We start from the raw sequence: 112,079 nt of genomic DNA, 5'->3' as shown, positions 1-112,079 counted from the left end.
TACAGCGCTGCCGAACTCAAGCAGCGCCTGGGCGACAACGGCCTGGTGCAGGCGCTGTTCAATGCGCCACCGGGCGACTGGAGCAAGAACGAGCGCGGCATCGCTTCACTGCCAGGGCGCCAAGCCGAGTTCCGCGCAGGTGTGGAGCGCGCCCTGGAGTACGCCGCAGTATTGGGCAACGACCGCATCCACGTGATGGCCGGGCTATTGCCCAGCGAAGCCGACCGCCCACGCCACCACGCGGCGTACCTGGAAAACCTCGCTGTCGCGGCCAGCCTCGCAGCCAAGGCCGGCATCACCGTGCTGATCGAACCGATCAACACGCGGGATATCCCGGGTTTTTTTCTAAACCGCCAAGACCAGGGCCAGGCCATCTGCAAGGAAGTCGGCGCGCCAAACCTGAAAGTGCAATTTGACTGCTACCACTGCCAGATCGTCGAAGGCGACGTGGCGGTCAAGCTGCGCCGGGACTTCGCCGGTATCGGCCACATCCAGATCGCCGGCGTGCCGGACCGACACGAACCGAGCCTGGGCGAGGTGAACTACCCCTACCTGTTCGAGGTAATCGACGCGCTGGGGTATGAGGGTTGGATTGGCTGCGAATACCGGCCCAAGGGCGATACGTCCGAAGGGTTGCAGTGGCTGAGGGATTGGCGCGCACGGGGTTAAATAGCGTCGTGCTTTTCGCGGATGCTCCTACAGAGAAACGGTCTGTAGGAGCATCCGCGAAAGCATCACTCCCCTGTTTCGAACTGATCCTTGATGTAGCGGATTTCGCTACGCCCGTGCGGCGCTGGCAAGCCGTCTTCGCCCAAGTTCACGAACACCAGCTTGTCGACCGTGAGGATGCTCTTGCGGGTGATCTTGTTGCGCACTTCACAGCTCAGGGTGATGGAGGTTCGGCCGAACTCGGTGGCGGTAATGCCCAGTTCGATGATGTCGCCCTGGCGCGAGGCGCTGACGAAATTGATCTCGGAGATGTACTTGGTGACCACGCGTTGGTTGCCCAGCTGGACGATGGCGTAGATCGCCGCTTCTTCGTCGATCCAACGCAGCAGGCTGCCACCGAACAGCGTGCCATTGGGGTTCAGGTCTTCGGGTTTGACCCACTTGCGGGTGTGGAAATTCATGCTCGCTCCTGATCGTTTTGCCCTGGATGCCCGCCATCATGGCAGACCTGCCGTGTACTCTCCATTTGCCTGCGACTATCGTCGCGATTAAAACCTTCGGGCGGTTATCGCTAGAAACCCTTGGGAAGCGTCGCACACCTCTATATAATCGTGCGGCTTCAATCAAACGGCCATCTACTTTTCCCGGCCGTTCCCGCCACCTGTCCGAGGGGCGCTGCAGCAGGTTCAACCTGTCAGGCTCGGATGGGGCGTTGTCCGCAGGGCGTTTGCCTTGCGAATATTAAACGCACAACGGCGCCCATTCGCACATTACGAATGGAGGCTCTCAATGAGCGCTGTCAACACGCCTGCAGGTTTTACCGATTACAAAGTCGCCGACATCACCCTGGCCGCCTGGGGCCGTCGCGAAACCATCATCGCCGAATCGGAAATGCCTGCCCTGATGGGCCTGCGCCGCAAATATGCCGGCGAGCAGCCTCTCAAAGGCGCCAAGATCCTTGGCTGCATCCACATGACCATCCAGACCGCCGTGCTGATCGAAACCCTGGTTGCCCTGGGTGCCGAAGTGCGTTGGTCGTCCTGCAACATTTTCTCCACCCAAGACCAGGCCGCCGCCGCCATCGCTGCTGCCGGTATCCCGGTGTTCGCCTGGAAAGGCGAGACTGAAGAAGAATACGAGTGGTGCCTGGAGCAAACCATCCTGAAGGATGGCGCGCCTTGGGACGTCAACATGATCCTCGACGACGGCGGCGACCTGACCGAGCTGCTGCACAAGAAATACCCGGCCCTGCTGGACCGCGTACACGGCGTGACCGAAGAAACAACCACTGGCGTGCATCGCCTGCTGGACATGCTGGCCAAGGGCGAGCTGAAAATCCCGGCCATCAACGTCAATGACTCGGTGACCAAAAGCAAGAACGACAACAAGTACGGCTGCCGTCATAGCCTCAACGATGCCATCAAGCGTGGTACCGACCACCTGCTGTCCGGCAAGCAAGCGCTGGTCGTCGGCTACGGTGACGTGGGCAAGGGCTCGGCCCAGTCCCTGCGTCAAGAAGGCATGATCGTCAAAGTGACCGAAGTCGACCCGATCTGCGCCATGCAAGCTTGCATGGACGGTTTCGAACTGGTTTCGCCGTTCATCGACGGTATCAACACCGGTACCGCCGAGAGCATCGACACCGCGCTGCTGGGCAAGATCGACCTGATCGTGACCACCACCGGCAACGTCAATGTTTGCGACTCGAACATGCTCAAAGCGCTGAAGAAGCGCGCCGTTGTCTGCAACATCGGCCACTTCGACAACGAAATCGACACCGCTTTCATGCGTAAGAACTGGGCATGGGAAGAAGTGAAGCCACAGGTCCACAAGATCCACCGCACCGGCCCTGGCACCTTCGACGCGCAGAACGACGACTACCTGATCCTGCTGGCCGAAGGCCGCCTGGTGAACTTGGGTAACGCCACCGGCCACCCAAGCCGCATCATGGACGGTTCGTTCGCCAACCAGGTGCTGGCGCAGATCTTCCTGTTCGACCAGAAGTACGCCGACCTGTCGCCAGCCCAGAAAGCCGAGCGTCTGACCGTTGAAGTACTGCCCAAGAAGCTCGACGAAGAGGTGGCCCTGGAAATGGTCCGCGGTTTCGGCGGCGTCGTGACCCAACTGACCAAGCAGCAGGCCGACTACATCGGCGTGACCGTCGAAGGTCCGTTCAAGCCGCACGCCTACCGCTACTGATACCTGCCCACAGGCTGCAGGAGCGGATTTATCCGCGAAAAAAGACGCCACGGTGTATCAGTTACACCGAGGCGCACGCTTCGCGGATGAACCCGCTCCTACCTGCAAGGTGGGAATGTGGTTTGGTTTTCGAGTTTAAAGGGTAAGACCATGTCCCAAGAACGCCGCTTCAGCTTCGAGTTCTTCCCGACCAAGACCGACGCTGGGCATGAAAAACTGCTGAACGTGGCCCGCCAACTGGCTGGCTACAAGCCCGATTTCTTCTCCTGCACCTATGGTGCCGGTGGCTCTACCCGCGACCGCACGCTCAATACCGTGCTGCAGCTGGAACACGAAGTCAAAGTACCCGCCGCTCCGCACCTGTCGTGCGTGGGTGACAGCAAGGACGACCTGCGCGGCCTGCTGGCGCAATACAAGGATGCCGGCATCAAGCGCATCGTTGCCCTGCGTGGCGACCTGCCGTCCGGCATGGGCATGGCCAGTGGCGAACTGCGCCACGCCAACGACCTGGTCGAGTTCATTCGTCAGGAAAGCGGCAGCCACTTCCACATTGAAGTTGCCGCTTACCCGGAAATGCACCCACAAGCGCATAATTTCGAAGACGATCTGAAGAATTTCGTGCGCAAGGCCAAGGCCGGTGCCGACAGCGCGATCACCCAATACTTCTTCAACGCCGACAGCTACTTCTACTTCGTCGAGCGTGTGCAGGCCATGGGCGTGAACATCCCGATCGTGCCGGGCATCATGCCCATCACCAACTACAGCAAGCTGGCACGCTTTTCCGACGCCTGCGGTGCGGAAATCCCGCGCTGGGTCCGCAAGCAACTGGAAGCCTACGGCGATGACGTCGCCAGCATCCAGAAGTTTGGCGAAGAAGTAATCAGCACCATGTGCGAACAACTGCTGCAAGGCGGCGCACCTGGCTTGCACTTCTACACCCTGAACCAGGCCGAACCCAGCCTGGCGATCTGGAACAACCTGAAACTGCCACGCTGATTCGGTCGTTACAGTTGCACTGCAAAAGGCCCCTCGGGGCCTTTTTGCGTAAAGGCCTTTTCAAGGCTCTAGCCATTGGCGACCACTCGTCGTACTCTCAGGCCTATGCCTGCTATAGCCCCGTTCTTGACAGCCTTGCTCCTGACTTGCCTGAGCCTGACCGCTTACGGCGAGAAGCTTCGTATCGTCACCGAACCCTGGGCACCCTACGTGTACTTGGAAAACGGCAAGGCCAAGGGTATCGACTACGAGATCACTGCCCTGGTGTTCCAGCGCCTAGGTATCGATGTGCAGTGGGAATTCCTGCCGTGGAAGCGTTGCCTGGCGATGCTCGACAAGGGCGAGGCCGATGGCGTGCTGGATATTTTCCTGACCAGCGAACGCGATGCCCAACTGCTATACCCAAATGAGCCACTGTCGGATGTGGAGTTCGTGCTGTTCACCGCCAATGCGCGGCCGCACCGCTTCACCACCCTGGATGACCTCAAAGGCCTGACCGTGGGCATCTCGCCGGGTTATTTCTATGGCCGCGACTTCATGGACGCCACCACCTTCAAACGCGAAGGCGCACCCACCCACGAGGCGAATTTCGGCAAGCTGATCCGTGGCCGCGTGGACCTGGTTATCACTGATCGCCGCGTGGGCGAACGAGCCATCCAGACCTTGGGCCTGCAAGGCCAGGTCAGCGCCTTGCCCGCAGTCATCAGCCGCGAAAAACAGTACCTGGCCGTGCGCCGGGGTGCCGGCATGGACTTGCTGATCCAGCGATTTGCCGCTGAATTGCGCCGTTTCAAGCGCGAGCCGGCCTACACTGAACTGTTGGCACGCTACGCCAGCGACAGCGAAACGCTAAAAAAGCCGGAAAATACCCCTAAAGCGGCCCGTTCCGAAACCGTTGAGCAGCATGAAAGCAGCGCATTGTGATTGCTCTGTTATACTCGGTCGTTCCCGCCAGGCTTACGCCCGGACGCTCGACCTTGCAAAAGGCCTCCCCCCTGCTTGACGCGCGGCTAGATAGCCAGCTCTGCAGGTCCCGGGAAGTGCATTGAAGGATCCAGCAGGACCGGACGCGAGAGTGCCATATGAACCCATTTAACATATGACACCTATCGCGCCAGGCAAGATTCCCATTGGGCCAAGCCCTCACTAGAACAGGATTACTCATGTCCTTTGCTTCCCTCGGTCTCTCCGAGGCTTTAGTCCGTGCCATCGAGGCGGCGGGCTATACCCAGCCTACTCCGGTGCAACAGCGGGCCATTCCCGCCGTGTTGCAAGGTCGCGACCTGATGGTTGCGGCACAGACAGGTACTGGTAAAACCGGCGGTTTCGCCCTTCCAATCCTGGAACGGCTGTTTCCCAACGGTCACCCGGACAAGTCCCAGCGTCACGGCCCGCGCCAACCGCGCGTGCTGGTGCTGACCCCGACGCGCGAACTGGCCGCCCAAGTGCATGACAGCTTCAAGGTCTATGCCCGCGACCTGAAATTCGTCAGCGCCTGCATCTTCGGTGGCGTCGGCATGAACCCTCAGGTTCAGGCCATGTCCCGTGGCGTGGACGTGCTGGTAGCCTGCCCAGGCCGCCTGCTCGACCTGTGCGGCCAAGGCAGTGTCGACCTGTCCCACGTTGAAATCCTGGTACTGGATGAAGCCGACCGCATGCTCGACATGGGCTTTGTCCATGACGTGAAAAAGGTATTGGCCCGCTTGCCTGCCAAGCGTCAGAACCTTTTGTTCTCGGCGACGTTCTCCAAAGACATCACCGACCTTGCCGGCAAGCTGCTGCACAACCCAGAGCGCATCGAAGTCACCCCGCCGAACACCACGGTGGAGCGTATCGAGCAACGGGTCTATCGCCTGGCTGCCAGCCACAAGCGTTCGCTGCTGTCGCACCTGATTACCCAGGGCGCGTGGGAGCAAGTGCTGGTGTTCACCCGCACCAAGCACGGCGCCAACCGCCTGGCCGAGTACCTGGAAAAGCACGGCCTGAGCGCTGTCGCCATCCACGGTAACAAGAGCCAGAACGCCCGCACCAAAGCCTTGGCCGACTTCAAGGCTGGCTCCGTGCGCATTCTGGTTGCCACCGATATCGCCGCCCGCGGCCTGGATATCGACCAACTGCCCCACGTGGTCAACTTCGAGCTGCCCAACGTCGATGAAGACTACGTGCACCGTATCGGCCGTACTGGCCGTGCCGGGCGCAGCGGCGAGGCGATCTCGCTGGTGGCTCCAGACGAAGAGAAGCTGCTCAAGAGCATTGAGCGCATGACCAAGCAGAAGATCCCGGACGGCGATCTGATGGGCTTCGACATCACGGCTGTCGAGGCCGAGAAACCCGAAGTTCGCGAGCGCCCTCAAGCGAACAACCCACGCAATTCGCGCGGTGGTTCGCGTGCCGAAGGTTCGAACGCCGGCGGTGCCGGTCGCAAGGACAAAGGCAAGGATAAAGGCAAGGAAAAGCCCGCCGGGGCGCGTTCTGAACGCCAACCCCGTGACCAGAAGCCACGTCAGGCCCAGCCTGCTCAGCCACAGGCGCAGGCACAGGTGTCTTCGGCCAACCGTGCGCCGGATGAGTTCCTGGACGACGAAGTCGATAACTTTGGCAACCGCGCTGACTACGTGAGCCCTTACCAGGGCAAGGGCCAGCAAGGCCGCAACCGTCGCCCGGGCGCACCGGCCGCAGCTGCGCCTGGCGCAGCTGCACCAGCTTCGGCCCCGCGCCAAGGTCGCCCAGCGGGCGGCGCCCGTACTGGCGGTGGTGCACGCACCCCGGCAGCCGGTGGCGAAGGTGCCAAGCGCAACAACCCGCGCAATGGCAGCAACAGCGCAGGTGGCAGCCGTGACGGCCAGGCGCGCCGTGACAGCGCACCTCGCAACCGCCGCCCGGCGCGTGACGATCAGCCACGCTCGGAACCTGCGGTGAAAAACCCGCGGGAAAGCCAGAGCCAGCCGAAAATCATAACCAAGGAATCGAAGATCGATCGTTTCCCGACTGCCGAGCAGCTGGAACAGCTGGAATCGCTGCCAAGCCGTCGCAATGGTGAGAAGCCTGCGCTGCTGACCCGCAACCGCGAGGCGTAAACCACCCGGCTATCTGTAGGCGCATGGCTTGCCAGCTTGACGCGCGTAAAGGCGCAAATCGCGAGCAAGCTCTGCTCCCACAAGAGCAGCAGCCGGCGCCCCATCAATAAAAACGCCGCTACCCGTGAGGGCAGCGGCGTTTTTTTGTGCCGAAGAAATTACTTCTTCTGCACGCCCTCGAAGGTGATGTCCAGGGTCATGGTGTCGGACTGCGGGCCCAGGTCCATCATCTTGCCGAAATCAGAACGCTTGATGGTGGTGGTGCCTTCAAAGCCCGCACGGTAGCCGCCCCACGGATCCTTGCCTTCGCCCAGGAACACGGTTTTGACCACGACTGGCTTGGTCACGCCATGCAGGGTCAGGTCGCCGGTCACGTCGGCAGTCAGCTTGCCATCAGCATTCTTGCCGGTGGTCTTGACGCTGGTGGACACGAACGTAGCGGTTGGGTACTTGTCGGTTTCCAGGAAGTCCTTGCTCTGGATGTGCTTGTCACGTTCAGCGTGGTTGGTGTCAACGCTCTTGGTGTTCAAGGTGATATTGATCTTGCTGTCTTCAGGCTTGGCAGCGTCAAAGCTGAAGGTGCCGGCCCAGTCCTTGAAGGTACCGTAGATGAAGCTGTAGCCCAGGTGGCTGATCTTGAAGTTGATGAAGGCATGGTTGCCTTCCTTGTCGATGGTGTAGTCGGCAGCCATGGCTTGGCCTGCAGTCAGCAGCGCGGTGCCCAAGGCCAGTGCAGCAAAAGTCTTTTTCAACATGCTTGTATTCCTTTGAGTAGTTTGAGCATCAGGCCTTGCGGCCGAACATACGAACAAGGGTGGCATCACGGTCAATGAAGTGATGTTTGAGCGCCGCCAAGCCATGGAGTACTGCAAAGATCACCAGGGTCCAGGCGAGATACAGGTGCACCGTGCCGGCGGTTTCTGCCTGGTCGGGCAGCCCGCTGATCAGCGCCGGCACTTCGAACAGGCCAAATACTGGGATGCCCACGCCATCGGCGGTGGAAATCAGGTAACCGGCGAACATGACCAGGAACAGGTCCAGATACAGGAACGCATGGCCCAGCTTGGCCGCCATCCGCACGAAGCGGCTGTGGTTGGCCGGGGCCGGTGGCGGTGCACTGACAAAACGCCACACCACCCGCAACAGCATGACGAAGAACAAGGTCAGGCCGATGCTCTTGTGCAGGTCAGGGCCGGCCTTGCGCCACGGGTCGTAGTAGCCGAGGTCGACCATCCACAGGCCCAGCGCAAACAAACCGAACACCGCCAGGGCAACACCCCAGTGCAGCACGATGCTGACCCAGCCATAACGAGAAGTGGAGTTACGTAACTGCATCGCGGTCATCCTGTAAGAGCTGATACAAAGACTAACTTTTTACCTATCGAATTAAAGCGGAAAATTTCGCTTTGAAATATCGAGAAATACGATCGTTAGTGTGTAACACAGCCGTTAAGGAAAAGTTAAGCAATCGCGAAGGTATAGACGAAAACCGTAGGAGGGGATTTATCCGCGAACAGGACGAGGCGGTGGATCAGGGAAACCGAGTGCGATCTTCGCGGATAAATCCGCTCCTACAGATTGTAGGAGCGGATAGGAGCGTTTTACTCAGTGGCTGGCGCTGGCTTCTTGGCCGGTACGACTTTCTTGGCCACCGGCTTTTTGGCCGGGGCTTTGGTGGCCGCCTTCTTGACCGGCGCCTTCTTGGCAGGTGCGGCTTTGGCAGGTGCTGGCGCAGCTACAGGCGCAGGCGCAACAGGTGCAGGAGCGGGAGCTGGAGTTGGCGCAGGAACCGGTGCGGGAGCCGGGGCTGGGGCTGGAGCCGGAGCCGGCTCTTCCTTGCCACCGAACAGGCGGGTAAAGAAATTGCCTTTGGACGCAGCGGCAGCACCCGCAGCACCCACGGCGGCCACGGCAGCTACAGGCGCGACCTTGACCGGTTCGAACGACTTGCCGGCGGCCATGTCGACCACTTGGCTGGCAGCCCGCTGGCCGGAGCGCAGCGCGCCTTCCAGGGTGCCGGAGAACAGCGCATCGGTATGTTCGCCCGCAAAGGCTACACGCTGCACCGGGCGCTCCCACAAGCGCCAGTACTTGCTCAACTGGCCAGGGCCAAAGGCCAGGTACGAACCGCCCGTGCCGGGGTCGGTGCTGAAGCGACGGATCTCGTAGCCGGTAAAGGCACCGCGGGCTTGCGGGTAGAAGGTGTGCAGGCGGATCAGCACCTGATCGGCCATCTGCTTGTCGCCGAAGGCTTGCAGCACGCGAGCGTTGTCACCGGAAATATTGATCACCACGTTGGCACCGCCCTTCAGGGCCGGCTCGATCCACAACATGCCAAGGCCGGCGTTGCTGAAGATCTCACCCGACATGCGCGCCTTGCTCTCCCACACCGGGGTCTTGAACTTGAGCAACAACTGATCGTGCCAACCGTAGTTGGTGCCCTTGATGGCCGCCATGTGCTGAGCGTCCAGCGACGGCGTCATCTGGATATTGCCCAGGGCACGCAACGGGACTGCCAGCACCACGTAATCGGCCTGGTAACCCACCGCACCGACGCGCACGGTGACACCCTCCTTGTCCTGGGTGATGGCCGATACCGGCGAGCTGGTCTTGATGGTCTTCAGTTGCTTGACCAGTGCCTGGGCCAACACCACGCTGCCACCAGGCAGGCGGGCGGCACGCAGGTCGCGGTCGCTGATGTCACGGTAGACGCGGGCCTGCTGGGCCAGGAACAGCAGCGACAGGCGCGACGGCTCGTCGTAGCGGGTACGAATACGCTGGTTGACCAACTGGCGAGCCGTAGGTGGCAGGTTAAGCTTATCCAGCCAGGCCGACGCGCTCATTTGGTCCAGGGCGAACAAGGCGCTGTTGGCGGCCGGGTTCAGCGGGTCGCTGATCGAGCGCGCCAATTCATCCAGCGCTTTTTCGTAACGTTGCACGCCTTCGGCGGTGGCCGGCTGCTTGGTCGCAAGGTCGGCGGCGCTGAAATAGTCGCCATCGATCAGGTAGCCCGGGGTACGCACGTATTCCGGCGCAGGAATGGTGGTGAGCTTGAAGGTATCCAGGTACTGGTTGAGCTCCGGCTGCGCCTTGGCGTTGCCAATCCATTCGCTGGTGGCAAGGCCCGAACGACCGCCCATGGTCGGTTTGGCTTCAAGCAGGGTCACCTGCCAGCCTTTGTTCTGCAGCTCATAGGCCGCGGTCAGGCCGGCCAGCCCGCCGCCCACCACGATTGCAGTCTTGGGTTTGTCCTGCCCCAGCGCCGAAACGCTGAACAGCCCTATTATCACCAGCGCACAGGCGCGCAGCCAACCAGCAGACATTCAGCGAACTCCGGATCGAAAATGAGCCGGGAGACCCCCGGCGGGGCAAATAACAGCAAAGGATACGCCAGCCACATAATGGCTGCCAGCAGAGTCCGTCGGGCATTGATTCGGGCTCTCGGGTTGTCCTTCGGCCGAGCATTGCATAGGCTTGCCCGATTGTTTGCCGAGCGCGTCGAAACCGCTCCTGCCAGGAGAGACTGAATGGGCCTCAACAACCAGTGGATGCAGCGCGACCTCGCCGTCGTCTGGCACCCCTGCACCCAGATGAAAGACCACGAGCAACTGCCGCTGATCCCGATCAAGCGCGGCGAAGGCGTGTGGCTGGAAGACTTCGAAGGCAAGCGTTACCTCGACGCCGTCAGCTCTTGGTGGGTGAACGTGTTCGGCCACGCCAACCCGCGCATCAACCAGCGTATCAAGGACCAGGTCGATCAACTGGAACATGTGATCCTGGCGGGGTTCAGCCACCAGCCGGTGATCGAGCTATCGGAGCGCTTGGTGAAGATCACGCCCGAAGGCCTGACCCGGTGCTTCTACGCCGATAATGGCTCGTCCTGCATCGAAGTGGCGCTGAAAATGAGCTTCCACTACTGGGTCAACCGCGGCCAGCCGAACAAGAAGCGCTTCGTCACCCTGACCAACAGCTACCACGGCGAAACCATTGCCGCGATGTCCGTGGGTGACGTGCCATTGTTCACCGAAACCTACAAGCCGCTGCTGCTCGACACCCTCAAGGTGCCAAGCCCTGACTGCTACCTGCGCCCCGAAGGCATGAGCTGGGAAGAACACTCGCGCACTATGTTCATGGCCATGGAGCAGACCCTGGCCGAGCACCATCAAAGCGTCGCGGCCGTGATCATCGAGCCGCTGATCCAAGGCGCTGGCGGCATGCGCATGTACCACCCGGTGTACCTCAAGCTGCTGCGCGAGGCGTGCGACCGCTACGGCGTGCACCTGATCCACGACGAAATCGCCGTGGGTTTCGGCCGCACCGGCACTATGTTCGCCTGCGAGCAGGCCGACATGCGCCCCGATTTCCTGCTGCTGTCCAAGGCCCTGACCGGCGGCTACCTGCCGCTGGCCGCGTGCATCACCACTGACGATGTGTACAGCGCGTTCTACGACGACTACTCGACCCTGCGCGCCTTCCTCCACTCGCACAGTTACACCGGCAACCCGCTGGCTTGCGCGGCCGCACTGGCGACCCTGGACATCTTCGAACAGGACAACGTGGTCGAGAACAACAAGGCCCTGGCCGCGCGCATGGCCAGCGCCACCGCGCACCTGGCTGACCACGCCCACGTATCCGAAGTGCGCCAGACCGGCATGGTGCTGGCCATCGAGATGGTCCAGGACAAAGCCAGCAAGACCGCCTACCCGTGGCAGGAGCGCCGTGGCCTGAAGGTGTTCAACCATGCCTTGGAACGCGGCGCCCTCCTGCGCCCGCTGGGCAGCGTGGTGTACTTTTTGCCACCCTACGTGATCACGCCAGAGCAGATCGACTTCTTGGCCGAAGTGGCCAGCGAAGGCATCGACATCGCCACGCGTGACAGCGTGAGCGTGGCCGTGCCAGGCAACTTCCACCCTGATTTCCGCGACCCGGGCTAGGACCGCGTTGACCGCTGTTCGCGGATAAACCCGCGCCTACCAGGGCGGGCTTATCCGCCCGTAGGCGCGGATTAATCCGCGAAAAGGCCACCCCCTCATTTCCCGAGACACCCCATGAGACTCTCCCGCTTCTACATCGACACGCCCCTGAGCCTGGGCGAACACGAACTACCTGAAGCCCAGGCCCACTACATCGGTCGCGTGCTGCGCATGGCCGAAGGCGACGCCGTGCAACTGTTCGACGGCAGCGGCCAGGAATTTCTCGCCACGCTGCTGGAAGTCGGCAAGAAACGCGTGCGCGTAGGCATCAACGAAAGCTTTGCCGGCCAACCGGAATCATCGCTCAAGGTGCACCTGGGCCAGGGCTTGTCCCGTGGCGAGCGCATGGATTGGGCCATTCAGAAAGCCACCGAGCTTGGCGTTAATGAAATCACCCCGATCATCAGCGAACGTTGCGAAGTGCGGCTCAAGGATGAGCGCGCGGAAAAACGCCAACTGCACTGGCAACAGATCGCCGTCAGCGCCTGCGAGCAGTGCGGCCGCTCTACCGTGCCGGTGATCCACGCGCCGCAACTGCTGGCCGATTGGCTGAAAGCCAACGACGCCGAACTCAAGCTGGTGCTGCACCCGGTGGCCGAGCCGCTGGTCAGCCACGCCAGGCCGGCCAGCCTGGCCTTCCTGATCGGCCCGGAAGGCGGCCTGAACGACGCCGAGGTCAGCCAGGCCCAGAGCGCCGGGTTCCACGCGGCGCGCCTGGGCCCGCGGGTGCTGCGCACTGAAACCGCCCCCGTGGTGGCCCTGGCGGTGGCCCAGCAGCTGTGGGGCGATTTCTAAAGCACGTAGAACATGATCGCCACGAAGTGCAGCAGGCTGCCGGCGATCACGAACAGGTGCCAGATGCCATGCCAGTGGCGGAAGCGGCTGTCGAAGGCAAAGAAGATGATGCCCACGGTGTAGAAAATCCCGCCCGCCGCCAGCCAGTTGAAGCCTGCCTGGCCAAGGGCGGCGATCAGCGGCTTGACCGCCACCAGCACGATCCAACCCATCACCGCGTAGATCACGATGGACAGCACTCGCGCCTCCGAGCGCGGCTTGATCTCTTGCAGGATGCCGATCAACGCCAGCCCCCACACCACCCCGAACAACGTCCAGCCCCAAGGCCCACGCAGGGTCACCAGGCAAAACGGCGTGTAACTGCCAGCGATCAGCAAGTAGATCGAAAAATGATCGACCTTCTGCATGATCACTTTCGCCCGCCCGCGTACGCTGTGGTACACCGTAGACATGCTGTACAGCAGCAACAGCGTCACGCCATAGATGGCCACGCTGACAATCTTCCATACATCGCCCTGCAAGCTGGCCACTACCAGCAGCCAAGTTGCCCCAATGAAGGCCAGCACCGCACCGACCAGGTGTGTCCAGGCGTTGAATCGTTCGCCGTGATACATGCAGTCGTTTCTCCTTGGTCCCGATTGGATCGCTTACTCTACACGTGCACAATCAACTAGACCCTATCAGAGCCCGTGCGATGTTGATCGACGAAGAGTTGACCTTAAAGAAGCTGGAAATATTCCTGGCCTTCATGCGCACCGGCAACCTGGCCCGCGCCGCCGCCGAACTCTCGACCAGCACGGTCAGCGTGCACCGGGCGATCCACTCATTGGAAAGCGCCCTGCGCTGCCCGCTGTTCAAGCACGAGGGCCGCACACTCACGCCGCTGGAAAGCGCCTATGTGCTGGAAGAGCGCGCGCAAAAGCTGGTGCAGGACGTGGTCGGCACCGTGCAGGCCACCCGCGAGGCCGCCGGTTTCTCCGCCGAGCGCTTTCGCTTGGGTTCGCTGTACTCGCTGACGGTAAAAACGGTGCCGCAGCTGATCATGGGCCTGAAACTGCGGCGCAGCGAGCTGAACATCGACCTGATCCTGGGCTCCAACATCGACCTGCTGTACAAGCTCAAGAACATGGAGACCGACGCGATATTGGTGTCGCTGGACGACAACATCAACGACCCGGACTGCGCGCACATACCGCTGTTTTCCGATGACATCTTCCTGGCAACGCCCATCGACTCACCCTTTGCCCAGCACGCGGAAGTGGACCTGGCCGACCTCAAGGAAATGACCTTCATTACCCTGACCCAGGGGTTTGCCACCCACCAGGACGGTGTCCGGACATTCCAGCAGGCGGGGTTCGAGCCGAAGGTGGCGATGCAGGTGAACGACATCTTCACCCTGCTGAGCATGGTCAGTTCCGGGGTGGGTTACGCGCTGCTGCCAGGGCGGATCGCGGCGGTGTACGAGAACCACGTCAAGCTGGTGCCGCTGCAGGCGCGCTATCGCTTGCAGCAGCACATTGGCGTGGTGTTCATGAAGGCCAAGGAGCGCGACCCGAACCTGCTGGCGCTGTTGGCTGAATGCCGGATGTATGCGCACCGGCTGGCTTGAATCGCGGCGAGCTTTTCGCGGATAAATCCGCTCCTGCAGACGGTCGCAACCCCCTGTAGCAGCGGATTGATCCGCAAAGGGGCCGTCAAGCCCCCATGATGCCCCGCACAATGAAATACAACACCGAAGGCCCCAGCAAACAACCCAACCCGGTGTGGAACGTCGCAGTCAGGGCGCCATACGGCACCAATCGGCGATCCGTCGCTGCCAACCCTGCGGTCACGCCACTCACGGTGCCAGCCAGGCCACCGAACACCATCGCCGAACGCGGGTTATCCAGGCCCATCCAGCGCGCCGCCATGGGCGTGCACACCATCACCAAAATCGCCTTGATCAGCCCGGTGGCGATCGACAGCGCGATCACCGCCGAACTCGCGCCAATGGCAGCCCCCGTCACTGGGCCAACGATATAGGTCACCGCGCCTGCGCCAATGGTGGTCATGCTCACCGCATCGCGGTAGCCAAAGGCCCAGGCCACCGATGCGCCAAAAATGAACGGCAACACCGTGCCCAGCAGCAACGCCACGGCACCGATAAGGCCGGCTTTGCGCGCCTCGGTGGCCTGTACTTCGAAGGCCGTGGCGACAATGGCGAAGTCGCGCAACATGGCCCCGCCCATCAGGCCGATGCCAGAGAACAGCGAGAGGTCGGCCAGGCCTTTCTGGCCTCCTGTCATGGTGCCGCCGACCCAGGCCAGCACCAGGCCAATCACGATGGCAAAGGCCGAACCGTGGATACGCCCGTAGGTCAGGCGCTTGGACAGTACCATCGAAACCCACATGATCACGCCCACCACGGCGAACGCGGTGACCAGGCTGTTGGCTTCCAGATCGTGCTTGATGAAGGCCCACATATCAGTGCCCTCCCACTGGCGCGACCTGCGCCTTGAGCGGGTCGGGCTCGGCCGGTAGCGGCTCGCCCTTGTTGGTACGGCTGATCAGGGCAATGGTCGACCCGCAGATCAGCACCGAACCGATCGCCGCCAATACGGCCACCGGGCCACCGTGCAAGGCAGTCACCACGTTCTGCTGCGCCGCCATGGCCACCACCACCGGGATGTACATGGCGCCCCAGAAGCCCACGCCCATTTCGCAGTCCTTGCTCAGGCCGCCGCGCTTATGCATCGCCAAGCGTGCGCAAATCAGCAGGATCATCGCAATGCCCACCCCGCCGACATTGGAGTTCACCCCCAACAGGGCGCCGAGCAGATCGCCGACGATCACCCCCGCCAACGTGCAGATAGCCAATAGAGCCACACCGTAAATAATCATTGTTGTTGTCCTCGGTTCGCTTAGTCGAAGTTGTTGTTTTTGTGCTTCGAAACCCTACGGCGGCTTTAGCTGATGCGGCGCCCCTCCTCGCGCAGCAGCGCGCTCAGCGTGTCGAGCCGGGCGCCCTGGAAGGCGACGCTGCCCGCGTGGAAAACCTTGCGCCCCAGGCCCGTGAGCACGGCACCTGGTGGCATCTCGATCTGTAGGCGCACACCCCGTTCGAAGGCGCTGTCGACCAGGGCGCGCCAGTCGACGACGCGGCACATGTTGAACGCCAGGTCGTCGCGCAGCTTGTCTGGCGTCAGCACCGGCCGCGCCGTGGTACTGCTCAGGTAACGGATGCGCGGGGTATTGAGTTCGACGCTGGCAAACGCCTCGGCCAATTGCCCCGCAGGCTCAGCCAGCAACGGGCAATGGGAGGGCACGCTGATTGCCAGCCGCTTGGCCACCCCCCCTCGTGCCTTCGCCAGTGCCGCCACCTGCTGCATGGCGGCATGGCTGCCGGCAATCACCAGTTGGTTGTCGGCATTGATGTTGGCCAGGTACACCGGCCCCGGCACTTGCGCAAGCAAGCGTTCGACGCAGGTCAAGTCCAGGCCGACGATCGCAGTCATGCCATGGCCCTGTGGATAAGCGGCCTGCATCAGTTCACCGCGCAGGGCCACCAGGCGCAGCGCATCGGCAAAATCCAAGGCGCCTGCCACCACTGCCGCCGGGTAGGCGCCGATGGACAGCCCGGCGACGTAGTCAGGCCAGGCCGATTGATCAAGCAACAGCCGAGCACCGGCAACCCCGGCAATCAGCAAACACAGTTGCACCGCTCGGGTGCTGGCCAATGCCGGCTCGGTGTCGAGTTGCAAGATGTCTTCGCCCAGTGCGTCGCCCGCCTGCGCCAGGCATTCGCGAACCAAGGCATGCTCGGGCAGTGCATGCAGCATGCCCACCTGTTGCGCACCTTGGCCGGGGAACACCAGCAGGCTGCTCATGCTGCCAGCTCCTGTGGATTCCAGGGGTCGCGGACAAGCACGGCGGCGCTGGACGACTTGAGCAACACCTTGCCCGCAGCCCCCGCCCATTCACGCAAGGCCACTGCGCCGCAGGGCGTTTGCAGTTGCAGGTCGACCTGGCACTCAGCCTGATCAATCAGGCCAAGCAACTGCCGCGCGGCATACTTATCCAACGCCACGGGCGCCCGCACGATCAGGTCCAGGTCGCTGCCGGCATGCAAGGCCGCCACGCCACTGGCCAGCTCGAAACCGGCGCTGCCGCTCACGCCCCAGGTCAATCCGCTAGCGTTTAACATTGGCCGTAATTGGCGTAATGCTCTGATTGCCGGCCAGTCGTGGACGCTGTCCCTTTCGATCAATGACTCCGGTGAAACCCGCCGCGTCACCGCCGCCAAGGGCATCTGCGCGGCGTAGCGCTGTTCGCGCCCTACCCCGCGTATCCCGATAGCGACCAGGCCGTCTGCCAGTTGCGCCCGCCGCACCACCACTGGTTGACCATGCAGCATGGCCTGGGCTGCCCAGTCCGGGGCGTCGGCCGGCAAATGCTCGGCGCGACAGCCCCACAGCAGGTCGTGGGGTAGCGGGTTCACTGCCATTGCTCGCGCAGCAACTGGCGAACACGGGCTGAGGCTTCACGGTTTTGCGCGCCCAGCCGGCTGGACAGGTCCCGACTGCTTACTGCGATATCGTCCAGCGCCTGCAACAGGCAATCCTCGACCACGCCCAGATCATCGGCGGTTGGCTGCTCAATGGCGGTCACCTGCAGGGTTTTCCACAGCAGGCCCAAACTGGCATAGCTGTCGATGTCATAGGCCATCGGCGGCACGCTGGCTGCCAAGGCTTCCAATGCTTCGACACTACGCAGTGTCACCCGCGCCGCCGAGGCTTTGCCCATGGCGTGCACTTGCACACCCGGGTCGCGCAGGGCAATCAAGCGATTGGCCTGGTAACCGTGGGCCAGGAAGGCCCCGGACATCGCCTTGCCCACCAACAGGGCTACCACCGGGTGCCCGGCCAGGCGAGCGCGGGCGTAGCTGTCGGCAGCCCCGGCCAGCGCCTGGTGAATGCCCAGCGCTTCTTCACGGCGCCCATAAGCCTGGCTGGGCACATCGACCACGGCGATCAGCGGGCGCTTCACGGCCTTGCCCTGATCCTGTTCGATGGCGTCGTCCACAGCCTTTGCCAAGCCCCAACCTTCGAGCAAGCCGACCTCGCCACCACGGGCACGGACAAACGGGTTGGCCGGGTCGGCGACCACGGCGATAAAGCGCGCGGCATGTACGCCCAGCGGCGCGTCGGCGACCTTTACCGAAGCGGGCAAACCCGCGACTTCGACGGCGCCATGGGTCAGTGCCTGAAACCAGTGCAGGCCGCGTTGGGAATGCTCAGTCATTGCGAAGCTCCTCGATACAGCTCGCGCACGGTCGGCGCATCGATCTGGGGCTGGGCGTCCAGCTGCGCCAGACGTTCCAGATAAAAGGCCTGGCGCCGGCTACGCGGCTGCTCGGGCAAGCCCTGTTGCAACCAGTCGACAACCTGCTGGCGGATGGCAGCCACATCGTCTGCCACATAACCGTCGACCAGCCCGCTGGCATAACGCTGTTCGCCTCCGGTCAGGCTCCAGATGAACGGACGATCACGCGAGTCGTATTCCTCCAGCCCCGCTTCCTGCTCGATCACTTGCGGGCCATTGAGGCCCAGGCGCGCCTCGCGGGTGACCAGCAGATGGCTGCACAACCCGGCGGCGATCGACATGCCGCCAAAGCAACCGACGCTGCCCGCCACCACGCCGATCACCGGCTGGTACTGACGCAAGTCGACGATACCGGCATGGATGTCGGCAATGGCCGCCAAGCCCAGGTTGGCTTCCTGCAAGCGCACACCACCGGTCTCCAGCAACAGCACTGCCGCCGTGGGGGTACCGTTGCGGTTGTCTTCGGCAGCCAGTTCCAGGGCACCGGCGATTTTCGCCCCGCCCACTTCGCCCAGGCTGCCGCCCTGGAAAGCGCCTTCGATAGCAGCCAGCACTACCGGCTTGCCATCGATGGTGCCCTTGGCGATCACCACACCATCATCGGCTTGCGGCACCACGCCTTGAAGCGGCAGCCAGGGCGACATGACGCGTTCGAAGGGGTCGATCAACTCGCGAAAGGTGCCGGTGTCGAGCAAGGCGCGGGCACGCTGGCGGGCGCCCAGCTCGATGAAGCTGTGTTGCTGCAACAGCTGCGTGGCATCAGTCATGGCCCAACTCCTCGAAACCTTGTTCCAGGCGCAGGCGCACCACGCCTGGGGTCGCGCCGAAATCGTGAATGTCGATCTTCATGGCCGAATGCGGCTGGCCCTCGAACATGCGCTTGAACAGTTGCTCCCAGCGCGGCGCGCTGCCGTTGACCGAGGTCACCACCTGAATCGTCAGGCTACCGGCGGCATTGGGTTCCACTAGTACTTCCAGGTCGCCAGAGCCCACGCAGCCCACCAGCGCCCGCCCGCGCGCCGGTTGCCCGGCAGGGAATTCAAAGGTTAAGGTTTCCATCAGCCGAGGCTCCTTGGAGTGTCGCCCTGTTCCAGGCGATCAATTAACAGGCAGGCGGCCAGCAGGTCTGCCGCGCCACCGGGCGAGGCGTTCAGGGCCAGCAGTTGTTGATCCAGTTCGTGCAGGCGCCGACGGCCCGCCAGGCTGGCACTGCCGCCCGCCGCCAGCACCGCGTCGGCGCCCCGGCGCATGGCTTCCAGGCCCGCAGGCCCGGCACGGTAGAGCACGCAGGTATCGACCAAGGTCGACATGATCGCCAGCAAGGCATCGAGCCGGGCGTTCTGCTCCCCGGCACCGGCCTTGCGGCTGGCGCGCAGTTGCGGCAAGCCTTTGTTCATCACTGCGGGGAAGCCCAACTGAGCTTCTTCCCGGGCGCCCCGGGCGCCGTAACGCTGGGCCACTTCGACACCGTGGCTGCGCGTGTGCGTGGCGAAGCAGTCGGGCAATGCGGCTAACCGGGCGGCACGCCGGGTCACGCTTTCAGCGGCCAGGTCATCGGGGTCCAGCGCAGCGGCAGCCACCAACAGGCCCAAGGCCCAGATCGCCCCGCGATGGGTGTTGACCCCGGCCGTGGTGCGCAGCATGTCGGCCTCGCCATCGCGGCCATGCTGGCCGAGGGCTTCGCGCAGCGGCAGGTCGATCACGCCCCGGCCATGGGCCGATTCGGCCATCGCCCGGAACGCGGGCCACAACGACAAGGCCGAGGCATGCATCAGGCCCAGGTGCAGGTCACTATGGGCACCACTGCCGCGGCGGTCCACCAAGGCTGGCTTGGGCGACAGGTCGGCTTCGTCGATCAGCGCATCCACCGCCATGTCCGCCAGCCGATCGGCCAGCCCCAGGGGCACCAGGTGTAAGTTGAATGCGTGCATTACCAACTCCTGAACTTGGCCGGCGGGTTGTAGAGGCCACCGGACCACTGCACCAGGTCGGCGATGCTCTTGGCCGCCAGCCACTCGCGGCTGGCATCGGTGCGGCGGATGCCGAGATCTTCAGGCAGCGCAATCAAGCCTTCGCGGCGCATGCGCTCGGTGTCTTTGGGGTTGTGCCGCAGGCCGATGGCGGTGACCCCGGCCACGGCGGCGATCATGGCCTGGCGCTCTTCAAGCGAACGCGCCTTGTACAGGTAGGCGATGCCTTCTTCCGTCAGCAGGTGCGTCACGTCGTCGCCGTAGATCATGATCGGCGCCAAAGGCATGCCAGTCTTTTTCGCCACTTCCACGGCGTCCAGGGTTTCGACGAAGGTCGGCTTGCCGCCCTCCTGGAACGTTTCCACCATCTGCACAACCAATTTTTGCCCACGCTCCAGCAAGGTGGCGGTCTCATCGCCCGTGCCTTGGCGCATGTCCAACCAGGCCGGGGTACTGTGACGCCGCCCGCGTGGGTCGTGGCCCATGTTCGGCGCACCGCCAAAACCGGCCAGGCGGCCACGGGTCACGGTGCTGGAGTGGCCGTCGCCATCCACTTGCAGGGTGGCGCCGATAAACAGGTCTACCGCGTATTGCCCTGCCAGTTGGCAGAACATCCGGTTGGAACGCATGGAGCCATCGCGGCCGGTGAAGAACACGTCGGGCCGCGCGGCGATGTAATTCTCCATGCCCAATTCGGTGCCGAAGCAGTGCACGCTTTGCACCCAGCCGCTTTCGATGGCCGGGATCAGCGTGGGGTGCGGGTTGAGGGTCCAGTTGCGGCAGATCTTGCCCTTCAGGCCCAGGGACTCACCATAGGTGGGCAGGATCAGTTCGATGGCCGCCGTGTTGAAGCCGATGCCATGGTTCAGCGACTGCACGTTATGTTTTTCGTAAATGCCGCGGATCGCCATCATCGCCATCAGCACGTGCACCGGCTTGATATGGCGCGGGTCGCGGGTAAACAGCGGCTCGATGTAGAACGGCCGATCGGCCACCACCACGAAATCAACCCAGGACGCCGGGATATCCACACGGGGCAACTCGCTGACATCGTCGACCAATTGGTTGACCTGCACGATCACAATGCCGTCGCTGAATGCCGCCGGTTCGATCAGCGCCGGGGTGTCCTCGGTGCTGGCGCCGGTATAGATGTTGCCCTCGCGGTCGGCCATGAACCCGGCCGAGAGCACCACGTTGGGGATCAGGTCGACCACCAGCCGTGAATACAATTCGATATAGGTGTGGATGGCGCCGATTTCCAGCAGGCCGTCCTCCAGCAACTGGCTGATGCGCAGGCTTTGGGTACCGGCAAAGGAGAAGTCGAGCTTGCGGGCGATGCCCTTTTCAAACAGGTCCAGATGCTCCGGGCGGCCCACGCTGGGCATGATCATGTGCAGGTCGTGCAGCTTGCCGGGGTCAACCTGGGCCAGCGAGCGCGACAGAAAATCCGCCTGCTTCTGGTTGTTGCCCTCCAGTACCACACGGTCGCCGGGCATCAACAGGGCTTCAAGCGCCGCCACGATATGCTCGCTGGGCAACACCGCCCCATCGGCCAACGCCCGCACCTGCTCGATCCGCCGCTGCTTTTCGCTGCGCCGCCGTGACCAGTGCGGGTCGAGGTTTGTTGTCGTTGTCATGCTGACTCCACAGATTCGCTGTCGTGGAGTGACCTTAGGAGGGTTGCGGTGGGGGATCAATCAAGGTGGGAGGGGGAATGTTACTGTTAGAGTAATGATTGGCCTATAGATCTGCGAAAAGAACGCCGCAGGCTAACTGACACCTGCCATCACCAACCGCTCCAACCCCACAAGATCCGGCACCTTGACCACCTGCTCGCCCACCTGCACCGCCGCGCGCTCAAGCGGCGCCAGCGGTACGTCCACGTAGCTCAACTGGGTATCGAGCTTGCACGAGCGCGGCACGCCCTGGATCAGCAGGGCGATGTAGCGCAACGGGCTGTCGCCCAGGGCATTGAGCACCACGATGCGGGCGCGCTCACCGACCACCGCCGGGGCGCCGCAGGCGGCTTCGAAGTTGATCAGCGGCAGTTGCTGGTTGCGCCAGGCGATCTGGCCGAGGTTCCAGGCAGGGGCATCCGGGGCCGGTTGGCCGAACTGGTAGCCGATCAGTTCGGCGACGGCGACGTTGGGCAACAGCAGGCAGCGGTCGGACAGTGGCAGCAGCAAGCCGGTCAGGCTGGTGCGCCGGCCGATGGCATGGTCAAGCATGGCTGCGGCTCCATTGCGCGATGCTCTCCAGCAGCACCGATTCCTGGAACGGTTTGCCCAGGTAGTCGTTGACACCGATGGCCATGGCGCGCTCGCGGTGTTTCTGGCCGGTACGGGAGGTGATCATGATGATCGGCAAGTCCTTTAGGCGTTCGTGCTGGCGGATTTCGGTGGCCACTTCAAAGCCGTCCATGCGCGGCATTTCGATGTCCAGCAACAGCACGTCCGGGGTGTGTTCCTGCAGCAGGCTCATGGCGTCGACTCCATCCTTGGCGGTCAGCACGTGCATACCGTGGCGCTCAAGCAGGCGGCTGGTGACCTTGCGCACCGTGACCGAGTCGTCCACTACCATCACCAGTAACGGCCGCGCCTGCTCGATTTCCTGCGGCGCCGGCATGACCCGGCTCGGCAAGCTCGGCAGTTGCCGCGCATGGCTGGCGCGCACTTGGGCCAGCAGGTCGAGGATCAGCACCACCCGGCCATCGCCCAGAATGGTCGCGCCCGACAGCCCTTGAACCCCAGCAAACTGGGGCCCCAGGCTCTTGACCACGATCTCGCGCGAGCCGGTCAGCGCGTCTACCTGCACCGCCACCTGGTGATCGTGGGCGCGCACCAGCAGCAACGGCAGCGGCAGGTTCTGCGCCGACATTTTGGGCCGGCCGTTGCTATGCAACAGGTCGCCCAGGTAGCGCAGTTCATAGTGCTGGCCATCGTAGTGGTAACGCGGCGGGTCGAGTTGATAATAGTCTTCCAGCTCAGCCGGCAGTACCCGCACGATGCCTTCAATGGTGTTGATTGGCAGCGCGTACTGCTCCTCGCCGCATTGCACCATCAGCGCACGGTTGACCGATACGCTGAACGGCAGGCGGATGCGAAACCGCGCACCCTGCCCTGGCCGCGAGTCGATGGTCATCGAGCCGCCCAGTTGCTTGACCTCTTCGTGCACCACGTCCATCCCCAGGCCGCGCCCGGAAATTTGCGTGACCTTGGCGGCCGTGGAAAACCCCGGCTGCAAAATGAACTGCATCACGTCGTGGTCGCTGATGTCACTGGCGGGGTCCAGCAGGCCGCGCTTGATGGCCTTTTTACGCACCGCTTCCAGCGGCACGCCGGCGCCGTCGTCGCTCATTTCGATGACGATGTCGCCGCCTTCATGGGACAGGCTCAAGGCAATATGGCCGTGCTCCGACTTACCCGCCGCCACGCGCATTTCGGCCGGTTCCAGGCCGTGGTCGATAGCGTTGCGCAACATGTGTTCCAGCGGTGCGAGCATGCGCTCCAGCACGCTGCGGTCGATTTCGCCTTCGGCATGGCTGACGTCGAACTCGACCTGTTTGTCCAGCTCGGTGGCCACCTGCCGCACCAGCCGTTGCAGGCGTGGCAACATGCGCTCGAAGGGCACCATGCGCGTGCGCATCAGGCCTTCCTGCAGGTCGGTGTTCACCCGTGCCTGCTGCATCAGCAGGGTCTGCGCCTCGTGGTTGCGCGCGCTCAGGGTTTCCTGCAGGTCGAGCAGGTCGGAGGCCGATTCGAACAGCGCACGGGAAAGCTGCTGCAACTGCGAATGGCGGTCCATTTCCAGCGGGTCGAAATCTTCATAGCCCAGGCGCTCAGTGTCGGCGTGTTGACGGCTGAGGATGCGCCCCTGGGTTTCAGTGTCCAGGCGGCGCAACTGGTCACGCATGCGCTCGATGGTGGTTTCCATTTCGGTGAGCGCGGTTTGCGCGTCGTTGACCTGCTGCTCGATGCGCCCGCGGAAGATCGAGGTTTCGCCGGCCAGGTTGCCGAGGTCCTCCAACAGGTCGGCAGCCACCTTGACCATGTCCCCGGGCAGGCGCTCTTGAACCTGCGCCGCAGGCTCCGGCGCCGGCCGTTCCAACGGTGCCTCGGCCTGGGCCTCGACCACCGGGCTGACAAAGCTGCGGATGATATCGATCAGGGCGTTGTCCGGCTTCACCGGTTGCTGCAGGCGCACCGCATCGAGCATGTGCGCGAGGCGGTCGTGACCGTTCTGCAACAGGCTGAACAATTGCGGCCCGGGCTTGATCAAGCCCGCCGAGAGGCTTTCGTACAGAAACTCCATATCGTGGGCCAGGTCGCCGATGGGCGCGACCTCAACCATGCGCGCACCGCCCTTGAGGGTGTGCAGGTCACGCAGCAGGTTTTCGATTTCCAGGGTGTTGCGTGGCTCGGCCTGCCAGCGCAACAGCGCGGCGCCGGAGCTTTCGACGATGTCCTGGCCTTCTTCAAGGAAGATCTGCAACAGCTCGCTGTCGCCCTCTTCGCTGGCCGCAGGCTTGGTGTCTTCGGGCAGCACCAGCGTGCTATCGGTGACCACCCCGTGACGATATTGGCGCAGCGTCTCGATCAGCTCGGCGGCCGGCACCAGCGGCTGGCGTTGTTGCAACTGCGTGAGCATTTTCGCCAAGCGCTGATGGCTGTCGCGCAACACCTGGGCCAGGGCGGGGCCGTAGTTGCAGCGGCGGTCCTGCAGGCATTGGTAGAGCTGCTCCAACTCGTGCCCAAGATCGGCCACCTCGATGATCTCGGCCATCCGTGCGCCGCCTTTGAGGGTGTGCAGGTCGCGCTTGAGCGATGACAGCGGCGCGCTGTTCTCAGGCTCGGTGAGCCAACGCCGCATTGCCTGGTCGGCGCTGTCGAGAATGTCCACGGCCTCTTCGAGGAAGATATCGACAATCTCGTTGTCCAGTGCAGGCGCAGCTTCATCGGCTTGCAGGCGTTGGGTCGCGTCGGCCAGGTCGGTGACGCTCAAGGCCTGGTTGCCCTGGGTCTTGATCAGGCCCATTGCGCCAGGGTCCAGGCCCTCGTCCAGCAATGCTCGCAAGGCCAGCAAACGCTCGGGCCGAGGCTCTACCGCTTGGCCGGCCGCCACCTGATCAAGCATGTCGATCAAGCCCTCGTGGGCCAACGCGGCCTCATCGAAAAAGCGCTCGCTGACCGCCAGGCTGCTTTCTTCTACCGCACCATACAAGTCGAGCAAGGCTTCGCACAGGTCGTCTACCGGCATCAGGTCGGCCAGATGCGCGCCTTCGCCCAGGGTGGTCAGTTCGTCGAGCAAGGCGCCCAGCTCATAACGCTCGCCAGGGTGCTCGCGCCAGCGTTTGAGCAAAGATTCGGCGTCCAGCAGGATGTCCATGCCTTGGGCCAGGAAATTGCTGATCAACTGCGGGTCGCGCTTGAGCCGAGGGCTGGCGTCGCCCGCTTCGAGGTATTCGGCCAGGCGCAGCGACACGCGCTCGCGGGTTTCGGCGATCAGTTGGCTGGCCCCCGGGATAGGCTGCAGCGGCGCGTGGCTCAGTTGGCCGATGCCGCTACGCAACAGGCGCACGCCGTGTTCCAGCAGTTGCAGCTCTTCGAGTTCCAGGGGCAACTGGTGGCCGCGCAGTTCACGGGCCAGGTAATCCATGGCGGCGGCAACCTCTGCCATCGACAGGATCCCGGCCATGTAGGCGCTGCCCTTGAGGGTGTGCAGGGCACGCTGGACTTCATCGCTGATCAACACCGGTTCGGTGGGGTCGGCCTCACCCAGGAAGCGGTCCAGGCTGCGCAAGTGCCCTTGGGCCTCGTTGCGGAAGATCTCCAGCAATTGCGGGTCCAGCGCATCCGCCGCCGTGGGCAACAGCAGGATCTCGCCTTTGGCCAGCGCATGGGCGCGGGCAGCCAGCAAGTCGACCTCCGCGCACTGCGCCTGGCGCTGCGCGGCAAATTCATCGACCAGCCTGGGCAGCACGGCCAACACCTCATCGAGCAATTGCAGCACGTCGTCCGTGGCGGCGATGCTGTGCTCCAACACCCGGTTCAGCAGGTTTTCGGCCGCCCACGCCAGCTCGCCCAAGACCAGCGCGCGCACCATCCGCCCACTGCCCTTGAGCGTGTGGAACGCCCGGCGCAACTCGATCAGCGCCGGCTCATCGAGGGTGTTGGCCGCCCAGCGCGGTAGGAACTCGCGAAGCACTTGCAGCACTTCCTCGGCTTCTTCCAAGAAGACTTCGCGCAGTTCGTCATCCACCGGCACCTCGTCGGCGGGCGGGGGCAGCAGGCTCTGCGGGGTAAAGCGCGCTGGCGGGTTGAGACTGGAAACCGGATTGGCCAGCACATCGGCCAGCGACTGCAGCACCTGGGGGCTGCCCAGTGCCTGCAGGTCGCCCATCACCAGCGTTTCGGCGGGGCTGAGCACTTCTTCCAGCAGTGGCGCATGCGGCGCCGCCGGTTGATAGCCCAGCGCCGCGAGGTTCTCCTGCGCCAGGTCCAGCACCCCTTCGCCCGGGGCCTGGGGATCCTGGCCAAGGCGTTCCAGGTAATAATCGATGGCGCTCAGGGCGTCGGCCAGGTGTTCAAGTTCGGCCCAGCCGGGCTGTTGGTTGACGCCAATCAGGTGCGCCTCGATGTAGCCGTTGCACAGTTGCAACAAGCTGGCGGCCCGGTTCAGCGGGATCATCGCCAGGGCGCCGCGCACCTGGGTCAACAACTCGGGCACCGGTTGCAGCACGCTGCGGTCCCAATGGGCGTCGATGTAATCACTGATCAGGTCACGGGCCTGCTGTAGGCAAACGCGCGACTCGCGCACCACGATCTGGTGAATCTGAGTCAAATCGGTGGTGGGCAGGCGGCTGTCCTCGCGAGTGGCCTGCTCAACCTGGCCGATCATCCCGGCCAGGGTCGCCTCGACGTACAGCAGCGCCCCGGCCACGTCCATCAAGGTGGCATCGTTGGGCTCGCGCGCGCCCTGGGTCAGCCCCTGGATCACCACCAACTGGCCAACGATGACCTTACGCGGCTGGCCGAAACCCAGCACGGCCAAGGTGTCGGCGATTTGCCGCAGGGGCGGTAGCAGGCTGGCCAGCTCGCTGGTGTGCTCACGGTCGCTGCGCACAAAATGATCAAGGCGCTCCTTGACCCGTACCAGCTCTTCACGCAACGCGGTGACCACCGAGCGCATGGCATTGCGATCGGGGCCTGCCAGGCGCGCGCGCTCTTCATCGAGCAAGGCACTGTCTGGCAACGCTTCGTCCAGATCGTAGCGGTCCTTGAGGTGTTTCATGCGGGCAGAAGTCCCATGTGACTTGGCGACGTAGAACAACAGGCTTTTGAGCAGCTCCGGCGGCGCAGGCTGATTGACGGCGACGATGCCTTGGTCGAGCAGGCGCTTGAGCTCGCGGTCCGAGTCTTTGAGCAAGCTGCGCAAGGCCGGGCTGTTACTGATGAAGCCATGGATCATGCCCTCCACCAGCGCCGAGTCGATTTCCCACAGCGGGCTCAACGGCGCGTCGGCGCACAACTCTTCCAGGCGCCTGAACACGCTGCCCAACTGCGCCAGGTTGGCTGCCAGCTCCTGCTCGCGCAACAAGCCCAGCAACGAGCTGTGCAAGCTATGGTGCAGAGCACGCAAGGTGTCGGGCAGCTCGGCGATGTCCAGCTGCGCCAGTTGGTTAACGTCCAGCGCTTGCGGGGTCAGCAGCGGCGGGCTGAACAGGCTGGTTTCGGCCAGCAGGCTCTGCCCACGGGCACTGCGCAGGTCGTTGATCAACGGCAATACCACCAGCGGCAGGTCGCGCCGCGCCAAGTGCACGCGTTCCAGGTATACCGGCAATTGGGCGAAGGCCAGCACCAACCACTTCACTGCCTCCGCTTGCTGGTTGGCCTTGCCGCGGGCCAATGCCAGTGCCAGTTGTTCCATTTCTTCGGCCAGCAATGCCGCGCCATAGAACTCGATCATCTGCAGGCTGCCGTGCACCTGGTGCAGGCACGCCAGGCACTGCACCATGGCGGTTTCGCCACCTGGGTCGGCGACAAAGGCATCCAGCGCCGCGCGCGCCTGCTTGAGTGACTCGCCTATTTCACCCTTGACCCAGGCTAAGGCGACGTAATCGTGCCGGTCGGTCATCGCGTCAACCCGCCTGGGGTGGCGCAGGCAAGGTAAAGCCCGACACCGAGCGGCGCATTTCGCTGGCCTGTTGCGCCAGGTTGCCGATGCTTTCGGCAGTGGCCATGGAGCCCGAGGAGGTTTGCTCGGTGATCTGCTGGATCACCGACATGGTGTGGGAAATCTGCCCGGCCGAGCTGGTTTGCTGTTGCGCGGCGTTGGAGATGGTCTGGATCAGCGCGGCCAGGTTCTCCGACACCCCTTCGATCTCTTCCAGTGCGACCCCGGCGTCATGGGCCAGGCGTGCACCGCGTACCACTTCAAAGGTGGTCTGTTCCATAGAGATGACCGCCTCGTTGGTATCGTTCTGGATCGCCCGCACCAGCATTTCGATCTGCCGAGTGGCCGAGGACGAACGTTCCGCCAGGCGCTGCACTTCGTCGGCCACCACGGCAAAGCCGCGGCCCGCCTCGCCAGCCAGCGAGGCCTGGATGGCCGCGTTCAGGGCCAGAATATTGGTTTGGTCGGCAATGTCGTCGATCAGGCTGATGATATCGCCAATCTCTTGGGAAGACTCGCCCAGCCGCTTGATCCGCTTGGAGGTGTCCTGGATTTGCTCGCGGATGTTATCCATGCCGCGAATGGTGTTGTGCACCACCTCGTTACCTTTATTGGCAATGGTCACCGAGCGCTCGGCCACTTTCGCCGACTCCCAGGCATTGGTCGACACCTGGTCGATGGACTGCGCCATGTCGCTGATGGCCATGGACGCCTCCTTGATCTGCTGGGCCTGCAGCTCCGATGCGCGGGCCAGTTGCTTGGCCGTGGCCTGGGTTTCCTGCACCGCCGAGTTCACTTCCTCGGCAGTCAGGTTGATGGTGGCCACCAGGTCGCGCAATTGGTCGATGGAGTAATTGATCGAATCGGCGATGGTGCCGGTGAAGTCTTCGGTCACCGAGGCGGTGACCGTCAGGTCGCCGTCGGCCAGATCCTCGATTTCATCCAGCAGGCGCATGATCGCCGCCTGGTTGCGCTCATTCTTCAGCGCCGTCTCGCGTAGTTGGCGGTTGGTTTCACGCACCATCACCAGGGCGATCAGGATGATCGAGGCCAAGGCCAGCAAGCCCAGGACATAACCACCGATGGTGTCCAGCGAGCGGCCACCGGCCAAGTGTTCAAAGCCACTGGCCAGGTGCGAGGCTTCGTCGAGCAAGGTTTGCGAGAGGTTGAAGATGTTGCCCGCCGACTCGCGCACATGGAACAGCTCGGGCGAGGTTTCGAGGATCTCGTCCACGGAGCCGGAGACGAACTCGAACAGTTCGGCGATTTCCTTGAGGCGCGCCTGGGCGTCCTGGTCTTGCACCTGGGTGATCTGGATTTTCGGGTTGCCCACCAGCATGCCGTTTAGCACCTGCCCGAACAGATTGGCGTCACGGCCGAAAGCCTCGGCCGCCTGGGCCGCCGACTCATCGCCGGAAAGCACGGTATTGACCGAACCCAAGATACGCTCGGCCAACAGCGACTGGCGCTGCGCAACCACCACTTGGCTGGCTGGCGCGCCACGCTGCAACAGTATCTCGACGACCTTCTCGTACTCGACCTGCAATTGCGGCACGGTTTCGGCCAGGGTGGCCGCCACCTGATGCAGGGACAACACGGTCTGTTCACTGGCCAGGATGGCGTCGGTGTTCTTGCGCAGGTTTTCCCAATCGCCCTGCACCAAGCGCATTTCCTGGTGCACGGCAGCAGGCGCAGGCGGCAAACCGGTGCTCGCGTCGCCAGACTTGAGGTAGCCCCAGCGGCGGTCGAAATCATTGCGTGCATCGGCCAGCAGCTTGAACGCCTCGGGCTTGCCGGCAGCCGCCTCGGTGGCGTTCTTGGCGATGCGCTGCGACAGCACGCGCAACTCGCCAGCGTGGCCGATGTACTGCTTGTCGTAGTTGGATTGAGTGTTCAGGTAGGCGAAGTTGGCGAACAACAACATGATCAGCACGATCAGGGCGACGAATAGCCCCGCGATCTGCGCGCTGCTGCGAGAGCCTTGAATGGACTTTACGATCACCGCGTTTGTCATTGTCAGGCCCCCGCCTGTACCGCTACTGCTGCGCCGGTTGCAGACAATTGCCGTTGCAAGCGTGCTGCCGGAAAAAAACGTGGCCTACAGCGCCACATTGATAAACCCCGGTGCCTGCACCAAGGCCAATGGACTGAACACGCGCCAATCCTGTTCGCGATGAAAATGCCCCTGGATATACGGCGCCGTGCCTTCTTGCAAGTAGGCCGGCGGCGACAGGTCGAGGCTGTGCAGCGCAAAGTGCTGCAAACCGAGCACTTCATCCACCAGCAGGCCGACGAACAGGTCGCCATGGTCGACCACCAGCACCCGGCGCTGCTTGCGCAGCGAGCTGGGTTCCTGGCCAAACAACCCGCACAGGTCCATCACCGGCAACAGCCGCCCACGCAGGTTGGCCACGCCCAGCACCCACGCCTTGACGCCCGGCATGCGGGTCAGGTGCGGCTCGTGCAATACCTCGGCCACTTCGCCCATGGGCGCTACGTACCATTGGCCGGCCAGGCCAAAGCCGATGCCGCTCCAGGTTTGCAGCCGGGCTTCCTGGGACGGCAGTTCATTGGCCAGCTGCCGGCAGCGCTGGTCGATGTCCAGCAGCATCTCGAAGGCGGTGAATGCCTGGCCCATGATCGCCGTGCTCAGCCGGCCAGCACGGCGTTCAGGGTCTTGATCAGGGTTTCTTCGTCCACAGGCTTGGTCAGATAGTCCTTGGCGCCTTGACGCGTACCCCAAACCTTGTCGGTTTCCTGATCCTTGGTGGTGATGATGATCACCTTGATATGGTTGGTGTCAGGGTCCTTGTTCAACTGGCGCGTGGCCTGGAAGCCGTTGAGGCCAGGCATTACGATATCCATCAGCACCGCGTCGGGCTTTTCCTGGCGGGCCAGGGCCACGCCGTCGGCGCCGTTTTCGGCCTTGAGCACCTCGTGACCGTGCTTTTCGAGCATCCCGGTCAGTTTGTACATTTCGGTCGGCGAGTCGTCGACGATCAGAATTCGGGCCATGCTGTTCCCCACAAAATAAAGACGCCAGGCGTCAGGGTGCTATTTGTTCCACCGCTGCGAAGCCAGGCACGTAGGCCTTGATCGCATTGAGCAGCTCTTCCTTGCTGAAAGGCTTGGTCAAAAACTGATCAGAGCCGACGATACGCCCCTTGGCCTTGTCGAACAGGCCGTCCTTGGACGACAGCATAATCACCGGCGTGGCCTTGAAAGCTTGGTTGTTCTTGATCAACGCGCAGGTCTGATAGCCATCCAGGCGCGGCATCATGATGTCGACGAAGATGATACGCGGATGGTTGTCGACGATCTTGGCCAGTGCATCGAAACCGTCGATCGCGGTGATGACTTCGCAGCCGACGTTCTCCAGCAGCATCTGCGCGGTACGGCGAATCGTCTTGGAGTCGTCGATGACCATGACTTTAAGGGCGGCGGGACGCTGTTCCATGGGGGCTCGTCGGCGGTGGCTGGCTGGGCGCAATATCACGATACAAAGCGCTATCCGACCTTTTTAGCACACTCGCGAGGTGCATTCCATAAAGCCCGCCGCCGAGCGGTTTCCCTTGACCGAAAGCCTGCGCAGCGCCACCCTGACGCCACTTTTAATGCGCCATTCAGGCATTTGCCGACGAGAGGATTTACCCATGAGCGTTCGCCTCGGAATTGTCATGGACCCTATTGCGAGCATCTCCTATAAAAAGGACAGCTCGCTGGCCATGTTGCTGGCTGCCCAGGAGCGCGGCTGGACCCTGTTCCACATGGAAATTCAGGACCTGTACCAGGGTGAGGGCCAGGCCCGCGCGCGCATGCGCCCACTGAAGGTGTTCGCCAACCCGGAGAAATGGTTCGAGTTCGAGTCCGAATTCGACGCCCCGCTGGCCGACCTGGACGTGATCCTGATGCGCAAGGATCCGCCGTTCGACATGGAATTCGTGTACTCGACCTACCTGCTCGAACAGGCCGAACGCGACGGCGTGCTGGTGGTCAACCGCCCGCAAAGCCTGCGCGACTGCAACGAAAAACTGTTTGCCACGCTGTTCCCGCAGTGCACGCCGCCGACCGTGGTCAGCCGCCGCGCCGATATCCTGCGTGAATTTGCCGCCAAGCACGGCGATGTCATCCTCAAGCCGCTGGACGGCATGGGCGGTGCGTCGATCTTCCGTCACCGCCCGGGCGACCCCAACCTGTCGGTGATCCTGGAAACCCTGACCGCCCACGGCACCCAGCAGATCATGGGCCAGGCCTACCTGCCGGCCATCAAGGACGGTGACAAGCGCATCCTGATGATCGACGGCGAACCGGTGCCTTACTGCCTGGCGCGTATTCCGGCAGCCGGTGAGACCCGCGGCAACCTGGCCGCAGGCGGCACCGGTGAAGCCCGCCCGCTGACTGAAAAGGACCGCTGGATCGCCGAACAGGTGGGCCCAACCCTGCGCGAGAAGGGCCTGCTGTTCGTCGGCCTCGACGTGATCGGTGAAAGCCTCACTGAAATCAACGTGACCAGCCCCACCTGCATCCGTGAAATCGACAATGCCTTCGGCACCCGGATCGGCGTGCAACTGATGGATGCCATTGATCGCAAGCTCAAGGCACGCTGAGTAACAAGCGAGGGAAAACCTGCGCAGTGGGTTATGATGCACGCCCTTTTTTAGTTGTTGGGCGTGTGCTGCCGGTTTTCCCCCGTGCCGCATGGCTGCTGGATATAAAATGACTGCCCCTGCCGACCTCCCCGCAGAGTTTTCCCTCTCCCGCGTTCGCCCCGCCGACCGCCTGGGGTTTACCCTGTTCGTGGCTGCCTTGCTGCACCTGGCGCTGCTGATCGGCGTGGGCTTCAGCACGCACAAGCCCGAGGAAATCCGCCGCACCCTGGAAATCACCCTGTCGACCTTCAAAAGCGACACGGCGCCTAAGCAGGCCGATTACCTGGCCCAAGACAACCAATTGGGCAGCGGCACCCTGGACAAGAAGGCCGTGCCCAAAACCACTGAAGTGGCGCCCTTCCAGGACAACAAGATCAACAAGGTCACCCCGCCGCCTGCGGTAAAACCCCAGGTGCAGCCCGAGCCGGTGCCGGTCAAGAAAGCCGTGGCCACCACCGCGCCCAAGGCACAGAAAACCGAGGCGCGCCGTGAACCGGTCAAGCAACAGGACAAGCCCAAGACCGCCACGCCGGATTTCGACAGCTCGCAGTTGTCCAGCGAGATCTCAAGCCTGGAAGCCGAGCTTGCCAAAGAACAGCAGCTGTATGCCAAGCGCCCGCGTATCCATCGCCTGAGCGCGGCCTCGACCATGCGCGACAAGGGCGCCTGGTACAAGGACGACTGGCGCAAGAAAGTCGAGCGCATCGGCAACCTCAATTACCCCGAAGAGGCCCGCAGCCAACAGATACACGGCAGCCTGCGCCTGATGGTGTCGATCAACAGCGATGGTTCGTTGTATGAGGTGCTGGTATTGCAGTCCTCCGGGCAACCGGTACTGGACCAGGCCGCCCAGCGCATCGTCCGCCTGGCAGCGCCGTTCGCCCCCTTTACCGGGGACCTTTCCGACGTCGACCGCCTGGAAATCATTCGTACCTGGCGCTTCGACAAGGGTGATCGTCTTTCCAGTAATTGAAGCGCTACAAAACAGGCGCATCGTTAACTTGTCAGGCCCTCGACTCGACGCCACACTAGTACTTATGAAGAACGTCAGCCCGAGCTACCTCAAGCATCAATTCCTGATCGCCATGCCGCACATGGCGGACCCGAACTTTGCCCAGACCTTGACCTACATCGTCGAGCATACGGCCAATGGTGCCATGGGCCTGGTGGTCAACCGGCCGCAGGACCTGACCCTGGCCGACATCCTCGAACAGTTGCGCCCCGACATCGAGCCACCGGCCAGTTGCCAGGGCGTGCCGATCTACGGGGGTGGCCCGGTGCAAACCGACCGCGGCTTCGTGCTGCATCCCAGTGGCCCGACGTTCCAGGCCACGGTCGACTTGGGCGGCATCTCGCTGTCCACCTCCCAGGACGTGCTGTTTGCCATCGCCGACGGCGTAGGCCCCAAACAGAACCTGATCACCCTCGGCTATGCAGGGTGGGAAGCCGGCCAACTGGAAGCGGAGCTGGCCGACAACGCCTGGCTGACCTGCCCATTCGATGCCGATATCCTGTTTGCCATGGGCAGCGAGCAACGCTTGAGCGCTGCGGCGGCACGCCTGGGGATCAACCTCAGCCTGCTGACCAGCCAGGCAGGGCACGCCTGATGGCCGCGATTCGGTTACTGCTGGGTTTCGACTACGGCACCAAACAGATCGGCGTGGCCGTTGGCCAGGTAATCACCGGTCAGGCCCGCGAGCTGTGCACCCTGAAGGCGCAGAACGGCGTGCCGGACTGGAACCAGGTCGAGGCCCTGATCAAGGAGTGGAAGCCCGATGCCATCGTCGTTGGCCTGCCCCTGAATATGGACGGCACCCCCAGCGAGATGTGCGAGCGCGCGGAGAAATTCGCCCGGCGCATCAACGGCCGCTTCAACCTGCCGGTACACACCCACGACGAACGCCTGACCACCTTCGAAGCCAAAGGCCAGCGCATGGCCCGTGGCGGCCAGAAGGGCAGCTACCGCGACAATCCCGTGGACGCGATCGCCGCAGCGCTGCTGCTGCAAAGCTGGCTGGAAGAAAACGCCGGGCAGTTCGATTCCTGATACCCGTATCAAGCCCCGGCGCAATTCGCCGGCGGCCCTCAAAGGAGCAAGCATGAGCCTTCCAAACCCCGCCGACCTGATCCGGCAGATGGCCGTCGATCTCAAGGCGCACCTGGCCCGGCGCGCAATCACCGAACCGCGTTACATCGGCATTCGCACCGGTGGCGTATGGGTCGCTCAGGCGCTGCTGGAGGCACTGGGCAGCGACGCCCCGCTGGGCACACTGGACGTGTCGTTCTACCGTGACGACTTCAGCCAGAACGGCCTGCACCCGCAAGTGCGCCCCTCGGAGCTGCCATTCGAAATCGAAGGCCAGCACCTGGTGCTGATCGATGACGTACTGATGAGCGGCCGCACCATTCGCGCTGCCCTCAACGAGCTGTTCGATTACGGCCGCCCTGCCAGCGTGACCCTGGTCAACCTGCTGGACCTGGACGCCGGCGAATTGCCGATCCGGCCGAACGTGGTCGGTGCCACCCTGTCACTGGCAGCCCATGAACGGGTAAAATTGACCGGCCCCACGCCGCTCGCTCTCGAGCGCCAGGATCTGCCCTCCGCTTCCGCCCTTTAAGAGTCCCCCGCGATGACGCCAATCGACGCCAAGCGCCCGCTGCAGCTCAATGACCAGGGCCAGCTGCGCCACTTTCTCTCGCTCGACGGTTTGCCCCGCGAGCTGCTCACCGAAATCCTCGACACCGCCGATTCGTTTCTGGAAGTCGGTGCCCGGGCGGTGAAAAAAGTCCCGTTGCTGCGCGGCAAGACCGTGTGCAACGTGTTCTTCGAAAACTCCACGCGCACCCGCACCACCTTCGAACTGGCCGCCCAACGGCTGTCGGCAGACGTGATCACCTTGAACGTGTCGACCTCCTCGACCAGCAAGGGCGAAACCCTGTTCGACACCCTGCGCAACCTGGAAGCCATGGCCGCCGACATGTTCGTGGTGCGCCACGGCGACTCGGGGGCTGCCCACTTCATCGCCGAGCACGTTTGCCCACAAGTGGCGATCATCAATGGTGGCGACGGGCGCCATGCGCACCCCACCCAAGGCATGCTCGACATGCTGACCATCCGCCGGCACAAGGGCGGCTTCGAGAACCTTTCGGTGGCGATCGTCGGCGATATCCTGCATTCACGGGTGGCTCGCTCGAACATGATCGCGCTCAAGGCTCTGGGTTGCCCGGACATCCGCGTGATCGGCCCGAAAACCTTGCTGCCAGTCGGCATCGAGCAGTACGGCGTGAAGGTCTACACCGACCTGGCCCAAGGCCTGAAAGACGTCGACGTGGTGATCATGCTGCGCCTGCAGCGTGAGCGCATGGCCGGTGGCCTGCTGCCCAGCGAAGGCGAGTTCTACCGCCTGTTCGGCCTGACCACCGCGCGCCTTGCCGGGGCCAAGCCGGATGCCATCGTCATGCACCCAGGCCCTATCAACCGTGGCGTGGAAATCGAGTCGGCGGTGGCCGACGGTCCCCATTCGGTCATTCTCAACCAGGTCACCTACGGTATCGCCGTGCGTATGGCGGTGCTGTCCATGGCCATGAGCGGGCAGAACGCCCAACGTCAATTCGAGCAGGAGAACGCCCAGTGAGCCTAAGTATCCTAGGCGCCCGCGTGATCGACCCGGCCAGCGGCCTGGACGCCATTGGCGACCTGCACATCAGCGAAGGCAAGATCATCGCCATCGGCGCTGCGCCAACCGGCTTCAACGCCACCCAGACCGTGCAAGCCGACGGCCTGGTCGCAGCTCCCGGCCTGGTCGACCTTAGCGTGGCCCTGCGCGAGCCGGGCTACAGCCGCAAGGGCACCATCGCCAGCGAAACCCGTGCCGCCGCCGCCGGTGGCGTTACCAGCCTGTGCTGCCCACCGCAAACCAAGCCGATCCTCGACACTTCGGCCGTGGCCGAACTGATCCTGGACCGCGCCCGTGAAGCCGGGCACAGCAAGGTCTACCCGATCGGTGCCCTGAGCAAGGGCCTGGAAGGCGAGCAACTGGCTGAATTGGTGGCGCTGCGCGACGCCGGCTGCATTGCCTTTGGCAACGGCCTGAAGAGCTTCCCGAACAACCGCACCCTGTGCCGTGCGCTGGAATATGCCGCCACGTTCGACCTGACGGTGATCTTCCACTCCCAGGACCGTGACCTGGCCCTGGGCGGCCTGGCCCACGAAGGCCCGACCGCCAGCTTCCTCGGCCTGCCGGGCATTCCGGAAACCGCTGAAACCGTGGCGCTGGCCCGTGACCTGCTGCTGGTGGAACAAAGCGGCGTGCGTGCGCACTTCAGCCAACTGACCAGCGCCCGCGGCGTCAAACTAATCGCCGAAGCCCAGGCCCGCGGCCTGCCGGTCACGGCCGACGTGGCCCTGTACCAGTTGATCCTGACCGACGAGGCGCTGATCGACTTCTCCAGCCTTTACCACGTGCAACCGCCGCTACGCACCCGCGCCGACCGCGACGCGCTGCGTGAAGCGGTGAAGTCGGGTGTGGTGCAAGCCATCTCCAGCCATCACCAGCCCCACGAGCGCGACGCCAAGTTGGCGCCGTTTGGCGCGACGGAGCCTGGCATCAGCAGCGTCGAGCTATTGCTGCCATTGGCGATGACCTTGGTGGAGGACGGCCTGCTGGACCTGCCAACCTTGCTGGCACGCCTGAGCACCGGCCCTGCGGCAGCCTTGCGCTTGCCCGCCGGGGCATTAAAAGTAGGCGCTGCGGCAGACGTGGTGCTGTTTGACCCAAGCGTGTCCACAGTGGCTGGCGAGCATTGGCTGTCCAAGGGCGAGAACTGCCCGTTCCTTGGGCATGTATTGCCAGGGGTGGTGCGGTATACCTTGGTGGATGGGCATATCAGCTACAGCAACGCTTAAATAGCAGCGCAGCCTTCGCGCCTACAGGTATCGCATGCCCGTAGGCGCGGCTTCAACCGCGAGCAGCCGACGCAATTTGCCTGACACACCGCGGTGACCTTTTCGCGGATCAATCCGCTCCTACAGGATGGGCGAGGCTCCACCCAATGCTTCAGCGCCGCATCGAGTTTTTCAACGAGATCTGGTCATTTATCGTCCAGAAGTCATATAACACCCCGATAAAGCACAGCCCCCCCGTTAACAAATAAATGATCCCGCTGATCCATTTACCCTGGTACATGCGGTGCACCCCGAATACCCCGAGGAAGGTCAACAGCACCCAAGCCACGTTGTAGTCCGTGGGCCCGGCGTGAAAACGCATGTCTGCCTCGCGGTCCATGGCCGGAATCAGGAACAGGTCGATCAGCCAGCCGATGCCCAACAGGCCAAAGGTGAAAAACCAGATCGTGCCCGTGACCGGCTTGCCGTAATAGAAACGGTGCGCACCGGTAAAACCGAAAATCCACAACAAATACCCCAGCACCTTGCTATGGGTATCCTGGAAATTGGCGTCTTGCTGATAACTGTTCATTGACGTTGTCTCGCCCTCTCATAGATAAATTTTCTAAGCATAAATGTGACTTTCATGTGTCGTCCCGACGTATGGTCGTAGCACCTCTGCTCCCGGCAAACCCTTATGGCGTCTGACTTTTACGACGAAAGGCGGCAAATTTCAGGGAACTTGATCAATTTTCGCTCACCTTCGTGACGACCAACGGGACGAATTTTGATCAAAAAGCTGTTATAAAGTTGCGCGCTTACCCACAAGAGCCTTGCCTAATGCGACCATTTTTCAAGACATGGCTGACCATTTGCCTTTTATTGCCACTGGCCGCCCACGCCACCAATCGTGAGCAAAGACTTCCCGCTGGCTTCACCGGCCACACAGCAAAAACCGGTGAAACCGAGCACGCAACGCCAGTCGTCACTAGTCAAAAACACAGTCACCTAAGCACCCGCGTAGCCTCGAACAAACACTCCACCCGTGGCCACAAAGAAGTCCTGACCACCGCCACCGTCGCGCAGATGTCGGCCAAACAGAGCAGTGATGTGCTCAGCCGTGCCGTCAACGTGCTCGGTACCCCTTATCGTTGGGGCGGCAGCAGCCCAAGTAAAGGCTTTGACTGCAGCGGTTTGGTGAAATATGCGTTCAGCGACGTAAAAGCCGCCGACCTGCCGCGTACTTCCAACGCCATGGCCGCTGGCCACGGCCAGAAGGTCGAGCAGAAAGACCTGAAGCCGGGCGACCTGCTGTTCTTCAACATCAAGAGCCGCCGCGTCAACCACGTGGCCATTTACCTGGGCAACGATCGCTTCATCCACGCACCGCGTCGGGGCAAGTCGGTCACCATCGACACCCTGAACAAACCGTACTGGCAGAGCCACTACGTGGTCGCCAAGCGGGTCCTTCCAAAGGACCAGACCCTGCGCCTCAGCCAACGCTGATCAGCGCGAAGGTGGCGCCGGGTCCTCCGGCGTCATGTTCAGCTCCTCGCCCTGCACCGCCCCCTTGCCCAGCTTGATCATCAACCGCAAGTCATTTGCCGAATCGGCATAGGACAAGGCGTCTTCATAGCTTATGGCTTGCTCCTGATACAACTCATACAACGCCTGGTCCAGGGTACGCATGCCCTGCCCGCTGGAGCGCTTCATCACCGGCTTTACCCCGGGGATCTGGCCCTTGCGGATAATGTCGGCCACCAGCGGGGTATTGATCAGCACTTCCACCACCGCACGCCGGCCGCTGCCATCACTGGTGGGAATCAACTGCTGGGCGACGATGGCACGCAGGTTCAGCGACAGTTCCATCCACACCTGCGGGTGGCGGTCCACCGGGAAGAAATGGATCACCCGCTCCAATGCCTGGTCGGCGTTGGAGGCGTGCAAGGTGGCCAGGCACAGGTGGCCAGTCTCGGCGAAGGTCAGCGCCTGGCCCATGGTCTCGCGGCTGCGCACCTCGCCGATCATGATCACATCCGGTGCCTGGCGCAGGGTGTTGCGTAACGCCACCTCGAAACTCTCGGTGTCGATGCCCACCTCGCGCTGGGTGACGATGCAGCCCTGATGCTCGTGAAGGTACTCGATGGGGTCTTCGATGGTGATGATGTGCCCGGTGCTGTTCTTGCTGCGGTAATCGATCATCGCCGCCAGCGACGAGGACTTGCCAGTGCCCGTGGCCCCCACGAACAGCACCAGCCCGCGCTTGATCATCGCCAGGGCCTTGAGCCCCTCGGGCAATTTAAGCTCTTCAAAGCTGGGGATATGGCTCTCGATGCGTCGTAGCACCATGGCCGGCTGGTTGCGCTGGTAGAACGCGCTGACCCGAAACCGGCCGATGTCACGGGCATGGATGGCGAAGTTGCTCTCGTGCTGCTGGGCGAACTCCAGCCGCTGCACCTCGGTCATCAGGCCCAACACCGCATCGCGGGCCTGTTCGGCACTGAGCGACTGCTTGGTCACCGGCAGGATCTTGCCATGCACTTTGAGCGAGGGCGGCAGACCTGGGGTGATAAACAGGTCGGAGCCGCCTTTGTCGACCATCAGACGTAGCAGTTTGTGAAACTCCATGGGCACCTACACATCTGCGCTGATACGTTTGCTTCAGCGTAGATGCCCACGCGGGGTTGCGTCAGAAGTTGTCGGGCGTCTTGGCCTTTTCGCGAGCCGCGTCACGGCCGATCACGCCCTTGTTCACCAAGTCCTTGAGGCACATGTCCAGGGTCTGCATGCCCAATGCACCGCCGGTCTGGATGGCCGAATACATCTGCGCCACCTTGTCTTCGCGGATCAGGTTACGGATGGCCGGGGTGCCGATCATGATTTCGTGGGCCGCCACGCGGCCACCACCAATTTTTTTCATCAGGGTTTGCGAGATCACGGCATGCAGCGACTCGGAAAGCATCGAGCGGACCATGGACTTCTCTTCGGCGGGGAACACGTCCACCACCCGGTCGATGGTCTTGGCGGCCGACGTGGTGTGCAGCGTGCCAAATACCAAGTGGCCGGTTTCGGCGGCGGTGAGCGCCAGGCGGATGGTTTCCAGGTCGCGCATCTCGCCCACCAGGATGATGTCCGGGTCTTCACGCAAGGCCGAGCGCAGCGCCTCGGAAAAACCCAGGGTGTCGCGATGCACCTCGCGCTGGTTGACCAGGCACTTTTTGGACTCGTGCACGAACTCGATCGGGTCTTCGATGGTGAGGATGTGATGGTGTTTGTTGTTGTTCAGGTAATCGATCATCGCCGCCAGGGTGGTCGACTTGCCGGAGCCGGTGGGGCCGGTGACCAGCACCAGGCCGCGAGGCACGTCGGTAATCTTGCGAAACACTTCTCCCATCCCCAAGTCTTCCATGGTCAGCACCTTGGAGGGGATGGTACGGAATACTGCACCAGCGCCACGGTTCTGGTTGAACGCGTTGACCCGAAACCGCGCGACACCCGGCACTTCGAAGGAGAAGTCGGTTTCCAGGAACTCCTCGAAATCCTTGCGCTGCTTGTCGTTCATGATGTCGTAGATCAGCTCGTGGACCTGTTTGTGGTCCAGTGGCGGCAGGTTGATCCGCCGCACATCGCCGTCCACCCGAATCATCGGCGGCAGGCCGGCCGACAGGTGCAAGTCCGAAGCCCCCTGCTTCGCACTGAAAGCCAACAGCTCGGTAATGTCCATGAGACTCCCCAAATACAGACAAGCAGGTAGAATGCCGCAGACCCAAGACCCGCTGGCGCAAATTAATGTCCACGATAGCAGACAACGTTTTCCGGGTAAGCGCCCGAATTCACGATGCAGCCCAGGCCGCGCAGCGTGATGCCGCCTCGATCGGCCTGCTGGCCGTGAGCAAGACCAAGCCCGCCGAGGCCGTGCGCGAGGCCCATGCCGCCGGCATTCGTGAGTTTGGCGAGAATTACCTGCAAGAAGCCCTGGAAAAACAGGCGCAATTGCAGGACTTGCCCTTGAGTTGGCATTTCATCGGCCCCATTCAATCGAACAAGACTCGCGCCATCGCCGAGAACTTCGATTGGGTGCATTCGGTGGACCGTCTTAAAATTGCACAACGCCTGTCCGAGCAACGCCCGGCCAACCTGGCGCCGCTGAACATCTGCATTCAAGTCAATGTCAGCGGCGAAGCCAGCAAGTCCGGCTGCACGCCCGCCGACCTGCCGGCCCTGGCCCAAGCCATTGCCGCCCTGCCCCACCTGAAGCTGCGTGGCTTGATGGCCATACCCGAACCGACCGAGGACCGCGCGGCACAAGACGCGGCCTTTGCTAGCGTAAAAACCTTGCAAGACAGCCTGAACCTGCCGCTGGACACGCTTTCCATGGGCATGAGCCACGACCTGGAGTCTGCCATTGCCCAAGGCGCGACCTGGGTGCGGATCGGCACCGCGCTGTTCGGTGCCCGCGACTACGGCCAAGCCTGATTATCACTTTTCAAAAGGACCCGTCATGAGCAACACGCGTATTGCCTTTATCGGCGCAGGAAACATGGCCGCCAGCCTGATCGGCGGCTTGCGTGCACAAGGCCTGGCCGCCAGCCAGCTGTGCGCCAGTGACCCAGGTGCCGAGCAGCGCGCCAAGGTGGCTGCCGAGCACGGCATCGAACTGTTTGCCGACAACGCCGACGCCGTGGCCGGTGCCGACGTGGTGGTGCTGGCCGTCAAGCCACAGGCCATGAAAGCCGTGTGCGAAGCCCTGCGCCCGCACTTGAAGGCCGAGCAACTGGTGGTGTCCATCGCCGCCGGCATCACTTGCGCCAGCATGAACACCTGGCTGGGCCCGCTGCCGATCGTGCGTTGCATGCCCAACACCCCGGCACTGCTGCGCCAAGGCGTCAGTGGCCTGTACGCCACCGCGCAGGTGTCTGCTGAACAACGCCAACAGGCCGAACAACTGCTATCGGCCGTGGGCATCGTGGCCTGGCTTGAGCAAGAGCAGCAACTGGACGCCGTCACTGCGGTCTCCGGCAGCGGCCCGGCGTACTTCTTCCTGCTGATCGAAGCCATGACCGCTGCCGGCGAAAAACTCGGCCTGCCGCGTGAAACCGCCGCCAAACTGACCCTGCAAACCGCCTTGGGCGCAGCGCACATGGCCGTCTCCAGTGACGTCGATGCGGCCGAACTGCGCCGCCGCGTCACCTCGCCGGCCGGGACCACGGAAGCTGCGATCAAGTCGTTCCAGGCCAACGGTTTCGAAGCCCTGGTGGAAAAAGCGCTGGGCGCCGCAGCACATCGCTCGGCCGAAATGGCCGAACAACTGGGCAAATAAGGAGCTCTGCATGAATGCACTTTCTGGCGCCACGGTATTCGTGGTGCAAACCCTGGTCAGCTTCTACCTTGCCATCATGCTGCTGCGCTTCGTGCTGCAACTGGTCAAGGCCAACTTTTACAACCCGCTCAGCCAATTCGCGGTGCGCGCCACCCAGCCACTGCTCAAGCCGGTCCGCCGGATCATTCCCAGCATCGCCGGCCTGGACACCTCCTCGCTACTGCTGGCCATCGTCATCCAGGCGCTGCTGATGGCGTTCGTGCTGATGATGACCTACGGCACCATCGGCGACCTGCCGCACCTGATGATTTGGGCAATCATCGGCGTAACGTCACTGTTCCTGAAAATCTTCTGGCTGGCGATGATCGTGATGGTGATCGTGTCCTGGGTTGCCCCGGGCAGCCACAACCCAGCGGCCGAACTGGCCTACCAGATCAGCGAGCCGGTGCTGGCGCCGTTCCGCAAGATCGTGCCTAACCTTGGCGGCATGGACATCTCGCCGATCTTTGCCTTCCTGGCCATCCAGGTGATCCAGTCCTATGTAATGCCACCGCTGGCCGCCTATGCCGGCATGCCTCAGGAACTGTGGCGCCTGATCTGATCTTTCTCGCATAAACCCCGGCGCAAGCGGAGTCGCTTGCCGCTGGGGGCAGCGGTCTTTAGACTTACGCCTCATTTATGCGAGAGCAGGGTCGATGCCCACTGTCTTCCCAAACGATTCCGTTGGTTTAGTCACACCGCAAACCGCCCACTTCAACGAACCCCTGGCCTTGGCCTGCGGGCGTTCGCTGGGTGCCTACGACCTGATCTACGAAACCTATGGCACGCTGAACGCCAGCGCGAGCAATGCCGTGCTGATCTGTCACGCGCTGTCGGGGCACCATCATGCGGCGGGCTACCACAGCGCTGATGATCGCAAGCCCGGCTGGTGGGACAGTTGCATCGGCCCGGGCAAACCGATCGACACCGATCGTTTCTTCGTGGTCAGCCTGAACAACCTGGGTGGCTGCAACGGCTCCACCGGCCCCAGCAGCATCAACCCCGACACCGGCAAACCGTTTGGCGCCGAATTCCCGGTACTCACCGTGGAAGACTGGGTGCACAGCCAGGCGCGCCTGGCCGACCTGCTGGGCATCAGCCAATGGGCCGCTGTCGTCGGCGGCAGCCTGGGCGGCATGCAGGCCTTGCAGTGGACCATCACCTACCCCGAGCGCGTGCGGCATTGCCTGGCCATCGCCTCGGCGCCCAAGCTGTCGGCGCAAAACATCGCCTTCAACGAAGTGGCACGCCAGGCCATCCTGACCGACCCCGAGTTCCACGGCGGCTCGTTCCAGGAGGCCGGGGTAATCCCCAAGCGCGGGCTGATGCTCGCGCGCATGGTGGGGCACATTACCTACCTGTCCGATGACTCCATGGGCGAGAAATTCGGCCGGGGCCTCAAAAGTGAAAAACTGAACTACGACTTCCACAGCGTCGAGTTCCAGGTCGAAAGCTACCTGCGTTACCAGGGCGAAGAGTTTTCCGGGCGTTTCGACGCCAATACCTACCTGTTGATGACCAAAGCCTTGGATTACTTCGACCCGGCCGGCGCTCACAACGACGACTTGGCGCTGACCCTGTCCAGCGCCAAGGCCGATTTCTGCGTGATGTCCTTCACCACCGACTGGCGCTTCTCGCCCGCCCGCTCCCGCGAGCTGGTGGATGCGTTGATGGCTGCCAAGAAGAACGTCTGCTACCTGGAGATCGATGCTCCGCAAGGCCACGACGCCTTCTTGATCCCGATCCCGCGCTACTTGCAGGCCTTCAGCAGCTACATGAACCGAATTTCGACCTGAGGACGCCATGAGAGCCGATCTTGAAATCATCCAGGACTGGATTCCCGCCGGCAGCCGCGTGCTCGACCTCGGCTGCGGCGATGGCGAACTGTTGGCTTGGCTGCGCGACAACAAGCAAGTCAGCGGCTATGGCCTGGAGATCGACGCCGACAACATCACCGAGTGCGTGCGCAAGGGCGTCAACGTCATCGAACAGGACCTGGACAAAGGCCTGGGCAACTTTGCCAGCAACAGTTTCGACATCGTGGTGATGACGCAGGCCCTGCAGGCCGTGGAATACCCGGACCGCATCCTCGACGAAATGCTGCGGGTGGGCCGCCAGTGCATCATCACCTTCCCCAATTTCGGCCACTGGCGTTGCCGCTGGTACCTGGCCACCAAGGGCCGCATGCCGGTGTCGGACTTTTTGCCGTACACCTGGTACAACACGCCGAATATCCACTTCTGCACTTTCGAAGACTTCGAGGCCTTGTGCCGCGAGCGCCGCGCCCAGGTGCTGAACCGCCTGGCGGTGGACCACCAGCACCGGCACGGGCTGGCCAGCAAGCTATGGCCTAACCTGTTGGGTGAGATCGGCATCTACCGCGTCAGCAGCCCAGGCTTGCAGGAGCACAGGATCGCCGTTTAATCCCTGCCAAGGAGAACGAACATGCGCCGCCTGACTGCCCTTGTGTGTGCCCTGCTGTTGGCCGTGCCGGCCCTGGCTGCGGAGGCTGCCAAGCCCGAACGCCAGGAAACCTTCAGCGATGGCGTGACCGTGTACTACAACGCGATCACCTCAAGCTTCCTGAGCCCGGAAATGACCACGGCGGCAGGGCTGACCCGCAGCAAGAACCTGGGTGTGCTGAACATCGCCGTGTTCAAGGATGGCAAGCTGGCCATGGCCAACGTCAGCGGCACGGTCACCAACGAGGACGGGCGCAAGGACAACCTGACGATCCAGCAGAAGACCGAGCAGGGGGCCGTTACTTACCTGGCCCAGTTCACCATTGATCGGCCAGGCACCTACACCTTCGACGTGAACGTCGCGATAGGCGATAAAATCAACACGCTCAACTTCAACCAAGCACTTTTCCCGGGCGAATAATGAATTTCAAGCAACTCGTGCTGGCCAGCCACAACGCCGGCAAACTCAAGGAACTGCAGGCCATGCTTGGCGGTTCGGTACAACTGCGCTCGGTGGGTGAGTTCAGCACCGTGGAGCCGGAAGAAACCGGCCTTTCGTTCGTCGAGAACGCCATCCTCAAGGCCCGTAACGCCGCGCGCCTATCCGGCCTGCCAGCGTTGGCCGACGACTCGGGCCTGGCGGTGGATTACCTGGGCGGCGCGCCGGGCATCTATTCGGCGCGCTATGCCGATGGCCAGGGCGACGCGGCGAACAACGCCAAGCTGCTCGACGCGCTCAAAGACGTGCCCGCCGAAGAACGCGGTGCCCAGTTCGTTTGCGTGCTGGCCTTGGTGCGCCACGCCGACGACCCGTTGCCGATCCTTTGCGAAGGTTTGTGGCACGGGCGCATTCTCACTGCCGCCAGCGGCGAGCACGGCTTCGGCTACGACCCGCTGTTCTGGGTGCCCGAGCGCGACTGCTCCAGCGCCGAGCTGAGCCCGCTGGAAAAGAACCAACTGAGCCACCGCGCCCGCGCCATGGTGTTGCTGCGTCAACGCCTGGGCCTGGCATGACCGCTACCCGCCTGTTTGTAGGCGAGGCCGGGCTGTCGACGGTCGAACCCCGCGCACCGCTGCCCGAGCTGCCGCCGTTGTCGCTGTACATTCACATTCCCTGGTGCGTGCGCAAATGCCCGTACTGCGACTTCAACTCCCATGAGGCAACGCCCACGCTCCCGGAAGAGGAGTACGTCGACGCGCTGCTAGAGGATCTGGACAACGACCTGCCAGCGGCCCACGGGCGCCCGCTGAGCTCGATTTTCTTCGGTGGGGGCACGCCCAGCCTGTTCAGCGCCAAAGCCTTGGGGCGGCTGCTGGAAGGCGTTGAGCAACGCATCCCGTTTGCCGCCGACATCGAAATCACCCTGGAAGCCAACCCCGGGACATTCGAGCAGGAAAAGTTCGTCGCCTACCGCAAGCTGGGCATCAATCGCCTGTCGATCGGCATCCAGAGTTTCCAGCAGGCCAAGCTCCAGGCCCTGGGCCGCATCCATAACGGTGACGAAGCGATCCGCGCCGCCGACATGGCGCGCCAGGCCGGCTTCGACAACTTCAACATGGACCTGATGCACGGCCTGCCAGACCAGTCGCTGGACGATGCCCTGGGCGACCTGCGCCAGGCCATCGCGCTCAAGCCCACGCACCTGTCCTGGTACCAACTGACCCTGGAGCCGAACACGGTGTTCTGGAACCAGCCGCCCGCGCTGCCGGAAGACGACACCCTGTGGGATATCCAGGAAGCCGGCCAGGCGCTGCTCGCCGAGCACGGCTACGCGCAATACGAAGTGTCGGCCTACGCCCAACCGGGGCGCGCGGCGCGGCACAACCTGAACTACTGGAGCTTTGGCGACTTCATCGGCATCGGCGCCGGCGCGCACGGCAAGCTCAGCCACCCGGACGGGCGCATCGTGCGCACGTGGAAGACGCGCCTGCCCAAGGATTACCTGAACCCGGCAAAAGCCTACCAGGCCGGCGAGAAACTCTTGCCGCTGGACGAGCTACCCTTCGAGTTCCTGATGAACGCCCTGCGCCTGACCGACGGTGTGGATGCCGCGCTGTACAACCAGCGCACCGGCCTGCCTCTGGAAAGCCTGGCGCAGGCGCGCCGGCAAGCCGAACAAAAAGGCCTTTTGCAGGTCGAACCGACACGCCTGGTGGCCACGCCCCAGGGCCAGCTGTTTCTCAATGACCTGCTGCAGTATTTTCTGATCTAAGGATTGTGAATGGACGTGGTACTTAATTTTCTGGCGGAGATCTCGCGCTGGAGCCGCAGCAACCTCTCGGAAATCGCCCTGGCCCTGATCGGCTGCCTGCTGGTGTTGTTTGGTGCCGACCTCAAGGGCGCCATCGAATCGCGCATGGGTAGCCTGAGCGGTGCCTTGCGCATTCCGGTGCTGGCCTTGTTGTGCACCATCGGCAGCGGCGCCGCCTTGATCTACGCGACACCTTGGGTGGTGCGCGGCTTGAGCCAGTTCAACAACTACAGCCTGGCGCCGGTGTTGTTGGTAGTGCTGGTGCTGATCGGCGTGGTCGCCGATCGCAAGTAAACATACCTCCTGTAGGAGCGGATTTATCCGCGAAAAGCACGCTGCGGTGTATCAGGTATTTCGCGATGCACTTTTCGCGGATAAATCCGCTCCTACAGCGTAGGGGCTCAGATTTTTTCGAACTTCAAGTCCCACACACCATGGCCCAGGCGCTCGCCACGGCGCTCGAACTTGGTGATCGGCCGCTCGGCCGGGCGTGGCACGCAACGGCCGTCTTCAGCTTGGTTGCGGTAGCCTGGGGCCACGTTCATCACTTCCAGCATGTACTCGGCGTAAGGTTCCCAATCGGTCGCCATGTGCAACACGCCGCCCACCTTCAACTTGCTCAGCACCAGTGCCGCGAATTCCGGCTGCACGATACGGCGCTTGTGGTGCCGGCTCTTGTGCCATGGGTCGGGGAAAAACAGCATCAAGCGGTCCAGGCTGTTGTCAGCCACGCAGCGCTTTAGCACTTCGATGGCGTCGCAGTCGTACACGCGCAGGTTTTTCAGGCCCTGGGTCAACACGCCATTGAGCAGCGCGCCGACGCCTGGCCGGTGCACTTCAACGCCGATGAAGTCCTGCTCGGGTGCCGCAGCGGCCATTTCCAGCAGCGAATGGCCCATGCCAAAGCCGATTTCCAGGGTGCGCGGCGCCGAGCGGCCGAACACCTGGTCGAAATCGACTGGGCTGTCGGCCAGCGGCAGCACGAACAACGGCTTGCCCTGGTCCAGGCCACGTTGCTGGCCTTCGGTCATCCGCCCAGCGCGCATCACGAAGCTCTTGATGGCGCGGTGCTGGCGCTCGTCGGCCTGTTCGGTGGGTTCAGGCATCGGCGTATCTTGCGGTTCAGTCATGGTGGCTCTTACTTGATCAGACCATCCAGCGGCGAGGATGCGCTGGCATAGAGTTTTTTCGGCATGCGGCCGGCGAGGTAAGCCAGGCGACCGGCAACGATGGCGTGCTTCATGGCTTCGGCCATCATCACCGGGTGCTGTGCATGGGCAATGGCCGAGTTCATCAACACCGCTTCACAACCCAGCTCCATCGCGATGGTCGCGTCGGATGCCGTACCTACGCCGGCATCCACCAGGACAGGCACCTTGGCCTCTTCCAGGATGATTTGCAGATTGTACGGGTTGCAAATGCCCAGGCCCGTGCCGATCAGGCCAGCCAGCGGCATGACCGCAATGCAGCCGATTTCGGCCAACTGGCGGGCAATGATCGGGTCATCGCTGGTGTACACCATCACGTCGAAACCGTCCTTGACCAGTACTTCGGCGGCCTTGATGGTTTCGATCACGTTGGGGAACAGGGTTTTCTGGTCGGCCAGCACTTCCAGCTTCACCAGGTTATGACCGTCCAGCAGTTCACGGGCCAGGCGACAGGTACGCACGGCTTCGACCGCGTCGTAGCAGCCCGCGGTGTTCGGCAAGATGGTGTAGCGGTCAGGCGGCAGCACGTCCAGCAGGTTCGGCTCACCCGGGTTCTGGCCGATGTTGGTGCGGCGCACCGCCACGGTGACGATCTCGGCGCCCGAGGCTTCGATGGCCAGGCGGGTCTCTTCCAGGTCACGGTACTTGCCGGTGCCGACCAGCAGGCGCGACTGGAAAGTACGACCGGCCAGCGTGAAGGGCTTGTCGCTACGAACATTGCTCATCGTCATTCCTCTCGAAGTTGAGGGTGTGGCAGGTTGATTATGCAGGGCCTGGCAGCGGCTGACTAACCGCCGCCGATGGCCTGCACCACCTCGACCTGGTCGCCTTCGCGCAGTGCGGTGTCGGCGTGCTGGCTGCGCGGCACGATATCCAGGTTGAGCTCGACCGCCACTCGACGCCCGGTCAGGTCCATGCGGGCCAACAAGGCCGCGACGGTTTCGCCGTCGGGCAATTCAAAGGGTTCACCGTTCAACTGAATGTGCATGCGGGCAGCAGCCATCATTTTTAAAGGGGCCCGCATTCTAGCCCGATCAGATGCGATGACCAAAGCCATTCGTCTCAACCTGGACCCATGGGTCAGGTCAAACGCCACGCCGCCAGGCCCAGGCACACCCAACCGGCCAGGAACGCCAGGCCGCCGAACGGCGTGACGATGCCCAGCTTGCTTACGCCAGTCAGGGTCAGCAGGTACAGGCTGCCAGAAAACAGCAGGATACCCACGCAAAACAGGATGCCCGCCCAGGTAATCAATCGGCCGGGGATCTGCGTCGCCAGAATCGCAACCGCCAGCAGCGCCAGGGTATGGATCAACTGGTAATTCACCCCGGTATGGAACACCGCCAGATAGTCCGCGCTGAGGCGATCCTTCAACCCATGGGCGGCAAAGGCACCCAAGCCGACGCCGGTGAAACCGAAAAAGGCCGCCAGCAGCAGAAAACTTCGCAGCATCCAGATACTCCCATCTAAGGCCTGCACAATCACAGGGTCTGTATAATGGCCCGCTCAAACGGTTCGGCCAAGCCATCTATGCTGCATTATCTGTTTCGACGCTTCTGCACGTTCCTGCTCTGGTTCGCCATTGGCAGCGCCTTGTTGGTGCTAGTTTTTCGCTGGGTACCGCCGCCCGGCACCATGTTGATGGTCGAGCGCAAGATCGAATCCTGGGCCGACGGCCAGCCGATCGACCTGCAGCGCAGCTGGCGCCCATGGGACCAAATCTCCGACGACCTCAAGGTGGCCGTGATCGCCGGCGAAGACCAGAAATTCTCGCAACACTGGGGCTTTGACTTCAGCGCCATGCAGGCTGCCTTTGCCCACAACGAGCGCGGCGGTTCTATCCGTGGTGCCAGCACCCTTACCCAGCAAGTGGCCAAGAACCTGTTCCTGTGGTCGGGCCGCAGCTACTTCCGCAAGGCCCTGGAGGCCTGGTTCACCGCACTGATCGAAGTGATGTGGCCCAAGCAACGGATCCTCGAGGTGTACGTGAACAGCGTGGAATGGGACGACGGCGTGTTCGGCGCCGAAGCAGCGGCCCGCCATCACTTCGGCGTGAGTGCCAGCGCACTTTCACGCCAGCAGGCCAGCCTGTTGGCTGCCGTATTGCCTAACCCGCGGGAATGGAGCGCCAGCCACCCAAGCACCTACGTGGCACGCCGTGCGGGGTGGATTCGCCAGCAGATGAGCCAGCTGGGTGGGGATGATTACCTGGTGGGGCTAAATCATTCGCGCAGTAGTGCGCCGTGGACGCAATGATCATTTGCCCTGTAGGAGCGGATTTATCCGCGAAGCAAGCGCCTTGCGCGCTACCTGATGTACCGCGGCAGTCTTTTCGCGGATAAATCCGCTTCTACGGGCAATAAAAAAAGCCCTGGTCACTGACCAGGGCTTTTTTGTTCAAGCGGCGATGGAAGTCTTGAGCTTGTTCATCGCGCTCTTCTCGAGCTGGCGGATGCGTTCCGCCGACACGTTGTACTTCTGCGCCAGGTCATGCAGCGTGGCTTTTTCCTCGGCCAACCAGCGCTGGTAAAGGATGTCACGGCTGCGTGGGTCCAGCACTTCCAGGGCTTCGTGCAGGTTGCTGTTGGAGTTATCACTCCAGTCGGCATCCTCCAGCTGACGCGCCGGGTCGTAGCGGTGGTCTTCCAGGTAGTTGGCCGGCGACTGGAACGCGCTATCGTCGTCGGCTTCTGCTGCCGGGTCGAACGCCATGTCGTGACCGGTCAGGCGGCTTTCCATCTCGCGCACTTCACGAGGCTCAACGCCCAGGCTTTCGGCCACGCGATGAACTTCTTCGTTGTTCAGCCACGCCAAGCGCTTCTTCTGGCTGCGCAGGTTGAAGAACAACTTGCGCTGGGCCTTGGTGGTCGCGACCTTCACGATGCGCCAGTTGCGCAGGATGAACTCGTGAATTTCGGCCTTGATCCAGTGAACGGCGAACGATACCAGGCGCACGCCCATTTCTGGGTTGAAGCGCTTCACGGCCTTCATCAGGCCGACGTTACCTTCCTGGATCAGGTCAGCCTGAGCCAGGCCATAGCCGGAATAGCTGCGTGCGATATGCACGACAAAACGCAGGTGGGCGAGCACCATCTGCCGAGCCGCCCCCAAATCCTGCTCATAGTAGAGACTCTCGGCCAGTTCACGCTCCTGCTCCGGCGTCAGCAAAGGGATGCTGTTGACGGTGTGCACGTAGGCTTCCAGGTTCGCACCCGGGACCAACGCGTAAGCAGGTTGCAAAGAAGTGGTCATACGAAAAAACCTCCGACTCACATAACTCGTGCAGTTCAGCACTGCGAAATTGACCGGAAACCGAGCAAAAAGTTCCCTAAAAAGCTGAAAAGGTCAATACAAGCAAAAAGACACTATCGCGGCGCGAGCTCTCGCAAGTGGCGAGCCACCGCAATCCAAGCACCGATATACCCTAACAATACCGCTCCTAGCAAGAGCGACAGACCATCGGCGGCAGGTACGCCGGCCAGGGCAAAGTCACTGCCGTAAAGACCAGACAGCCCGACAACCGCGTCGTTCAGCCAATTCAGGCCGAAAGCGAGGATACCCCATGAAAAAATACCCGCGCCTACGCCATAAAGCGCGCCCATGTAAAGAAACGGCCTACGAACATAGGCGTCGGTACCACCCACCAGTTTAATGACCTCGATTTCCGTCCGACGGTTCTCGATGTGCAGACGAATGGTATTACCAATCACCAGCAACAGGGCCGATACCAACAATACGGTCAGGCCAAAGACAAAGCGGTCGCCCAGCTTGAGGATGGCCGCCAGGCGCTCGACCCACACCAGGTCCAGTTGCGCCTGTTGCACCTTGGGCAACTCGGACAGGCGCTGGCGCAGGGCTTCCAAGGTCGGTTTGTCGACTTCCTGCGGGGTCACCACGACAACGCCCGGCAAGGGGTTGTCGGGCAACTCCTTGAGCGCCTCGCCCAGCCCCGACTGTTGCTGGAACTCCTTGAGCGCTTGGTCACGGCTGACGAATTCTGCGTCGGCAACACCCGGCAACCCTTTGATCTGGGTCACCAGCGCTTCACCGTCACGGCCGCCTGCGTCCATTTCCAGGTACAGCGATATCTGTGCCGCGCGCTGCCAGGAACCGCCCAGGCGCTCGACGTTCTTGAGCAACAACGACAAGCCCATGGGCAGGCTCAGGGCAACGGCCATTACCAGGCAGGTGAAAAAGCTGCCGATAGGCTGCTTGCCCAACCGGCGCAAGCTGTCGACCATGCTCGCCCGATGGCTTTCCAGCCAGGCGCGGAACAAGGTGGCGAAGTCGGGACCGTCATCGTCGTCGTGTTTTTTCTTCTTCGGCGGCGGCTCGGCGGCTTTCGGCGCCACCCGATCGGTTACTTTTGGGCTGCGTGTGGCACTCATTCGCCTGCCTCCCCGTCACCGATCAACCGGCCGCGCTGCAAGGTCAGCATGCGATGGCGCATACGCGCGATCAAAGCAAGGTCGTGGCTGGCGATCAGCACGCTGGTGCCCAGGCGGTTGATGTCTTCGAATACACCCATGATTTCTGCTGCCAGCCTTGGGTCGAGGTTACCGGTCGGTTCATCCGCCAGCAGCAAGGCCGGGCGGTGAACGATAGCGCGGGCGATGCCAACGCGCTGCTGCTGCCCGGTGGAGAGGTCGCCCGGGTAAAGTTCGGACTTGTCCGACAACGCCACGCGCTCCAGTGCCGAGTCCACCCGCTTGGCGATTTCGGGCTTGGACAGGCCGAGGATCTGCAATGGCAAGGCGACATTGTTGAACACCGTGCGATCAAACAGCAATTGGTGGTTCTGGAACACCACGCCGATCTGGCGGCGCAGAAAGGGGATCTGCGCGTTACTGATCTGGCCCAGGTCCTGCCCGGCCAGCAACAATTTGCCAGTGGTTGGCCGCTCCATCGCCAGTAGCAGGCGCAGCAAAGTACTTTTGCCGGCACCGGAGTGGCCGGTCACGAACAGGAATTCGCCTCGACGTACTCGAAAGCTCAGTTCATGCAGGCCGACGTGACCGTTCGGATAGCGCTTACCGACCTGTTCGAAACGAATCATGTACGCTCCCGCTCGGCAAACAATGCCTGGACAAAGGGTTCGGCTTCAAAGGTACGCAAGTCATCGATGCCCTCGCCCACCCCGATGTAGCGGATCGGCAGGCCAAACTGCTTGGCCAGGGCGAAGATCACCCCACCCTTGGCGGTGCCGTCGAGCTTGGTCAGTGCCAGGCCGGTCAGATTGACCGTGGCGTTGAACTGCTTGGCCTGGTTGATGGCGTTCTGCCCGGTGCCGGCGTCGAGCACCAGCAGCACTTCGTGCGGCGCGTCGGCGTCGAGCTTGCCGATCACCCGGCGCACTTTCTTCAGCTCTTCCATCAAATTGTCTTTGGTGTGCAGGCGACCGGCGGTATCGGCGATCAAGACGTCGATGCCACGGGCCTTGGCGGCTTGCACGGCGTCAAAGATCACCGAGGCCGAATCGGCACCGGTGTGCTGGGCGATCACCGGGATGTTGTTGCGTTCGCCCCACACCTGCAACTGCTCCACCGCCGCGGCGCGGAAGGTGTCACCGGCGGCCAGCATCACGCGCTTGCCGTCCAGCTGCAACTTCTTGGCCAGCTTGCCGATGGTGGTGGTCTTGCCGGCGCCATTGACGCCCACCACCAGGATCACGAATGGTTTGTTCTGCGAGTTGATCTTAAGCGGCTGCTCGACCGGGCGCAGCATGTCCGCCAGCTCGTTTTGCAGCGACTTGTAAAGGGCATCGGCATCGGCCAACTGCTTGCGCGCGACCTTCTGCGTCAGGCTCTGGACGATCACCGACGTGGCCTCTACGCCGACGTCCGCGGTCAGCAAGCGGGTTTCGATTTCTTCGAGCAGGTCATCGTCGATGATCTTCTTGCCCAGGAACAGGCTGGCCATGCCTTCGCCCAGGCTGGCGCTGGTCTTGGCCAGGCCCTGCTTGAGCCGGGCGAAGAAACCGGCCTTGGTTTCCTCGCTGCGCGCCACAGCGACCTGGGGCTCGGGCTCGGCGACGGGGGCGGCAGGTACGACGGGCACAACCGGTGCCGCCGGGGCAATGACCACCGGCGCGACAGCGACTGGCTCTGGCTCTGGTTCTGGTTCTGGTTCTGGTTCTGGTTCTGGTTCTGGCTCTGGCTCTGGCTCTGGCGCCAGAATCACCGGTTCCGGCTCAGGCACCACCACCGGCACGATCTCGGCGACAGTGGCAGGCTCAGGCTCCAGCGGCGCGGGGATCGGCGGCGGCGTTTGCGGCTCGCTTTCCAGCACCAGGGCCACCGGTTCTTCCGGCACCGGGCAAAACCAGGCCCACAGGCGCTTCGGGCACCGGTACCTGCGCCACGGGCTCGGCGGTCAACACCGGCTCCGGTGCTACCTCCACGGCCAGTTCAGGCGCAACGGGCGCAGGGCTTTGCGGCTGTTCGGGGGTGGTTTCCTGCGGCTTCTTGCGCAGCCATCCGAACAGGCCTTTCTTTTCGCCAGCCGCAGCTGGGGTCTTTTTGTCGTCGTTGGAACCAAACATGGAAGACGGCTATCTCAAGGTAGCGACGGGCCAGTGCAGCGCGTCGGAAAATTCTAATAACGCAGAACAGACTATTTTTTCCCCGGCTCGTTCATGCGCAACATTTTGTTGAGAGACTTCAGGTCTTCTCTTCAACCAGGCATGGTCGCCAGGTAACCGGATCAGTATCCTAGCACCTCCTCGCCCGCCTACGCTAAGACCAAGCGGGCAGTCCTACAGGTTTAAAAACGAATGAATGCTCTAGCCCGCCGCGCCGCTGGCCTGCTGATCAGCACTGTTTGCCTGCCATTTGCCGCCCTGGCGGCCGATCCGCAGCCCACGCACGAGTTCACCCTGGACAACGGCCTGAAGGTCGTGGTGCGTGAAGATCACCGCGCTCCCGTGGTGGTTTCGCAAATCTGGTACAAGGTCGGCTCCAGCTACGAAACACCCGGCCAGACTGGCCTGTCCCATGCCTTGGAACACATGATGTTCAAAGGCAGCGAAAAGTTGGGCCCCGGTGAAGCCTCCCGCGTGCTGCGCGACCTGGGCGCCGAAGAAAACGCCTTCACCAGCGACGACTACACCGCCTTCTATCAAGTGCTAGCCGCTGACCGCCTGCCCGTCGCCATGGAACTGGAAGCCGACCGCATGGCCACCCTGCGCTTGCCGGCCGATGAGTTCAGCCGCGAGATCGAGGTAATCAAGGAAGAGCGGCGCATGCGCACCGACGACAAGCCAGGTGCCAAGGCTTTCGAGATGTTCAAGGCCATGGCCTACCCGGCCAGCGGCTACCACACGCCGACCATCGGCTGGATGGCGGACCTGGACCGCATGAAGATCGAGGAGCTGCGCGCCTGGTACCAGGCCTGGTACGTACCCAACAACGCCACGCTGGTGGTGGTGGGCGACGTCACCGTCGACCAGGTCAAAGGCCTGGCCGAACGCTTCTTCGGCCCTATCGCCAAGCGCGCCACGCCCCCCAGCAAGCTGCCCTTGGAGCTGGCCGAGCCGGGTGAGCGCCTGACCACTCTGCACGTGAAAACCCAACTGCCAAGCGTGATGTACGGCTTCAACGTACCGGGCCTGGCTACCGCCAAGAACCCCCGCGACGCCCAAGCCCTGCGCCTGATCTCGGCCCTGCTCGACGGCGGCTACAGCGCGCGCATGTCTACCCAGCTGGAACGTGGCGAAGAACTGGTCACCGGCGCCTCGGCCAGCTACAACCCGTTTGCCCGCGGGGACAGCCTGTTCCTGCTGTCGGCCACGCCCAACACCCAGAAGAAAAAGACCCTGGCGGACGTGGAGAAAGGCTTCTGGCGCTTGCTCGACCAGCTCAAGACCACCCCGCCGTCCAACGAAGAGCTGGAGCGCGTGCGGGCACAGGTGATCGCCGGCCTGGTGTTCGAGCGCGACTCGATCAGCAGCCAGGCCACCACCATTGGCCAACTGGAAACCGTGGGCCTGTCGTGGAAGCTGATGGACACCGAGCTGGATGACATCAAGAGCGTCACGCCCCAGGACATCCAGAATGCCGCGCGCACTTATTTCACCCGGTCACGCCTGAGCGTTGCCCATGTACTGCCAGAGGAATCGGCTCATGACTGAGCGAAACACACCCCGCCACGCCCTACTGGGCCTGGCGCTGCTGGCGGTCATGGTAGCCGGCCCGGCCCGAGCCGATGACGCCGCGCCCCAGCACCTGGACAACCTGCAAACCCTGAAAGAGCTGGACGGCAAGGCCCCCAGCCACCGCGACCTGAACATCCAGACCTGGAAAACCAGCCAGGGCGCCAATGTGATGTTTGTCGAGGCTCACGAGTTGCCGATGTTCGACATGCGCCTGACCTTCGCCGCCGGCAGCAGCCAGGACGACAAGGTGCCGGGCGTGGCCGTGCTGACCAACGCCATGCTCAATGAAGGCGTGGCCGGCAAGAACGTCGAGGCCATCGCCAAGGGCTTCGAAGGCCTGGGTGCAGACTTTGGCAACGGCGCCTACCGTGACATGGCCGTGGCCTCGCTGCGCAGCCTGAGCGCCACCGACAAACGCGAGCCGGCACTCAAGCTGTTCGCCGAGGTAGTCGGCAAACCCACCTTCCCGGCCGATTCACTGGCGCGCATCAAAAACCAGATCATGGCTGGCTTCGAATACCAGAAGCAGAACCCGGGCAAGCTGGCCGGGCTTGAGCTGTTCGATCGCCTGTACGGAACCCACCCGTACGCACACCCCAGCGAAGGTACCGCCAAGACCGTGCCCGGCATCACCGTCGCGCAGATGCGCGCGTTCCACAACCGCGCCTACGCTGCTGGCAATACCGTCATCGCCCTGGTCGGCGACCTGAGCCGAGCCGACGCGGAAAAAATCGCTGAACACGTGTCGGCGGCGCTGCCCAAGGGCCCGACCCTGGCCAAGATCAGCCAGCCGGCCGAGCCCAAACCAGGCCTGACCCACATCGAGTTCCCGTCCAAGCAGACCACCATGCTGCTCGCCGAATTGGGCATCGACCGCACCGACCCGGACTACGCCGCCCTGTCGCTGGGCAACCAGATCCTCGGCGGTGGCACCTTCGGTACCCGCCTGATGAGCGAAGTGCGTGAAAAACGCGGCCTGACCTACGGCATCTACTCGGGTTTCACCCCGATGCAAGCCAAAGGCCCGTTCATGATCAGCCTGCAAACCCGCGCGGAGTTGAGCGAGGGCACCCTCAAGCTGGTCCAGGACATCCTGCGTGACTACCTGAAAACCGGGCCCACCCAAGAGGAGCTGGACAACGCCAAGCGCGAGCTGGCCGGCAGCTTCCCGCTGTCCACGGCCAGCAATTCGAGCATCGTCGGCCAACTGGGCGCCATTGGCTTCTATAATTTGCCATTGAGCTTCCTGGAAGACTTCATGCAGCAATCCCAGGCGCTGACCGTCGAGCAAGTCAAGGAGGCCATGAACCGCCACCTCAATGCCGACAAGCTGGTCATCGTCACCGCAGGGCCGACGGTCGACCAGAAACCGCTGCCACCCCCATCTGACAAACCCCAGGACCAACCCCTGGGTGTTCCGGAGCACTAATGGCCAGCCCCTCTGCAAAACCTGTCAAAGCCCATAACGGTCAGGGCCAACTGCGCATCATTGGCGGCGAATGGCGCAGCCGCAAGCTGAGCTTTCCCGACGGCCCGGGCCTACGCCCGACCCCGGACCGGGTGCGTGAAACGTTGTTCAACTGGCTCAGCCCCTACGTCGCCGGCGCCAAGGTGCTGGACCCGTTCGCCGGTAGCGGCGCGCTGTACCTTGAGGCGCTTTCGCGTGGCGCCAGCCTGGGCCTGGCGCTGGACAGCAACGGCCAGGCCATCGCCAGCCTGCGGCACAACCTGGATCTGCTCAAGTGCTCTGTGGGGCAACTGATGCAGACCGATGCCCTACGTTACCTGGAAACCCAGACGCCCACGGCCTTTGACCTGGTATTCCTCGACCCGCCGTTCCACCAGAACTTGTTGCCGGCCGCCTGCGCCCTGCTTGAAGCCAAGCAATGGCTGGCCGAACGCGCCTGGATCTACACCGAGAGCGAAACCCCGCCCTCGGCGCTAGAGCTGCCCGCCACCTGGCGCCTGCACCGCGAAAAAAAGGCCGGCCAGGTGTACTACGCGCTGTGGCAGCGCAGCTAACCCCCCGTGCTGGGCGTTAATATTTACCGCCTATAAATATGTACCGCACCGTCATCGAGCCACAGATCCAAAGTGTCCTTGCGAACCCCACTCACAAGGACACTCGATATGCACATCACACCCGCTTTCAAAAACATCCTTGACGTAGATACAGCGAATCGTCACCTGGACCTTCAGCGCTGGAAAACAGCTGAGGGCACCCGCGTGCTGTTCGCCGAAACCCACGATGAACCCTTGGTTACCATCAGGCTGGACTTTGCTGCAGGCAGTTGCCGCGATGGTGAACACCCAGGGCTGTCAAAACTTACAAATAGCATGCTCGACGAGGGCATAAGCGAGATGAACGCCGAGCAACTGGCCAGCGCTTTCAAGGAACTGAACGCTGAGTACAGGAGCAACAACACTGCGGACCTGTCGTGTATTGGCCTGCAATTTTCAAGTGCCCCCCTACAGCGCGACGCCGCAGTATCGCTGCTCGCTCAGGTGGTCGGGCGCCCAAGCCTGCGAGCAGACAGCTTCAACAAGATGCAGACGGCAGTGGTGGGCCTTTGGCAAAAAGAGGAAAGCCTGCCAGGCACGCGGTTCCATGCGCTCCAAACGAAACATATCTACAACGGCCATCCTTATTTCAATATCCCTGGCGGTAGCTCCACCGAGGTGGCAGCACGCACGCTCGAACAGGTTCGAACCGCTCATCATGAGAACTTCGGGGCTAGCAACCTCACCGTTACCCTGGTGGGCGACCTGAGCCGGGATGATGCCCAAGCCATGATCAATACGATCATTGCGCAGCTTCCCGCCAGCCCCAAGCTAGCGGCCCTGCCCGCTCCAGTATGGCCCGGGCCTGATGCACAACATTACGAAGAGCCAACAGTGGGCATGACTGGGATGATTACATTTCCCTCCGTCAATCGCGCCCACCCTGACCATGTGGCGCTGACCGTTGCGAATCACATTTTCGGCAACAGTGGGGACAAGAACTCCCGCCTCATGCGTGAAGTGCACATCAAACGCAACCTGTACAAGCGCCCTTCAAGCACACTGCACCAGCTCGGCACTGTAGGAGAATGGTCGATCAACTGGCGTACTCGCGAGCAATATAGAGAAGCCAGCCGCCAGTTGCTTACCCGCATGCTTGAGGATTTTTTACGTGATGGGCCAACCGCCGAGGAACTGGCGCAAGCATGTAGCGCCTTGCTGGGTAGTTACCCACTGCACACCGTTTCCCATTGGCATATCAACACCTTGCTCCAACCCATCGCCATTCACGACCTGCCATTGGACACCCCTGAGCGGTTTGCCCGCGAACTAATGGCATTAACGCCACACGACATCGTGGCGGCAATGAATCGCCACTACGTCATGGACCAACTGCTGTACACAAGTATGGGCCCAACCGTTGACCAGCAACCGTTGCCGCCTTTAGCTCACGAGTAAAAAAATCGATACAGCTGGTGGGCATGGATCTACACCAAAAGCGAAACCCCGCCCTCCAGCCTCGAGTTGCCGGCCACTTGGCGCCTGCATCGCGAGAAAAAAGCCGGCCAAGTGCATTACGCCTTATGGCAACGCGGCTAATTAACTACCGCACCGCCAACACGCGATAAGCCGACAGTGTCCTTGTGAACCTCACTCACAAAGGACATTTTTTATGCGCCATACCTTTGCACTCGACAATGGCCTGAGCGTCATCGTCAAGGAAGACCACCGCGCCCCCGTGGTCAGTACCCAGTTGTGGTACCACGTGGGCGCCAGCTACGAGTACCCGGGCCAGTCCGGGCTATCCCATGCCCTGGAGCACTTGTTGTTTTCCGGCAGCAGCAAACTGCCAGAGGGCCAATACTCACGACTACTGCAACGCATGGGCGCGAGCGCAAACGCCTTTACCAGCGAAGACGCCACGGTCTTCCATCAGTTGCTGCCCGCAGCCAGGCTGGAGCCGGTGCTGGAAATAGCCAGCGATACGATGCACACCGCCACGCTGGCAGCGCAGGTGTTCACCCGGGAAATCGAAGTCGTCAAGGCCGAACGCAGCCTTCTCGTTGATCACATGCCTGCCGCACGGTTGCATGAGGCGGTGACGGCGCAAGGCTTTGCCCACAGCAGCTATCGCACCCCCACCATCGGTACGGCCGTTGACCTGGCCAGCATGACCGTCACGGACCTGCAGCACTGGTACCGCAACTGGTATGCCCCCAACAACGCCACCCTGGTGGTGTGCGGCGATGTTCAGGCAAGCGCCGTGAAAATTCTGGTCGAACGGCATTTTGGCACCTTGGCCCGCAGCCAACTGCCGGTCAGGAAACGTCCGCAAGAGCCCGACGGTTTCGGCCAGCGCAGCCTCACGCTGAAACTGCCGCAAGCCAGCCCTACTTTGTCGCTGGCCTTCAACGTCCCGAGCCACGGCACCTCGACCGAGGTGCGCAGCCTCAACGCTCTGCGCCTGACCCGCTTCCTGCTGGCCGAGGGTATCGGTTCAAGGCTTTTCAGCCGGCTGCTGCGAGGCAAGGAAGTCATCACCAGCGCCAGTGCCGATTACACGGCCTATGCCCGCGGCGATCAGCTGTTTCGCATCACCGTGCATCCCAGCGACGACATTTCGGCCACCGAAAGCGCCTTGTGGGGTGAACTGGAGGCCCTCAAGGCCGACCCACCCAGCGAACAGGAGCTTGCGAGGGCGCAGACCAAACTGACCGCCACACAGGTCTACGCCAGCGACAATCTTGAATACCAAAGCGCGCAACTGGGTCAACTGGCTGCGTGCGGTCTGCCGCTGTCGTTGCTCGACAGCCAGCAAAACGACCTCGCCCAGGTTCGCCCCGCAGACATTCAAGCAGTAGCGCAGCGCTTTTTCGTGCGTGAGCGCCTGACAACCGGATACCTGACACCCAAGGAGAACAGCCATGAATAACCTGCACTCACTCACCTCGCTGGTAGATTTTCACGGCACCACTGCCGCGCACCGGGTCATGGACATCCAGCGTTGGGAGGCCCGGGGTGCGCGAGTACTGTTCGTGCAAACCCACGAAATCCCGATGTTTGAAATCAAGCTGGATTTCGTCGCCGGCAGCAGCCGCGACGGCACTACGCCGGGGCTGGCGCTGCTCACCAACGGCATGCTCAACGAGGGCATTGCCGGCGTCGATGCCGAGCAGTTGGCCACTGCCTTCGAAGATCAGGGGGCGGAGTATACCAATAGCGTCAGCCGCGACTTTTCCACCGTTGGCCTGCGCAGCCTCAGTGCGCCGGCCAAGCGAGACGCTGCCGTCGCCCTGCTGGCACAGGTGGTCGGCAACCCGACGCTACCCGCGAGCGCCCTGGAGCAGATCCGTGGCCAGGCACTGAACCTGGTAAAAAGCCAACAGCGATCAGCCGCCAAACGTCTGTCCGATGCCCTGATGCGCAAGCTCTACCAGCGCCACCCCTACGAACACTCACGCACTGGCACCGAGGCCGGCCTTGCGGTCGTTACCCTGGAACAGATACGTGAGTTTCATCAGCGCAGCTATGGTGCAGCCAACCTGACCATCAGCCTGGTGGGCGACCTGAGTCGCAGCGAGGCCGAGGCCATGATCGCAGACCTGGTTGCGCAACTACCCGATAGCCCTGCACTGACGCCCCTGCCCGCAGTTGCCTGGCCGGGCGCCGAAGTCATCCACCTCGACGCGCCCGGTGCCGACGTATCGGTGATCCTGACCTTGCCCGCCATCTCACGCGCCGACCCGGACCATGTGGCCCTGACCGTGGCCAATATGATCTTTGGCGATCCAAACGGCTTGGAGGCGCGCTTGATGCAGGAGCTGCGAGTCAAACGCGGCCTGACCTATGGCGCCTATTCACGCTTGACCCAACTATTGGCCAGTGGCCACTGGACCCTGAGTTGGAATACCCGGGCCCAGTACAACGACGCAACCCAAGACCTGGTGGAAAACATGCTTCGGGATTTTCTGCGCGACGGCCCAACCACCGAAGAACTCGAACAGGTGCGCGCCGGCCTGTTGGGCCGTTACCCCCTGCAAACTGCCAGTAACCAGCAGATCATGGAGCAACTGCAAATCATCGGCAGCCACGACTTGCCCCTCGACACTGCGCAGCAGTTTGTCGTCGAGTTGCTGGCCCTGACCCCGCAAAGCATCCGCGCCGCACTGCAACGCCACTTCGATGCCGATCAACTGCTGTACTTCAGCATCGGGCCCGACGCCCCCCAGCAGCCATTGCCGGAGCTGGCGGACCGATAAAAAGCTCGACACGGCGCGCTGGCGTTGTGGCACCGTAGGCAGGCAAACACTTTGGAAGCTTTATCCGTGACGACGCTCTACGGCCAAACCGACGCCAGTCTCGCATTTCGCCCAGCCCTTGGCCTGGGCAACGCCCACCTGCAAACCCTATGGGGGCCGTTGTGGCGTAAAACCGTGCATCTGGACAGGCAACGCGAACGGCTGTGGCTGGCCGATGGTGACTTTCTCGACCTGGACTGGCATGGCCCGCGTGACGCCGAGCGCCCGTTGGTGGCGGTGCTGCATGGCCTCACCGGCTCGTCCAACTCACCCTATATCGCCGGCCTGCAACAGGCCCTCGCCGTGCGGGGCTGGGCCAGCGTCGCGGTGAATTGGCGGGGTTGCTCGGGCGAGCCTAACCTGTTGGCGCGCAGTTACCATTCCGGCGCCAGCGAAGACCTGGCCGAAGTGATCGCCCATTTGCGAGCATCACGGCCAATGGCGCCACTGTTCGCGGTGGGTTATTCGCTGGGCGGCAATATCCTGCTCAAGCACTTGGGCGAGAGCGGCACCGGTAGCCAATTGCAAGGCGCGGTGGCGGTATCGGTGCCATTCCGCCTGGACCAGTGTGCCGACCGCATCGGCCAAGGGTTCTCGAAGGTTTACCAGGCCCACTTCATGCGTCAGATGCTGGTGTACGTGAAAGACAAGCAGCAGCGTTTCCGGCATGAGGGCCACGCTGCCGGCCTGGCTACGCTCGACCGGCTTGGCCCTTTGGAGAACATGCGCACCTTTTGGGATTTCGACGGCCGCGTCACCGCGCCATTGAACGGTTTCCTCGATGCGCACGACTACTATCGACGCTCGTCGAGCCGCTATTACCTGGGCGACAACCGCACGCCAACGCTGATCATCCAGGCCGCCGACGACCCTTTCGTGTTCGCCCACAGTTTGCCGGCCGCCAACGAGCTGTCGGCCAGCACGACGTTCGAGCTGCACGGCAAGGGTGGCCACGTCGGCTTCGTCGACGGCTCGCTGAGCCGCCCCGGCTATTACCTGGAGCGGCGCATCCCGGCCTGGCTGATGGCTCAGTCGCCGGTGGCGACCGGGTGATGGGCGTCAGTCACCCATTCACTCCAGGAGCCTGCGTACAACGGTGCCAATGGGTAGCCGGCCAGGCACAGGGCGAACAGGTTGTGACACGCCGTCACCCCTGAACCGCAATAGGCGACCAGTTTTTCTAGCGGGCGGCTGCCCAATTTCTCGGCAAAACGCTGCTGCAGTTTATCGGCCGGCAGAAAACGCCCGTCCGCGCCAAGGTTCTCGGTAAAGGTCGCGCACTGCGCGCCTGGGATATGCCCGGCCACCGGGTCCAAGGGCTCCACATCACCGCGAAAACGCGGCAGGGCGCGGGCATCGAGCAAGGTCAGGTCCGGTTGGCCCAGGCGGCCTTGCAAGTCGTGAGCGGTCACCACCATGCTGGAGTCCGGTTTGCCGGTGAAGTGCCCGAGGGCAGTGGGCGGAGCATCCAGGCTCAGTGGCAGGCCCGCGGCATGCCACGCCTTGAGGCCGCCATCGAGCAGGTAGACGCCATCGCGCTTGCCCAGCCAGGCCAGCAACCACCAGGCCCGTGCGGCAAAGGCACCCGGGGCATCGTCATACAGCACGATCTCGCTGTCGTTGTTAATGCCCCAGGCCTGCAATCGCTCAATCAGATGCCCCGGTTGCGGCAGCGGGTGGCGCCCCGTCACGCCCTTGACGATCTTGCCGCTCAGGTCGCGCTCAAGGTCGGCAAAACGCGCGCCGGCAATGTGCCCTTCGGCATAGCTGCGCTGGCCATAATCGTGGTCTTCCAGGGCGAAACGACAATCCAGTATCACCAGCTCCGGTTGCTTCTCGATGCGAGCAGCCAGTTGCTGGGGGCTAATCAGTTGCGCAATGGGCATGGCAGCCTCCCTAGGTCATGTTTACTGTTCGAGTGCCTGTAGCAATGGCACGCTGAATTCTTCGCAAAGCGCGTCGACGGCGGCGCGGGCCTGGTCTGTAACGAACCCCAGCTCCAGTACCAATACCTGATAGACACCACGCTTGAAGGCTTCTTCACTCAGATGCGCGGAATTTTCCCGGGTGGTGCACAAAAAACGCACCCAGGACGTCAGGATGATCCAGGCGTTGAGCGTCAGGGCTTCGAGCTGCTGCGGGTTCATCCGCAGAATACCGGCGTCGATGAAGCCACGGTAAATCAACTGCCCCTGCACCAGGCAACGCTGGGAAAAGCGCCGGTAGCGCTCGGCAAGTTCCTTGTCGCTGTCCAGCAGATGCTCCAGGTCGCGGTGCAGGAAACGGTAATTCCACATCGCCGCCAGCAAAGCCTTCAGGTAGAAGCGCTTGTCTTCCACGGTCGCCAGGCGGCCTTGGGGCGCTCGCAGGAAACTGTCCACCAACGCCTCGTACTCGGTAAAGAGCACGGCGATGATTTCCTGCTTGTTGGCGAAGTGGTAATAGAGGTTGCCTGGGGAGATTTCCAGGTGGGCGGCGATGTGGTTGGTGCTGACACTGCGTTCGCCTTGCTGGTTGAACAGTTCCAGGCTGGTGAAGACGATGCGCTCTCGGGTTTTTATGCGCGGTGCCATGTCCGGTTCCAAAGCATTGGCTTTAATGAATAACTGCATCTTACGGTTAATTGGCCGGGCGATGAATCTATCGGCACGACTAATTCCTCTTACCTTTGCGCACAATTAGAGTATAAGCTCTATAAAAACAACAATCGCGCCGCTGGGAGCTGTTCATGTCTGCCGAAGCCGCCTATCTGTCACACACCGCTGAGCACAGCGTAGCCCTTGAAACGTTGTTCAACGCCCAGCGCCAGGCTTTTACCGCCAACCCCATGCCCCCGGCCGCACAACGCCGGCAATGGCTGAAAAGCCTGCGCGACCTGCTGCTCAGCGAGCAACAGGCGCTGATCAAGGCGGTGTGCCAAGACTTTGGCCAGCGCAGCGCTGACGAAACCCTGGTGGCAGAACTGCTGCCCAGCGTACAAGGCATCCATTACGCCAGCCGGCACCTCAAGGGTTGGATGAAAGCCTCGCGGCGCAAGGTGGGCTTGGCGTTCCAGCCGGCATCGGCCAAGGTGGTCTACCAACCGCTGGGCGTGGTCGGGGTGATTGTGCCGTGGAACTACCCGCTGTTCCTTGCCATAGGGCCATTGGTGGGGGCCCTGTCGGCGGGCAATAGGGTGATGCTGAAACTCAGCGAATCCACCCCGGCCACCGGCCAATTGCTCAAGCAATTGCTGGCCAAGGTGTTTCCCGAAGACCTGGTGGGCGTGGTATTGGGCGAGGCCGACACCGGTATCGCTTTCTCGCGTCTACCGTTCGACCACTTGCTGTTCACCGGTGCCACCAGCATTGGCAGCCAGGTCATGCGCGCCGCGGCCGAACACCTGACGCCGGTCACCCTGGAACTGGGCGGCAAATCGCCCGCCATCATCAGCGCCGACGTCCCCCTCAAGCACGCGGCCGAACGCATCGCCTTCGGCAAATGCCTGAATGCCGGGCAAACCTGCGTGGCGCCGGACTATGTGCTGGTGCCCCACGACCGGCTGGATGATTTCGTGGCCGCCTATCAACAGGCGGTGCGGGGCTTCTATCCGACGGTTTTGAACAACCCGGACTACACCTGGATCATCAACGACCGACAACTGGCGCGGCTCAAGCGCTACCTGGACGACGCCACGGCCAAGGGCGCGCGAACAGTCGACGTCTATCCCCCGCAGCAAAGCCAGGGTCGCTGCCTGGCGCCGCAATTGCTGCTCGACGTGTCCGATGACATGACCGTGATGGAAGACGAAATCTTCGGCCCGCTGCTGCCTGTCGTGCCCTACGGTACGCTCGATGAGGCCTTTGCCTACGTCAACCAGCGCCCGCGGCCCCTGGCGCTTTACTACTTCGGCTACGACAAGGCCGAACAGCAGCGCGTGCTGGAGCACACCCACTCGGGCGGTGCCTGCATCAACGACACCCTGCTGCACGTGGCCCAGGACGATATGCCGTTTGGTGGCGTGGGCCCCTCCGGCATGGGCCATTACCACGGCCACGAGGGTTTTCTGACCTTCAGCAAGGCCAAGGGCGTGCTGACCAAGCAACGCTTCAACGCCGCGCGGTTGATCTACCCACCCTATGGCACGGCCTTGCAGAAATGGGTGCATCGCCTATTCATTCGCTGAGGGCCCGACCATGACCGCACGTTTTGCTCTAAATCGCCGCGAGGTGTTGAAAGTGGGCCTGTGCGCGGGCGCATTCCTGGCCACCGCTGGCGTCGGTGCCAGCCTAAGCGGTTGCTCCAGTAGTGCCCCGGCCGATGGCTTCAAGGCCCTGCGGGCAAGCGACCTGCCCTTTTTACAGGCACTGGTTCCGGTGATGCTGGCGCCTGCCGGCAACGCCCAGGCCGTCCAAGCGACCTTGGCCAGCCTGGACGACGCACTCAATCACCTGTCTGCGCAAATGCTCAAGCTGACCCGGCAACTCTTCGATGTACTGGCGATGCCCGTGACGCGCGGCCCACTGACCGGGGTCTGGGGCCACTGGGAAAACGCCAGCAGTGAACAGATCACGCAATTCTTGCAGCGTTGGCAGAATAGCTCGCTGAGCCTACTGCGCATGGGCCACAGCTCATTGCTGCAAATGGTGATGATGGCCTGGTATGGCCGCGCCGAATCCTGGGCCCAGTGCGGCTACCCCGGGCCGCCGAAGGTTTGACCGCCCCTGTTTTACCAAAACAATAAGAGCGCCCCTATGCCCGTACCTGATGTGTTCCGCGAAGGCCAAGCCCGCGGCTGGAAAACCCATGATGGTTCCACCCTGGACCAGGACCTGACCCTGGAAGCCGACATCGTGATCGTCGGCACCGGCGCTGGCGGCGGTACCAGCGCAGAGATCCTCAGCGCTGCCGGCTATAAGGTATTGCTGGTGGAAGAAGGTCCGCTCAAGACCAGCAGCGACTTTCGCATGCTGGAGCCCGAAGCCTATGCCAGCCTCTATCAGGAAGGGATCGGCCGCCAGAGCAAGGACGGCGCCATCACTATCCTGCAGGGCCGCGCAGTGGGCGGCACCACGCTGGTCAACTGGACTTCAAGTTTCCGCACCCCGCCACAGACGCTCGAACACTGGGCCCGGGAGCATGCGGTCAGCGGTCACAGCGTCGAAGAGATGGCGCCCTGGTTCGAGAAAATGGAGCAACGCCTGGGCGTGGCACCCTGGATCATGCCCCCCAATGCCAACAACGATGTTATCCGCAAGGGCTGCGAAGCCTTGGGCTACAGCTGGAAAGTCATCCCACGCAACGTGCGCGGCTGCTGGAACCTGGGCTACTGCGGCCTGGGCTGCCCCACCAATGCCAAGCAGTCGATGCTGGTGACGACCCTTCCCGCCACCCTGGACAAAGGTGGCGAACTGCTTTACCTGACCCGCGCCGAACGCCTATTGATCGACGGCGACAAGGTCACCGGCCTGCAGTGCAGTGCCATGGATGCACGATGCGTGGCGCCTACCGGGCGCACCGTCACCATCAAGGCGCGGCATTACCTGCTGGCCGGTGGCGGGATCAACACACCCGCGCTGTTATTGCGTTCCAAGGCACCCGACCCCCATGAGCGAGTGGGTAAACGCACCTTCCTGCACCTGGTCAATTTCTCCGCAGGGCAGTTTGCCGAGGTGATCAACCCATTTTACGGTGCACCGCAGTCGATTTATTCCGATCACTTCCAGTGGTTGGACGGCACCACCGGGCACATGTCCTACAAACTTGAAGTGCCACCGCTGCAACCGGCCCTTGCCTCCACCCTGCTCGGTGGCTTTGGCCCGCAGAGCGCCCTGCGCATGGAGCAATTGCCCCATACCCACGCCATGCTGGCGTTGCTGCGCGACGGCTTCCACCCCGAAAGCATTGGCGGCACAGTGGAACTAAGGGGTGACGGTTCACCCGTGCTGGATTACCAGGTTTCACCCTATGCCTGGGACGGCGTGCGCAGGGCCTTTCATACCATGGCCGAAATCCAGTTCGCCGCCGGTGCCCGCGCAGTGATGCCCTTGCATGCCGACGCCGGCTTCGCCAGCAATCTTGCGCAAGCACGCAGCATGATCGACGGCCTGAGCCTTGAGCTGTACCGCACCCGCCTGGGCAGCGCCCACGTGATGGGCGGTTGCGCCATGGGCGAAGACCCGCGCCGGGCGGTCACCGACAGCCTGGGCCGGCACCACCAGTTGCAGAACCTGTCGATCCATGACGGCTCGCTGTTCCCCACCAGCATTGGCGCCAATCCGCAGCTGTCGGTGTATGGCCTGAGTGCGCAGTTGGCGACTCTGTTGGCGCAGCGGTTGGGCGCTTAGCCGTCTACCCTCAAATGATGGGGAAATATTCACCCCCCTCATGCCAGCGTATTTTTAACCTGCGTCAGCCCGTCGCACCCCCGTATACCGGGGCTTTGCGGCAAAAAAACGCTAGCAGTCACCGCCAGGCACCGAATACCGCGACTTGGCCGACCGGGAATGCTGCGATACCATCCCAATCCCCAACGGACTCCCGCCAGGACGACGCGATGAACCGAGTGTTGTACCCAGGTACCTTCGACCCTATTACCAAGGGCCATGGCGATCTGGTCGAACGCGCCTCGCGCCTGTTTGACCACGTGATCATTGCCGTGGCTGCCAGCCCCAAGAAAAACCCGCTGTTCCCCATGGAACAACGGGTCGAACTGGCGCGCGAAGTGACCAAGCACCTGCCCAACGTCGAGGTGGTCGGCTTCTCTACCCTGCTGGCGCATTTTGCCAAGGAACAGAATGCCAACGTGTTCTTGCGCGGGCTGCGCGCCGTCTCCGACTTCGAATACGAGTTCCAACTGGCCAACATGAACCGCCAACTGGCACCCGACGTGGAAAGCCTGTTCCTCACGCCGTCGGAGCGTTACTCGTTCATTTCCTCGACTTTGGTCCGGGAAATCGCGGCTTTGGGGGGCGACATCACCAAGTTCGTCCACCCCGCCGTGGCCGAGGCCTTGACCCTGCGCTTCAAGAAGTAACGGGTACCGGCTGGAAGCGCCCGCGTGCACTGCGGGCGCTTATGCGGCACAATTGCACGCATTAGTTATGATTTGCCCGGGCCGCTGGCCCCGGCCGGAGTCCCCATGTCCCTGATCATCACCGACGATTGCATCAACTGCGACGTCTGCGAACCCGAGTGCCCGAACGCCGCTATCTCCCAGGGCGAAGAGATCTACGTGATCGACCCTAACCTGTGCACCCAGTGCGTCGGCCACTATGACGAACCCCAGTGCCAGCAAGTGTGTCCGGTCGACTGCATTCCGCTGGACGAAGCCCATCCGGAAACCGAAGAACAGTTGATGGCCAAATACCGGATCATCACCGGCAAGGCCTGAGGTTCAACCAGGCTCACGGAGGGGCGCGCACCATGGCAAATCACTCGAAACTGCTGGTGGGCGCCCTGCTCTGCCTGTTTGCAGGCGTCTCACACGCCCAGGCACCGGGCGAGGCAGCCATCGCCAGCCCACACCCGCAGGCGACCGCCGCCGGTCGGGAAATCCTGCAGCAAGGCGGTAACGCGTTTGACGCTGCCATCGCAGTCAGCGCCGCCCTGGCGGTTGTCGAGCCCTACGGTTCGGGTTTGGGCGGCGGCGGCTTCTATCTGCTTCGCCAGGCAGGGGAACCGGTGCGTTATCAGTTTCTCGACGCCCGTGAACGTGCCCCCCAAAAAGCGCGCGCCGACCTGTACCTGAAGGACGGCAAGCTCCAGCCGGGCCTGTCGATCAATGGCCCGCTGGCCGCTGCCATTCCCGGTGTGCCCGCCGCCCTGGTCGAATTGGCCGAGCACTACGGCAAGCTCCCGCTGAAGAACTCCCTGGCACCGGCGATTCGCCTGGCCAACCAGGGGTTCGCCGTGGACCGCGTCTATCGCGAACGCGCCATCGCCCGCCTGGCAGCCTTGCGCGACGACCCGGAAAGCGCCCGGCTGTTTCTGCATGATGGCGAAGTACCGGCCGAAGGCGCCGTGCTGCGCCAGCCGGAACTGGCGGCCACCCTTACCCAACTGGGCAACCAGGGCCGCGCCGGGTTTTATACCGGCCCGGTGGCCAAGGCGCTGGTCAAGGGCGTCCAGGCAGCCGGCGGGATCTGGAGTTTGCAAGACCTGGCCGATTACAAGGTTGCCACCCGCGCGCCCCTGCGGTTTGCCCTGGTCAACCAACGCGAACTGATCAGCGCGCCGCCGCCCTCTGCCGGCGGCGTGGCCCTGGCCCAAAGCCTGGGGATGCTCCAGCAACTGCCCTGGCGTGAGGCCGACCCGGTGCAGCGCGTTCACTATGTGATCGAATCACTGCGGCGCGCCTACCGCGATCGTGGCCTGCTGGGCGACCCGGACTACGTGAGCAACCCGGTGGCCCAACTGCTGGCCCCCGACTACCTGAAAAGCCTGGTGACCAGCTTCGACCCGCGCCAGGCGACGCCAAGCGCCGGCCTACCGCCAGCGCCGCCGTGGCGCGAAGGCAACCACACCACTCACTTTGCCATCCTTGACGAGCAGGGCAACGCGGTAGCCGCGACCTTGTCGGTCAACCTGCCGTTCGGATCAGCCTTCAGCGCCCCCGGCACCGGCGTGGTACTGAACAACGAAATGGACGACTTCGCCGCCGATCCCAACGGCAGCAACAGCTACGGCTTGGCCGCCAGCCCCGCCAACGCCGTGGCGGGCGGCAAACGCCCGCTGTCGAGCATGAGCCCCAGCTTCATCGAAAGCCCCACCCAGTTTGCCGCCTTTGGTACCCCCGGCGGCAGCCGTATCCCCAGCATGGTATTGCTGTCGATGCTCCAATACCTGGATGGCAAACCGGTCAGCACCTGGCCCGCAGTACCGCGCTACCACCACCAGTACCTGCCGGATGTCGTGGAGTACGAACCCGGCGCCTTTACCCAGAAACAGATCGACGACCTGCGCCTGCGCGGCTACCCGCTGAAACAGACCAGCCGCCCGTATGGGAATCAGCAGGTACTGTTCTGGCACAAGGACACGGCGAAAGTGGAAGCGGCGAGCGACCCCCGGGGGTTGGGGGTTTCTGAGGTGTTCAGGACGGCACAGTAATCACTCGCGCTTGTTATACCCATCACCCGTACACCCCAGACAGCGAACGAACGCCGATTTGCCCGGGTCAACCACCAGTGCCTTGCCCGCCGCGCCAATGCCGCCGCCAGCCGCCGAGAAAGGCAGCGTAACCACGAACACCACCGCGCCGATGGCCGTTGCGGCGATCAACAGGGGGCGGGCAACCAGCAGGTCGCCGATCATCGCGAAAGCAGGCGGCGACTGGATATCGTAGGTCGGGTCGCCGCTGGAGTTGCTGGTGGTCGCCTGCGCCGCTGCCGGCAGGGCCTGCAGGCCAAGGCTCAGGGTGACGAGGATCGACAGAATGCGAAAACAGTTCATGGCACAGTCCCTTTAGCAGAACGCTTGCGTTATCCCATCACTATAACAGCGTGCCGGGGGTTGTCAGCGCGGCACATGTTACTTCTGGCATCGCGGGCAATACACGCTGGCGCGCTGGTCCAGGCGTACTTCGCGCAAGGTGCTGCCACACAGCTTGCACAGCTCGCCGCCACGCCCGTACACGAACAACTCCTGCTGAAAATAGCCAGGCTGGCCATCGCCACCAATGAAGTCGCGCAGGGTGGTGCCGCCACGCTCGATCGCATAGGTGAGGATGCGTTTGATCTCCACCGCCAGCTTCAGGTAGCGCGCCCGGGAAATACCCCCGGCCTCGCGGCGTGGGTCGATGCCGGCAGCGAACAGCGCTTCGGTCGCATAGATGTTGCCCACGCCCACCACCACGGCGTTATCCATGATGAACGGCTTGACCGCCATGCTGCGCCCACGCGACAACTGAAACAGACGCTCGCCATCAAACAGCTCGGTCAACGGTTCCGGCCCCAGGCGGATCAACAGTTCGTGGTTGAGCGGGTCCAGGCTCCACAGCATCGCGCCAAAGCGCCGGGGGTCGGTGTAGCGCAGGGCCAGGCCGGATTCTAGCTCGATATCCACGTGCTCATGCTTGAGCGCGGGCATGCCCACCTCGACCAGGCGCAAATTGCCCGACATGCCCAAGTGGCTGATCAACGTGCCCACCTCGGCATTGATCAGCAGATACTTGGCCCGTCGCTCCACGCCCACGATCCGCTGGCCGGACAGGCGCACGTCCAGGTCTTCCGGGATCGGCCAGCGCAATCGCCGGTCGCGCACGATCACCCGGCTGACGCGCTGGCCCTCCAGGTGAGGGGCAATACCGCGACGCGTGGTTTCGACTTCTGGCAACTCAGGCATGGACGACTCTGATCAGGGAAACGACTGGCTTAGTGTGCGCGCAATTCACGAATGGACTCTTTCAAGTTCTCGAAATCGTAGTCCGACAGCCCCACGTAATCGAGCACCAGGTGGCTGATGCTGTTCCACTCGTGGTCTTCGGCCTGGTTGCCCAGCACTCGGTAAGACGAGCAAATATGTTCGGCCATCTTGAGGATTGCCAGCAGGTTCTTCAACTGCGCGTTTCGCGTGGAATCATCGCTGAAGATCGCCAGGGCATTGTGGTGGTTGGCAATGGCATTGCTCAAGTGCTCCGGCAGGCGCCAGGACTTGGCGGTGTAATACCCCACCACCGCGTGGTTGGTGTTGAACGCACGATTTTCGGTGTCGACCACGCGTCGGTCGGGCCCGGCATTGGCATAGGCCTCCTCCAGTACCGACATGTAGTTGGGGAACCGCTTGAGCATCAGCGGTATCCCACAATCGTGGAACAGGCCCAGGGCATAGGCCTCGTCCACCGCCTGGGAGCCGATGCGCTTGGCCAGGGTCAGGCAGGTCATCGCCACGTCCTGGGCGGTGTCCCAGAAACGGTTGAGGGTAACGATGGTTTCATCGCTCATCTCACCCTTGATCGACTGCGCATTGATCAGGTTGATGATCGAACGGCTGCCCAGCAGATTGACCGCGCGCTGGATCGAGGCAATCTTGTTGGTCAGCCCGTAATACGGCGAATTGACAATTTTGAGCAACGCGCCCGACAAGCCGGGGTCTTGCGCTATCAGCCGGGCGATCGCACCCAGGTCCGGGTCGGGCATGTACTGCTCCATCTGCAAATCCACCATGATTTGCGGTTGAGGCGGTACGCTGATGCCTTGCAGGGCCTGCTGGATCTGTTCTTCTGAAAGCTCTTGGGACATTCGTGCACACTCTGGGATCAGGCGGCGATTTTAACCCTTCGGACAGCAATTCTCACAACTGCCGGGGAATGATCTCACATGAAATTCTGTAACATCTTCTTTGTAAGAGCGGATTTATCCGTGAAAAGATCCCCGCCCATCGTCCCCCGCTTACTCAGCAAACCAGCGAGCGCACGGTTCGCGCTATAATCTCGCTCTTTTTTCCGGAGCGACTTCATGTCACTGCCCAGCCTTCGCCTCAAAGCCAATGCCGACCGCCGCTTGCGCGCCGGTCACCTGTGGGTCTACAGCAACGAGATCGACGTAGCCGCCACGCCTCTGCATGGTTTCAAGGCCGGCGACCAGGCCGTGCTTGAAGCCGCCGGTGGCAAGCCGCTGGGCATCGTCGCCATGAGCCCCAACAACCTGATCTGCGCCCGCCTGCTGTCGCGCGACGTTAAGGTGCCGCTGGACAAGTCCCTGCTGGTGCACCGCATCAACGTGGCGCTGTCCCTGCGCGAGCGCCTGTTCGACAAGCCGTACTACCGCTTGGTATTTGGCGATTCGGACCTGTTGCCAGGCCTGGTGGTCGACCGTTTCGGCGACATCCTTGTCGTGCAACTGGCCTCGGCCACCATGGAACAGCACAAGGAAGACGTGATGGCGGCCTTGATCCAGGTGATCAAGCCCAGCGGCATCCTGTTCAAGAACGACTCGGCGGCCCGTGATGCCGAAGGCCTGGAGCGCTACGTCGAAACCGCTTTCGGCCTGGTACCGGAGTGGGTGGCGCTGGAAGAGAACGGTGTGAAATTCGAAGCGCCGGTCATGGAAGGCCAGAAAACCGGCTGGTTCTACGACCACCGCATGAACCGCGCGCGCCTGGCCCCGTACGTCAAGGGCAAACGCGTACTCGACCTGTTCAGCTACATCGGCGGCTGGGGCGTGCAGGCCGGTGCCTTCGGCGCCAGCGAAGTATTCTGCGTCGACGCCTCAAGCTTTGCCCTGGACGGTGTCGAACGCAACGCCGCGCTGAACGGTTTTGCCGAGAAAGTCACCTGCATCGAAGGCGACGTGTTCGAAGCCCTGAAAGAGCTGAAAGCCAGCGAAGAGCGCTTCGACGTGATCGTCGCCGACCCGCCCGCCTTCATCAAGCGCAAGAAAGACCTGAAAAACGGCGAAGGCGCCTACCGCCGCCTGAACGAACAGGCCATGCGCCTGCTCAGCAAAGACGGCATTCTGGTCAGCGCCTCGTGCTCCATGCACCTGCCCGAAGACGACCTGCAAAACATCCTGCTCACCAGCGCCCGCCACCTGGACCGCAACATCCAACTGCTGGAACGCGGCGGCCAAGGCCCGGACCACCCGGTGCACCCAGCCATCGTCGAAACGCGTTACATCAAGAGCATTACTTGCCGGTTGTTGCCTAACAGCTAAGGCGCTAAAAGCCCGCACCCAGCCTGGGGTGCGGGTGTTTCGGAGATGTCTGACACATGCGCCAGACGTGCCCGAATATCCCCCACCACTCTCGCCGCCTATAATTACTGCTGATCCATTCAAGCAGGAAGCATCATGGCAAATCTCACCCTTGAGCTCAGCGACGACATCGATAACTGCCTATCGCAAATCGCTATTCGCAACAGCATCACCAAAGCAGAGGCAATAAAACGCGCGTTTGCTCTGCTCGCGATAGCCGATAACCAAAAACAAAGGGCCGGCTGTTCATTAGGGATCATCAGGGAGCGAGACGATCATACCCTCGAGATCATTGGGCGGGTGACAGGCCTTTGAACTCCCCCATACCCAACTCTGATATAAATCTTTCCAATTTTTTTGAAAACGGTAGCGCGGTTAATTTAAAAGAGAACGATCGGTTGAGGTTTGCTAGACAAATTCTCGTTTCTCTCTTTCTACTGTGCGCGGGAATTTTCACCGCCTATGGCCTAAACCCGGAAAGCAAAGGAGCAAATGTTCGAGTTGCTAAAAATAGGTGCGTTGCCACTTATCACCCTCGTCATTTCATTTTATTTTCCTAAAAATACCTAATACCGTTATTCAGCACCGCCCCTCAGACGCCAGCCCCATTTCCCACACCATGGTGTTTGTGATTGGCGGGGTGGCCAGCGCGGCCGTCAGCTTAAATCAGTGGCCCGCTGGCGGTGGCTGGGTCCATATTCAACCAGTTGAGCAAGAACGGCAGACTCAGGCCGATCAGTTGCCGATTCGCCGCATATCACCCCCCGAAAAGGCTCGCCCTCATCGCTGAGCTCTCTACGTGCAAATAAATTCGCCCTCTGACTGATATAAAATCTCTTAGGTGCCAGCAACCTCATGATGAAAGCGCTCTAAAACGGGCCCCCTCATGAGGGTAAAACTTCCTACAAAATTTTGGGAATTTTCGGCACTCCGCAGGGATTGACCTCTGTTCCTACAAGCGTAATCTGCACATGCCGACATAATTCGGCACTCAAAAAAACAAAAAAGATAAACCTATGAAAAACATCAGTCTTGAATCAAAAAAAATCGCCAACCTTCACTGCTTGGCTAAAACCAAGTAACTCAAGATAAATAGGTGAGCGGGGAGTGCCGGCTACCCGCTCTCCTCATACCAGAAAAGGTATGAGTATGATTTTCAATACCAAAGTTTTTTTCATCGCAAGACCACCATCACTTATAGTCTGGAATTGTGAAACCCATCAGCAATTCGAGTTATCCATAGCTTACCAGCATCGGCTAAGCGAGTTGATCTCCACGCCTGAGTCTTTCGATCAAACATGTTCAATCGATAAAGACTTCCTAGATGCTGGAGTTATTAAATACCCCAACGACTCCGAGATAGAATGGGGCTGGGATCGTTTATCGGAGATTTTTCATAGCGGAACTAAATGCATTCCCTTGGAGAGCCAACCCAACGACCTAGCCGACTCGACAAAGCAGTACTCAGCTCACTGCAAAGAAACCCTATCAAAACCGCCCCCTATTGAATCATTCAAAAAATCCTCCAGCAACCACATTACTTTACCTCCACCAAATCGCGCTATTTCAGCAGGCTTGGTTCACGTTCTCAAAACGCGTAAAACATGCAGAAACTATGATAGCTCACCTGTTCATGCAATGTTCCAAGATCACCTTGAAGATGAAGCAAAGCATGCACTATTTTTTGCTGACTTATTTAAGACGATTTGGCATCAAAGCACGCCTCAGCAGAAACATTTTTTTGCCAAAATATTGCCATCAATTTTGAAAATATTTTCTTCCGGCGATTCATACTGGCTTATCAAAGCATTAATCGAAGCAGGAATATCGCTTGACGCTGCAGAGACAATAAATGACCTACTAAACAATGAAACATCAACCAATAAGAGGGTGTCATCCGGGGCATCAATGACATTTTCCGTATTAAGGAAAGTAAATTTTTTCTCCGAACCTACTTACGCCAGTCTTTTTTTACAGGCGGGCCTTCCGTATGAATAAAGTGGAGCCGCACACTCACGCTCACAAAAACAAATCGATACTAGCTTTACTCATCGGCATGGTCCTACTAGGCGTCTTTCCTTTAGATGTCATCCTCCCCTCCTTCCCTGCCCTCTCAGCTCACTTCGACACACCCTCAGCCGACATCGCCCTGTCGATCAGCATCTTCGCCATCGGGGTCGCCATTTCGCAGTTCTTCTTGGGCCCTCTGTCAGATCGATTGGGGCGTAAACGGCTGCTTATCCTAGGCCTGGCCCTTTCGATCCTCGGTGCCATCGGCTGCGCCAACGCCAGTAGTTTCTCGGCATTCATTATTTTCCGCGCCCTCCAAGCCATAGGCTGTGGCTGTTTCGTACTGCTGAATGCCTTGGTGCAGGATATTTTCACGAGCCATGAGCGCGACCGCGTCAGGATATTAATGACCAGTGCCAGCGGTTTTTTCATTTCAACCTCACCGCTGGCCGGGGCGTTGTTGCAGGCCACCCTGGGTTGGACCGCCAGTTTTTATCTGTTTGCACTGCTTGCCGGTGCAATATTGGTGCAGTCAGCAACGACGCTCCCTGGCGACAAACACCACACAGTAAGCCGCACAGGCATGTTCAAGGCTTATGGGGCCATTGTGTTAAGCAGCCCATTTATGGGCTTTTCACTGATCGCTGCTATCGCTTTTACCTGTCACTTTTCTTTTATCGCGCTTTCGCCGATCATTTTTCTCGATTACTTCCAGCTCTCGCAACTCGAGTTTGGCCTGGCGCTATTGAGCTACGGCGCGGCCTACGTGCTAGGCGGGGTGATTGCCAATCGGCTGCAGAAAACCACCCTGCCTCAGCAACAGTTGACGATCGGATTGGTACTGATTGGCAGCGCAGGCTTGGCGCTATTGATCTTGGACGTGCTGACAGAGCGAGGTGTGGCGACCGTCTTACTGCCCATGATGATCTGCACCGCCGGCACCACCATTGCGCGCCCGGTGGCAACGTCCCGGGCGATGGAGCTGTTTCCCGACTGCGCGGGGACTGCGGCCTCCATGTCCAACACCATGGTGTTTGTGATTGGCGGGGTGGCCAGCGCGGCCGTCAGCTTTGTTGTCGCAAGCTTCGAAACCGCACTGGGTACCGGATTCATCACGTTGAGCCTCGTTGGCCTCCTAGTGCTGCAGCGGCTTTACCGCCCTGTAGGTGTGGCTTTATCCGCGAACCAGCAACCACCGCATTAAAGCCCCAACACCACCGAAGCAATCCCGAAATACACCAACACCCCCGCCGCATCGGCGATCGAGGTAATCAGCGGCCCGCTGGCCGTTGCCGGGTCCATGTTCAGGCGGTTGAGCAGAAACGGCAGGCTCATGCCGATCAGGCTCCCCACCAGCACGATCACCAGCATGCTACTGGCCACCACCAGCGACACATCCCAGCCGCCGCGCATCGCGCCCAGCAGTGCAACGGCCACGGCCATGGTTGCGCCCAGCGCCAGGGCCACCGAGCATTCGCGCCAGAGCAGGCGCAGCCAGTCGCGCATCACCACCTCGCCGGTCGCCAGGGCTCGGACCATCAAGGTTGCCGACTGCGCCCCGGCGTTGCCGCCGCTGTCCACCAGCAGGGGCAGGAAAAACACCAGGACAATGTTGGCGGCGATCACGTCTTCAAACGCCGCGATACCGGCACCGGAAAACAGGTTGCCGAACACCAGCAACACCAGCCAGAGCACGCGCTTGCGGTACAGCAGGCCCACCGTGGCGGTGCTTAGGTTGCCCAGGTGCTTGCCGATCAAGGCACCTTTGTGGAAGTCCTCGGTGGCCTCCTCGACCACCACGTCCATGGCGTCGTCGCACGTCACGATACCCACCAGGGCCCCGTGCTCATTAATGATAGGCAGGGCCAACAGGTCGTGTTGGCTGATCAGCCGGGCGACCTCTTCCTGGGGGGTGTCGACCCGTGCGCTGATCACCGGTTTGATCATCAAGTGCGACACCAGCACGGTGGGCGTCGCCAGGGTCAATTCGCGCAGCGACAACGTGCCCAGCAGGTGCCGGCGCTCATCAAGCACGTAGGTCTGATAAATGGTCTCGGCGTCCGCCGCTTCCCGGCGCAAGGCGTCGATGGCCTGCGTGGCGGTCATGCCCGCCTCCACCGTGGAATATTCGCTGCTCATGACCGCGCCGGCACTGCCCTGTGGATAACTATTCAGGGTGCGCAGGTCTTCGCGTTGCAGGTGGGCGAGGTAACGGGCGTTTTCGGTGGTTGCGTCTACGAAGTCTAAAGTGTTCATTTACGTGCTCCAGACACCGGCGCAGGTGGCCTGGAGCGATCGGACCCTGCCGATATCAGCTCACAGGCAAACCCACCGCCGATGCGGTCGATGCCAGATTGTCTGTTCGTGTCGAACTGAAACTGGGGAGGTCCATTTAGGGAGGTATCTCGTCATACCGCACATGCGGCGCAGGGATAATAACCATGAAAGTGGCCGCGCATAGCCGCTTAAGAAGCCTGAAAAGAAAATTCAGAAAGGTCCTACAGAAACGCCTTCAGTCTCCCCTGATCGGTCACAGCGTTCCTTCCTGGCGCCAGCGGTGTAGAATCGGCCTATTCATCGCCAATCATCCCCCGGCGGGTTTATGAGCTCAGGTCGAGCGCGCGGCGATCCCGTGGCGTCACCGACCTCATCCGTGCATTCGGCCACCTGCCGAGCGCACCAAGGACACGAGAAGCTCACTCCCACTTTGTTACCTGATTAGCCGCCCGGAGTGCTCCATGCCTGATTACCGTTCGAAAACGTCCACCCATGGCCGCAACATGGCCGGCGCACGTGCCCTGTGGCGCGCCACGGGGATGAAAGATGCCGACTTCAAAAAGCCGATCATCGCCATTGCCAACTCGTTCACCCAGTTCGTACCGGGCCACGTGCACCTTAAAGACCTGGGGCAACTGGTCGCCCGCGAGATCGAACGCGCCGGTGGCGTGGCTAAAGAGTTCAACACCATTGCCGTCGACGACGGCATCGCCATGGGCCACGACGGCATGCTGTACTCGCTGCCGAGCCGCGAGATCATCGCCGACTCCGTGGAGTACATGGTCAACGCCCACTGCGCCGACGCCATCGTGTGCATTTCCAACTGCGACAAGATCACCCCCGGCATGCTGATGGCCGCCTTGCGCCTGAACATCCCGGTGATCTTCGTGTCCGGCGGCCCGATGGAAGCCGGCAAGACCAAACTGGCCAGCCACGGCCTGGACCTGGTCGACGCCATGGTGATCGCCGCCGATTCCAGCGCTTCTGACGAGAAAGTCGCTGAATACGAGCGCAGCGCCTGCCCAACGTGCGGTTCATGCTCGGGCATGTTCACCGCCAACTCCATGAACTGCCTGGTAGAAGCCCTGGGCCTGGCATTGCCGGGCAACGGTTCCACCCTGGCTACCCACAGCGACCGCGAACAGCTGTTCCTGCAGGCCGGCCGTACCATCGTCGACCTGTGCCAGCGCTACTACGGCGACAACGACGACTCCGTGCTGCCGCGTAACATCGCCAACTTCAAGGCGTTCGAGAACGCCATGACCCTGGACATCGCCATGGGCGGGTCCACCAACACCATCCTGCACTTGCTGGCCGCCGCCCAGGAGGCCGAGATCGATTTCGACCTGCGCGACATCGACCGCCTGTCCCGTCACGTGCCGCAACTGTGCAAGGTTGCGCCGAATATCCAGAAGTACCACATGGAAGACGTGCACCGCGCCGGCGGCATCTTCAGCATCCTCGGCTCCCTGGCCCGTGGCGGCTTGTTGCACACAGAGCTGCCTACCGTGCACAGCAAAAGCATGGCCGAAGGCATCGCCAAGTGGGACATCACCCAGACCGACGACGAAGCGGTGCACCACTTCTTCAAGGCCGGCCCCGCAGGCATCCCGACGCAAACCGCTTTCAGCCAGTCGACGCGCTGGGAAACACTGGACGATGACCGTGAAAACGGCTGCATCCGCAGTGTCGAACACGCTTACTCGCAAGAAGGCGGCCTGGCCGTGCTGTACGGCAACATCGCCCTGGACGGCTGCGTGGTGAAAACCGCCGGCGTCGACGAATCGATCCATGTGTTCGAAGGCAACGCCAAAATCTTCGAAAGCCAGGACAGCGCGGTACGCGGCATCCTCGCCGACGAAGTGAAGGCCGGCGACATCGTGATCATCCGCTACGAAGGCCCGAAAGGCGGCCCGGGCATGCAAGAGATGCTCTACCCCACCTCGTACCTGAAGTCCAAGGGCCTGGGCAAGGCCTGCGCCCTGCTCACCGACGGTCGTTTCTCGGGCGGCACCTCGGGCCTGTCCATCGGCCACGCTTCGCCGGAAGCTGCCGCAGGCGGCGCGATCGGCCTGGTGCAAGATGGCGACAAAGTGCTGATCGACATTCCGAACCGTTCGATCAACCTGTTGGTCAGCGACGAAGAACTGGCGGCACGTCGCGCCGAGCAAGACAAGAAAGGCTGGAAGCCAGTTGAAGTGCGGCCACGTAAGGTGACCACCGCCCTGAAGGCCTATGCCCTGCTGGCCACCAGTGCCGACAAGGGTGCAGTGCGTAACAAGGCGATGCTGGACGGGATCTGATCCCAGCGCCTGTTTCGCGGATAGATTCGCTCCTGTAGCGGATTTATCCGCGAAACGATCGCCGCAGTGGTTCAGGCAAGAACGCGCCGCCTGCTTCGCGGATGAATCCGCTCCTACCGGTCATGTTATTGCCGGTTATTGAATCTCTTCAGGCTTCACAATCACCCAGTTCTTGTCCGCCGTCACCGGCAACCCTTCCTTGGCCTGCGCCTCGGCATTGTTCTTGATCATGCCGTTCAACTGATCCATGTACTTGGCCTTGCGGTTCACCCACAAGTGCACGCCGCCCTTGGCCACGTCAACGCTGTGGAACAGCATGTAGCCGTCGCTGCTAGGCGTATCGCCACCGACGATCACCGGTTTTTTCCACTGGTCGATATAGGTCAGGATCGCCGCCTGCTTGCCTGCCATCCAGGTGGCCGGGGTCCACAGGTAGGGCGTCAGTTCCATCCCCAAGTTGGCTTTCTCGTCGTACTTGCCTTCGGCAATCTGCTTGCGCGCGGTGGTCAGTGCACCGGTCTTGGGGTCTTTGAGCAGCGTGGTCACGCCAATCACATTCTGTGGTTTTACGTTGTAGCCATACTTGGGATCGGCCGCGACCATGCGCACCAGCTCTTCCGATGCGGCGGTCATCACGTAGACCTCGATGCCGTTTTCCATCAGCTTGTTAAATAATTCGGCTTGGCCGGTAAAGACTTTCGGCGGTTCGACGTTGATGGTTTTCACCACGTCGCCTTCGTAATAAGTACTCGGCACCGGCTTGCCGGAAGCCATCAACTCATCCACGTAGCCCTTGAGCTGCTTGAGGGTGAAGCCGGAAAACACCTGGGCTACCCAGGGGTAGCAGACCATGTCGTCGATTTCGCACAGCCGATAGTAGTAGCTGAACAGGCTTTCTTTATGGTCGGCGGTGTCTTTGAAAGGGATCAACTTGAGCGATGGATCAAGCTTTTCACGGGTCAGCACGCCCTTGTTTTCCAAAAAGGGCAGCAGCGACTCTTCCAGGTCATAGCGGTAACTGGTGTTGTCCATGTCGAATACCGCGAAATTGCCCTTGTTGGCATTGGCGGCGATCATGGCGTCCAGTTGTTTGGCGGCATCGGCAGGCCAGTGCTTGAGCTCGGTGGCGAACACGGGGCTGGCGAGCGCAACGGCCAAGGCGGCGGCAATCAGTTTCGGCGCGAACTTCATCGGCATTACTCCTAGAATGGTGCCGTGAAACTAGCAAACCCTTGTGACAACTCCCGCCTGAGCACGACCGGCCACGTTCAGAAAACGCCACCTGCATTTCCAGAAACGTCAGCGGCTTATTCCAGAAACGACCTATTTCATTCCATCTCGTTCTAATCTCCAATGAATTCAGGGTGTTAGGATTGACGGTTAGCCAGCGCCCACAGAGGTGCCACGCATTCGAATTGTCCTGGAGCTTCAATGAATCTGCCCTTGTTCCTCAACTTGCTGGTGTTCGCGGCGTTGCTGCTGGCCCTGGCGCAAACCCGTCGCAGCGCCTGGAGCCTGGCGAAGAAGGTGTTGCTCGGCCTGGTGCTGGGCGTGCTCTTCGGCGCTGGCCTGCATACCGTCTACGGTGACGGCAGCCCGGTACTGAAATCGACCATCGGTTGGCTCGACCTGGTTGGCAACGGTTACGTGCAGTTGTTGCAGATGATCGTGATGCCGCTGATCTTTGCCTCGATCCTCAGCGCCGTGGCGCGGCTGCACAACGCCTCGTCCCTGGGCAAGATCAGCTTCCTGACCATCGGCACGCTGTTGTTCACTACTATGATCGCCGCCTTGATCGGCATCGGCCTGACCAACCTGTTCGGCCTGACTGCCGAAGGCCTGGTGGCCGGTACCCAGGAACTGGCGCGCATGCAAACCATCCAGAGTGATTACGCCGGCAAGGTGGCGGAGCTGAATATCCCGCAATTGCTGCTGTCATTCATCCCGCAGAACCCGGTGGGTGACCTGGCGCGGGCCAAGCCCACGTCGATCATCAGCGTGGTGATTTTCGCCGCGTTCCTGGGCGTGGCGGCGTTGCAGTTGCTCAAGGATGATGTTGAAAAAGGTCAAAAAGTGATCAACGCCATCGACACTCTGCAAGCCTGGGTGATGCGCCTGGTACGCCTGGTGATGAAGCTCACGCCCTACGGTGTGCTGGCGTTGATGACCAAGGTAGTGGCCGGCTCCAACCTGGCGGACATCATCAAGTTGGGCAGCTTCGTGGTGGTGAGCTACCTCGGCCTGGCGCTGATGTTTGCCGTGCACGGCCTGCTGCTGGCCCTGGCCGGGGTGCATCCGCTGCGCTACCTGCGCAAGGTCTGGCCGGTGCTGACTTTCGCCTTTACCAGCCGTTCCAGCGCCGCCGCGATCCCACTGAGCATCGAGGCACAAACGCGCCGCCTGGGTATCCCGCAGTCCATCGCCAGCTTTGCCGCCTCGTTTGGCGCCACCATCGGCCAGAACGGCTGCGCCGGCTTATACCCGGCCATGCTGGCGGTGATGGTTGCGCCCACCGTGGGCATCAACCCGCTGGACCCGCTGTGGATCGCCACCCTTGTAGCCATCGTTACCCTGAGTTCGGCTGGCGTGGCCGGTGTCGGCGGCGGCGCAACGTTTGCCGCGCTGATCGTGCTGCCCGCCATGGGCTTGCCGGTGTCGTTGGTGGCGCTGCTGATTTCCGTCGAGCCATTGATCGACATGGGGCGCACGGCGCTGAACGTGAGCGGTTCGATGACGGCGGGCACCATCACCAGCCAGATCATGGGGCAAACCGATCAGGCGCTGCTCAAGGCCGATGAGCATGCGGAGCTTGCACAGGCTTGATACGGCGGCGCGCTTTTCGCGGATGAATTCGCTCATACAGAGCGGATTCATCGGCGAAGCTTCAAGCCCGCTCCCACACCTCGAAGTTGTACGCCGGCGCGCCATCTACCGCCGGGTTCTCGGTGTTCGAAACCAGCGCCCATTGGGCCTCGTCGAACGCCGGAAACCACGCATCCCCCGCTGGGCTCAGAGCCACGCGGGTCAGGTATAGCCGATCGGCCTGCGCCAAGCCCAATTCGTAAAGCTGCGCGCCGCCAATCAGCATCAACTCATCCACGCCTTGCTCCTGAGCCCAGGCGTCTGCACGCTCGACTGCGGCCTCCAGCGACGGATACACCTCGGCACCTTCCAACTGCAGGCTGGCCTGGCGGCTGACCACGATATTCAAGCGGCCCGGCAAAGGCCGGCCCAGCGAATCCCAGGTCTTGCGGCCCATGATGATCGGCTTGCCGAGCGTGGTGGCCTTGAAGTATTTGAAATCCCCCGGCAAGTGCCAGGGCATGCTGTTGTCGACGCCGATCACACGGTTTTCACCAAGGGCTGCGATCAGGCTGAGGGGGCGTGTTTTTTTCATGGGCCGAAGAATACCAGAGGGTGCCGACGCGAAACTATTTTGTATCCGCGCATGAGGTAAATCCGTTGGCGCCCGTGTAGTTATGGAATGCGATTCATTCGCACCCAATAACGACACGGAAATCCAGCATGACACGAGTGCCCCGTTCCCCCGTTCCACGCCTGGCATTGAGCGCAATCGCCGCAATGCTGCTGACGCCGGCCTGGGCCGACACGGGCACCATCAACCTGGAGGCCACCAGCGTTCAGGCCGCCCTGCCAGTGACCGAGGACGGCTACCAACCCCCCGAAGTCGCCACCACCCTGAAGGGCGCCGCGCCGCTGTCAGAACAGCCGCAATCGGTCAGCGTGGTCAGCCAGCAGGTGATCAAGGACTACGCGGTTACCTCGCTGGACGACGCCATGAAGTTCGTCAGCGGCGTGACCCAAGGCAACACCCTGGGCGGCACCGAAGACGGTTTCGTTAAGCGCGGTTTCGGCGCCAACAGCGACGGCTCGATTTTGCGCGACGGCGTGCGCAGCAGCCAGGGCCTGAATTTCGACGCAACCACCGACAGCGTCGAAGTGCTCAAGGGCTCGGCCTCGTTGCTGTATGGCATTCTCAACCCTGGCGGGGTGATCAACGTGATCAGCAAAAAGCCCCAGTACCAGTGGCAGCGCGAGATCAGCCTGCGCAGCAGCAGCTTTGGCGGCGGCGCCGGCACGGTGGACATCACCGGCCCACTGGGCGACACCGGCTTTGCGTTCCGCCTGATTGCCGAGCGCCAACACGAGGATTACTGGCGCAACTTTGGCGTGGACTCCCACACCCTGGTTGCCCCGTCGCTGACGTGGACAGGCGACCGGGCCAAGGTCACCGCCAGCTACGAAGAGCTCAAGTACGACATCCCCTACGACCGCGGCACAGCATTCATCAATGGCAAAGCGGTGGACATCCCCTACAACCGGCGCCTGGACGACTATGCCAACCACGCCTGGGGCAAAACCAAAACCCTGAACCTGAGCGGTGAATACCAGGTCGACGACACCTGGACTTCGCGCCTGACCTACGCCTGGAACCAGCGCAAATACGACAGCAACGAAGTCCGCGCCACGGCCATCAATACCACCACCGGCGCCGTGACCCGCCGTGCCGATGCCAACCGCGGCTTCAATAACCAGACCGACTACGCCGCCTGGGACTGGATCGGCAGCCCGCAATGGCTGGGCCTGCAACATGACGTGCTGGTCGGCACCGACTGGGAGCGTAACCGTACCTACAAGGCTTATTCCTACCGGGGCAAGACCACGTCCACCTTCAACATGTACAGCCCGGTGTACGGCACCGAACCGGTCCTCAGCGCCAGCACCTACAGCGACAGCCTGAGCAACCTGGCCACCGAGATCGAAAACAACTCGCTGTACTTCAAGGACAGCATCCACCTGACCGATCGCTGGATCGCCGTGGTGGGCGCGCGCTGGCAGCATTACCAGCAAACCAACTCCAACGGATACGTCACGCCAACGACCACGCTGGACACCTCCGACAACAAGTTTTTGCCGCAGCTGGGGCTGGTCTACAAGCTGACCGAGGATGTGTCGCTGTATGGTAACTACAGCCGCTCCTTCACGCCGTCCGACAGCGTCGATGACGAGGGCAATGTCGCCTCGCCAGAGCTGGGCCGCAGCTATGAAGTGGGCAGCAAATGGGCCATCAGCCCGCGCCTGGTGGCGACCCTGGCGCTGTACCAGATCGACGAGCAGGACATGTCGATCTTCATCAACGGCGTCACCCGGCCGATTCCCAAGGCCCGCTCGCGCGGCATAGAGTTGGAACTCAATGGCGAAATCGCGCCGACCTGGGACATCACCGCCAACCTGAGCTATGACAAGACCGAAATCACCGAAGACAACATCAACCCCGCCAACGTCGGCAACCAACTAGTGAACGCCCCCAAGAACATGGCCGGCCTCTACCTGAGCCACACTCTGCAACTGCAACCGCTGCCGGGGGAGTTTCGCGTCGGCGGCGGCGCCCGCTACGTCAGCGAGCGTGCCGGAGACCCGGAAAACAGCTTCTACATGCCGGCCTACACCGTGGCCGACAGTTTTATCGCCTGGGACAACAAGCTGTTCGGCAACCACACCCAGCTCAAGCTCAACGTGAAGAACCTGTTCAACCGCGAGTATTACAGCTCAAGTGCCGGCAACCTGCGGGTCATCGTCGGCGAGCCACGCAGCACCAGCCTGGAAGCGACGGTCGACTTTTAACCGCGCACGCCCCCGAGAGTCTTTGCAAGGGTTATCCTTGGCACAGACTTGTTGACTGGATTGCCGAGTGCCACTGACCACCCTGGATAGACTCTGGCTTACCGAAGCCATCCGCCTGCGCGAAGAGCAGGCCGGCCCCCTGGAAGACCAGGAAGCCAACCGCAACGCTCGCACCAGCTCTGGCGAGCTGACCCTGCGCATCGAGAACCGTGCGCTGTGGCTGGCCGAGCGCGATGGCCTGGTCACCGCCCTCAAGCACTGGAAGCAGGGTGCGAAGCTGGCACTGCTGGTGCTGGCGGTCGTGGTCATTGCCAGCGGCTGTGGCCTGGCGTTCGCCGCGTTGGGCAACGGCCTGTTGCCGGTAAATGTGTTCTGGGCCTTGGGCAGCCTGCTGGGGCTGAACCTGCTTATGTTGCTGGGCTGGTTGAGCGGCCTGCTGTTTGCCGGCGAGCACAGCGCCAGCCTCGGCCGTTTATGGTTTTGGCTGAGCGAGAAACTGGCGCGCGATGCCAAGGCCAGTCACCTTGGCCCGGCGCTGGTGTTGCTGCTGCAACGCCAGCGGCTGAACCGCTGGGCCTTGGGCATGCTGGTCAACGGCCTGTGGCTGTTGGCGCTGACCAGTGCGTTGGTGTTGATGCTGTTGCTGTTGGCCACACGGCGTTATGGGTTTGTGTGGGAAACCACCATCCTCAGCGCCGACACCTTTGTCGCGCTGACCCAGGCACTGGGCACCCTGCCCCACGCGCTGGGCTTCACGGTGCCGGACGAAACCATGATCCGCGCCAGTGGCGATGCTGCCTTGGCCTTGGACAGCGCCCGGCAGGCCTGGGCCGGCTGGCTGGTAGGCGTGTTGCTGGTGTTTGGCATCGTGCCGCGGCTGCTGTTGGCCGGGCTGTGCCTGTGGCGCTGGCAACGGGGCAAAGCGAAGTTGGCCCTGGACCTCAAGCTGCCAGGCTATAGCCAATTGCGCGAACGGCTGATGCCCAGCAGCGAACGCCTGGGGATCAGCGACGCCGCGCCCGAGCAGCTTCATCACATCGATCCACCCAGCGCCATCAACGGCAGCGAAGGGGCCCTGCTGGTCGGCATCGAACTGGACAGCCAACGCACCTGGCCACCCTCCCTGCCAGCCACGGTGAAAGACGCTGGCATCCTCGACAGCCGCGAGTCCCGCCAGCGCCTGCTCGACCAGCTAACCCGCTACCCGCCCGCGCGCCTGGCCATCGCCTGCGACCCGCGGCGCTCGCCCGACCGTGGCAGCCTGGCGTTGATCGCCGAGTTGGCCCGCTGCGCCAACGCCACCCGCGTCTGGCTGCTGCCCGCGCCGCCCGGCCAAACCCTGGACGCAGACCGCTTGAGCGACTGGCACGGCGCCCTGGCCGACCTGCAGTTACTGCACAGCGACCACCCACCGCTCAATTGGCTGGAGACCGGTGATGAGTAAACCGCTGAAGCTCGCCGTGGTCGGCCACACCAACGTCGGCAAAACCTCGCTGTTACGCACCCTCACCCGCGATGTCGGCTTTGGCGAAGTGTCCCACCGCCCCAGCACCACCCGCCACGTGGAAGGCGCGCGGCTGTCAGTGGACGGCCAACCGCTGCTAGAGCTCTATGACACTCCGGGCCTAGAAGACGCCATCGCCCTGCTCGACTTTCTGGAGCGCCTGGATCGCCCGGGCGAACGCCTCGACGGCCCGGCCCGTACCGAACGCTTTCTGCAAGGCAGCGAAGCGCGCCAGCGTTTCGAACAAGAAGCCAAGGTGCTGCGCCAACTGCTGGCCTGCGATGCCGGGTTGTATGTGATCGACGCCCGCGAGCCGGTATTGGCCAAGTACCGCGACGAACTGGAGGTTTTGGCCGGGTGTGGCAAGCCGCTGTTGCCGGTGCTCAACTTCGTCAGCAGCGCCGAGCACCGTGAAGGCGAATGGCGCGAGGCCCTGGCGCGGCTGGGCTTGCACGCGCTGGTGCGCTTTGACAGCGTGGCCCCGCCAGAAGACGGCGAACGGCGCCTGTACGAAAGCCTGGCGCTGCTGCTGGAGCATTCGCGTGACGCCTTGCAGCGGCTGATCGATGACCAACAGCAGCAACGCATTGCCCGCGAACACAGCGCGGTGCGCCTGATCGCCGAGCTGTTGATCGACTGCGCAGCCTGCCGGCGCAGTGTGCCCAGTGCACCCGCGGCGGTGGAAAAAGCCATTGGCGAGTTGCGCGAAAGCATTCGCCAGCGCGAGCAGCGCTGTGTCGAGGCGCTGCTGCGGCTCTACGCTTTTCGCGTGCAGGACGCCGCCGCCAGTGACCTGCCTTTGCTGGACGGGCGCTGGGGCGACGACCTGTTCAACCCCGAAACCCTCAAGCAGTTAGGCGTTCGCGTGGGCAGTGGTATCGCCGCCGGGGCGGCGGCGGGCGCGGGCGTGGACCTGCTGGTGGGCGGCCTGACCCTGGGCTTGGCCGCATTGGCCGGCGCCATCGCCGGCGGCGCCCTGCAAACCGCACGCGGTTACGGCGGGCGGCTGTTGGGCAAGCTCAAGGGCCAGCGCGAACTGACCGTGGACGACAACGTGTTGCGCCTGCTGGCCCTGCGTCAGCGCCAATTGCTGCAAGCGCTGAACAGCCGGGGCCATGCCGCCATGGGCCGCATAGAGGTAGCGCCCCCTCAAGACAAAACCTGGCGCGAAGGCAAGCTGCCCGAGGCCCTCGGCAAGGCCAGGGCACATCCGCAGTGGTCATCGCTAAACCCGGGCGCCCGCTTGAGCCAGGCCGAGCGCCAGGAGCAGATCGACCTACTCAGCAGCCAGCTCTAGCAAGCGCGCGGCCTTGTTACGCAACAGCGCGAGGTCGATGACCGGCACTTGCTCGCGCTTGGCCGCCTCATCCCATTGGCGCAGACGCAGGCTGATGGCGCATAGCGGGTCGTGTTCGAACTGATGCGCTTGCTCCAGGGTCATCACGCCGCCCTGATATTCCAGGGTGCGCCGGCTGGCCTCGCTCAGCCGCTGGTAGTAGCAAGGCCGCTTCAAAGTCAGGTAGCGCTTGGCTTGCACGTGATACTCCACCAAGCGCACCAGGCGTTCGCTGAAGCCTGCGCGGCGCAGGTAATCGGCGCCGATGCGCTCGTGGCTGACCGCGCCATAACCGCCCATGTCGCCCTGCGCACCGCCGCACAGATGCCCGATGTCGTGGAAGAATGCCGCCAGCACCACTTCATCGTCGCAGCCCTCGGCCATGGCCAGCTCAGCCGCCTGGGACATGTGCTCCAACTGCGAGACGGGTTCGCCGATGTAATCATCGCTACCGTGTAGCTGATACAAGCCGAAAACTTCATCGAGAACCTGATCGACTTCTTTCATACCCCCTCCCCCAACAGCTTGGCCACATTGCGCTCGGCCAGGGCCGGCCCCACGCTCATGCCAACGCCAGTGTGCATCAACGCCGAGCTTAGCCCCGGCGCAATGCGCAGCAATGAAAATGGCTGGGCACCCCGCGCCCCATAAACACCCTGCCAGCGCTCCAGTACCTTGAGTTTGCCACCGAGCGTGTCTTCGGCCAACTCGATCATCCAGTCATCGACTTGCTCGGCATTGAACGGTGAGGCGTCTCGCCCATAGTCATGGGAGTCACCGATGATCAGTTCGCCGTAAGGCGTGGGGCTGATCAGCAAGTGAATACCCTGTTGCTGCAAGTGCGGGCTGTGGGTTTCGATATGCGCCGCCAGCGCTGCGGTTTCCGGCAAGCCGGCGAAGGCACCGTAGTGCACGCAACTGAGGCCCGTGAGGATCGCCTGCTGCAAGTCCAGATCGAACTCAGGGCGCGCGCGCAGCATTTGCAGGCGGCACACCTGCGGGTTCAGCGCAGCGAAGGGTTCGGCCAGCAGCGTCTGGTAGTCATGCCCGCTGCACACCACGATGTGCTCGGCCGTGAACGTACCGGCGGTGCTGTGCAGGCGACCGGGCTCCACGTCGCGCACCAGGGTGCTGAAATGAAACTCAACGCCCATTTCACGACTCAGGAATTGGACCAATGCCGGCAACGCCTCGCGGGAATACACCTGCTGATCATCATGGCCTAGCAAAGCCGCCCGATGATGACTGAAGCGGCCCCCGTACAAGTCGTTCAAGGCCGCGCCGCGCAGAAGTTCGACGTTGTAGCCCTGCTCTAAAGCCCGCCCTTGGCAAAACGCCTGTAATAGCTGCTCTTCCAGTTCATCACGGGCGAACAATAGCGAGCCATTGCGCTTGAGCGAGAACCCCGCCTGCTGTGCCCAATGGCCCCAGATCGCCCGGCTGGCCTTGGCCAGCTCGAGCATTTCACCGGGCGGTTGCCCGGTGACCAAGGCCTGGCCGAAATTGCGCACCGAAGCGCCCAGCGGTGTTGCGGTACGCTCGAATACCCGCACCTTGAGCCCTCGCCGGGCAGCGGCGAAGGCGTGGGAAAGGCCGAGGATACCGGCACCGACGATTAGCATTTGGGTCATGACTGGGCTCCTTACTTCTGCGCGACCTTTTCCGACTTGCCGTCATACCGCTTGCGCCACTCGGTGAGGATGCTGTCGCGGTTTTTCGAGGCCCAGGCGAAGTCGTTCTTGATCAACCGCTGCTCGTAATCCGCCGGCAATTCGGTCTGCGGCTTGGCAATGCCCGGCTGGGCAAGCACGGCGAAGTTTTCCTTGTACAGGTTCATTGCCTCGGGGCTGGCGGAGAAGTCCGCGAGTTTTTTCGCCGCTTCTTCATGGGGGGTGCCCTTGATCACCGCGGTGGCTTCGATCTCCCAGCCCAGGCCTTCCTTGGGCAGGATGATGTCCAGCGGTGCGCCCTGGCGCTTGAGCTGCACGGCCGGGTACTCGAAGGAAATACCGATCGGGAACTCCCCGGAGGCTGCCAGTTTGCAAGGCTTGGAGCCGGAGTGAACATACTGGCCGATGTTCTGGTGCAGGCCGTCCATGTAGGCCCAGCCCTGCTTCTCGCCGTAGGTCTGCAGCCAAGCACTCACGTCCAGGAAGCCGGTGCCCGATGAGGCCGGGTTAGGCATCACGATCTTGCCCTTATATTCAGGCTTGGTCAGGTCCTGCCAGCTCACTGGTTTGCTCAGGCCCTGCTTCTCGGCTTCCACGGTGTTGAAGCAAATGGTCGCGGCCCACACGTCCATGCCCACCCACATCGGCGGGTTGGCTGGGTCGCGATAATGTTCGCCGATCTTCGCCAGGTCTTTCGGCGCGTAGGCGGCCAACATACCCTGCTGGTCGAGGATCGCCAGGCTGGAAGCCGCCAGGCCCCATACGGCGTCAGCCTGCGGGCGGTCTTTCTCGGCCAGCAGCTTGGCGGTGACGATACCGGTGGAGTCACGCACCCACTTGATCTCGATGTCGGGGTTGGCCTTTTCGAATGCGTCCTTGTAGACCGTCAATTGCTCGGGTTCCAGGGCGGTGTAGACGGTCAACTGGGTACTGGCGGCGTTGGCCTGCACACTGAAGGCGGCGATGACAGCAGCGGCAAGAGCGAGGGGCTTGAGCATGATGCGGTTCCTGGGTCAGTGAGTGGTGGTGGCTTGGCGCCAGGCTTGGGAACGGCGCAACAAACCGCGCGATGCCCAGGCCAGCAATAGGGATACGGCTGCAGAGGTCAGCAAGATCAGGGTCGACATGGCGGCGGCGCCGCCGACGTTGCCGGCGTCGTCCATGTTCAACACGGCGACGGCGGCCAGGAGGGTGTCGGGGCTGTAGAGGAAGATGGCCGCCGACACCGTGGTCATCGCCGACACAAACAGGTAGCGGATGATGTCCAGCAGCGCCGGCAGGCAGATCGGCACGGTGACCCGCAGGTAATGCCGGTAAAGCGGCGCCTTGAGCGACAACGCAGCGGCTTCGAACTCGCTGTCCAGTTGGCGCAGCGCAGTGGTCGCGGTCATTTGCGCGGTGGTCAGGTAATGCGCAATGGTGCACACCACCAGCAAAGTCATGGTGCCGTAGAACACATGCAGCGGGTTGCCGCCCAAGTTGAAGAAAAACACGTAACCCAAGCCCAATACCAAGCCCGGCACCGCCATCGGCACGAAGCTGAGCATGCGCAACACAAGATTCAGCGAGCGCATGCCGGCAGTCTTCTCCATCAAGTAGGCACCGGTGAAGATCACCACGCTGCCGATCAGCGCCGTGCCCACTGCCAGGCGGATACTGTTGCCGTAGGCCAGCCAGCCGCCCCCGGCCGTGGTGTTGAACTGGTAGTGCACCAGTGACAGCGACAGGTTATACGGCCAGAATTTGACCAGCGATGAGTACACCGCCATGCCCACCACCAGCAGCAACACCGCGCACACCAGCAACACCAATGCCAGGTAGCAACGGTCGCGCAACCTTGAGGGCTGCGGGCGGAACACTTGGGCGCGGCCACTCATGGCGTCGCCATGGCGACGGCGCAGCCAGGCGTCCACGGCGAAGCTGAACAGCGCCGGCACCAGCAGCACCATGCCAATCAGCGCACCGCGACCGAACTGTTGCTGGCCAACCACGGCCTTGTAGGCTTCCAGGGCCAGCACTTGATAGTCGCCCCCCACCACCACGGGCACGCCAAAGTCGGTGATGGTCAGGGTGAACACCAGGCAGAACGCGGCGAACACCGCCTGCCGGGTCGCCGGCCAAGTGATGCTGCGGTAGGCGCGCCACGGCGAGGCGCCCATGCTGGAGGCGGCATCGAACAGCCGCGCATCCGCTAGCGACAAGGCCGACAGCAGAATCATCAGTGCGTGGGGGAAGGTATAAATGGCCTCGCCCAGGACAATGCCCCAGAAGCCGTAGATGTTTTCCGCCACTAGCCCGCGCAGCAGGCCCTGGTTGCCGAACAGATAGACCAGGGCAATACCCGGCAGCATCGACGGTGCCAACAGCGGCAGCAACGAAATACCGCGCCAGATCGGCTTGGCCGGGATCAGCGTGCGTTGCAGCGCGTAAGCGAACAGGTAGGCGACAGGCACGACGATGGCCGCGACACTGGCCGATACCTTCAGGCTGTTGCTCAACAGCCAATGGAAATTCTCGCTGGCCACCAGGTCCCGTGCGGCCGCCAGGCCACCGCCATCCTGCGGGCTGAAGCCGCGCCAGAAGATCGCCAACAGCGGCAACAATACCGCCAACGTCAGCAGCGCCAGCAACAACAGTTTGCCGCCCACCACAAACAACCGGTCGGCCAATGGCGCCGATGCGCTTGGGGCGCTGGCCTTGTGCGCCAGCGGCATGCTGATTTGCGCGCCCATCTCAGGCAAACACCTGAAGGCTGCTGGGCGGCAGTGCCACCCAGATATCCGGGCTGCCCAGGCGCGGCATCGATTCAGGCGCCACTTCGGCGGTCAGGGCATGCCCCGGCAACTGGTTGAATTCGAAACTCATGCGGCAACGGTTGCCCAAAAAGGTGATCTCGCGCACCCGCGCCGGGAACAAATTCTCTTCGTGCACCGGTGGGTTGACGCTGATCGCCTCGGGCCGGCAGAACAAGCGCCCGCTGCTGGCCGTGTGCGCATCCGGGGCCAGGCGCATGCTCATCTCGCCCACTTTGGCGTGGCTGGCGCTGCTGCGCTGGAACGGCAGCCAGTTGCCCTGGCCGACAAACTCGGCGACGAACGGCGTGGCCGGCCGATCATAGATTTCCTGGGCAGTGGCGTACTGTTCCACCTGGCCGTTGTTCATCACCGCGATGCGGTCGGCCATCAACATGGCCTCATCCTGGTTGTGGGTGACCATCAAGGTGGTAATGCCCAACTGGCGCTGCAACTGGCGCAGCTCGGCGCACAGGTGCTCGCGTACCCGGGCATCCAGGGCCGACATCGGCTCATCCAGCAGCAACAGCGAAGGTGCCGGGGCCAAGGCGCGGGCCAACGCCACGCGCTGCTGCTGGCCGCCGGACAGCTGGCCAGGGAATTTTTTCTCGCTGCCCAACAGCCCCACCAGTTCCAGCATGTCGCCGACGCGGCGGCGCGCCTCCTCACGGCTGCTGTTGGTCAGCCCGTAGGCGATGTTGGCTTCGACGCTGAGGTTGGGAAACAGCGCGTAGGACTGGAACAGAATGCCGTAGTCCCGTGCCTGGGGTGGCAGCTGCGAGATATCCCGGCTGCCGATGAACAGCTCGCCGCGGTCTTGGCGCTCCAGGCCGGCGATGCAGCGCAGCAAGGTGGTCTTGCCGCAACCCGACGGGCCCAGCAGGCACACCAACTCGCCGGCAGCGACGTCCAACGACACCTCGTTGAGTGCAGTGAAAGCACCAAAGCGCTTATGGATGCCGCGCACGGTCATGCGTGCGCCAGGGGTAGCTGAAGTGTTCATGGGCGGACCTCATCAAGCAGATGAGAGCCATGCTAGGGACGCAATGCGAAGGGGATGTGGCAACGAGGCAAAAGCGGGTGATAGTGGTATAGGCAGATTTTTGTGTGGCCTTTGGCCCTCACCCCAGCCCTGTCCCACGGGGAGAGGGCTGGGGTGAGGGGAGCACCTCCTGCGCCAACCCCAAAAACGCCGCCGGCAGCCGCGCCTGACGCCGCTCTTTCAGGCAATACAGATACTCATGCATCTGCGGCGCGCCCTCCACCGTCAGCACGCGCAACTCGGGGTTATGCGGCACTTCATGGCGGGCGATGATGCTCACGCCGATATTGCGCAGCACCCCTTCGCGAATCGACTCACGGCTGCCGATCTCCAACAGCGAGCCGAGCTTGACGCCCTCTTGCCCAAGCCACTCCTCGGTGAGGCTGCGGGTGCTGGAGCCCTGTTCGCGCACCAGCAGGCATTGCCCGGCCAGCGCGCCCAGGTGCACGTGGCTGTGCACGGCCAAGGGATGGGTACGGTGCACCGCCAGCACCAGCGGGTCGGTGCCCAGTATGCGGCGGATCAGGCGGTTGTCTTCCAGCAACTGCGAGGAGGCGGCGATGTCGACGCGATAATCCTCGAGCATTTCCAGTACCTGCTGGGAGTTGCCGATTTCCATCGACACCTCCACCTGCGGCAGGCGCTCGCGAAAGATCTTCACCAGGTCAAGGATGTAGTACGGCGCCGTGGCCGCGATGCGCAAGGCGCCCTGTACCTGCCCGCAGTTACGTAAGAAGAACTCGATGTCGGCTTCCTGCTGCAGCAAAGCCTTGACCATTGGCAGCAACCGCACGCCGTCATCACTCAAGGTCAACCGCCGGCCGCCGCGGTAGAACAGCTCCACCGCGTACTGGCTTTCCAGCTGGCGTACCTGTGTGGTCACCGTGGGCTGGCTGAGCCCGAGCTTTTTCGCCGCCAGGGTGATGCTGCCCAGGCGGGCAACCATGTAGAAGGCTTTCAACTCGGCGCTCAGCATCACATCCTCTATTTTCTCAGTAGGCGCAACCCGTTGAAGACTACCAACAGGCTGACGCCCATGTCCGCGAATACCGCCATCCACATGGTTGCCATGCCGGCGAAGGTAATGGCCAGGAACACCGCCTTGATCGCCAGTGCCAACACGATGTTCTGGGTCAGGATGGCCCGGGTCTGGCGCGAAAGCCTGACGAACGCCGGGATTTTGCGCAAGTCATCATCCATCAATGCCACGTCCGCGGTCTCGATGGCGGTGTCGGTACCGGCAGCGGCCATGGCAAAGCCCAGCTCGGCGCGGGCCAGTGCCGGGGCGTCGTTAATGCCATCACCCACCATGCCCACCCGGTGGCCTTGAGCGTAGAGGCTTTCGATGGCGCTAAGCTTGTCTTCCGGCAACAGGTTGCCTTCGGCGCGATCGATGCCCACCTGGGCGGCGATGGCCTGGGCGGTGTGGGGGTTGTCGCCGGTCAACATCAGGGTCTTGATACCCAGCGCGTGAAGTTGCTCGATGGCCTGCTGGCTGGTTTCCTTCACGGTATCGGCCACGGCAAACAGGGCCAGCGGTCCGGATTTGTCGAGCAGCAGAACCACGGTCTTGCCCTGGCGCTCCAGCACATCAAGCTGCGCTTCCAATTCCGGCGAGCACAGGCCCAGCTCTTCCACCAGGCGATGGTTGCCCAAGTGGTACAGCTCACCGTCCACTTCGCCGCGCACGCCGCGGCCTGGCAGGGCCGCAAACTCACCGACCTCCAGGCGCGCTTCGGTCTGCAGCGCAATTGCCAACGAAACCGGGTGATCGGAGCGGCCGCCCAGGCTGCCAGCGATGATCGGGCCCTTCTCGGCGAACAGTGGGTCCAGCGCGACGAAATCGGTCTGCACCGGCTTGCCGTGGGTGATGGTGCCCGTTTTGTCCAAGGCCAGCACATCAAGCTTGTAGCCGTTCTCCAGGAACACCCCGCCCTTGACCAGGATGCCCTTGCGCGCCGCGGCAGCCAGGCCGCTGACGATGGTCACCGGCGTGGAGATCACCAGCGCGCAGGGGCACGCGACCACCAGCAGTACCAGGGCGCGGTAGATCCAGTCGAACCACAAGCCGCCAGCCACCAGCGGTGGAATGATGGCCACGGCCAAGGCGAATGCAAAGACGGCGGGGGTGTAGATGCGCGAGAAGTTATCCACAAAGCGCTGGGTCGGCGCACGAGCGCCTTGGGCCTGTTCCACGGCGTGGATAATGCGCGCCAGGGTCGATTGGTTGGCGGCGGCCGTCACCTTGAACTCCAGGGCACCTGCCTGGTTAAGCGTGCCGGCGAACACCTTGTCGCCCACGCCCTTCTCCACCGGCAGGCTTTCACCGGTGATCGAGGCCTGGTCGACGCTGCTCTGGCCACTCACCACTTCACCGTCCAGGGCAATCCGCTCGCCAGGCTTGACCCGTACGACCATCCCCACTTCAACCGCTTTGGCTTCAGTGTCCTGCCAACGGCCATCGGCCTGGCGCACGGTGGCCATGTCCGGGGTCAATTGCATCAGGCCACCAATGGCGTTGCGCGCGCGGCTCAAAGACTTGGCTTCAATCAATTCCGCAATGGTAAACAGGAACATCACCATGGCCGCTTCCGGCCACTGGCCGATCAGCACCGCACCGGTCACGGCGATGCTCATCAGCGCATTGATGTTCAGGTTGCGGTTTTTCAGGGCGATCCAGCCCTTTTTGTAGGTACCCAGGCCGCCACTGAAGATCGCGACCAAGGCCACCACCGCCACTACCCAGGTCGGCGCTGCGCCGGTGAAATGGATCACCTCGGCTGCAAGTGCCGCAACACCAGACAACGCCAGCGGCCACCAGGGCTTGTTCGGCGCTGGCAGCGTTTGGGCAGGCCCGGTGCCGTCGACAATGGGTTCGGCAGTCATGCCCAAGGAGGCGATTGCCTCGGTAATCGGCTCGGTACCGGGCAAGGCATGGCGCACTTCGAGCACCCGGTTGATCAGGTTGAACTCCAACTGCTGCACACCCGCAAGCTTGGCCAACTTGTTTTGGATCAGTGTCTGTTCGGTGGGGCAGTCCATCTGCTCGATACGAAAGCGGCTGACCTGGGCGTCGGCACTGGGCTTGTCGGTCAGTTGGATCAGCGTCGCAGCAGCCGTCGAACAGCAGCTGTCGGCGTGCTCATGATGAGCATGCTCTTTGTGGTCATGCCCGGCATGATCATGATGGTCATGGTCGTGCTTGTGACTGGAAGTGGGGTGGCTCATTGGTCAGATCCCTGAAGGTGCCTGTTGCCAAGTGAACACCCTGTAGCCACTATAGGGTCAAGCCCCTTCAGCGAGCACGTCACCATGAAAATCGGAGAACTGGCCAAAGCCACCGACTGCCAGGTCGAGACCATTCGCTACTACGAGAAAGAAAACCTGCTGCCGTCACCCGCCCGCAGCGATGGCAACTATCGCCTGTATACCCAGGCCCACGTGGAGCGGCTGACCTTCATCCGCAACTGCCGCACCCTGGACATGACCCTGGAAGAAATCCGCAGCCTGCTCAACCTGCGCGACAGCCCGCAAGATCAATGTGAAAGCGTGAACACGCTGATCGATGAGCACATTCACCACGTGAAGGCGCGGATCGACGGGCTGATCGCCCTGCAAACCCAACTGCTGGAGTTACGCCAGCGCTGCAGCTCGGTGAGCGTCAACGATCAGTGCGGGATATTGCAGCGATTGGAAGTGAATGGGGCGGTAACAGCACCAGAAACGGAGCATTCGCATGTAGGGCGCAGCCACGGCCACTGACATTGCGCGCGGCGGTGTGCCTGAGTGGTGCGGCGCCCTTTTCGCGGATCAATCCGCTCCTACAGATTGCACTGCCCCTAGGAGCGGATGCATCCGCGAAAAGCACAGCACATTTCATCCAGGTTCAGACTGCAGCACGATCTCTACCCGACGGTTGCGCGCACGCCCGTCCGGGCTGCCGTTGTCTGCCAGCGGTCGCGTATCGCCGTAGCCAATGGCTTGCAATCGCTCCCCCTGCACGCCGTTATTCTGCAGATAACGCACCACGTTCGCCGCCCTGGCGCTGGACAACTCCCAGTTCGACGGGTACCGCAGGCTGTGCATCTGCTCGGAATCGGTGTGCCCTTCCACCAGCACCTGATGATCGTTGCGCCCCAGTACCGCCACCAACTGCTGCAATGCAGCCACGCCTTCAGGGCTGAGATCGCTTTGCGCGGAGCCAAACAAAAACTCACTGCTCAAGCGAAAGCTCAGGGCGCCGCGGTTATTGACCACCTCGATGTCCTTGCCCAACGCGTCCAGCCCCATGCCCTTGAGCAGCTCTGCAGTGGTCGGCGGTGCCGGCTCGACCGGCGCTGCGGGCGGCACGGCCACGGGCGGGGGCGGCAAGGGCCGGCCCAGCAGCGCTAGCCCATGGGGCAACATACCCTGCACCAGGAACGGCATGGGGATCGCCGCCGAGGGTTTGGCCGCCTGCAGCTTGCCAGTCATGGCGAGCATGGCCATGGTGACCACCAGCAGCAGGGTCATCATGTCCAGGTAAGTCATCATCCAGCTGTCATCGTCCGGCGCCTCCCCCGGCATGCCGGATAGACGGTTCATGCCCCTTCACCCACGCGCGGATCGGCGCGCCGCCACTCGCGAATCTCATCGTGATAGTGGGCCACGAATGAATTCAAGGTCTCGCGAATCAGCCCAGGGCTGCGCTTGTTGGACATCATCGAGACCCCCTGCAGCACCATGTTCATCAGCATCACTCGCTGCTCGGTGCGCCGCTCCAACTTTACCGCCACCGGTTTGAGCACCAGATTGGCAAGTAGCACGCCATACAGGGTGGTCATCAGCCCAACCGACATCTGCCGGCCGATAGTCCCCATGTCGCCATCGCCCAAAACCAGCATCAGGTTCACCAGGCCAACCAGCGTGCCGAGCATGCCGAACGCCGGCGCATAGCTGGCCATCACCCGGAACATCTGCGCCTCGGCGCGCTCCTTGGCCCGCATGCGTTGGATGCGCCATTGCAACACTTCGAGGATTTCGCCCTCTGGGGTCTTGTCGATCACCAGTTGCACGCCGGTGCGCAAAAACGGGTTCTTGACCTTGTCCAGCGCCTGCTCCACCGCCCGCAAGTCCTCGTCCAGCCACAGGCGGGCCATGGCAACCAGTTCGCCGATATCTTCCTGGGTGTACAGGCGTTCGTTGCGCATCACCCTGGCGAACAGGCCCAGCACACGGCGCACCTCGCTTAGGGGGTAGCTCAGGCAGGTAGCGGCAAAGGTGCCGATGACCACGATGCCCAGGCTCGGCAGGTCGATGAACAGCGAAGGCTGTTGCGCGCTGAACACCAGCAATACAGCCAGCAAGGTCAAGCCGGCAAGCATGCCGATCAGGGTCGAGGGGTTCATGGCGGGCTCCGAGAATGGTATCGCGGTTTTATAGCGCGCCCGCGCCTGATTCAAATCGCCCAACACAGGGCCTTTCCCTATCGAAATCGACCCTACGTTGGCCGCGAAAAAAAATTCGGTGTCGATCTTAAAGCTCGCCAACGCGTTGCCGATCTTCGCCGTAAAGCCGCAGGCAAAGGCCCACTCCTACAGCCCCCTGCAGTTACGGCCACTCAAGAGAAGGAAGTGCAGCATGTCCGTTATCAATACCAACATCACATCGATGATCGCGCAAAAGAACCTCAGTTCTTCGGAAAGCTCCCTGAGCACCTCCATCGAGCGACTGTCCTCGGGCCTGAAAATCAACAGCGCCTCGGACGATGCCGCCGGTGAAGCTATTGCCAACCGCATGACCTCGCAAATCACTGGCCTGGACCAGGCCAGCAGCAACGCCAGCGACGGTATCTCCTTGGCGCAGACCACAGAAGGCGCGCTGGACGAAGTGAACGACAACTTGCAGCGTATCCGTGAGCTGTCGGTACAGGCTGCCAACGGCACCAACTCGCAGTCCGACCTGCAATCGATCCAGGACGAAATTACCCAGCGCCTGGACGAGATCGATCGTATCTCTTCGCAAACCGCATTCAACGGCGTGAGCGTACTGGACTCCGACCAGACCATCACCATCCAGGTCGGCGCCAACGATGGCGAAACCATCGACATCAAACTGAGCGAAATCAACAGTTCGACCCTGGGCCTGAGCAGCTTCAACGTCAACGGCTACGACGGTTCGACCACTGCGGCTACTACCGTTGAGAACGACGACGGTTCGACCGTGACCCTGTCCAGCACCAACGTCACCATCACTGACGCATCGGGTACCTCGATCAGCTACGGCAGCGGCAGCACCCAGGGCACCCTGGTACAAGACGAAGATGGCGACTACTTCTTGCAAGTCGGCAGCGGCTCGACCGCCACTTACTACGCCGCAACCGTCGACAGCAGCGGCTCGACCGTTACCGTCAGCGTGGATACCGACAACGAGGTGACCCAGAAATCCACCAACACCCTGACCACCCTGGACGCGGCCCTGAACACCGTGGACTCCATGCGTTCGGACCTGGGTGCGGTGCAAAACCGATTCGACTCGGCGATCTCCAACATCTCCACCACCGAAACCAACCTCACGTCCGCCCGTTCTGGCATCCAGGACGTGGACTACGCCACTGAAGTCTCGGCCATGACCAGCGCACAGATCCTGCAGCAAGCCGGTACCTCGGTATTGGCCCAGGCCAACTCCACGCCTCAGCAAATGCTGTCCCTGCTGCAATAAGCAAACCGCCTGGCGATTGCTGGAACGGGCCCCGCGCGGGGTCTGTTCCATTCAGCCATTTAGGGGATCAGAACTCGACATGACGGCGACAACACTCCCAGACCACAATGGCCCGGCTTCGGCACCCTTCAGATGGAACTTCAAGGGCCGGGTCATTGCCATCGACAACGGCGCCACCTTGGCCCGGCGCCCCGACTTCAAGACGCTGATGGCGCTGGACGCCCTGAGCGTGATCACCTTCGACCCCGCCAGCCGCTTGCACGGTTTGCCCGCACCCAGCGACCACGCGCAATTCCAGTTGTTCAGCGGAGTCACCCTGGGCGATGGCAACCCCGTGCGCCTGCACGCCTGCCTGGACCCGGAACTGAGCGCCACCCGGGCGCCGCTAGCTGCCGCGCTGTTGCCGACACCCTTGCAAAATGCAGCCCAGGTACTGGCACGCATCACCCTCAACAGCCTGCAACTGGACCGCATCGAAGGCCTGAAAAGTGTCGACTGGCTGGTGCTGGACGACCGTCACGACAGCCTGGCGATCCTGCAACACGCCCGCGCGGCGATGCGCAACGTGCTACTGGCACAGGTGCGCACAAGCTTTGCCGCCACCCATGAAGGCGGCCCCGACTTTACCCAACTGTGCCAACACATGGCCGAGCAAGGCCTGTCGTTCTACCGTTTCCATGAACCCAGCCACCTGAGCCACTTCCCCACCGGCCTCAAGCTGGACAACCCTCGTGCCAGCCATCTGCAATCGGCCGACGCGCTTTTTATCCCCGACCGCGCACGCCTTGCGCAACTGGAGCCGCAGCGCCGCCTGAAACTGGCGTTCATCCTCGACAGCGCCTATGGCCTGCACGACCTGGCCTATCCGCTGATTGCCGCGGTCGACGACAACCAGGCCTACGCCTATCTGAGTGCCCGGCATTACTTGCACCAAGCCGCGGACCCGGCCACCACGTTCACCCTCACTGCCCAGTACAGCCCTGCGCCGTGGTAATGCCGCGCACCTGCCCAGCCATCCACACAGGGTCAGCCCATGTCTCGTAATGCCAGAAAAGCCTGGAGCAACAGAAACGAAGAAATGGCCAACGCCTACATCAGCAGCGGCCGCACCTTGCTCAAGCACAAGCGCACCGACGAGGCCATCCACAGCTTTCGCCAAGCCCTGCCGCTGGCACCGCGCAACGCCAGGCTGCATGCCGACCTCGGCCAGTTGCTGGCCAAGCGCAAGCAGACCGCCGAAGCAGTGAGCATGCTCCAGCGCAGCCTGGAACTGGACCCCCAACAGGTCGGCGCATTGGTCAAACTGGGCGAGATCTACAACCAGCAAAACGAGCCGGAACGCGCCGAGCCGCTGCTGCAACAAGCCTTGGCACTCGAGCCGCAGAACACCGCTGCACACCTGGTGATGGGAGTAGTGCGCCACCATCAGAGTCGCTTGCCCGAGGCGCTGACCTGCTACCGCCAGGCCCTGGCCCTGCGCCTGGCCAAACCAATGGGTGAAACCCCGCGCGCGGCGCGCCCGGACTTCAACCAGCCGCAAGTCGAACAGTTGCTCTGGAGCACCCTGGCCACTCTGGCCAAAGCTGGTGTACACGCCTTCGCAGCCTATGGCACGCTGCTGGGGCTTACCCGCGAAGGTCACTTGCTGCCGTTCGACAAAGACATCGACTTCGGCTTGCCGCACTGCGAAATGAGCCGTGCCACCCATTGCCTGCTCGGCAACGGGTGGGTCGAGCCCGTTGGCTCCCATCGGCTGAGCAACCCCAAGGCGTTCTACCACCCGCGCTACAAAATCTCCCTGGACCTTTCCGGCTTCGTCGTCGACGCCGCCACCGGCGTCACCCATACCGGCTTCTGGCTCAAGGACGCGCCCCACGAGTGGCACCGGCATACCCGCTACCCCGAACTGACCCTGGACAAGGGCACTTCGCCCTGCGGTAAAGCCATTTGGCAGTTGGCCGCCGCCGACACCTGGCTGACCACGGTGTACGGTGACTGGCGCACCCCCGATGCGTTTTTCGACACGGTGATCGCCGCGAAAAACCTCTGCGGTTTCTCACTGCTGACCGAGTGCTACGCCATCTCCAGGATTTATTCGCACATCGACAGTGGCAGCCTGCTCAAGGCCCAAGCGGTGGCTGGCCATGCACTGCGGCACCGGCCCGACGACGCCCTGCTGCTGGACGCCCACGCCAAACTCAGCGCCGTGCTCTAAATGAAAAAAGTCATCCTGACCTACGGCACCTTCGACCTGTTCCACATTGGTCACCTGAACCTGCTGCGCAACCTGAAAAGCCTGGGCGACTACTTGATCGTCGGGGTTTCCACTGACGCGTTCAATGCGCAAAAAGGCAAGCGGACGGTCATCAGCTTCGAGGAACGGATCGACATCGTGCAGTCGCTCAAGTGTGTCGACCTGACGTTGCCCGAGCATTGTTGGGAACAGAAAGCCCGCGACATCACCGAGCACGGCGTGTCGGTGTTCGGCATGGGGGATGACTGGCAGGGGCATTTCGACGGGCTCAAGGCCCTGTGTGAGGTGGTATACCTGCCGCGCACGGCAGGCATCTCGAGTTCGGCGTTGAAGCACTGCCTACGCGAGATCGCCCTGGCCGGCTAGTCGGCCATGGCGTCGCGCAGCCGCGCCACCGCCTGGCTGTGCAACTGGCACACGCGCGACTCACTGACGCCGATCACCGCGCCGATTTCCTTGAAGTTGAGCTTTTCCTGGTAGTACAGCGCCAGCAGCAGGTTCTCTCGCTCGGGCAGGGCCTCCACGGCTTTCATCAGCTGGTCACGATTACGCTCCTGCACCAGCTCGACAAAAGGCGACACCCCGTAGTTGCTACTGAGCACGCCGATCTCGTCGTCGGTCACGTCATCCATCGGCATCATCTGGCAGCCGTTGGTGTCGAGCAACAACTGGCGGTACTCGGCCAGCGTCATGTCCATGCCCTGGGCAATCTCGAGCTCTTGCGGCGGGCGTCCCAACGCCTGTTCCAGCTCCCGGAGCACGCTTTGCAATGCACGCGCATTGCGCCGGACGCTGCGGGGCACCCAGTCGCGGCTACGTAACTCGTCGATCATCGCACCGCGAATACGCTGGGAAGCGAAACTGCCAAAGGGTGCGCCCTGGTCTGCGTCATAACGCGAAAACGCGTCCAGCAGGCCGATGCTGCCCGCCTGGATCAAGTCGTCCATGTCGACGCTGGCCGGCACCCGGGTTTTCAGGTCCAGCGCATGGCGTCGCACCAGAGGCAGATACTGCTCCAGCAGGTCACTCGATTTTAGTTTTCCCGAAGCTGTGTACATCCTGCAGGCCTGGCGTGAGAAGGAAACGAGCGTCGTAACCCCCGATCATGGGTAGCGGATGCTGGATGTCGGGGCCCTGTGCGGCGGCATTATCACTGGTGGCCCGAAGCGGGTAAGCGCCGAATAGCCCCGTGTCTTGATGGCTTTTCAGGCCATTGAACTTAAAAGGTTGAAAACGGTCATGACGTGCATTCGTCCACCAGCAGCAGTTGCACGCCCAAGAACTTCGCTGCCGCCTGGCGCAGGTTATCGAGCAGGCCCAGATGGCTGGGCATGCCAGGGTGCAGCACCAGCAAACGTTTCGGCCCGCCGGCCTCGCTCAGCCGGCGCAGGTTGAGGTAGGCACGGCGAAAGCCGTTCACATCGGTGTCCACCCACAGGCCCCAGCGCGGTTGTTGGCGGGTCAAAGCGTGCAAGTGCACGGTATCGGCCCCCAACGCCACTACCCGCCAGCGCGCGGGGTCACCCACCCATTGCTGGCCGGTGGCCTGCCAGCGCGTGAGCGTGCCCAGTGCCAGAGTCGGCAGTTGCGCGGCAAGCGTTGGCTCGCCCACCAGCATCAGCACCCGTGGGCTGCCTTGTGCGGCCTGGCGCTCGGCCCAGCGGCGCAGGCCTGCCGCCTGGTCACTCACGCCAACGCCCTCACCGGCGCCATGCGCTGCAAGGTGTCACTGGCCGTCAGCAACTGCATCAAGGCATCCAGCAGCAAAACCGGACTATGCGCGCGACGCTTGCCGATCAGTTCGAGTAACTGGGTGCGTGCCTTATTGGCCCAGCCCTCCAGGTCCTGGTCCAACCGACAGGCAGCCGCCGCCAGCGCCGCCGCCAGGAACACGCGCAGCTCGGCCTGCAAGGCGCCTTGGCGCTCGCCCAGAATGTTCCAGGCGCGCAACGTCAGGGCCGGCAGTGCTTCACAGGTTTGCAGTTGGCACAGGCTTGCCGCCTGGCTAACCCGCGCCGCCTCACCCTGCTCCAGGCTATCGCCTAGCCAGTAACGCAGGCCCAGGCAATGATCGCTGTCGGCTTCGCGCAGCGTGCCAAACCAGGCACGCAGGGGCTGCTCGGGCGCACCGGGCAGCGCCACCGGCAAGTACCCCTGTTCCATGCGCACCCAGCGGCCGCGTTGGCGCAGCGGCGCAATGGCATGGAAAGTGGCACTCGCGGCCAGTTGCGCCAAGGTTGCCGATACCCCGGCGTGCAACACCCGTTGGCTGCGGTTGGCCGTGGCCAACCACGGCGTGGCGGCCTGCCCCAGGCGCTGCAGGGCGTCACGGTTTGGGCAGCCCACCCACAGGTGACGCTGGGCCTGCCGGTGTTCGGCACTCCAGTCCAGGCGCTGCTGCAAGCCGATCGGCAGTTGGTGCGCCAGCCAAGGCCGCAGTTGCAGGCGCCCGGCACCGTCGAAGCTCAACAGTGGCATTTTCCAGGTCGCCCCCACGACCGGCCGCTCGCTCCCCCAGATCATCTGCTGGCCAGGCCCGGCCACGCAGGGGGTGCTGGCGATCAGCTCGTGCAACGCCTGGCCCTGCAGGCTCGCCGGCAGGCCCGCCAGGTGCCAGGCGCCGTCGAGCAAAGCAAAATCAGCCAGGTGCCGCCGCAGCGTATCGCGCGCCGTTTCCAACAGCCGGCCTTGCGCCAACAGGCTACGGCCCAAGGCATCCAGGCGCTGGCCACCCTTGCCAGCCAAGGGTGCCACGGCCGCGGCGTACATGGATGGCTTGCCCGCGGCCAGTGCTTGCTGCAGCAACGACGGTACATCCGGCAGGTGCAGGTCTTCGGGCACCTGCTGCCCGGTCGACAGGTAGTTGAGCCTCAGGCCGTGGCGCATCAGCACATCCAGCGCCGGCCCCAGGCGCGGCGCCTCATCGCACTTGCTGACAATGCAATCGCGCAACGGGCTGCCAGCTGCCAGCGCGGCGCGACAGTAGGTATCCACTACCTCTTCCAGGGTGTCGCCATGGCTGGCGGCATTGAGCACCAGCATCAAGCGCAGCGGCCGGCCGATACGCCCCAGTTGCTGGACCTGGGTGAGCAGGCGCTGGTCGCGCTGGCTCATGCCGACGGTGTCGATGATCACCAGGCGCTTGTCCGCCAATTGCGTCAGCAAGCCCTCCAACGATTCCTCATGACCGAGCGCGTGCACCTCGCCACCCAACAAGCGCGCATAAATGCGCAGTTGCTCATGGGCACCGATACGGAAACTGTCGGTCGTCACCAGCGCCAGGCCCGCAGCGCCATGGCGCATCACGTAGCGGGCGGCCAGCTTGGCGGTGGTGGTGGTCTTGCCCACCCCGGTGGGTCCGACCAAGGCAATCACGCCGCCCTCTTCCAGCAGTCGAGTTTCTTCACTCAACACCGGTAAGCGCGCGGCCATCTGCTGCAGCAAGCTGGCACGATGGCTGTCACTGTCGCCGGGGGGCAATTGGCGCAGTGGCGCCGTCAACTCCTGGGCCAGGCAGTGGCTAAAGCCTGCGCCCAGCAAGTCGGCCAACAGCGGCGCGGTGGGGTCGCTGGGCGGCGGGGCTTCGTGCCGGCGGCCCAGCAAGGTGCGCATCTGTTGCATCTCGCCCAGCAGCAACTGGCTCAAGGCGGCGAAATCGTTGCCGATCGCCGCCGGGCGCGCCGGCGCGGCCGGCTCTGGCGCCTGGCTGGTATATGCGGCCACGGCGTGGCGCGGGCTGATCGCAGCCGGCGCATCCTCCACCAGCGCCAGTATCTCCACGCCCTCGGCAATGCTCTGGCTGGACAGGATCAGCGCATCCTCGCCCAGCGCCAGGCGCACCTGGTGCATGGCTTCGCGGCTGTTGGCCCCTACAAATCGTTGTACGCTCATCAGTTGGCGCCTCCAATCAAGCTGGTCATACGCAAGGTGCGGCCTTCAGGAATCTCGGCCAGGGACATCACCACCAATTGCCTCAGCCGACGGCGTAGGAAACGCGCCAGCAACGGCCGCAATTTGCTCGGCACCACCAGCACCGCCGGCTCGCCATTGAGCTCCTGGCGGGCCAGGGCGATCTCGGTCTGCTGCATCAGGTTTTCCGCCAGGCTCGGCTCCAGGGCACCGCCGCTGGTCACGGCCTGCAGCAGCACCTGCTCCAGGTTGGCGCCCAGGCCGATGGCGCGCAGCTCGGTCTGGTTGGGGAACCATTGCTGCGTGATCGAGCGGCCCAGGGCCACGCGCACCAGCGCGCTCAACTCGTGCACGTCGGCCGGCGGATCGATGCCCGCCTGCTCGGCCAGGGCATCGAGAATGCTGCGCAGATCGCGGATCGAAACGTCCTCTTCCAACAGGTTCTGCAGGATGCGCTGCAAGGTGTTGAGCGACACCAACTTGGGGATCACCTCTTCGATCAGCCCCTTGTTTTCGGCGCCCAGTTTGTCCAGCAACTTCTGCACTTCCACGCGGCCTAGCATGTCCTTGGCATGTTGGTGCAGCAGGTGGTTGAGGTGGGTGGCGGCAACGGTGCTGGCGTCCACCACCGTGTAGCCGAAGATCTGCCCGTGCTCACGCATCGACGGCTCGATCCAGATGGCTGGCAGACCGAAGGCCGGATCGACGATCACCTCGCCCTCCAGCTTGCCGGTCACCTGGCCAGGGTTGATGGCCAGCCATTTGCCGGGGAACAGCTCGCCGCGGCCAACTTCCACGCCCTTCAGGCTGATGACGTAGGTGTGGGCTGGCAGGTCCATCTTGTCGCGAACCCGCACCACCGGCGGCAGGAAGCCCACGTCTTGGGCGAACTTCTTGCGTACGCTCTTGATGCGCACCAGCATCTCGCCCTGCTGGCGGCTGTCCACCAGCGGGATCAGGCGATGGCCCACGCTCAGGGCCAGGGTGTCGACCAGGTTGACGTCGTCCCAACTGGCTTCGCTAGTTTGCGATGCGGCCTTGGGCACCACCTGCTCGGGCGGCGCCAGGGCCTGGGCCTGATCGCGTTTGTGCAACCACCAGCCCAGCCCGCCCAGCAGCCCGGTAAACAACAGGAACACCAGGTTGGGCATGCCCGGCACCAGGCCCAGAAGGCCAATGACCGCTGCGGTGAGTATCAGCACCTGCGGGCGGATGAACAGCTGGCCAATCATCTGCTGGCCAACGTCTTCTTCGGTGTTGACCCGCGAGACCGTGACGCCGGCGGCGATGGAAATCACCAGCCCCGGTATCTGCGCCACCAAGCCGTCGCCGATGGTCAGCATGGTGTAGGTGTGGGCGGCATCGGCGAAGGCCATGCCGTGTTGCAGCATGCCGATGGTCAGGCCACCGATCACGTTGACGCCCATGATCACCAGGCCCGCCATGGCGTCGCCGCGCACGAACTTGCTGGCGCCGTCCATGGAGCCGTAGAAGTCGGCTTCCTGTGCCACTTCCTTACGTCGACGGCGGGCTTCGGGCTCACCGATCAGGCCGGCATTGAGGTCGGCATCGATGGCCATCTGCTTGCCCGGCATGGAGTCCAGGGTAAAGCGCGCGCCCACCTCGGCGATACGCCCGGCGCCCTTGGTGATGACCATGAAATTGATGATCACCAGGATCAGGAACAACGCCATGCCCACGGCGAAGTTACCGCCCACCAGGAATTCACCGAAGGCTTCGATCACCCGGCCGGCGGCGTCGGGCCCCTGGTGCCCTTCCATCAGCACCACGCGGGTAGACGCGACGTTCAGCGACAGGCGCAACAAGGTGGTAAACAGCAGCACCGCCGGGAAGGCCGAGAAGTCCAGGGGCTTTTCGGTGAGCATGCTCACCAGCAGCACCATGATCGCCAAGGCGATGTTGAAGGTAAACAGCAGGTCCAGGACAAAGGGCGGCAACGGCAAAATCATCATCGACAAGATCATGACGATGAGCACCGGCCCGGCCAGCAGCTTCAGATCCTGGCGGGCCAACCAGGAGTCGGGCCCCAGGTATTGAGTGAGAGAATTCATCAGTTCTGCGTTTCCTCGGGGTCCGCGCCCTGCGGGCCGGGCTGGTCCATACCGGGCGGTACCGGCAGGTTTTTCGGTGTAGGGGGCACAACGCCGCCCGCTTCGTTCACCCGCCGCAGGCGTATGGCCCAGGCCACGACCTCGGCCACGGCGGTGTACAGTTCAGTCGGGATTTCCCGGTCCAGGTCCACGTGGAAATACAAGGCACGGGCCAGCGTGGGGGCTTCAAGCACAGGGATGCGATGCTCGGCACCCACCTCGCGAATACGCGCCGCCACGGCATCGGCGCCCTTGGCAATGACTCGCGGCGCGCCCATCTTCTGGTCCTTGTAGGCCAGCGCCACGGCGTAGTGGGTAGGGTTGGTGACGATCACATCGGCCTTGGGCACCTTGCTCATCATTCGCGAGCGCGCCATCAA

General features: G+C 62.5%; 105 protein-coding genes, 2 pseudogenes and 1 riboswitch (2 of these 108 running past the window's edge). Of the genes and pseudogenes, 54 read left to right on the top strand and 53 right to left on the bottom strand.

The window, feature by feature from the left end:
* Positions 1 to 669, top strand: the 3' portion of a protein-coding gene (otnI, locus tag L9B60_RS13620) for a 2-oxo-tetronate isomerase (RefSeq protein ID WP_249679326.1). 117 nt of this gene lie to the left of the window's left edge; 669 of the gene's 786 nt are visible here — the last part of the coding sequence; the start codon falls outside the window, past its left edge; the stop codon is at positions 667 to 669.
* 65 nt (positions 670 to 734) lie between these two features.
* Here otnI and L9B60_RS13615 read toward each other — a convergent pair whose 3' ends face one another.
* On the bottom strand, positions 735 to 1,130 hold the full coding sequence (locus tag L9B60_RS13615) for an acyl-CoA thioesterase (protein ID WP_283780617.1): 396 nt from the start codon (positions 1,128 to 1,130) through the stop codon (positions 735 to 737).
* 200 nt (positions 1,131 to 1,330) lie between these two features.
* A riboswitch (S-adenosyl-L-homocysteine riboswitch) is annotated at positions 1,331 to 1,437 on the top strand.
* Positions 1,438 to 1,458: 21 nt separating this feature from the next.
* Between L9B60_RS13615 and ahcY the strand changes: the two genes are divergently transcribed.
* From ahcY to rhlE2, 4 genes are all read left to right on the top strand, one after another.
* Positions 1,459 to 2,868: an adenosylhomocysteinase gene (ahcY, locus tag L9B60_RS13610; protein ID WP_249679325.1), complete on the top strand. Its 1,410-nt coding sequence runs from the start codon at positions 1,459 to 1,461 to the stop codon at positions 2,866 to 2,868.
* A gap of 150 nt (positions 2,869 to 3,018) precedes the next feature.
* Positions 3,019 to 3,864: a methylenetetrahydrofolate reductase [NAD(P)H] gene (metF, locus tag L9B60_RS13605; protein WP_249679324.1), complete on the top strand. Its 846-nt coding sequence runs from the start codon at positions 3,019 to 3,021 to the stop codon at positions 3,862 to 3,864.
* Between the two features lie 105 nt (positions 3,865 to 3,969).
* The gene (locus L9B60_RS13600) at positions 3,970 to 4,788 is read left to right on the top strand and encodes a substrate-binding periplasmic protein (RefSeq protein ID WP_249679323.1); all 819 of its coding nucleotides are present in this window, start codon (positions 3,970 to 3,972) and stop codon (positions 4,786 to 4,788) included.
* A 239-nt stretch (positions 4,789 to 5,027) separates the two neighbouring features.
* Entirely contained in the window at positions 5,028 to 6,941 is a 1,914-nt protein-coding gene (gene rhlE2 / locus L9B60_RS13595; RefSeq protein WP_249679322.1) for an RNA helicase RhlE2, read from the top strand.
* Between the two features lie 158 nt (positions 6,942 to 7,099).
* On the opposite strand, the gene L9B60_RS13590 is transcribed toward rhlE2, so the two are convergent.
* From L9B60_RS13590 to L9B60_RS13580, 3 genes are all read right to left on the bottom strand, one after another.
* Positions 7,100 to 7,696 (bottom strand): YceI family protein, encoded by a 597-nt coding sequence (locus tag L9B60_RS13590; protein ID WP_249679321.1) that lies wholly within the window; start codon positions 7,694 to 7,696, stop codon positions 7,100 to 7,102.
* A gap of 28 nt (positions 7,697 to 7,724) precedes the next feature.
* Positions 7,725 to 8,276, bottom strand: coding sequence for a cytochrome b (locus L9B60_RS13585; protein WP_249679320.1), 552 nt, complete (start codon positions 8,274 to 8,276; stop codon positions 7,725 to 7,727).
* A 266-nt stretch (positions 8,277 to 8,542) separates the two neighbouring features.
* Positions 8,543 to 10,264, bottom strand: a complete 1,722-nt coding sequence (locus tag L9B60_RS13580; protein WP_249679319.1) for a flavin monoamine oxidase family protein — start codon at positions 10,262 to 10,264, stop codon at positions 8,543 to 8,545.
* A 204-nt stretch (positions 10,265 to 10,468) separates the two neighbouring features.
* Here L9B60_RS13580 and L9B60_RS13575 point away from each other — a divergent pair, with 204 nt between their 5' ends.
* Together L9B60_RS13575 and L9B60_RS13570 are read left to right on the top strand one after the other, a co-directional pair.
* Positions 10,469 to 11,875 carry an adenosylmethionine--8-amino-7-oxononanoate transaminase gene (locus tag L9B60_RS13575; RefSeq protein WP_249679318.1) on the top strand — a complete coding sequence of 469 codons (1,407 nt, stop codon included), beginning with the start codon at positions 10,469 to 10,471 and terminating at the stop codon, positions 11,873 to 11,875.
* Positions 11,876 to 11,989: 114 nt separating this feature from the next.
* Entirely contained in the window at positions 11,990 to 12,709 is a 720-nt protein-coding gene (locus L9B60_RS13570) for a 16S rRNA (uracil(1498)-N(3))-methyltransferase (protein ID WP_249679317.1), read from the top strand.
* Here the strand turns inward: L9B60_RS13570 and trhA are convergent.
* Positions 12,706 to 13,323 carry a PAQR family membrane homeostasis protein TrhA gene (gene trhA / locus L9B60_RS13565; protein ID WP_249679316.1) on the bottom strand — a complete coding sequence of 206 codons (618 nt, stop codon included), beginning with the start codon at positions 13,321 to 13,323 and terminating at the stop codon, positions 12,706 to 12,708. The genes L9B60_RS13570 and trhA overlap by 4 nt on opposite strands.
* A gap of 80 nt (positions 13,324 to 13,403) precedes the next feature.
* Here trhA and L9B60_RS13560 point away from each other — a divergent pair, with 80 nt between their 5' ends.
* On the top strand, positions 13,404 to 14,318 hold the full coding sequence (locus tag L9B60_RS13560) for a LysR family transcriptional regulator (protein WP_249679315.1): 915 nt from the start codon (positions 13,404 to 13,406) through the stop codon (positions 14,316 to 14,318).
* Positions 14,319 to 14,403: 85 nt separating this feature from the next.
* On the opposite strand, the gene madM is transcribed toward L9B60_RS13560, so the two are convergent.
* The 15 genes from madM to pilG all read right to left on the bottom strand — a co-directional run bounded on the left by madM (position 14,404) and on the right by pilG (position 31,669).
* Complete coding sequence (madM, locus tag L9B60_RS13555; RefSeq protein WP_249679314.1) at positions 14,404 to 15,171, bottom strand: malonate transporter subunit MadM; 768 nt, start codon at positions 15,169 to 15,171, stop codon at positions 14,404 to 14,406.
* A gap of 1 nt (position 15,172) precedes the next feature.
* A complete protein-coding gene (gene madL, locus L9B60_RS13550) occupies positions 15,173 to 15,589 on the bottom strand; it encodes a malonate transporter subunit MadL (protein ID WP_249679313.1) in 417 nt (138 codons plus the stop codon).
* 65 nt (positions 15,590 to 15,654) lie between these two features.
* The gene (gene mdcH / locus L9B60_RS13545) at positions 15,655 to 16,575 is read right to left on the bottom strand and encodes a malonate decarboxylase subunit epsilon (protein ID WP_249679312.1); all 921 of its coding nucleotides are present in this window, start codon (positions 16,573 to 16,575) and stop codon (positions 15,655 to 15,657) included.
* The gene (locus tag L9B60_RS13540; RefSeq protein WP_249679311.1) at positions 16,572 to 17,192 is read right to left on the bottom strand and encodes a malonate decarboxylase holo-ACP synthase; all 621 of its coding nucleotides are present in this window, start codon (positions 17,190 to 17,192) and stop codon (positions 16,572 to 16,574) included. Before L9B60_RS13540 ends, mdcH begins: the two co-directional genes overlap by 4 nt.
* Positions 17,183 to 17,989 carry a biotin-independent malonate decarboxylase subunit gamma gene (gene mdcE, locus L9B60_RS13535; RefSeq protein WP_249679310.1) on the bottom strand — a complete coding sequence of 269 codons (807 nt, stop codon included), beginning with the start codon at positions 17,987 to 17,989 and terminating at the stop codon, positions 17,183 to 17,185. Before mdcE ends, L9B60_RS13540 begins: the two co-directional genes overlap by 10 nt.
* Entirely contained in the window at positions 17,986 to 18,837 is an 852-nt protein-coding gene (locus L9B60_RS13530; protein WP_249679309.1) for a biotin-independent malonate decarboxylase subunit beta, read from the bottom strand. The genes mdcE and L9B60_RS13530 overlap by 4 nt, the downstream gene beginning before the upstream one ends.
* Positions 18,830 to 19,129: a malonate decarboxylase subunit delta gene (locus tag L9B60_RS13525; protein WP_249679308.1), complete on the bottom strand. Its 300-nt coding sequence runs from the start codon at positions 19,127 to 19,129 to the stop codon at positions 18,830 to 18,832. The genes L9B60_RS13530 and L9B60_RS13525 overlap by 8 nt, the downstream gene beginning before the upstream one ends.
* Complete coding sequence (locus L9B60_RS13520) at positions 19,129 to 20,001, bottom strand: triphosphoribosyl-dephospho-CoA synthase (RefSeq protein ID WP_249679307.1); 873 nt, start codon at positions 19,999 to 20,001, stop codon at positions 19,129 to 19,131. The genes L9B60_RS13525 and L9B60_RS13520 overlap by 1 nt, the downstream gene beginning before the upstream one ends.
* Complete coding sequence (gene mdcA, locus L9B60_RS13515) at positions 20,001 to 21,677, bottom strand: malonate decarboxylase subunit alpha (RefSeq protein ID WP_249679306.1); 1,677 nt, start codon at positions 21,675 to 21,677, stop codon at positions 20,001 to 20,003. The genes L9B60_RS13520 and mdcA overlap by 1 nt, the downstream gene beginning before the upstream one ends.
* A gap of 132 nt (positions 21,678 to 21,809) precedes the next feature.
* Positions 21,810 to 22,268: a chemotaxis protein CheW gene (locus L9B60_RS13510; protein WP_249679305.1), complete on the bottom strand. Its 459-nt coding sequence runs from the start codon at positions 22,266 to 22,268 to the stop codon at positions 21,810 to 21,812.
* Positions 22,261 to 28,173 carry an Hpt domain-containing protein gene (locus L9B60_RS13505; RefSeq protein WP_249679304.1) on the bottom strand — a complete coding sequence of 1,971 codons (5,913 nt, stop codon included), beginning with the start codon at positions 28,171 to 28,173 and terminating at the stop codon, positions 22,261 to 22,263. The genes L9B60_RS13510 and L9B60_RS13505 overlap by 8 nt, the downstream gene beginning before the upstream one ends.
* Before the next feature lie 4 nt (positions 28,174 to 28,177).
* Positions 28,178 to 30,226 carry a methyl-accepting chemotaxis protein gene (locus L9B60_RS13500; protein ID WP_249679303.1) on the bottom strand — a complete coding sequence of 683 codons (2,049 nt, stop codon included), beginning with the start codon at positions 30,224 to 30,226 and terminating at the stop codon, positions 28,178 to 28,180.
* A gap of 84 nt (positions 30,227 to 30,310) precedes the next feature.
* Complete coding sequence (locus L9B60_RS13495) at positions 30,311 to 30,850, bottom strand: chemotaxis protein CheW (protein ID WP_249679302.1); 540 nt, start codon at positions 30,848 to 30,850, stop codon at positions 30,311 to 30,313.
* A gap of 11 nt (positions 30,851 to 30,861) precedes the next feature.
* On the bottom strand, positions 30,862 to 31,227 hold the full coding sequence (pilH, locus tag L9B60_RS13490; protein WP_249679301.1) for a twitching motility response regulator PilH: 366 nt from the start codon (positions 31,225 to 31,227) through the stop codon (positions 30,862 to 30,864).
* A 31-nt stretch (positions 31,228 to 31,258) separates the two neighbouring features.
* Positions 31,259 to 31,669, bottom strand: a complete 411-nt coding sequence (gene pilG, locus L9B60_RS13485; RefSeq protein ID WP_249679300.1) for a twitching motility response regulator PilG — start codon at positions 31,667 to 31,669, stop codon at positions 31,259 to 31,261.
* Positions 31,670 to 31,865: 196 nt separating this feature from the next.
* On the opposite strand from pilG, the gene gshB reads away from it, so the two are divergent.
* The 7 genes from gshB to L9B60_RS13450 all read left to right on the top strand — a co-directional run bounded on the left by gshB (position 31,866) and on the right by L9B60_RS13450 (position 37,767).
* Positions 31,866 to 32,819, top strand: coding sequence for a glutathione synthase (gene gshB, locus L9B60_RS13480; protein WP_249679299.1), 954 nt, complete (start codon positions 31,866 to 31,868; stop codon positions 32,817 to 32,819).
* Between the two features lie 109 nt (positions 32,820 to 32,928).
* A complete protein-coding gene (locus L9B60_RS13475) occupies positions 32,929 to 33,834 on the top strand; it encodes an energy transducer TonB (RefSeq protein WP_249679298.1) in 906 nt (301 codons plus the stop codon).
* 64 nt (positions 33,835 to 33,898) lie between these two features.
* Positions 33,899 to 34,468, top strand: a complete 570-nt coding sequence (locus L9B60_RS13470; RefSeq protein ID WP_249679297.1) for a YqgE/AlgH family protein — start codon at positions 33,899 to 33,901, stop codon at positions 34,466 to 34,468.
* A complete protein-coding gene (gene ruvX, locus L9B60_RS13465; RefSeq protein WP_249679296.1) occupies positions 34,468 to 34,908 on the top strand; it encodes a Holliday junction resolvase RuvX in 441 nt (146 codons plus the stop codon). Before L9B60_RS13470 ends, ruvX begins: the two co-directional genes overlap by 1 nt.
* A gap of 52 nt (positions 34,909 to 34,960) precedes the next feature.
* Entirely contained in the window at positions 34,961 to 35,479 is a 519-nt protein-coding gene (pyrR, locus tag L9B60_RS13460; protein WP_249679295.1) for a bifunctional pyr operon transcriptional regulator/uracil phosphoribosyltransferase PyrR, read from the top strand.
* A 12-nt stretch (positions 35,480 to 35,491) separates the two neighbouring features.
* The gene (locus tag L9B60_RS13455; protein ID WP_249679294.1) at positions 35,492 to 36,496 is read left to right on the top strand and encodes an aspartate carbamoyltransferase catalytic subunit; all 1,005 of its coding nucleotides are present in this window, start codon (positions 35,492 to 35,494) and stop codon (positions 36,494 to 36,496) included.
* Positions 36,493 to 37,767: a dihydroorotase gene (locus L9B60_RS13450; RefSeq protein WP_249679293.1), complete on the top strand. Its 1,275-nt coding sequence runs from the start codon at positions 36,493 to 36,495 to the stop codon at positions 37,765 to 37,767. The genes L9B60_RS13455 and L9B60_RS13450 overlap by 4 nt, the downstream gene beginning before the upstream one ends.
* Before the next feature lie 151 nt (positions 37,768 to 37,918).
* Here L9B60_RS13450 and L9B60_RS13445 read toward each other — a convergent pair whose 3' ends face one another.
* Complete coding sequence (locus L9B60_RS13445) at positions 37,919 to 38,338, bottom strand: NINE protein (protein WP_249679292.1); 420 nt, start codon at positions 38,336 to 38,338, stop codon at positions 37,919 to 37,921.
* 248 nt (positions 38,339 to 38,586) lie between these two features.
* Here L9B60_RS13445 and L9B60_RS13440 point away from each other — a divergent pair, with 248 nt between their 5' ends.
* A complete protein-coding gene (locus tag L9B60_RS13440; RefSeq protein ID WP_249679291.1) occupies positions 38,587 to 39,252 on the top strand; it encodes a C40 family peptidase in 666 nt (221 codons plus the stop codon).
* Here L9B60_RS13440 and L9B60_RS13435 read toward each other — a convergent pair whose 3' ends face one another.
* Positions 39,253 to 40,374 (bottom strand): PilT/PilU family type 4a pilus ATPase, encoded by a 1,122-nt coding sequence (locus L9B60_RS13435; protein WP_249679290.1) that lies wholly within the window; start codon positions 40,372 to 40,374, stop codon positions 39,253 to 39,255.
* Positions 40,375 to 40,435: 61 nt separating this feature from the next.
* Positions 40,436 to 41,470, bottom strand: a complete 1,035-nt coding sequence (locus tag L9B60_RS13430) for a type IV pilus twitching motility protein PilT (RefSeq protein WP_249679289.1) — start codon at positions 41,468 to 41,470, stop codon at positions 40,436 to 40,438.
* Positions 41,471 to 41,535: 65 nt separating this feature from the next.
* On the opposite strand from L9B60_RS13430, the gene L9B60_RS13425 reads away from it, so the two are divergent.
* The 9 genes from L9B60_RS13425 to L9B60_RS13385 all read left to right on the top strand — a co-directional run bounded on the left by L9B60_RS13425 (position 41,536) and on the right by L9B60_RS13385 (position 48,113).
* Positions 41,536 to 42,222 (top strand): YggS family pyridoxal phosphate-dependent enzyme, encoded by a 687-nt coding sequence (locus tag L9B60_RS13425; RefSeq protein WP_249679288.1) that lies wholly within the window; start codon positions 41,536 to 41,538, stop codon positions 42,220 to 42,222.
* Positions 42,223 to 42,247: 25 nt separating this feature from the next.
* Positions 42,248 to 43,066, top strand: a complete 819-nt coding sequence (proC, locus tag L9B60_RS13420) for a pyrroline-5-carboxylate reductase (RefSeq protein WP_249679287.1) — start codon at positions 42,248 to 42,250, stop codon at positions 43,064 to 43,066.
* A gap of 10 nt (positions 43,067 to 43,076) precedes the next feature.
* Positions 43,077 to 43,667: a YggT family protein gene (locus tag L9B60_RS13415; protein WP_249679286.1), complete on the top strand. Its 591-nt coding sequence runs from the start codon at positions 43,077 to 43,079 to the stop codon at positions 43,665 to 43,667.
* 94 nt (positions 43,668 to 43,761) lie between these two features.
* A complete protein-coding gene (gene metX, locus L9B60_RS13410) occupies positions 43,762 to 44,901 on the top strand; it encodes a homoserine O-succinyltransferase MetX (protein ID WP_249679285.1) in 1,140 nt (379 codons plus the stop codon).
* 7 nt (positions 44,902 to 44,908) lie between these two features.
* Positions 44,909 to 45,529 carry a methionine biosynthesis protein MetW gene (gene metW / locus L9B60_RS13405; protein WP_249679284.1) on the top strand — a complete coding sequence of 207 codons (621 nt, stop codon included), beginning with the start codon at positions 44,909 to 44,911 and terminating at the stop codon, positions 45,527 to 45,529.
* Between the two features lie 21 nt (positions 45,530 to 45,550).
* Positions 45,551 to 45,988 carry a DUF4426 domain-containing protein gene (locus tag L9B60_RS13400; RefSeq protein ID WP_249679283.1) on the top strand — a complete coding sequence of 146 codons (438 nt, stop codon included), beginning with the start codon at positions 45,551 to 45,553 and terminating at the stop codon, positions 45,986 to 45,988.
* Entirely contained in the window at positions 45,988 to 46,581 is a 594-nt protein-coding gene (gene rdgB / locus L9B60_RS13395; RefSeq protein WP_438866108.1) for an RdgB/HAM1 family non-canonical purine NTP pyrophosphatase, read from the top strand. Before L9B60_RS13400 ends, rdgB begins: the two co-directional genes overlap by 1 nt.
* Positions 46,578 to 47,780: a radical SAM family heme chaperone HemW gene (gene hemW, locus L9B60_RS13390; RefSeq protein WP_249679282.1), complete on the top strand. Its 1,203-nt coding sequence runs from the start codon at positions 46,578 to 46,580 to the stop codon at positions 47,778 to 47,780. Before rdgB ends, hemW begins: the two co-directional genes overlap by 4 nt.
* A 9-nt stretch (positions 47,781 to 47,789) precedes the next feature.
* On the top strand, positions 47,790 to 48,113 hold the full coding sequence (locus L9B60_RS13385) for a DUF3392 family protein (protein ID WP_249679281.1): 324 nt from the start codon (positions 47,790 to 47,792) through the stop codon (positions 48,111 to 48,113).
* A 107-nt stretch (positions 48,114 to 48,220) separates the two neighbouring features.
* Here the strand turns inward: L9B60_RS13385 and trmB are convergent, their stop codons facing one another.
* The 4 genes from trmB to L9B60_RS13365 form a co-directional block, all read right to left on the bottom strand.
* The gene (trmB, locus tag L9B60_RS13380) at positions 48,221 to 48,925 is read right to left on the bottom strand and encodes a tRNA (guanosine(46)-N7)-methyltransferase TrmB (RefSeq protein WP_249679737.1); all 705 of its coding nucleotides are present in this window, start codon (positions 48,923 to 48,925) and stop codon (positions 48,221 to 48,223) included.
* A gap of 32 nt (positions 48,926 to 48,957) precedes the next feature.
* Positions 48,958 to 49,752, bottom strand: coding sequence for a thiazole synthase (locus L9B60_RS13375; RefSeq protein WP_249679280.1), 795 nt, complete (start codon positions 49,750 to 49,752; stop codon positions 48,958 to 48,960).
* A gap of 62 nt (positions 49,753 to 49,814) precedes the next feature.
* Positions 49,815 to 50,015, bottom strand: a complete 201-nt coding sequence (gene thiS, locus L9B60_RS13370; protein ID WP_249679279.1) for a sulfur carrier protein ThiS — start codon at positions 50,013 to 50,015, stop codon at positions 49,815 to 49,817.
* Positions 50,016 to 50,107: 92 nt separating this feature from the next.
* On the bottom strand, positions 50,108 to 50,479 hold the full coding sequence (locus tag L9B60_RS13365) for a DUF423 domain-containing protein (protein WP_249679278.1): 372 nt from the start codon (positions 50,477 to 50,479) through the stop codon (positions 50,108 to 50,110).
* A gap of 78 nt (positions 50,480 to 50,557) precedes the next feature.
* On the opposite strand from L9B60_RS13365, the gene mtgA reads away from it, so the two are divergent.
* Complete coding sequence (gene mtgA, locus L9B60_RS13360; RefSeq protein ID WP_249679736.1) at positions 50,558 to 51,283, top strand: monofunctional biosynthetic peptidoglycan transglycosylase; 726 nt, start codon at positions 50,558 to 50,560, stop codon at positions 51,281 to 51,283.
* 141 nt (positions 51,284 to 51,424) lie between these two features.
* Here the strand turns inward: mtgA and rpoH are convergent, their stop codons facing one another.
* The 4 genes and pseudogenes from rpoH to ftsY all read right to left on the bottom strand — a co-directional run bounded on the left by rpoH (position 51,425) and on the right by ftsY (position 55,568).
* On the bottom strand, positions 51,425 to 52,279 hold the full coding sequence (gene rpoH, locus L9B60_RS13355) for an RNA polymerase sigma factor RpoH (RefSeq protein WP_249679277.1): 855 nt from the start codon (positions 52,277 to 52,279) through the stop codon (positions 51,425 to 51,427).
* A 113-nt stretch (positions 52,280 to 52,392) separates the two neighbouring features.
* Positions 52,393 to 53,415 (bottom strand): permease-like cell division protein FtsX, encoded by a 1,023-nt coding sequence (gene ftsX / locus L9B60_RS13350; protein ID WP_249679276.1) that lies wholly within the window; start codon positions 53,413 to 53,415, stop codon positions 52,393 to 52,395.
* Entirely contained in the window at positions 53,412 to 54,083 is a 672-nt protein-coding gene (gene ftsE, locus L9B60_RS13345; RefSeq protein WP_249679275.1) for a cell division ATP-binding protein FtsE, read from the bottom strand. The genes ftsX and ftsE overlap by 4 nt, the downstream gene beginning before the upstream one ends.
* A pseudogene (gene ftsY, locus L9B60_RS13340) lies at positions 54,080 to 55,568 on the bottom strand (signal recognition particle-docking protein FtsY). The gene ftsE and the pseudogene ftsY overlap by 4 nt, the downstream one beginning before the upstream one ends.
* Before the next feature lie 231 nt (positions 55,569 to 55,799).
* Between ftsY and L9B60_RS13335 the strand changes: the two are divergent.
* The 8 genes and pseudogenes from L9B60_RS13335 (at position 55,800) to L9B60_RS13300 (ending at position 64,531) form a co-directional block, all read left to right on the top strand.
* Positions 55,800 to 57,155: a M16 family metallopeptidase gene (locus L9B60_RS13335; protein ID WP_249679274.1), complete on the top strand. Its 1,356-nt coding sequence runs from the start codon at positions 55,800 to 55,802 to the stop codon at positions 57,153 to 57,155.
* 49 nt (positions 57,156 to 57,204) lie between these two features.
* Positions 57,205 to 58,608 (top strand): M16 family metallopeptidase, encoded by a 1,404-nt coding sequence (locus L9B60_RS13330; RefSeq protein ID WP_438866140.1) that lies wholly within the window; start codon positions 57,205 to 57,207, stop codon positions 58,606 to 58,608.
* The gene (gene rsmD, locus L9B60_RS13325) at positions 58,608 to 59,201 is read left to right on the top strand and encodes a 16S rRNA (guanine(966)-N(2))-methyltransferase RsmD (RefSeq protein WP_249679272.1); all 594 of its coding nucleotides are present in this window, start codon (positions 58,608 to 58,610) and stop codon (positions 59,199 to 59,201) included. Before L9B60_RS13330 ends, rsmD (L9B60_RS13325) begins: the two co-directional genes overlap by 1 nt.
* Before the next feature lie 108 nt (positions 59,202 to 59,309).
* A complete protein-coding gene (locus L9B60_RS13320; protein ID WP_249679271.1) occupies positions 59,310 to 60,638 on the top strand; it encodes a M16 family metallopeptidase in 1,329 nt (442 codons plus the stop codon).
* 21 nt (positions 60,639 to 60,659) lie between these two features.
* A pseudogene (rsmD, locus tag L9B60_RS13315) lies at positions 60,660 to 60,779 on the top strand (16S rRNA (guanine(966)-N(2))-methyltransferase RsmD); the annotation flags it as partial.
* Positions 60,780 to 60,852: 73 nt separating this feature from the next.
* Complete coding sequence (locus L9B60_RS13310; RefSeq protein ID WP_249679270.1) at positions 60,853 to 62,112, top strand: M16 family metallopeptidase; 1,260 nt, start codon at positions 60,853 to 60,855, stop codon at positions 62,110 to 62,112.
* Positions 62,105 to 63,439, top strand: coding sequence for a M16 family metallopeptidase (locus L9B60_RS13305; RefSeq protein ID WP_249679269.1), 1,335 nt, complete (start codon positions 62,105 to 62,107; stop codon positions 63,437 to 63,439). The genes L9B60_RS13310 and L9B60_RS13305 overlap by 8 nt, the downstream gene beginning before the upstream one ends.
* Before the next feature lie 66 nt (positions 63,440 to 63,505).
* Complete coding sequence (locus tag L9B60_RS13300) at positions 63,506 to 64,531, top strand: hydrolase (RefSeq protein WP_249679268.1); 1,026 nt, start codon at positions 63,506 to 63,508, stop codon at positions 64,529 to 64,531.
* On the opposite strand, the gene L9B60_RS13295 is transcribed toward L9B60_RS13300, so the two are convergent.
* A complete protein-coding gene (locus L9B60_RS13295) occupies positions 64,507 to 65,364 on the bottom strand; it encodes a sulfurtransferase (protein WP_249679267.1) in 858 nt (285 codons plus the stop codon). The two genes, L9B60_RS13300 and L9B60_RS13295, sit on opposite strands and share 25 nt — an antisense overlap.
* Before the next feature lie 21 nt (positions 65,365 to 65,385).
* Positions 65,386 to 66,051, bottom strand: coding sequence for a TetR/AcrR family transcriptional regulator (locus L9B60_RS13290; protein WP_249679266.1), 666 nt, complete (start codon positions 66,049 to 66,051; stop codon positions 65,386 to 65,388).
* Positions 66,052 to 66,206: 155 nt separating this feature from the next.
* Here L9B60_RS13290 and L9B60_RS13285 point away from each other — a divergent pair, with 155 nt between their 5' ends.
* The 6 genes from L9B60_RS13285 (at position 66,207) to ggt (ending at position 72,565) form a co-directional block, all read left to right on the top strand.
* The gene (locus L9B60_RS13285; protein ID WP_249679265.1) at positions 66,207 to 67,643 is read left to right on the top strand and encodes a coniferyl aldehyde dehydrogenase; all 1,437 of its coding nucleotides are present in this window, start codon (positions 66,207 to 66,209) and stop codon (positions 67,641 to 67,643) included.
* A gap of 10 nt (positions 67,644 to 67,653) precedes the next feature.
* Positions 67,654 to 68,175 carry a twin-arginine translocation pathway signal protein gene (locus L9B60_RS13280; RefSeq protein WP_249679264.1) on the top strand — a complete coding sequence of 174 codons (522 nt, stop codon included), beginning with the start codon at positions 67,654 to 67,656 and terminating at the stop codon, positions 68,173 to 68,175.
* Positions 68,176 to 68,211: 36 nt separating this feature from the next.
* Entirely contained in the window at positions 68,212 to 69,804 is a 1,593-nt protein-coding gene (locus L9B60_RS13275; RefSeq protein ID WP_249679263.1) for a GMC family oxidoreductase, read from the top strand.
* A 209-nt stretch (positions 69,805 to 70,013) separates the two neighbouring features.
* Complete coding sequence (gene coaD, locus L9B60_RS13270) at positions 70,014 to 70,493, top strand: pantetheine-phosphate adenylyltransferase (protein ID WP_249679262.1); 480 nt, start codon at positions 70,014 to 70,016, stop codon at positions 70,491 to 70,493.
* 105 nt (positions 70,494 to 70,598) lie between these two features.
* Entirely contained in the window at positions 70,599 to 70,850 is a 252-nt protein-coding gene (locus L9B60_RS13265; RefSeq protein WP_010466792.1) for a YfhL family 4Fe-4S dicluster ferredoxin, read from the top strand.
* A gap of 32 nt (positions 70,851 to 70,882) precedes the next feature.
* A complete protein-coding gene (ggt, locus tag L9B60_RS13260; RefSeq protein WP_249679261.1) occupies positions 70,883 to 72,565 on the top strand; it encodes a gamma-glutamyltransferase in 1,683 nt (560 codons plus the stop codon).
* Here the strand turns inward: ggt and L9B60_RS13255 are convergent, their stop codons facing one another.
* The 3 genes from L9B60_RS13255 to L9B60_RS13245 form a co-directional block, all read right to left on the bottom strand.
* Positions 72,566 to 72,907 carry a multidrug transporter gene (locus tag L9B60_RS13255; protein ID WP_249679260.1) on the bottom strand — a complete coding sequence of 114 codons (342 nt, stop codon included), beginning with the start codon at positions 72,905 to 72,907 and terminating at the stop codon, positions 72,566 to 72,568.
* 78 nt (positions 72,908 to 72,985) lie between these two features.
* Complete coding sequence (mutM, locus tag L9B60_RS13250) at positions 72,986 to 73,798, bottom strand: bifunctional DNA-formamidopyrimidine glycosylase/DNA-(apurinic or apyrimidinic site) lyase (protein WP_249679259.1); 813 nt, start codon at positions 73,796 to 73,798, stop codon at positions 72,986 to 72,988.
* Between the two features lie 29 nt (positions 73,799 to 73,827).
* Complete coding sequence (locus L9B60_RS13245) at positions 73,828 to 74,694, bottom strand: HDOD domain-containing protein (protein WP_249679258.1); 867 nt, start codon at positions 74,692 to 74,694, stop codon at positions 73,828 to 73,830.
* A gap of 216 nt (positions 74,695 to 74,910) precedes the next feature.
* Here L9B60_RS13245 and L9B60_RS13240 point away from each other — a divergent pair, with 216 nt between their 5' ends.
* The 4 genes from L9B60_RS13240 (at position 74,911) to L9B60_RS13225 (ending at position 79,360) form a co-directional block, all read left to right on the top strand.
* The gene (locus tag L9B60_RS13240; RefSeq protein WP_249679257.1) at positions 74,911 to 76,107 is read left to right on the top strand and encodes a class I SAM-dependent rRNA methyltransferase; all 1,197 of its coding nucleotides are present in this window, start codon (positions 74,911 to 74,913) and stop codon (positions 76,105 to 76,107) included.
* 135 nt (positions 76,108 to 76,242) lie between these two features.
* Positions 76,243 to 76,461 carry a hypothetical protein gene (locus L9B60_RS13235; RefSeq protein ID WP_249679256.1) on the top strand — a complete coding sequence of 73 codons (219 nt, stop codon included), beginning with the start codon at positions 76,243 to 76,245 and terminating at the stop codon, positions 76,459 to 76,461.
* Between the two features lie 834 nt (positions 76,462 to 77,295).
* On the top strand, positions 77,296 to 78,144 hold the full coding sequence (locus L9B60_RS13230) for a hypothetical protein (protein ID WP_249679255.1): 849 nt from the start codon (positions 77,296 to 77,298) through the stop codon (positions 78,142 to 78,144).
* Positions 78,137 to 79,360, top strand: coding sequence for an MFS transporter (locus L9B60_RS13225; protein WP_249679254.1), 1,224 nt, complete (start codon positions 78,137 to 78,139; stop codon positions 79,358 to 79,360). The genes L9B60_RS13230 and L9B60_RS13225 overlap by 8 nt, the downstream gene beginning before the upstream one ends.
* Here the strand turns inward: L9B60_RS13225 and mgtE are convergent.
* Positions 79,357 to 80,412, bottom strand: a complete 1,056-nt coding sequence (mgtE, locus tag L9B60_RS13220; protein ID WP_249679253.1) for a magnesium transporter — start codon at positions 80,410 to 80,412, stop codon at positions 79,357 to 79,359. The genes L9B60_RS13225 and mgtE overlap by 4 nt on opposite strands.
* 482 nt (positions 80,413 to 80,894) lie before the next feature.
* Here mgtE and ilvD point away from each other — a divergent pair, with 482 nt between their 5' ends.
* Positions 80,895 to 82,736 carry a dihydroxy-acid dehydratase gene (gene ilvD, locus L9B60_RS13215; RefSeq protein ID WP_249679252.1) on the top strand — a complete coding sequence of 614 codons (1,842 nt, stop codon included), beginning with the start codon at positions 80,895 to 80,897 and terminating at the stop codon, positions 82,734 to 82,736.
* Positions 82,737 to 82,871: 135 nt separating this feature from the next.
* Here the strand turns inward: ilvD and L9B60_RS13210 are convergent, their stop codons facing one another.
* Positions 82,872 to 83,927 (bottom strand): HAD family hydrolase, encoded by a 1,056-nt coding sequence (locus tag L9B60_RS13210; RefSeq protein ID WP_249679251.1) that lies wholly within the window; start codon positions 83,925 to 83,927, stop codon positions 82,872 to 82,874.
* Between the two features lie 240 nt (positions 83,928 to 84,167).
* Between L9B60_RS13210 and L9B60_RS13205 the strand changes: the two genes are divergently transcribed.
* Positions 84,168 to 85,559, top strand: coding sequence for an L-cystine transporter (locus tag L9B60_RS13205; RefSeq protein WP_249679250.1), 1,392 nt, complete (start codon positions 84,168 to 84,170; stop codon positions 85,557 to 85,559).
* 61 nt (positions 85,560 to 85,620) lie between these two features.
* Here L9B60_RS13205 and L9B60_RS13200 read toward each other — a convergent pair whose 3' ends face one another.
* Positions 85,621 to 86,133 (bottom strand): dihydrofolate reductase, encoded by a 513-nt coding sequence (locus L9B60_RS13200; RefSeq protein WP_249679249.1) that lies wholly within the window; start codon positions 86,131 to 86,133, stop codon positions 85,621 to 85,623.
* A 128-nt stretch (positions 86,134 to 86,261) separates the two neighbouring features.
* On the opposite strand from L9B60_RS13200, the gene L9B60_RS13195 reads away from it, so the two are divergent.
* The 3 genes from L9B60_RS13195 to L9B60_RS13185 all read left to right on the top strand — a co-directional run bounded on the left by L9B60_RS13195 (position 86,262) and on the right by L9B60_RS13185 (position 91,183).
* A complete protein-coding gene (locus L9B60_RS13195) occupies positions 86,262 to 88,382 on the top strand; it encodes a TonB-dependent siderophore receptor (RefSeq protein ID WP_249679248.1) in 2,121 nt (706 codons plus the stop codon).
* Between the two features lie 73 nt (positions 88,383 to 88,455).
* A complete protein-coding gene (locus L9B60_RS13190) occupies positions 88,456 to 89,826 on the top strand; it encodes a DUF2868 domain-containing protein (RefSeq protein ID WP_249679734.1) in 1,371 nt (456 codons plus the stop codon).
* Positions 89,819 to 91,183, top strand: coding sequence for a GTPase/DUF3482 domain-containing protein (locus L9B60_RS13185; protein ID WP_249679247.1), 1,365 nt, complete (start codon positions 89,819 to 89,821; stop codon positions 91,181 to 91,183). Before L9B60_RS13190 ends, L9B60_RS13185 begins: the two co-directional genes overlap by 8 nt.
* Here L9B60_RS13185 and L9B60_RS13180 read toward each other — a convergent pair.
* The 7 genes from L9B60_RS13180 to L9B60_RS13150 form a co-directional block, all read right to left on the bottom strand.
* Positions 91,163 to 91,729, bottom strand: a complete 567-nt coding sequence (locus tag L9B60_RS13180; protein ID WP_249679246.1) for a phosphonate degradation HD-domain oxygenase — start codon at positions 91,727 to 91,729, stop codon at positions 91,163 to 91,165. The two genes, L9B60_RS13185 and L9B60_RS13180, sit on opposite strands and share 21 nt — an antisense overlap.
* Positions 91,726 to 92,853, bottom strand: coding sequence for a TIGR03364 family FAD-dependent oxidoreductase (locus L9B60_RS13175; protein ID WP_249679245.1), 1,128 nt, complete (start codon positions 92,851 to 92,853; stop codon positions 91,726 to 91,728). Before L9B60_RS13175 ends, L9B60_RS13180 begins: the two co-directional genes overlap by 4 nt.
* A gap of 11 nt (positions 92,854 to 92,864) precedes the next feature.
* Positions 92,865 to 93,890 (bottom strand): putative 2-aminoethylphosphonate ABC transporter substrate-binding protein, encoded by a 1,026-nt coding sequence (locus L9B60_RS13170; protein ID WP_249679244.1) that lies wholly within the window; start codon positions 93,888 to 93,890, stop codon positions 92,865 to 92,867.
* Positions 93,891 to 93,905: 15 nt separating this feature from the next.
* Positions 93,906 to 95,624 (bottom strand): putative 2-aminoethylphosphonate ABC transporter permease subunit, encoded by a 1,719-nt coding sequence (locus L9B60_RS13165; RefSeq protein ID WP_249679243.1) that lies wholly within the window; start codon positions 95,622 to 95,624, stop codon positions 93,906 to 93,908.
* 1 nt (position 95,625) lies between these two features.
* Positions 95,626 to 96,687: a putative 2-aminoethylphosphonate ABC transporter ATP-binding protein gene (locus L9B60_RS13160; RefSeq protein WP_249679242.1), complete on the bottom strand. Its 1,062-nt coding sequence runs from the start codon at positions 96,685 to 96,687 to the stop codon at positions 95,626 to 95,628.
* Positions 96,688 to 96,805: 118 nt separating this feature from the next.
* Positions 96,806 to 97,702 carry a LysR family transcriptional regulator gene (locus L9B60_RS13155; RefSeq protein ID WP_249679241.1) on the bottom strand — a complete coding sequence of 299 codons (897 nt, stop codon included), beginning with the start codon at positions 97,700 to 97,702 and terminating at the stop codon, positions 96,806 to 96,808.
* Positions 97,703 to 97,710: 8 nt separating this feature from the next.
* Positions 97,711 to 99,954, bottom strand: a complete 2,244-nt coding sequence (locus L9B60_RS13150; RefSeq protein WP_249679240.1) for a heavy metal translocating P-type ATPase — start codon at positions 99,952 to 99,954, stop codon at positions 97,711 to 97,713.
* A gap of 84 nt (positions 99,955 to 100,038) precedes the next feature.
* Here L9B60_RS13150 and cadR point away from each other — a divergent pair, with 84 nt between their 5' ends.
* Positions 100,039 to 100,488, top strand: a complete 450-nt coding sequence (gene cadR / locus L9B60_RS13145) for a Cd(II)/Pb(II)-responsive transcriptional regulator (protein ID WP_249679239.1) — start codon at positions 100,039 to 100,041, stop codon at positions 100,486 to 100,488.
* A gap of 114 nt (positions 100,489 to 100,602) precedes the next feature.
* Here cadR and L9B60_RS13140 read toward each other — a convergent pair whose 3' ends face one another.
* Together L9B60_RS13140 and L9B60_RS13135 are read right to left on the bottom strand one after the other, a co-directional pair.
* Complete coding sequence (locus L9B60_RS13140; protein WP_249679238.1) at positions 100,603 to 101,310, bottom strand: OmpA/MotB family protein; 708 nt, start codon at positions 101,308 to 101,310, stop codon at positions 100,603 to 100,605.
* Complete coding sequence (locus L9B60_RS13135) at positions 101,307 to 102,113, bottom strand: motility protein A (RefSeq protein ID WP_249679237.1); 807 nt, start codon at positions 102,111 to 102,113, stop codon at positions 101,307 to 101,309. The genes L9B60_RS13140 and L9B60_RS13135 overlap by 4 nt, the downstream gene beginning before the upstream one ends.
* A gap of 232 nt (positions 102,114 to 102,345) precedes the next feature.
* On the opposite strand from L9B60_RS13135, the gene L9B60_RS13130 reads away from it, so the two are divergent.
* The 4 genes from L9B60_RS13130 to L9B60_RS13115 all read left to right on the top strand — a co-directional run bounded on the left by L9B60_RS13130 (position 102,346) and on the right by L9B60_RS13115 (position 106,045).
* Entirely contained in the window at positions 102,346 to 103,425 is a 1,080-nt protein-coding gene (locus L9B60_RS13130; RefSeq protein ID WP_249679236.1) for a FliC/FljB family flagellin, read from the top strand.
* Positions 103,426 to 103,504: 79 nt separating this feature from the next.
* Positions 103,505 to 104,419, top strand: a complete 915-nt coding sequence (locus tag L9B60_RS13125; RefSeq protein ID WP_249679235.1) for a hypothetical protein — start codon at positions 103,505 to 103,507, stop codon at positions 104,417 to 104,419.
* Positions 104,420 to 104,458: 39 nt separating this feature from the next.
* The gene (locus L9B60_RS13120) at positions 104,459 to 105,640 is read left to right on the top strand and encodes a tetratricopeptide repeat protein (protein WP_249679234.1); all 1,182 of its coding nucleotides are present in this window, start codon (positions 104,459 to 104,461) and stop codon (positions 105,638 to 105,640) included.
* Positions 105,641 to 106,045, top strand: a complete 405-nt coding sequence (locus tag L9B60_RS13115) for an adenylyltransferase/cytidyltransferase family protein (RefSeq protein WP_249679233.1) — start codon at positions 105,641 to 105,643, stop codon at positions 106,043 to 106,045.
* Here the strand turns inward: L9B60_RS13115 and L9B60_RS13110 are convergent.
* The 5 genes from L9B60_RS13110 to flhB all read right to left on the bottom strand — a co-directional run.
* On the bottom strand, positions 106,042 to 106,737 hold the full coding sequence (locus L9B60_RS13110; RefSeq protein ID WP_249679232.1) for an RNA polymerase sigma factor FliA: 696 nt from the start codon (positions 106,735 to 106,737) through the stop codon (positions 106,042 to 106,044). The two genes, L9B60_RS13115 and L9B60_RS13110, sit on opposite strands and share 4 nt — an antisense overlap.
* A 179-nt stretch (positions 106,738 to 106,916) precedes the next feature.
* Positions 106,917 to 107,369, bottom strand: a complete 453-nt coding sequence (locus L9B60_RS13105) for a hypothetical protein (protein WP_249679231.1) — start codon at positions 107,367 to 107,369, stop codon at positions 106,917 to 106,919.
* Positions 107,366 to 109,570: a flagellar biosynthesis GTPase FlhF gene (gene flhF / locus L9B60_RS13100; RefSeq protein ID WP_249679230.1), complete on the bottom strand. Its 2,205-nt coding sequence runs from the start codon at positions 109,568 to 109,570 to the stop codon at positions 107,366 to 107,368. Before flhF ends, L9B60_RS13105 begins: the two co-directional genes overlap by 4 nt.
* The gene (gene flhA, locus L9B60_RS13095) at positions 109,570 to 111,660 is read right to left on the bottom strand and encodes a flagellar biosynthesis protein FlhA (RefSeq protein ID WP_249679229.1); all 2,091 of its coding nucleotides are present in this window, start codon (positions 111,658 to 111,660) and stop codon (positions 109,570 to 109,572) included. The genes flhF and flhA overlap by 1 nt, the downstream gene beginning before the upstream one ends.
* Positions 111,660 to 112,079 carry the 3' portion of a flagellar biosynthesis protein FlhB gene (flhB, locus tag L9B60_RS13090; protein WP_249679228.1) on the bottom strand. 747 nt of this gene lie beyond the right edge of the window, so 420 of the gene's 1,167 nt are visible here — the last part of the coding sequence; its start codon lies beyond the right edge, outside the window — the gene reads right to left on this strand; the stop codon is at positions 111,660 to 111,662. Before flhB ends, flhA begins: the two co-directional genes overlap by 1 nt.

The organism is Pseudomonas abieticivorans (assembly GCF_023509015.1).
GTDB lineage: Bacteria > Pseudomonadota > Gammaproteobacteria > Pseudomonadales > Pseudomonadaceae > Aquipseudomonas > Aquipseudomonas abieticivorans.
The sequence above is the reverse complement of the archived record's forward strand: the minus strand, read 5'-3'. Positions and strand labels throughout refer to the sequence as shown.

Excerpts from the sequence above, each read along its gene's own strand:
- ftsX (WP_249679276.1), bottom strand. The coding sequence starts at position 53,415 with ATGAGTGCCACACGCAGCCCAAAAGTAACCGATCGGGTGGCGCCGAAA.
- L9B60_RS13210 (WP_249679251.1), bottom strand. The coding sequence starts at position 83,927 with ATGAAGTTCGCGCCGAAACTGATTGCCGCCGCCTTGGCCGTTGCGCTC.
- L9B60_RS13285 (WP_249679265.1), top strand. The coding sequence starts at position 66,207 with ATGTCTGCCGAAGCCGCCTATCTGTCACACACCGCTGAGCACAGCGTA.
- L9B60_RS13205 (WP_249679250.1), top strand. The coding sequence starts at position 84,168 with ATGAATCTGCCCTTGTTCCTCAACTTGCTGGTGTTCGCGGCGTTGCTG.
- L9B60_RS13225 (WP_249679254.1), top strand. The coding sequence starts at position 78,137 with ATGAATAAAGTGGAGCCGCACACTCACGCTCACAAAAACAAATCGATA.
- L9B60_RS13290 (WP_249679266.1), bottom strand. The coding sequence starts at position 66,051 with ATGGCACCGCGCATAAAAACCCGAGAGCGCATCGTCTTCACCAGCCTG.
- L9B60_RS13385 (WP_249679281.1), top strand. The coding sequence starts at position 47,790 with ATGGACGTGGTACTTAATTTTCTGGCGGAGATCTCGCGCTGGAGCCGC.
- L9B60_RS13615 (WP_283780617.1), bottom strand. The coding sequence starts at position 1,130 with ATGAATTTCCACACCCGCAAGTGGGTCAAACCCGAAGACCTGAACCCC.
- L9B60_RS13185 (WP_249679247.1), top strand. The coding sequence starts at position 89,819 with ATGAGTAAACCGCTGAAGCTCGCCGTGGTCGGCCACACCAACGTCGGC.
- L9B60_RS13470 (WP_249679297.1), top strand. The coding sequence starts at position 33,899 with ATGAAGAACGTCAGCCCGAGCTACCTCAAGCATCAATTCCTGATCGCC.
- L9B60_RS13320 (WP_249679271.1), top strand. The coding sequence starts at position 59,310 with ATGCACATCACACCCGCTTTCAAAAACATCCTTGACGTAGATACAGCG.
- L9B60_RS13160 (WP_249679242.1), bottom strand. The coding sequence starts at position 96,687 with ATGAACACTTCAGCTACCCCTGGCGCACGCATGACCGTGCGCGGCATC.
- L9B60_RS13590 (WP_249679321.1), bottom strand. The coding sequence starts at position 7,696 with ATGTTGAAAAAGACTTTTGCTGCACTGGCCTTGGGCACCGCGCTGCTG.
- rpoH (WP_249679277.1), bottom strand. The coding sequence starts at position 52,279 with ATGACCACTTCTTTGCAACCTGCTTACGCGTTGGTCCCGGGTGCGAAC.
- proC (WP_249679287.1), top strand. The coding sequence starts at position 42,248 with ATGAGCAACACGCGTATTGCCTTTATCGGCGCAGGAAACATGGCCGCC.
- L9B60_RS13575 (WP_249679318.1), top strand. The coding sequence starts at position 10,469 with ATGGGCCTCAACAACCAGTGGATGCAGCGCGACCTCGCCGTCGTCTGG.
- L9B60_RS13140 (WP_249679238.1), bottom strand. The coding sequence starts at position 101,310 with ATGAACCGTCTATCCGGCATGCCGGGGGAGGCGCCGGACGATGACAGC.
- L9B60_RS13200 (WP_249679249.1), bottom strand. The coding sequence starts at position 86,133 with ATGAAAAAAACACGCCCCCTCAGCCTGATCGCAGCCCTTGGTGAAAAC.
- L9B60_RS13530 (WP_249679309.1), bottom strand. The coding sequence starts at position 18,837 with ATGACTGATGCCACGCAGCTGTTGCAGCAACACAGCTTCATCGAGCTG.
- mtgA (WP_249679736.1), top strand. The coding sequence starts at position 50,558 with ATGCTGCATTATCTGTTTCGACGCTTCTGCACGTTCCTGCTCTGGTTC.
- L9B60_RS13375 (WP_249679280.1), bottom strand. The coding sequence starts at position 49,752 with ATGAGCAATGTTCGTAGCGACAAGCCCTTCACGCTGGCCGGTCGTACT.
- L9B60_RS13120 (WP_249679234.1), top strand. The coding sequence starts at position 104,459 with ATGTCTCGTAATGCCAGAAAAGCCTGGAGCAACAGAAACGAAGAAATG.
- thiS (WP_249679279.1), bottom strand. The coding sequence starts at position 50,015 with ATGCACATTCAGTTGAACGGTGAACCCTTTGAATTGCCCGACGGCGAA.
- L9B60_RS13335 (WP_249679274.1), top strand. The coding sequence starts at position 55,800 with ATGAATGCTCTAGCCCGCCGCGCCGCTGGCCTGCTGATCAGCACTGTT.
- madL (WP_249679313.1), bottom strand. The coding sequence starts at position 15,589 with ATGATTATTTACGGTGTGGCTCTATTGGCTATCTGCACGTTGGCGGGG.
- L9B60_RS13585 (WP_249679320.1), bottom strand. The coding sequence starts at position 8,276 with ATGCAGTTACGTAACTCCACTTCTCGTTATGGCTGGGTCAGCATCGTG.
- L9B60_RS13365 (WP_249679278.1), bottom strand. The coding sequence starts at position 50,479 with ATGCTGCGAAGTTTTCTGCTGCTGGCGGCCTTTTTCGGTTTCACCGGC.
- L9B60_RS13265 (WP_010466792.1), top strand. The coding sequence starts at position 70,599 with ATGTCCCTGATCATCACCGACGATTGCATCAACTGCGACGTCTGCGAA.
- L9B60_RS13440 (WP_249679291.1), top strand. The coding sequence starts at position 38,587 with ATGCGACCATTTTTCAAGACATGGCTGACCATTTGCCTTTTATTGCCA.
- L9B60_RS13570 (WP_249679317.1), top strand. The coding sequence starts at position 11,990 with ATGAGACTCTCCCGCTTCTACATCGACACGCCCCTGAGCCTGGGCGAA.
- L9B60_RS13135 (WP_249679237.1), bottom strand. The coding sequence starts at position 102,113 with ATGAACCCCTCGACCCTGATCGGCATGCTTGCCGGCTTGACCTTGCTG.
- rdgB (WP_438866108.1), top strand. The coding sequence starts at position 45,988 with ATGAATTTCAAGCAACTCGTGCTGGCCAGCCACAACGCCGGCAAACTC.
- ilvD (WP_249679252.1), top strand. The coding sequence starts at position 80,895 with ATGCCTGATTACCGTTCGAAAACGTCCACCCATGGCCGCAACATGGCC.
- L9B60_RS13435 (WP_249679290.1), bottom strand. The coding sequence starts at position 40,374 with ATGGAGTTTCACAAACTGCTACGTCTGATGGTCGACAAAGGCGGCTCC.
- L9B60_RS13280 (WP_249679264.1), top strand. The coding sequence starts at position 67,654 with ATGACCGCACGTTTTGCTCTAAATCGCCGCGAGGTGTTGAAAGTGGGC.
- L9B60_RS13155 (WP_249679241.1), bottom strand. The coding sequence starts at position 97,702 with ATGCTGAGCGCCGAGTTGAAAGCCTTCTACATGGTTGCCCGCCTGGGC.
- mdcH (WP_249679312.1), bottom strand. The coding sequence starts at position 16,575 with ATGAGCAGCCTGCTGGTGTTCCCCGGCCAAGGTGCGCAACAGGTGGGC.
- madM (WP_249679314.1), bottom strand. The coding sequence starts at position 15,171 with ATGTGGGCCTTCATCAAGCACGATCTGGAAGCCAACAGCCTGGTCACC.
- L9B60_RS13170 (WP_249679244.1), bottom strand. The coding sequence starts at position 93,890 with ATGCTCAAGCCCCTCGCTCTTGCCGCTGCTGTCATCGCCGCCTTCAGT.
- L9B60_RS13475 (WP_249679298.1), top strand. The coding sequence starts at position 32,929 with ATGACTGCCCCTGCCGACCTCCCCGCAGAGTTTTCCCTCTCCCGCGTT.
- L9B60_RS13455 (WP_249679294.1), top strand. The coding sequence starts at position 35,492 with ATGACGCCAATCGACGCCAAGCGCCCGCTGCAGCTCAATGACCAGGGC.
- pilG (WP_249679300.1), bottom strand. The coding sequence starts at position 31,669 with ATGGAACAGCGTCCCGCCGCCCTTAAAGTCATGGTCATCGACGACTCC.
- gshB (WP_249679299.1), top strand. The coding sequence starts at position 31,866 with ATGAGCGTTCGCCTCGGAATTGTCATGGACCCTATTGCGAGCATCTCC.
- metF (WP_249679324.1), top strand. The coding sequence starts at position 3,019 with ATGTCCCAAGAACGCCGCTTCAGCTTCGAGTTCTTCCCGACCAAGACC.
- L9B60_RS13240 (WP_249679257.1), top strand. The coding sequence starts at position 74,911 with ATGTCACTGCCCAGCCTTCGCCTCAAAGCCAATGCCGACCGCCGCTTG.
- L9B60_RS13600 (WP_249679323.1), top strand. The coding sequence starts at position 3,970 with ATGCCTGCTATAGCCCCGTTCTTGACAGCCTTGCTCCTGACTTGCCTG.
- L9B60_RS13445 (WP_249679292.1), bottom strand. The coding sequence starts at position 38,338 with ATGAACAGTTATCAGCAAGACGCCAATTTCCAGGATACCCATAGCAAG.
- rhlE2 (WP_249679322.1), top strand. The coding sequence starts at position 5,028 with ATGTCCTTTGCTTCCCTCGGTCTCTCCGAGGCTTTAGTCCGTGCCATC.
- L9B60_RS13115 (WP_249679233.1), top strand. The coding sequence starts at position 105,641 with ATGAAAAAAGTCATCCTGACCTACGGCACCTTCGACCTGTTCCACATT.
- L9B60_RS13510 (WP_249679305.1), bottom strand. The coding sequence starts at position 22,268 with ATGCTTGACCATGCCATCGGCCGGCGCACCAGCCTGACCGGCTTGCTG.
- L9B60_RS13295 (WP_249679267.1), bottom strand. The coding sequence starts at position 65,364 with ATGCCCATTGCGCAACTGATTAGCCCCCAGCAACTGGCTGCTCGCATC.
- pyrR (WP_249679295.1), top strand. The coding sequence starts at position 34,961 with ATGAGCCTTCCAAACCCCGCCGACCTGATCCGGCAGATGGCCGTCGAT.
- hemW (WP_249679282.1), top strand. The coding sequence starts at position 46,578 with ATGACCGCTACCCGCCTGTTTGTAGGCGAGGCCGGGCTGTCGACGGTC.
- flhA (WP_249679229.1), bottom strand. The coding sequence starts at position 111,660 with ATGAATTCTCTCACTCAATACCTGGGGCCCGACTCCTGGTTGGCCCGC.
- mutM (WP_249679259.1), bottom strand. The coding sequence starts at position 73,798 with ATGCCTGAGTTGCCAGAAGTCGAAACCACGCGTCGCGGTATTGCCCCT.
- L9B60_RS13110 (WP_249679232.1), bottom strand. The coding sequence starts at position 106,737 with ATGTACACAGCTTCGGGAAAACTAAAATCGAGTGACCTGCTGGAGCAG.
- L9B60_RS13330 (WP_438866140.1), top strand. The coding sequence starts at position 57,205 with ATGGTAGCCGGCCCGGCCCGAGCCGATGACGCCGCGCCCCAGCACCTG.
- L9B60_RS13235 (WP_249679256.1), top strand. The coding sequence starts at position 76,243 with ATGGCAAATCTCACCCTTGAGCTCAGCGACGACATCGATAACTGCCTA.
- L9B60_RS13165 (WP_249679243.1), bottom strand. The coding sequence starts at position 95,624 with ATGGGCGCGCAAATCAGCATGCCGCTGGCGCACAAGGCCAGCGCCCCA.
- rsmD (WP_249679272.1), top strand. The coding sequence starts at position 58,608 with ATGGCCAGCCCCTCTGCAAAACCTGTCAAAGCCCATAACGGTCAGGGC.
- L9B60_RS13305 (WP_249679269.1), top strand. The coding sequence starts at position 62,105 with ATGAATAACCTGCACTCACTCACCTCGCTGGTAGATTTTCACGGCACC.
- L9B60_RS13150 (WP_249679240.1), bottom strand. The coding sequence starts at position 99,954 with ATGAGCCACCCCACTTCCAGTCACAAGCACGACCATGACCATCATGAT.
- L9B60_RS13500 (WP_249679303.1), bottom strand. The coding sequence starts at position 30,226 with ATGACAAACGCGGTGATCGTAAAGTCCATTCAAGGCTCTCGCAGCAGC.
- ggt (WP_249679261.1), top strand. The coding sequence starts at position 70,883 with ATGGCAAATCACTCGAAACTGCTGGTGGGCGCCCTGCTCTGCCTGTTT.
- L9B60_RS13505 (WP_249679304.1), bottom strand. The coding sequence starts at position 28,173 with ATGACCGACCGGCACGATTACGTCGCCTTAGCCTGGGTCAAGGGTGAA.
- mdcE (WP_249679310.1), bottom strand. The coding sequence starts at position 17,989 with ATGACTGAGCATTCCCAACGCGGCCTGCACTGGTTTCAGGCACTGACC.
- L9B60_RS13175 (WP_249679245.1), bottom strand. The coding sequence starts at position 92,853 with ATGACCCAAATGCTAATCGTCGGTGCCGGTATCCTCGGCCTTTCCCAC.
- L9B60_RS13495 (WP_249679302.1), bottom strand. The coding sequence starts at position 30,850 with ATGGGCCAGGCATTCACCGCCTTCGAGATGCTGCTGGACATCGACCAG.
- L9B60_RS13195 (WP_249679248.1), top strand. The coding sequence starts at position 86,262 with ATGACACGAGTGCCCCGTTCCCCCGTTCCACGCCTGGCATTGAGCGCA.
- L9B60_RS13415 (WP_249679286.1), top strand. The coding sequence starts at position 43,077 with ATGAATGCACTTTCTGGCGCCACGGTATTCGTGGTGCAAACCCTGGTC.
- L9B60_RS13180 (WP_249679246.1), bottom strand. The coding sequence starts at position 91,729 with ATGAAAGAAGTCGATCAGGTTCTCGATGAAGTTTTCGGCTTGTATCAG.
- flhF (WP_249679230.1), bottom strand. The coding sequence starts at position 109,570 with ATGAGCGTACAACGATTTGTAGGGGCCAACAGCCGCGAAGCCATGCAC.
- mdcA (WP_249679306.1), bottom strand. The coding sequence starts at position 21,677 with ATGACAACGACAACAAACCTCGACCCGCACTGGTCACGGCGGCGCAGC.
- L9B60_RS13255 (WP_249679260.1), bottom strand. The coding sequence starts at position 72,907 with ATGAACTGTTTTCGCATTCTGTCGATCCTCGTCACCCTGAGCCTTGGC.
- cadR (WP_249679239.1), top strand. The coding sequence starts at position 100,039 with ATGAAAATCGGAGAACTGGCCAAAGCCACCGACTGCCAGGTCGAGACC.
- ruvX (WP_249679296.1), top strand. The coding sequence starts at position 34,468 with ATGGCCGCGATTCGGTTACTGCTGGGTTTCGACTACGGCACCAAACAG.
- L9B60_RS13245 (WP_249679258.1), bottom strand. The coding sequence starts at position 74,694 with ATGTCCCAAGAGCTTTCAGAAGAACAGATCCAGCAGGCCCTGCAAGGC.
- trhA (WP_249679316.1), bottom strand. The coding sequence starts at position 13,323 with ATGTATCACGGCGAACGATTCAACGCCTGGACACACCTGGTCGGTGCG.
- L9B60_RS13275 (WP_249679263.1), top strand. The coding sequence starts at position 68,212 with ATGCCCGTACCTGATGTGTTCCGCGAAGGCCAAGCCCGCGGCTGGAAA.
- ahcY (WP_249679325.1), top strand. The coding sequence starts at position 1,459 with ATGAGCGCTGTCAACACGCCTGCAGGTTTTACCGATTACAAAGTCGCC.
- mgtE (WP_249679253.1), bottom strand. The coding sequence starts at position 80,412 with ATGAACACTTTAGACTTCGTAGACGCAACCACCGAAAACGCCCGTTAC.
- L9B60_RS13520 (WP_249679307.1), bottom strand. The coding sequence starts at position 20,001 with ATGCACGCATTCAACTTACACCTGGTGCCCCTGGGGCTGGCCGATCGG.
- L9B60_RS13425 (WP_249679288.1), top strand. The coding sequence starts at position 41,536 with ATGTCCACGATAGCAGACAACGTTTTCCGGGTAAGCGCCCGAATTCAC.
- L9B60_RS13310 (WP_249679270.1), top strand. The coding sequence starts at position 60,853 with ATGCGCCATACCTTTGCACTCGACAATGGCCTGAGCGTCATCGTCAAG.
- ftsE (WP_249679275.1), bottom strand. The coding sequence starts at position 54,083 with ATGATTCGTTTCGAACAGGTCGGTAAGCGCTATCCGAACGGTCACGTC.
- L9B60_RS13430 (WP_249679289.1), bottom strand. The coding sequence starts at position 41,470 with ATGGACATTACCGAGCTGTTGGCTTTCAGTGCGAAGCAGGGGGCTTCG.
- trmB (WP_249679737.1), bottom strand. The coding sequence starts at position 48,925 with ATGCCTGAACCCACCGAACAGGCCGACGAGCGCCAGCACCGCGCCATC.
- L9B60_RS13125 (WP_249679235.1), top strand. The coding sequence starts at position 103,505 with ATGACGGCGACAACACTCCCAGACCACAATGGCCCGGCTTCGGCACCC.
- metW (WP_249679284.1), top strand. The coding sequence starts at position 44,909 with ATGAGAGCCGATCTTGAAATCATCCAGGACTGGATTCCCGCCGGCAGC.
- L9B60_RS13540 (WP_249679311.1), bottom strand. The coding sequence starts at position 17,192 with ATGGCAGTGAACCCGCTACCCCACGACCTGCTGTGGGGCTGTCGCGCC.
- L9B60_RS13580 (WP_249679319.1), bottom strand. The coding sequence starts at position 10,264 with ATGTCTGCTGGTTGGCTGCGCGCCTGTGCGCTGGTGATAATAGGGCTG.
- L9B60_RS13560 (WP_249679315.1), top strand. The coding sequence starts at position 13,404 with ATGTTGATCGACGAAGAGTTGACCTTAAAGAAGCTGGAAATATTCCTG.
- metX (WP_249679285.1), top strand. The coding sequence starts at position 43,762 with ATGCCCACTGTCTTCCCAAACGATTCCGTTGGTTTAGTCACACCGCAA.
- L9B60_RS13230 (WP_249679255.1), top strand. The coding sequence starts at position 77,296 with ATGATTTTCAATACCAAAGTTTTTTTCATCGCAAGACCACCATCACTT.
- L9B60_RS13400 (WP_249679283.1), top strand. The coding sequence starts at position 45,551 with ATGCGCCGCCTGACTGCCCTTGTGTGTGCCCTGCTGTTGGCCGTGCCG.
- L9B60_RS13130 (WP_249679236.1), top strand. The coding sequence starts at position 102,346 with ATGTCCGTTATCAATACCAACATCACATCGATGATCGCGCAAAAGAAC.
- pilH (WP_249679301.1), bottom strand. The coding sequence starts at position 31,227 with ATGGCCCGAATTCTGATCGTCGACGACTCGCCGACCGAAATGTACAAA.
- L9B60_RS13525 (WP_249679308.1), bottom strand. The coding sequence starts at position 19,129 with ATGGAAACCTTAACCTTTGAATTCCCTGCCGGGCAACCGGCGCGCGGG.
- coaD (WP_249679262.1), top strand. The coding sequence starts at position 70,014 with ATGAACCGAGTGTTGTACCCAGGTACCTTCGACCCTATTACCAAGGGC.